This window comes from Duncaniella freteri, assembly GCF_004766125.1.
Lineage (GTDB): Bacteria > Bacteroidota > Bacteroidia > Bacteroidales > Muribaculaceae > Duncaniella > Duncaniella freteri.
Genome location: NZ_SJSA01000001.1, coordinates 1552890 through 1668232, shown reverse-complemented (window position 1 = coordinate 1668232; position 115343 = coordinate 1552890). Strand labels below are relative to the sequence as shown.

The window sequence follows — 115343 nt, the reverse complement described above, 5'->3', positions numbered from 1 at the left end:
GACGGGAATTGTTGCCCTCCTCATCGACACGCTGACCCTTGAACTCAGTCATCCAAGCTCCAGCGCGCTTGCTCGCACGCGGGAAGAAATCGGTGTAAATGACCCCAAGATAGCTTCCATCCTCATCCTTTACATCAAAGGCTGTCACATCAGGATGATATACAGGGATATCAGGATTCTTCACAAATTTCACACCATAAAGCCTGGTGGCAAGACCGAACACACCGTCGATCACATTGTTGAGCTCGAAATAAGGACGCAGCTCCTCCTCATCATACGAATATTTGGCATTGCGGAGCTTGTTGGAATAATAGCTGTAGTCCCATGGTTTCAGCTGCATGGGCTTGCCCTCCATCTTGGTGGCGAAAGCTTCAAGCTCGGCAAACTCCGCCTTCTGGGCAGGCTTATATGCGTCACGCAGTGAGTTCAGGAGCTTATAGACATTTTCAGTTTTTGCCGCCATGGTATTGGCGAGAGAGTAATCGGCATAGGTCCTGTAGCCAAGCAGGTTGGCAATGGCAAGACGAGTCTCTGCAATCTCCTTCATTACAGGGATATTGTTATATTCCCCCTTTATGTTACGGCCCGAATATAACCTCCACATCTTTTCACGGAGATCACGGCGTGAACTGTTCTTCATGAAAGCCGAGTAGACCGGTGCATCAAGAGTGAAAAGATATTCACCTTCACGTCCGTTCTCCTTGGCGGCAAGAGCGGCAGCCTCAACGGCACTCTCGGTAAGACCGTCAAGATCCTCAGCCTTGAGCCATATCTTATATGTGTTGAGCTCCTTGAGAGTGTTCTGCCCAAAAGTAGTGGTGAGCTCGCTCAGACGGCTCGAAAGCTTGCTGTACTTCTCACGGTCAGCACCTTGCAGCAACGCTCCTTTTCGGGTGAACGATTCGTAGGTGCGTTTGAGAAGCATCCTGTCCTCAGGTGAGAGACGAGTCGTATCGGCATTATCATAAACCGTCTTGATACGTTCCCACAATCCCTCATTCAGAGAAATGGATGTAGAATATTCCGACAAGCGCGGAGTGATCTTCACCGACAGTTCCATAAAGGCATCATCACTCATGGCTGACTCTAACGGATAGAACACATTGAGCACACGGTCAAGATCCTGTCCGGCATTCTCAAGAGCCACTATCGTGTTCTCAAATGTCGGAGCCTCAGGATTGTTGACAATCTTATCTACCCCCTGCAATCCGAGCTTTATGCCACGGTCGATGGCAGGCTCATAATGCGAGAGGCTGATACGGTCAAATGGGGCTGTGCCGTGAGGTGTCCCCTTGAACTCTTCAAAAAATGGATTCTGAGCTTGTGTCATAATACTTGTTGCGACGGCAACTGCCGTCAGTAATGTTTTTCGCATTGTGTTTATGGTAAAGATTGATGATTGCTTATTTGGATTTAGCTATAGATGTATCCACAACTATCGCCATCAGCTGCGGATCTACGCCTCCGAAAGCGGATATTGTCACCTTGTCGTCAGCCAGTCTTCTCAGGAAGGAATCAACATTGCCTTCCATAGCCTTTATGGCATCGACATAATGGTCTACAGCCTCCCCGGGATGTCCTGTCAGCAGGCTGAGATGTCCGGCATTGATGTAATCGTTAGGGCGTGGCGTTGTTCCTGCAAGAAGAGTGGCAGTGTATTTGACACAACGCTCATAATCCCCTCCGAGAAGGGTGCACCACGCCAATGCCCGAGTTGCCTTCTCACTTCCCGAACCGTAGAACTCTGCCTTGAAGAGATATTGCAGAGCCTCATCGTAGCGATGCAGCTTCACGAGCGACAGACCGATGTTGAGAGCAAGACTGACATCGTCCGGCTTGTCCTCGGCAAGACGGCGGTAACAGTCCAGAGCCTTGTCCCAATTGCCGAGCATACGGTGACACCATGCGAGACGCCTGAGAGTCCACCGGCTTGACGAGTCGAGCATCTCAGCCTCCTCGTAATGGCGCAGAGCCGCACTTATATCACCTACCGACTGCTCGCAATATCCCATCTTCTGACTTATCGAAGCAGACGGTGACGACATGGCGGTCAGACGCCTGAACACCTCAAGAGCATCGGAATAATACCCGCGTTTGAAATAGAACTCGGCTATCACCATAAGTGTATCGGGATCTTCAAACTCCTGCTCAAGAGAGGGTATGGCTGGTATATTGAGTCCCGACGAGAAAGGATCGGTAAACTCCCCCTTGCGGCGGAACAGCTTAAAGAACCTGTAGAGATTTCGCACATAGTTGGCTGCAAGCTCTTCGCGCTGGGGAACATGCCCGCTATCCATCGCCGCCATTCTCACAGCATCCATCTGCTGGGTCTGCATCCTTATCTGCCTCAGCATCATGTCGCGCTGCGCCGGAGGTATCTGACTGAGTGAAAGTGCTACCGAATACTTGTCATTGTCACAGAACATCGGAGCATTGCCCATTATTGAAATCAGGGTGGCGATCTCAGGGATATCGTCCGACGCTATCTGAGTATGAGACTGGTGGAACGGCAGGAACCAATTAGAGATATCGTTGAAAAATGAGAATGTCTTGAGCTTACTGAATGTAGCCATCATCACGTCGCCGCCATCCTCCTGTAGCTCCTGTAGCTCCTTGAGGCGGTCAGCGACACCTGACTTCTCAAGTATCTCAGCCCACTCGGGATTCTCCTCCATAGCCTCGGTGTCGAGAGGCTTGTCCTTCAGCTTCTCTATCTCCGGACGCAATTTCATCATCTCGGGTATCACCTCCTCATTGAACTTGCGGGTGATACGCTCAGTGTCACGCGAACGCACATACTGCATTGTCGCCATCCTCACATCGCGGACCCATCCGGGCATCTCCTTAAGTGCCGCAAGCCGGTTGCGCATACGTGCCGACATATGCCGGTTGCGGTAGAGCCAAATGCCCACAAGAAGGGCACACAATGCCCGCACCGAGACATCGGCATCGTCCGAAGCATAGGCATCCATGAGCAGCAGCATCCTGCGCTCATCAGCCTGCTCCATAAGTCCCATAAGCACAGCACTTATTATCAGCGACTTGAAATATCCCGGCAAAGACTTGTCAGCTATGGCATCGCGCAATGATGCCTCATCTGCTCCACCGAGAGGATACATGGTCCATACACGGTTGAACACACGTTTTTCAAGCTGTTCAGCTTGAACCGAAAACTGCCTGGCTGCCTGAGCCGGATTTTCGGCAAGAGCGGCAAGGGATATCTTCTGGCTCACATTGCGGTATTCGTCAACAAGAGTCGCCACAGAGTCGCCTGGAGTGGCAAGCTCATAGCGGAGTGTGTTGAAGTACAGCGTCGGAGCATCCTTAAGCCTCATCTGACGCGCCATGGCTTCGACCAGGGTGCGCACACCTTCCACTATGCCTGCGTACGACTCGGCAAGCCCGGGATCGGGCAACCCCTGGAGAGCATAACCGGACATGTAGCCATATCCCTGACGCAGACGCTCCAGCTCCCCGACAAACTGCCGCAAAGCCGGATAAGCGATTATCGCATTATCGAGAACAGAGAAAGCAGCAGTAAGTCTACCTCCTGAGAGCAAGCCCTCTATATCCTCAAACATTTTTATATTATCGTTCATATTATCAGTTCAGATGCAAATTTACTACAACATCCGCAAACATCGTGCCAATTATCGTTAAAAAAACAACCCTCTGCACATGTATGACGCAAGATGAGGGAATAATAGCGTAAATATCAGAAATAATGTGTAAATTTGCCGATAAAATACAGCCATTCATGCCTCACAATATAGCAGTGCTCGGCTCCACCGGGTCGATAGGCACACAGACACTTGACATAATATCCCAATTCCCCGACCGCTTCCGAGCCGTGGTGCTCGCTGCCGGAAGCAATGTGGACATGCTCATAAGGCAGGCAACGAAACATCGGCCTGCAATCGCCATTATTGCCGACGAGCGAAAATATTCCGCCCTCAAAGAAGCCCTCTCTCCATTAGGCATAGAGACAGCCTGCGGCGAGCAAGCCCTTGCCGATGCAATGGAGCGTCCTGACTTTGACACGGTGGTCACAGCCACCGTAGGATACAGCGGGCTACTCCCTACGATACGCGCCATAAAGGCAGGCAAGCAGATAGCCCTCGCCAACAAGGAAACCCTTGTGGTGGCAGGCGAACTTGTGACACGTATGCTCCGTGACTCGGCTTCGGAAGTGATACCGGTCGATTCCGAACATTCGGCAATATACCAATGCCTTAAGGGAGAGGACACAGCTACAGTAAAGAAACTAATCATAACAGCCTCCGGCGGTCCGTTCCGCACATGGACGCGCGAGGAGACCGCACGCGTCACCGCAGCCCAGGCCCTCAACCATCCACGCTGGCATATGGGTGCGAAAATCACTATCGATTCAGCCACAATGCTCAACAAGGCATTCGAGATAATCGAGGCACGCTGGCTATTCGATGTCGCTCCTGAGAAGATCGAAGCAGTGGTGCATCCTCAATCCATAGTCCACTCCATGGTGGAATTCGTTGACGGAGCTGTGAAAGCACAACTCGGCATACCCGATATGCATCTTCCCATACGTTACGCTCTCGGCGATGCCTCACGCCTGCCCAGCGAGGAGCGTCCGTTGAGCCTGTCGGACTACACAAGCCTGACTTTCGAAAAGCCCGATGCAGAGAAATTCCCATGCCTGACCCTTGCTCCGCGGGCACTTACCGACGGAGGCAACACGGCATGCATCATAAATGCCGCCAACGAAGTGGCAGTGGCCGCATTCCTTCGCGGGGCAATATCGTTCCACGGCATATACGACACGATAACGGACGCTCTCGACAGGATCTCGTTCATCCCTACCCCTACGCTCGACGACTATGTGGCAACCCATCACGCCACAATAGAATATTGCAAAAGAAAAATAGAACAGTAAACCCCTATGGAATCATTTCTCATAAAAGCATTACAATTCATTATTGCGCTGGCTTTCCTCGTTATCATCCACGAGTTCGGTCACTACATATTCGCAAGGATTTTCGGCATAAAGGTCGATAAATTCTATATGTTCTTCAACCCCAAGTTCAGCCTGCTGCGCTACAATCCCCGCACAAATAAGATCGGACTGTTTGTGCGTCAGGGCGATGAAGAGAATAACACCCCCGACAAGGCAGCCGTGACTTTCACCATAGGCAAGGAACATCCCGCACCCTCCAACGGAAAGACCTCCTGGCGCGATACCATATACGGCATCGGCTGGGTGCCCCTCGGAGGATACTGCGCGATAAACGGCATGATCGACGAGACCAACCAGAAGATGAGCGAAGAGGAGAAGCCGTGGGAATTCCGTACCAAACCGGCATGGCAGAGGCTGCTTGTGATGTTTGGAGGCGTGCTCTTCAATTTCATTCTTGCAATCCTGATATATGCCGGTATAGCCGCCAACTGGGGAGCAAAATACATACCGTTTGAAGTAGCGACCGAAGGTTTCGATTTCGTGCCGGCTGCACAGAAAGCAGGATTCCGCAACGGAGATATCCCTCTTATGGCTGACGGTGTTAAACTCGATGCCGCCGATGGCGACTACATGCTCAAAATGGTAGAAGCCAAGGAGGTCACAATGCTGCGCAACGGCAAAGACACCGTAACGATAGCAATCCCCAAGGACTTCATATTCCGCCTGAACGATGAAAAAGGCTTCATGGCTTACCGTCTGCCTGTCTACATCGACCGGCTCGTACCTGGAGAGGCTGCTGCAAAAGCCGGTCTCCTTGAAGGCGACCACATAGTGGCTGTAGGCGACACCCCTACACCGTCATACACCGAACTGACACCTGCCCTCGTAGCCAATGCAGGCAAGGATGTGGACCTGACCGTTGAGCGCGACGGCAACCGCGTCACCGTCCCTGTGACCCCCAATGAGTTCGGAAAGCTCGGATTCCAGCTGCGCCCCATCACAGACGTATATCCGCCTGTCACCATCAGTTACGGCTTCTTCGAATCATTCCCCAAAGGATGGGAGATAGGCACATCCACCCTCAGCAATTACGTAGGCTCGATGAAACATGTCTTCTCATCCGAAGGAGCGCAGAGCCTCGGCGGATTCGGGACAATCGGAAATATGTTTCCTGACCGCTGGAACTGGCTTTCGTTCTGGGAGATAACCGCATTCCTGTCTGTAGCACTCGCATTCATGAACATAATCCCTATACCGGGTCTCGACGGCGGTCACATCATGTTCCTGCTGTGGGAAGTGGTCACCCGACGCAAAGTACCCGAAAACGTACTCGTGGCAGCCCAGTACGTGGGCATGGGATTCCTCCTGCTGCTCCTGCTTTACGCCAACGGCAATGACATATTCAGGGCTTTCTTCAAATAACCGGATACTTACAACCTGTCTCCCCGACATACACTACTCTGTTTTTAACTTTCAGATATGCAAAACTATAAAACCATAACCCTCAAGCGAGGCAAAGAAGAATCTCTGCTGAGGTTCCATCCGTGGGTATTCTCCGGAGCCATCGCTGATCTCCCTAAGGATATCGAAGAGGGCGACATAGTAAAAGTCGTGGCTTCTGACGGTCGTTCGCTCGGGGTCGGACACTACGAAATCGGCTCTATAGCCGTGCGCATGCTGTCGACTGACGAAATCTCTATTGACGACAGTTTCTTCGCCGACCGGCTATCCCAGGCATGGGCACTGCGCGAACGTCTCGGACTGATACGCCCTGACAACACCACATTCCGCCTCGTGCACGGTGAGGGCGACTTCCTGCCAGGATGTGTGGTAGATGTATATGGCAACACAGCTGTGCTCCAGGCTCACTCCCCGGGAATGCACTATGCACGCCACATCATAGCTAAAACCCTCACTGAACTTCCCGGGGCCGGCATTAAGAATGTGTATTACAAGTCGGAAACCACACTCCCCTACAAGGCACGCCTCGACCCTGTAAACGATTATATAATAGGAGGATTCGAGACTAATATAGCCGTAGAAAACGGTCTCAAATTCAATATCGATTGGCTTAAAGGACAGAAGACCGGATTCTTTGTCGACCAGCGCGACAACCGTGCGCTGCTCCAGCATTACAGCAACGGAGCAAGAGTGCTCAACATGTTCTGCTACACCGGCGGATTCTCAGTTTATGCCATGCGCGGAGGAGCAAAGCTCGTACATTCGGTGGACTCCTCTGCCAAGGCTGTCGCCCTCACCGATGCCAACATCGAACTGAACTTCCCATCCGACACCCGCCACAAGTCATATGCCCAGGATGCGTTCAAGTATCTTGCCGATATGCCCGACGGAGCCTATGACCTGATAATCCTTGACCCCCCAGCTTTCGCCAAACATCGCAGCGCGATAAAGAATGCGATGATAGGATACCGCAGGATCAACGCTGCAGCATTCCGAAAGATTGCCCCTGGAGGCGTACTGTTCACTTTCTCCTGTTCGCAGGCAATATCACGCGAACAGTTCAGGCTCGCAGTGTTCACCGCAGCGGCACAGTCAGGGCGAAAAGTGCGAATCCTCCATCAGCTCACCCAGCCTGCCGACCATCCGGTCAATATATACCATCCCGAAGGGGAATACCTCAAAGGACTGGTTCTGGCTGTAGAATAGACCTTGACACCAATATTTCATACCTAAAAAACCAATCATGTCATTTTCAAAATTAATCATTCCAGCCATGGCAGCATTAGCCATCACGTCATCGTGCGGATCGGGCAAACCGGCAGCCGAACCAGCCGATTTCGACTACACAGCCGACCGTTTCGCCGACATCGAGGTGCTCCGTTATCAGGTCCCCGGATTTGAGGAGCTCACCCCTCAGCAGCGCATCTTCATCTACTATCTCACAGAAGCCGCCATTGCCGGACGTGACATACTGTGGGATCAGAACGGCAAATACAATCTTGCCATACGCGATCTCATCGAGGGTGTATACACCAATTATGACGGCGACCGTAAGGACAAGAATTTCAAGGCTCTTGAGACATATCTCAAACAGATAGAATTTGCCAGCGGTATACATCATCACTATTCGATGGATAAGTTCACTCCAGGATTCACCCAGGAATGGCTTGTAGCACAGGCTGGAAAACTTCCAGAGGGCACCGTAACCAATCTTGACACACTCCTCCCGGTCATATTCGACCCCACTGTGATGCCCAAGCGCGTAAACCAGGCTGAAGGTCAGGACCTTATTCTCACATCAGCCAACAACCTCTACGACGGTGTAAGCCAGGCTGAGGTGGAAAACTACTTCAACGCACTCAAGGACACAACCGACCTTACCCCTGTGTCATGGGGACTCAACACACGTGTAGTGAAGGAGAACGGCAAGGTCACCGAACAGGTCTACAAGATAGGAGGCCTATACACTCAGGCACTTGAGCGCATAGTTGAAAATCTTGAAAAGTCTCTTCCATATGCCGAGAACGATGCCCAAAAGGATATCGTGAGCAAACTCATCGCCTACTTCCGCTCTGGCGACCTCAAGGACTTCGACGCATACTCCATAGCATGGGCTGAGGACACCAAGTCGCAGGTCGACTTCATCAACGGTTTCATCGAGGATTACGGCGACCCGTTAGGAATGACAGGAGCATACGAATCTATCGTAAACTTCAAGAACAATGAGGCAAGCCACCGCACCGAAATCATATCGGGCAACGCACAATGGTTTGAGGACCATTCTCCTGTCGATCCACGTTTCCGCAAAGAGGAAGTCAAGGGTGTGAGCGCAAAAGTTATCACCGCCGCCATCCTTGCCGGCGACGCATATCCCGCAACCCCGATAGGAATCAATCTCCCCAACGCCAACTGGATACGTGCGGCTCACGGCTCCAAGTCAGTGACACTTGAGAACATCACAGGTGCTTACGACAAAGCCGCTCATGGCAATGGATATAACGAGGAGTTTGTCATCGATCAGGAGACATCCGACCTTATGGATAAATACCTCTTCATCACCGACAATCTTCACACCGACCTCCACGAATGCCTCGGTCACGGCTCAGGCAAACTTCTGCCCGGTGTCGACCAGGGTGCACTCAAGGCTCACGGCTCTACACTTGAAGAGACACGCGCCGACCTGTTTGCCCTCTATTATCTCGGCGATCCCAAGCTCCTTGAACTCGGTCTGCTCGACAATCCCGACGCCTACAAGGCTGAATACTACAAATACATCCTCAACGGACTCATGACCCAGCTCACCCGAATCGAACCGGGCAAGGATGTAGAGGAGGCCCACATGCGCAACCGTCAGCTCATAGCCAAATGGGCGCTTGAAAAGGGACAGCCCGAAAACGTAATCGAATTCGTAAAGCGCGACGGCAAGACATTCATTAAAATCAATGACTACGAGAAACTTCGCAGCCTCTTCGGAGATCTTCTTGCCGAAGTGCAGCGCATAAAGAGCGAAGGTGACTATGCAGCCGGAGCCGCTCTCGTGGAACAGTACGCAGTGAAAGTCGATCCCGAACTCCATAAGGAAGTCCTTGACCGCTACTCTCACCTCAACATCGCTCCTTACAAGGGATTCGTCAACCCCATCTACAAGCCTGTCACCGATGCCGACGGCAACATCACTGACGTGACAATCGAGTATGGTGAGGACTATCTCCCGCAGGTGCTCCGCTATTCAAAGGACTATCGCACCCTCCCAGCCAACCTGACAGTGAAATAAATCAACTGACAAAGATTAGATAACACCGTCCGTATACGCAATCAAGCACCGCCATACGGACGGTGCTTTCTGTTTTATCCCACCGACCACATATCATCAGTGACGATGGTGGTGTTTTTTAGGTTTCTTGTGTTTATGTTTCTTATGTTTCGGTTTATAATGACCGTGACCGTACACTCCGTCAGGGAACTCATATTCATGTTCGACTCCCCAATAGCTGTGCATGGTGCCGCACGACGGCATAGATACCGACAATACCAGTATGGCACACATCGCAATCAGCAGCTTTGAAACTTTCCTTAGTCTCATATTTTTAACATAGTGAAATTTAGAGGGCACCATAAAAACAATTTATGACGATTTTATAACAAATTTCTTCCCCGATAGGTTTGACTTTACACTTGATATGTCGTAAATTTGCGGATGGGAAATCCCTCCCGATAATTCATAAACTGATTACCATGACCACAAACGTATCAACACAACGCATACAAGCCCTCCGCGATGAGATGGCAAATGCAGGACTCAATGCTGTAATCGTACCGCGCACAGATCCTCATCTGAGCGAGTACATCTCATCCCATTGGCATACGGTGCGCTATCTCACAGGATTCACAGGCTCAGCCGGCACACTCGTTATCACCGCTGACGGAGCCTATCTGTGGGTCGACAGTCGCTATTTCCTTCAGGGAGAGGACCAGACACAAGGCTCAGGCATAGTGATCATGAAGGACGGATTACCCGAGACACCCTCAATCAACCGATTCCTTTGCGATACACTCAATGAAGGAGACACCGTGGGCATCAACGGAATGCTTATGTCGCTCAACGACACCGCCACACTCCGTTCGGCTCTGAACAAAAAGGGCATACGCCTGGACGTAAACTTCGACCCCATCGACCGTATATGGAATGACCGTCCCGAGCTACCCTCGGATGCTGCATTCATTCACGATGAGAAATATGCCGGAAAAAGCGCGTCAGACAAACTCGCTGACCTCCGCCGTGACTTCACAACCGAAGGCGCACGCGCTTTCTTCACATCAGCACTCGATGAGATAGCTTGGCTCCTGAACCTTCGTTCCACCGATGTTCCCTGCAATCCTGTAGCGACATCATTCCTGTATGTAGGCGAGAAGGATGCATGCCTGTTTATCAACCCGGCGAAACTCACTCCAGAAGTTATAGCCTACCTCTCAGCATCGGGAGTAGCAACAGCTCCGTATAACGACGCACTCGGCTTCCTCACAGAAGTGCCCCGAGACATCGACGTACTTCTGAGCGGCGACCGTGCCTCAGGTGCGGTAGCGTCGGCACTCGACGGACATTTCATCATCAGCGACTCCCCTGTGCTTATCCCCAAAGCCGTCAAGAACGAAGTGCAGATGCAAGGCATACGCGACGCCCACGTGCGTGACGGCGTGTATATGGTACGGTCAATCATGGAGGTAAAGCGCACTGTAGAGCAGGGCACACCACTCACTGAAATCGGCGTTGCCGAAATCCTTGAGCGCAACCGGCGCACTGATCCGCTCTTCTTCGATCTCAGTTTCGACAGCATATGCGGATTCGGTCCTCACGGAGCCATTGTACACTATTCAGCCACACCCGAGACCGACGCACAGCTTCACACCGACAACCTGCTGCTCATCGACTCCGGTGCCAACTATCTCGATGCTACCACCGACATAACCCGCACCATCGCTCTCGGCACCCCTTCAGCCGATATGCGCCATGACTTCACCCTTGTAATGAAAGGACACATCGCCATTGCCACAGCCGTATTCCCCGAAGGGACACGCGGACACCAGCTCGATGCCATGGCACGAATATCACTGTGGAAAGAGGGCAAGAGCTATCTACACGGCACAGGACATGGTGTAGGCCACTTCCTAAACGTCCATGAAGGACCGCAGAGCATACGTCTGAACGACACTATGGCTCCGCTCATGCCTGGAATGCTTACATCCAACGAACCTGGAGTATATCTCGCCGACCGCTACGGCATACGATGTGAAAACCTCGTGCTGACCATCCCTTATGAGACCACTGAGTTCGGCAACTTCTATGCATTCGAGACTGTGACAATGTGTCCGTTCGACCGCGACCTCTTCGACACATCCATAATGACTCCTGAAGAGATCAAATGGGTTGACGATTATCACCGTACCGTTTACGATCGTCTCTCACCATCTCTCACCCCCGATGAGAGGGAATGGCTCGCCGCTGCTACAGCACCATTGAAATAAACATACAACTATTCATTACCGCGGCATGCCGCGGTAATGAATAGTCTCACCATATAATACTTTACAAAAATGCCTCTAATAATCCCTGTACGTGGATTCACACCCGAAATAGGTCCCGACACATTTCTTGCCGAGAACTGCACCATAGTAGGAGATGTGAAAATGGGAAGTGAATGCAGCGTATGGTTCAACACTGTGCTACGCGGAGATGTCAACTCCATACGTATAGGCAACCGCGTAAACATTCAGGACGGCTCGGTCCTGCACACATTATACCAAAAATCGACAATCGAAATCGGCGACGACGTATCAATAGGCCACAACGTGACCATACATGGGGCCAAAATACACAATTTTGCACTCATCGGCATGGGTGCCGTGGTGATGGACGACGCCGAAGTTGGTGAAGGAGCCCTTGTAGCCGCAGGATCGGTGGTGCTTTCACGCACCAAGATAGGTCCCAACGAGCTATGGGGAGGAGCTCCGGCAAAATTCATCAAGATGGTCGACCCGACTACTTCCCGTGAACTCAACACCAAAATAGCCCGCAACTACCTGATGTATTCACGTTGGTACACCCATCCTGAAGAGACTGAATAATTCTCACAATTACATATTGGCAATACATTTGTATCCACATTTATCTCAAAATGCCACGGCAGACGCATCTTAAATAAACTTAACGGCTGTTTACCAATATAAATAGGCATACAGCCGTTAATCTTATATGACAAATCCTAACTCACCCATAGATTTCTTTTCATCCATCAGCGATCCTCGTGTGGAGCGCACACAGAAACACAGCCTTGACTCCATCCTGTTCATATCGCTTTGCGCAGTCATCTGCGGAGCGGAGGGCTGGAATGAAATCGAGGACTATGGTAATGCCAAGATTGATTGGCTTGAGAAGTTCCTGCACCTTCCCAACGGCATACCCTCGCACGATACGTTCAACCGAGTAATCAGTATGTTAGACCCAAAAGAATTGAACGGTTCCTTTGTGGCATGGACGAAAAGCATTGCCGAACTGACCGACGGGGAAGTTGTCGCCATTGACGGCAAATGTATGCGCGGGAGCAGCGATGACGGCTCCGGGACATACACCCATCTTGTCAGCGCATGGGCTTCGGCGAACAACCTGTTGCTCGCGCAGGAAAAGGTCGCCGGAAAGAGCAACGAGATTACTGCGATACCCCGGCTGCTGCGCATCCTGGAGTTGAAAAACTGCATAGTCACAATCGATGCCATGGGCTGTCAGAGAGAGATTGCCAAGACAATAATCGAGCGCGGAGCCGACTATATCCTTGCCCTGAAAGGGAATCAGCCCGAAATGCTTGACCGTGTCAGCCGTTCTTTCACATATATTAAGCCGTCATCTGAGCATACGATGGACGGGAAGGCTCATGGGCGGGAAGAGACAAGGGCCTGTTCGGTCATAACCAATCTCGACAACATCATCGACAGGGACAGATGGCCCGGTCTTAAAAGCATCGTGAGAATAGAATCCCGTACCCGGGATGTCAAGTCTGGACAAATCCACAAGGAGACCAGATATTACCTGTCGAGCCTTGAGGCTGACGCTCAATATATTAATCATTCTATCAGGACACACTGGAGCGTGGAGAATCAACTGCATTGGACATTGGACGTCGCTTTTGGAGATGATGCCTCGCGTAAGCAAAAGGATAATGCAGCTCAAAATTTCTCTCTGCTCAACCGTATCGGACTGAACATAATCAAGAACGCCAAGGTGTCATCAATGGGTGTCAAAGGACATAGGAAGAAAGCCGGTTGGGATAACGACTACTTACTTTATGCCTTAAAAAGTTTTGATGTTGTAAAAAATTAAGATGCGTCAGCCCTGCTCAAAATGCCCAACAGTATTGCGAAAACAAAAAAAACTCACTACCTTTGCATACACAAAACATATGCTTAGGCATGTGGGCCATCGCCCGGATGGCGGAATCGGTAGACGCGACGGTCTCAAACACCGTTGGGGCGACCCATCCCGGTTCGAGCCCGGGTCCGGGTACGAAGAAGCCCTGATAATCATGAGATTATCAGGGCTTCTTTTTTTGCAGGGCGTACTAAATGTGTACTGATTGATGGCAAGCTTTCCACGTGCCACATCCTTGTCATAGTTCTTATTCATTAGCAACAATCAAATCATTATCGTTATTATGGACATTTAAAGTAAAAAAGATATTCCTATAATGATTAAAGCAATAGATGCAAATATGCATCTATTGCTTTTTGTAGAAAACATTGCTCCTATACAAGAGATAGATACAGCAAATTGCATACATTTTAAACTTAACTCTGTAGTCTTAAATATACACATAGACAAAAAAGATAATGCCAAAACAAATAGTATAGCATTCAATATATATTTCAGTTTCATATTAGATGAATCTGCATTTTTCCCTTTGTTTACAAGGTATTTATGATGTTCTGTCATCCTTTCTTTGCTCAATTTGCGAATCTCACGGTTCTCTTTGTGCTGTTGTAGCATAACATTTATGCAACTTAATGTTCTCATGATTCAGTTTAATCTATTTTCTCTAATTCAATTGTAGCTACTTTCTCTTTATCTGGACTAATTTCATTCTGTATAATGGTTATATGTTTTTTATTACTGTCCGCTAAACTTTTTTTGAGCGATTGAAAAAAGTTTAGCGGACAGTAATAATAAATAAGCATTGATATCATGACCGCTCCCCACCAATATTAAGCTTCAAGAACTGAGTGGTTTATAATGATTAGTCCTCCGGGGTATCTTTCGCAAGACCTCGGAGGACTAAATTATTTACACGAACCTGTTGTTCGTCGGATTATTTCGGAAGATTGAATGCCACGGTCATTTCACGCATCTGCTCGTCCGACATTCCATCAGGCTCGAAGCCCATGTTTTTGGCGGCGATGTATATGAGTGCTGACTTGTTGAGCACATCGATCTGATCGAATGCAGCCATCACGTCAGTGTCAACGGCAAACACCCCATGCTTTTCCCAAAGGGTCACATCGTAGTCGCCAAGCTCCTTGATTGTAGCCTCGGCAAGCTCGTTGGAGCTTGGAAGCTTGTAAGGGATGATGCCGAGTCCGCGTGGGCAGAATGCCTTGGTCTCGGGGATCATGCTCCAGAGCAGACGTGTGGCGACATCTTTCTCAAGGAACTTCTTGCAATGCGACATTGCCACAAGCTCGATGGGGTGAGTGTGGACCGAAGCCTTATAGTTGGAGCCCTTGCCGATAAGATAGCTGTGGACTGCAAGATGAGAGGGAAGCTCGGAAGTGGGAGCCACAGGATTGTCGGCGATGATCTCGTAATGAGCGCAATCGTCAAGAATACGTATCACAGAACCGTTCTCCATGGGCCAGCGGGCAAGATCGCGCATACGCTTGTTTGTGCCCTTGCAGAAGAAATAGCATCCCTTAAGATTGGGAAGCGTGAAACCGATGGGACGAGGCTCGGAGATCGCGGGCATAGCACGTATGGCATCGTCGATATGTTCTGTGATGTTGACAGTGATATTGCCGCCGTTACGTTCGGCCCATCCTTTCTGCCACAGGTATCCGGCTACCTCGGCTACCTGCTCCACCTCATGAGCGAGAGCAGGACGATTATCAAGAATAGATGACATTATAAGATTGGTTTATCAGTTAATGGAACGGAGAGTTATATTAATTGCGGAAGGAAACATGACACTATGAGCACCACGATACCAGTAAGGAGCACCATGATAGTCTTTGATGAGCATCCTTTCCACTCTTTCAGGATGATTCCCCACACATTGGAGAACACCACATTGAGTGCCATAAGTATGCAGAATGAGAGAGTCATGAGTGTGGGCGAGTCGGTAAGGAAACCCTTTCCGAGAGCAAGTCCGAAGAACTGGCTGTACCATAAGGCTCCTGCGAGGAAACAATAGAACATATTGTTGACCCACACAGCTCCGTTGGCATAATCACCCCAGGTGCGGTTACGGCTGTTCTGATAGAAGCAGTACACGGCATTGGTCACGAAGCCTCCGAGCGTCACAAGCAATGTAGCGGGAAGGGTGCGGAACATCGGATTGGTGAGCTCACCGAAATTGATGCCGCTACCGAACTCCAGTCCTACATTAAAGCATCCGCTCATAAAGCCTGCAAGCAGCGCGATGGTGATACCTTTAGGGAAATTGAAGTCCTTGACCGCAGCCCTCTTCTCCTCTTCGCTCAGCGATGACGCCTTCATAGAGCCTGCCACACCTATAATGGCTATGCCGACAAGGGTGACCACAACTCCGAGTATCACAGAGAATGTGAGCTGTGACAGGGGGTCATTCTCTGGGAAGAAGATGTTGAGAAGCACCGGACCCATTACGGTGCCGAGACCTGCACAGGTGCCGAGTGCTATGGACTGGCCGAGTGCCACGCCGAGATAACGCATGGAGAGTCCGAATGTGAGACCACCCACACCCCAGAGCGCACCGAAAAGCACTGTCATCCACAGATTGAATGACGGAGCTTCGGAAAACAGTTCACAGAGCGAGCGTCCGGCAGGTACAGCGAGCAGCGCGCCGAGCAACGGCAGCACAAGCCATGCAAACACACCCTGCACTATCCAGTAGCTCTCCCAACTCCAGGATTTGATCTTGTTGATGGGCACATAGCAGCTCGACTGGCAGAAAGCCCCGATGGCAATGATTAAAAGTCCGAGAAGAATCATATTATAAATTTTATGATCGACGCAAAAGATTCAAAAGGACAAAACAATATACGCATACTTTCTCAATAAAGAATGAATTTAACACATGTGTTTCTTCTGTCCTTTTGAAACTTTTATATCCCTTTTATCGTTTTGAGGTGACTTCTTTTTCATACTGCTCCACCGAAGCGATATAGCTCTCGCCCACCGGAACATTGTTCTTGAGGCAGAACATATCGTAGACAGCGTTCCAGGGGAGGTTCTTGCACTCCTCAAGGAGTCCGAGACGCTGGAACTTCTGATCGTTGAGCTCATATCTGCGGAGCGTGTCGGTCGGTTCGAGAAGAGCGCGGAGCATGCACTTCTGTGCGGCACGGCTACCTATCACATAAGCACCGATACGGTTGAGAGTTCCGTCGAAGTAATCAAGACCGTAATGTACACGGTTGAGAGCACCCGCACGCACAATCTCGCTGAAGAGGTCGAGTGTAGGATCGTCCATGATGGTCACATGGTCAGAGTCCCAACGTATAGGACGGCTCACATGAAGCATAAGTTCGGGCACGAAGAGAAGCATGGACGACACCTTGTCGGCAACGCTCTCTGTTGGGTGGAAGTGACCTGTATCGAGAGTGATCATCATGTCGCGCTTGGAGGCATAGGCTGTATAGAAATCGTTGGAGCCTACTGTATAGCTCTCAAGACCTATACCGAACACCTTTGACTCCACACAATCCTTCATCCAGTCATACTTCTTCTCAAAAATCTGGTCAAGAGAATCCTTGAGAAGCTCACGGTACATATAGCGGTTCACAGTGATGTCCTTTGATCCGTCATGCACCCAAGTGTTCATGATACAGGGATCCTGCTGAGCCTCGCCTATAGCCTGTGAGATGGCACGGCAACGCTTTGAATGCTCGATCCAGAAATCACGTATCCCCTTGTCGGGATTGGAAAGTGAAAGGTCGCCGCTCTTGGGATGAGAGAATGAGGTGGAGTTGAAGTCGAGCTTGATACCGTTAGCCTTACCCCAGTCAATCCAGCCCTGGAAATGCTCGATTGAGCACTCGTTACGGTCAACATACTTGCCGCCAAACTCTCCATAGATCTCATGGAGGTTAAGACGATGCTTGCCTGGGATGAGCGACATGGCATAAAGAATATCGGAACGGAGCTCATCGATATTACGTGCCTTGCCGGGGTAGTTGCCGTTGACCTGGATGCCACCGGTGAGACCGCCGTCGTGAGGCTCGAAACCTGCCACATCGTCAGCCTGCCAGCAATGCATGCTCAAATGGAAATCCTGCATCTGGTCGAGCACCTTGTCAGTATCGACACCGAGGGCGGCATAACGTTCGCGGGCTATCTCATAAGCCTTCTTGATTGATTCTTCTTTCATGGTCTTGTGTATTTTTAAATATTATTCTGGTTTTACAAATTAATCATACTCAGATAGAGTAATAAGCATCGATCCTGCGGATTACACCTGCGGAGTAAAAGTCGATGTCTCAGTGGAGTTTATAGCAATCCTGCGCATATCGGCGAGAGTTTCGGCGCGTCCGCATCCGCGAAGCTGCACAAGCACATTCCCAAGAGCAGTGCATTCGGCAGGACCAGCCACCACCGGTATGCCACAGTCATCAGCAAGCATCTGCATGAGATGACTGTTGCGGGAGCCGCCTCCGATCACATGGAGCCTTCTAACAGGAGCTGTAGAGAACTCCTTAAGCACATCAAGCATTTCGGCAACACGGTGAGCGAGACTGCGGTATATCACCCGCACATAGTCGGCTGTCGTGACCGGCACCTCTTCGCCATGATCCCTGCAATACGAATTTATAGCTTCGACCATCGATCGGGGGTTGGCAAACGATGGATCATCCGGATTGATTATCGACTGGCATACGGAGTCGTGACACGACGCGGCAAGCTTCGAGATGTCAGCATCCTGGAGTCCGAGTTCGGCACGCACACGCTCGAATATCCAAAGTCCGCATATGTTCTTAAGGAAACGGGTCGTGCCGTCAATGCCACCCTCATTGGTGAAATTGTATCCGAAACTCTTGTCATTTATTATAGCCTCGGGCGACTCTATGCCAAGAAGCGACCATGTGCCGCAGCTCAGATAGGCGTAGTCGGTATCAGGTGTCGGCACTCCGATCACAGCTGACGCTGTGTCATGGCCGGCAACAGCAATAACCGGGATTTCACCAAGCCCGGTGGCCTCCTGTACCTGAGGGAGAATAGCACCTATGATATGTCCGGGCTGAACTATCGGACCGAACTTCGAACGTGACAGGCCTACTGAGTCAAGGAGCTCCACATCAAGGTCGCCGGTAGCGGGATTAAGCATCTCGGAAGTAGATGCAACAGTGTATTCGGTAACAGCATTGCCTGTGAGCATATATGCCACCGCATCCGGCATCCACAATATCTTATCGGCAGAGTCAATCACCTTGGCTCCGTTACGGCGCAAGGTGTGAAGCTGAAACAGAGTGTTGAAATCCATGAACTGGATTCCGGTCTTGGCATACACTGTCTCGCGAGATATAACCTTGGAATACTCATCCACCGCACCCTCTGTATGAGTGTCACGATAGCAGTAGGGCAATCCTGCAAGAGAGCCGTCGGCATAGAAATAAGCCACGTCACACCCCCAAGTGTCAATACCTATTGACGACAGTTCAGAACCTGATTCAGAGAGTTTTTCAGCAGCGGCCTTCATTGCCTTTATCACTTCCTGGTATATAAGAGGGAGATTCCAGAACAGATGACCGCGTATAGTAAGCATCGGATAGTGGAAGCGGGTAAGCTCGCTCATCACTACATTATCGCCATCATAGCCGGCGAGTATTGACCTACCTGATGTCGCACCAAGGTCAATTGCAAGATGATAAGTTTTATCCATTTTAGGTAGTTAGAAATATGGTATTAATGCAAAGGTACAAAAATTATGTGACACGCTTACAAAAATTAGCTAAATTTGCATGTCAATTTAACAATATGGATAGCAAATCCTGTAAAAACAAATCCTGTGTCACACCGGTAGGAAGATACGCCCCCTCTCCTACCGGAAGGATGCATCTGGGCAATCTGTTCTCAGCTCTCCTGTCCTGGCTGTCGGTCCGTTCACGCAACGGCCGCTGGGTGCTACGCATTGAGGACCTTGATCCTCAGCGCAGTAAAGAGGAATATGCAAAACTGATCGAGGACGATCTCCATTGGCTTGGTCTCGACTGGAACGAAGGCGGACTTTCCGACCGCGGTCCTCACGGCCCATACCGGCAGAGCCTGCGAGGCGACATATACCGAATCTATCTCAACAAGATCCGCGCCACAGGATACAGTTACCCCTGCACATGCACGCGTGCCGACATAATAGCCACACAAGCCCCTCATCAGAGTGACGGACGAATCATATACGGCGGACATTGCCGTCCCACATCTTTGCCGTCATTCCTCCCCGAGCACCCGACAGCCAGACACTCCACACGCCTGTATGTACCCGACGAGGAGATACTGTTCACCGACACCGTATACGGAAACCAGAGGGTCAATCTCACGCATGAGTGTGGCGATTTCATACTCCAACGTGCCGACGGAGCCTGGGCATACCAGCTCGCAGTAGTAGTTGACGACGCCTTGATGGGGATAAATGAAGTGGTGCGCGGAAGCGATCTTCTCCTTTCAGCCGCCCAGCAGACCTATCTGTACCGTCTGCTCGGACTAACCCCTCCCGCCTATGCCCATGTGCCGCTCATATGCAATTCCGATGGGGTGCGCCTCTCCAAACGCGACCGTTCACTAAGCATGGATGAACTGAGAAAAAGACACACGCCACAAGAGATTACAGGCATCCTCGCCCATTTATCAGGCATCCTACCAAGCCCGGCACCGTGCACTCCTCACGAACTTATCACCGAATTCGCCTGGAACAAAATCCCCCCGAAAAAAGAAATACCCATCGACCAAACATCCATATAAAAATAGATCAAGATGCACCTTAATATGATTAAGGTGCATCTTGATCTATTTTTATAGCATTATATTTATCCTTATCTTATAGCTTCGAGCACTTGTGTGGCGATCTGCTTCATGCCTTTACGTGACGGATGACCCGAAAGCTTGTCTATGTCGTGAAGCTGGATATAAGCCACCTTGTAATGGTCACACACAGCCTTGATGGAGGATTCTATCTCAGGCTTAAGCCCATTGTTGATTATGAAATAAATGGCTGTGCCGGGGAAGCGGTTGACTGCCTCGGAAAGCAGCCGGCTCATGGCTGGACGGAATTTATAAAGATCCTCGCGTGCGACATCGCTATAGACGAACTCCCCTAAAGGTGATCCTGCCCAGCTGTCATTGGTCGCCCCGAAAATGAGCAGAATGTCGGGCGAGCCAAGACGCGGCAGACGTGTGATGAACGAACGGTCAGAGTAATCCTCGCCCTGGTAGCCTGTAAACGATATGGTGGCACCGCTGTAGGAATCATTTACTCCGAGTATATATCCGCCATCATTGATAAGCTGCCACCACCAGGTCTGCTTGACATCGTTGACATCGGTCTTTTTTGCCTGTATCTTATCTGTCAACGGCGTTGTGTCATACCAGCAGGCATAGCTGTCAGGTATATAGCCCTTGAATGTAGAATATGAGTCACCAAGGATAGAGACAACAGGCTTGGCCGAATGTGGTCCTTTCGCTTCGGCGGGTGACGATAGCACTAAAGAGAACAGTGCGACAAAAACAGAAACAAGAAATGTGTGGTTACGTAGCATTATTGTGAATATGATTAAAAAGTGTGATGTCTGCTTATCGCATCACGTATCACAAGTGATGCAAGGGTGATTCCGAATATTGAGGTGATGTGCATGAGCGAGCCGTTTGTCACAGCCTTGTTGAATGACATCGGTGCCATGCCGTCATCTGTAGCGACAGGCTCATATTCCTTAGAATTAGGCACAAGCTCGTCGGAATATACGCATTTGAACTTATGGGCGGGAAACTGTCCGGATTTTTTGAACTTACGTCGCAAGGCGGCTGCAAGCGGACATCCTTTCACCTTCCAGAACTCTGCCACCGCTATGCGGGAGGGATCGAGCTTGAGGGCGGCACCCATTGAAGAATAGAGCTGCATGCCTCTATGTCCGGTCATCGACTCGGAGGCATTAAGGATGAGAAGAGCCTTGTCGGAGAGGGAGTCAATGGCATCGATCACATAATCGTATTGTTCGAGATTGAATGAGGATGCCGTAGATGCATTATATAGAGTGTGAAGCGCAGTTACAGAGGCTTCAGGATTGATGTCGAGAAGATGTTGCCTGAGCACATCAACCTTGACCTGCCCTACGGTGGAGGCAAGGGCTGGAAGCTGACGGTTGATATTTGACGGAGCGACATTATCGGCATCGACAAGGGTGATATGCGTGACACCGGTACGCACAAGCGTTTCAGCAGCCCAGCTCCCCACGCCGCCTACACCAAATATTATTACATTTATGTCATCAAGACGTCTTAGCCCGTCATTGCCAAGCAAGCGGGCTGTACGATCAAATATCTGGGAGCGTTGCATATCGGTTAATTAAGAACCTCGGACCACAGCGGTCTTGATGCGCTGCCACACAGTGGGTCTTTCATCGTCGAGGCGCAGATGAATATTTACATCAGAGTTTTCCTTGTTCAAGAAAATAATAGAAGCCGGAAGGACTATCGCAATCACCATCTCGAATTCCACTATCTCATGGATGCGCTTGAGCTCGATAGTCGAGAACGGAGAGGAGGGCTCGATACTGCCGATATAAAGGTTTTCTTCATCGATGAATATACCGTGATTGTCCATGGTATAATCAAAGATGAGTCCCAAATTAAGTTCATCCGGTGACTTGGGAGGACGGTTGAACTGCTTGTAAAGCGTATTGATGACTTGTTTTGTTACCATTTTGGCCGATGTTAAGTTGATGAGCTATGTGACAATTAGGAGAGAATGATGTGCTCACGTTCTGTGTTCCTATTACTAAACGCCCAAATTATGCGCAAAGTTCGATGTATGTGTAAAATTCCTGACAAAAGAAAATAAGGTGCTGCACCGGCACACGATGCAACACCTTATTAATAATTTAGGCAAGGAAGCCGAGGAGAACACCCGCTGCAACCGCCGAACCGATGACGCCAGCCACATTCGGACCCATAGCGTGCATAAGCAGATAGTTGGAAGGATCGTACTCCAGACCCAAGTTATTGGAGATACGTGCTGACATAGGCACAGCCGATACGCCGGCATTGCCGATGAGCGGATTGATCTTCTTGTCCTTGGGGAGGAAGAGATTGAACAGCTTGACAAAGAGCACACCACTTGCGGAAGCGATGATGAACGCCATAAATCCGAGCAGGAAGATGCGGACAGTCTCCCATGTAAGGAACTCGGTAGCCTGAGTGGAAGCACCCACTGTCATGCCGAGAAGGATTGTGACAATATCGGTAAGAGCGTTGCTCGCAGTCTTGGCAAGACGGTTGGTCACGCCACACTCGCGCAGAAGGTTACCGAAGAAAAGCATACCAAGCAGAGGAATGCCGGAGGGCACCACGAAGCAGGTGAGGATCATACCTACAATCGGGAAGATAATCTTCTCGTTCTGCGACACGGCACGTGCAGGCTTCATCTTGATTACGCGCTCATGTTTTGTCGTGAACAGGCGCATCAGCGGCGGCTGTATCACAGGCACGAGTGCCATGTAGGAATAAGCCGATACCGCTATGGCTCCCATAAGATTGGGGGCAAGCTTGGATGAAAGGAAGATAGCTGTAGGACCGTCGGCTCCACCGATGATAGCTATGGCACCTGCCTGATCGGGAGCGAACCCGAGCAGCAGAGCCACCATATATGCACCGAAGATGCCAAACTGGGCTGCCGCACCGATAAGCATGAGCTTAGGGTTGGCTATCAGTGCCGAGAAGTCGGTCATAGCACCAATGCCGAGGAATATCAGCGGAGGATACCATCCTGCGCTCACACCATTATACAGGATATTGAGCACAGACCCCTCTTCGTATATACCTACCTCAAGTCCGGCAGTTGTGTTGAACGGGATGTTGCCGATAAGTATACCGAAGCCGATGGGAACGAGAAGCATGGGCTCGAAATTCTTCTTTATGGCAAGCCATATGAAGAAGAGTCCCACCACAAGCATCGCGATATGCTCCCATGTGGCATTGTAGAAACCTGTCAGGTGCCAGAACTCCTGAAGGTTTTGCATTATAAAATCTCCAAAACTCATAATAAAAGCAATTAAGAGATTATTCGAGAGTTATGAGAACTGCACCGTCGAGCACCGAGTCGCCCACGTTGACAGCGATGGAAGCCACCTTGCCGTCCTGTCCGGCGTGGATAGCGTTCTCCATCTTCATAGCCTCAAGCATAACTACGGTGTCGGATGCTTTTACATTGTCGCCAACCTTCACCTGAACGCTCATCACCACACCGGGGAGAGGAGCCTTGACCTGGAAACCTGAAGCCGAAACAGGGGCCTTGGTTATGACCTTAGCTCCGGTGTCAGTACGCGGTGCCGCCGATGGGCGGGGCTTGCTCACGATGGTGACAGGTTTTTCAGTCTTCTCAAGCTCCACTTTGTAGGGAACGCCGTTGACTTCTACCTTAGCGAGATTGTTGTCGATGTCGCCCACTTTCACCGTGTAGGGGTTGCCGTTGATGCGATACTTATATTCTTTCATGATTAAATTTACTGATTGAATGAGGGTGTTGATTAACGGCGCGGGAGCTCGCGCAACGAGTAGATTTTAGAACTCCAGGGTGAGTAAGCACGACGCACCTTATTGATTGTGAGCACTGTGCTCTCACGGTCGTGAGCGTCGAGATGGTCATGAAGTGCCATGGAGATGGCAGCGATGACCTCACCGGTATCATTGTCGGGACGGCCCTCCGATACCACTTCGGGAAGAGTGTCGGCAAGAGCTTTCTCCTTACGTTTGGTGGAGATACGCGCACCTATCTTGTTGATGATATTGAAGCACAATGCAAGCACGAGAAGAGCGGTGAACACGATGCACATAGCCATGATTGCCATGCCGAAACCGTTCTCGTCCTGCTCGGCGAACATATCCACCTTCAAATTGGTGCTCTTTATGACATTGTTGCTCGAAGGGGTGATGTACTTCTCTTCCGATCCGTCACGCACCTCCCAGGCATCAACATCGTTCACTCCGCCCTCGCCGTCAACCTTGCGTGCATAGGTCTGACCGGGCTTAAGATCACCAGGCACCGTGATCTCATCGATCAGCGATTTGCCGTCGGCATCATAGATGGCAATATAATTGTCCTTGCCCGGAACGAACACGAAATTAGTGTGGAATGTGCCTTTATTGGGCTGTCCGTCAGCCCAGAAAAGAATGTGCTGGCGCGGAGGGATCTCAGTGTTGACATCCCCGAGCGGCACGGGATAAAGCGTAGGCTTGGACGGATCATTGGTCAGGAACACACTTGAAATCTCAAGCGGACCGAAAGTGGAGTTGAAAAGCTCCACCCAGGCATTGTACCTGCCAAAGTCGTCGACCACGCTGGTGGAGTCGTTGGCTATCATCACCTCATTGATCCTGAGACCGCGACGTCCCTGGGCTGAGATGGCGATTACGCCTGCGAGTGCCACCACGAAGAGGGTTAATATTCTCTTTTTCATATCGGTTGCGTGGGGGATTATAGAGGTATGTTACCATGCTTCTTGGCGGGGTTGACCACCTTCTTGGTAGCGAGCTGCTGGAGAGCGCGGATAACACGGAATCGTGTGTTGCGCGGCTCGATGACGTCATCGATATATCCGTAACGTGCTGCATTGTAGGGGTTGCAGAAGAGTTTGTTGTACTCTGCCTCCTTCTCCTGAAGCACCTTGGCGGGATCGTCGGAAGCCTTCGCCTCCTTGGCATAAAGCACCTCAACGGCTCCTGCGCCACCCATAACCGCAATCTCGGCTGTAGGCCAGGCATAGTTCATATCGCCGCGGAGCTGCTTGCACGACATCACGATATGGCTGCCGCCGTAGCTCTTGCGGAGTGTGACGGTTACCTTGGGCACTGTAGCCTCTCCGTAAGCATAGAGGAGCTTGGCTCCGTGAAGGATGACACCGTTGTACTCCTGACCTGTGCCGGGAAGGAAGCCCGGAACGTCAACGAGGGTGACAAGGGGTATATTGAACGCATCGCAGAAACGAACGAAACGCGCGCCCTTGCGGGATGCGTTGCTGTCAAGCACACCGGCAAGGAACTTGGGCTGATTGGCGACAATGCCGACAGCCTGACCGTTGAATCGGGCAAAACCGATGATGATGTTCTTGGCATAGTCGCGCTGTATCTCAAGGAATTCACCGTTGTCGACTATAGCACCAATCACCTCATACATATCATAAGGACGGTTGGCTGAATCTGGTATGATCTCGTTGAGAGAATCCTCCAGACGGTCGATGGGGTCGTTGCACTCTACCAGCGGCGGCTCCTCAAGGTTGTTCTGAGGAATGTAGCTGAAGAGCTTGCGGATGATCGACAGTGTCTCCTCTCCATCCTCGGCTGCGAAATGGGCCACACCGCTCTTCTGAGAATGAACGGCTGCTCCGCCGAGTGCCTCCTGGCTCACATCCTCTCCGGTGACAGTCTTTACAACCTTCGGACCTGTGAGGAACATATAGGAAATACTCTTGGTCATAATAGTGAAGTCAGTGAGGGCGGGAGAATACACCGCACCGCCGGCACACGGACCGAGGATACCTGAAATCTGAGGTATCACACCTGATGCAAGGATGTTACGCTGGAATATCTCGGCATATCCGGCAAGAGCGTTGATGCCTTCCTGGATACGGGCACCACCTGAGTCGTTAAGACCGATGACAGGAGCTCCCATTTTCATCGCCATATCCATTATCTTGCAGATCTTGAGAGCCATAGTCTCACTGAGTGATCCGCCAAAGACAGTGAAATCCTGTGCGAACACATACACGAGACGTCCTTCGATAGTACCGTAACCGGTAACAACGCCGTCACCGAGATAGCTCTTCTTCTCCTGTCCGAAGTTGTAGCAACGGTGACGCACGAACATATCGATCTCCTCAAACGAACCTTCGTCGAGGAGCTGGGCTATGCGCTCGCGGGCTGTGTACTTGCCGCGTTCGTGCTGTTTCTGGATGGCCTTTTCACCACCGCCCAGACGAGCCTCCTCGCGCAAGGCGATAAGCTCTTTTACTTTTTCAAGCTGATTGCTCATTCTATTGTCATGAATTTACAGTTTAAAAGTTTATAAAGCCTTCCATGAGAGGACAGCACCTCAGGCTAATCCACCTGCCAACCGACTTTATAAACTTTCTTTACTCTTTATATTTTACTATTTATTGGGGTCCTCGCAGAGCTCTATGAGAGTGCCGCAAGTTGACTTCGGGTGAAGGAATGCGATATTAAGACCCTCGGCACCCTTGCGGGGAGCCTTGTCGATAAGACGGCAACCCTTCTCCTCGACTTCGGCGAGAGCATTTGCCACACCATCCTCAATGGCGAGCGCAATGTGCTGTATGCCACCGCGTCCGCCGTTGTTGGCTACAAACTTGCTGATCGCGCTCTCGGGGGAAGTGCCCTCAAGAAGCTCAATCTTTGTCTGACCGATCTTGAAGAATGCTGTGCGCACCTTCTGGTCCTCTACTTCCTCTATAGCAAAACACTTGATGCCAAGGGTGTTCTCGTAAAAAGCGATGGCCTCCTCCAGATTGGGGACAGCGATGCCGACATGTTCGATATGCGAAATATCCATTGTAAGTATATGATTATAAGTATTGTTTTTTAAGGTGTTTACTTAATCGTTGCAAATGTAATCAAATTTTCGGTAATCTCAAATATATCACTGCTGAGTTTTTCACCTATTCCTCAGATTTGGCAGAAGTCCCGCCACTACGCCCAGCAACGGGGTGTAGGCACACACATTGTAGACCATCTCAATGCCATAAGTATCGGCAAATCCTCCCAATACGGCCGACGCTATGCCTCCCACTCCGAACGAGAATCCGAAAAACAATCCGGATATCATACCAAGCTTGGAGGGCAACAGCTCCTGAGCATACAGAAGTATGGCAGGAAAAGCCGATGAAAGCATGAATCCTGCACAGAAACTCAGCACCACCGTGACTGGAAGAGACACATGTGGCATAAGCAGGCTGAACGGAGCGGTGCCGAGTATAGAGACCCATATCACTATCTTGCGTCCGTAACGGTCACCCACAGGTCCTCCTACAAGAGTCCCAACAGCCGTGGAGACCACAAACACAAACAGGAATATCTGGGACTGCGACACACTGACACCGAACTTATCTATCAGATAGAACGTATAATAGCTCGACAATGATGCCATATATATGTACTTGGAGAAAATAAGCACGGCAATCACCGCTATGGCAAACACCGTCATCCTGCGCGACAACGGCAACTTCAATGGCTGGGACACCCCTTGCGGACGGCTGCGAAGATCCCTGAGATAAAGACCATACCATCTACATATCGGTCTCATAGCGGCAAAACACAGAGTGGATGCCACAAGAAACCACACCACATAATGCCTCCCGTGAGGAGCAACAATCAGAGCCACGAGCAACGGACCCACAGAGCCGCCGAAATTACCTCCGACCTGAAACACCGACTGGGCAAATCCTCTTCGCTCTCTTCCGGCAAGCGAAGTGATGCGCGACGCCTCGGGATGGAGCGTCGCTGATCCTATACCTACCATAAACACCGACACAAGTATGCCCGCCATAGTATCGCAATAGGCAAACATCACTATACCTATCGACGTGGACACCATGCCGGCAGGGAGACTGAACACAAACGGACGCTTGTCGAAAGCATACCCCACTACAGGCTGGAATATCGACGCTGCCATCTGATACACAAGAGTTATTATACCAATCTGACCGAACGACAGACCAAGATCTGCCTTAAGCATCGGATACATAGCTGTTATCACCGATTGCAACAGGTCATTAAGACAATGTGCGGCACTCAGAGCGAGAAGCACATGAAACGTCGGCATCTCAGCCAGATGTTTGATCTTTCCTATGATATTCATTGAAGCAGTTACATCATTAATTACAGTGCAAAGGTACTCATTATTTCCATGAAAACGACCTTTAACAAATCTTTGCTCATTGACACAATCGCACCGACAGCCTATGCCTCCGACCCCTTACAATATGACAAATGAAATAAATGACCAAGGATGAAACCACAATATTCATCCTTAGTCATTGTTATGTTACCTTTCGAAATCTGAACCGTTTAGCTTTTCGCTACAAAATCAGTAATTGGACCAATCAATGATTATGACAACCAGCCGATTTTCACTTTTTATTATATAACTTAATCCATTCACGTACTAACAATTGAGCCCTGTCCTGAGAAGATCTGATGACATCATTATCTACCGCATTCATAAGAATAGGCTTATTTCCCATTAATGCCTCATAAAGCACTTGAGTGAAAAAATATTTCCTATCCATCATTTTTTCAAGAACCAAAGGTATTATTTCCTCCCCCATCTCTAATAACTTATCAAATTCAGGCACCTCCATCCGTGAATACATGGAACTGCTCACAAGCACTCGCATATCCTCTCTTGACGCATCATACCAATCACTATGCAATCTTTCAAATTCACTGCGTATATCTGATTTTACTTTTTGCGCATTCTGACTGATAACCTCTTGCTCTGACTTTGTCAACTCAATTATCGTATCACCAATCTTTGAACATTTTGAAAGACTGCCTTCATACGAATTTGATATACTACCATAAATATCAATATTTAATCCTTCTCGATTGCATGCTAAATCCACATTAGAAACATCGTCCAATAATACCGTTCCATTACCTGTGAAACCTACCAAAAGCACTATGGGTAATAAATAAAAGGAGAGACTGTTCATAATTACAACTATTTTAACTGGTTATTCGCAAATATAATAAAAAAACAACCACAAAACAATCTACCTTCCGCTCTTTTGTTTTTTTTAACTAAAATCTCGTATTACATATCATAGCGACCTTATTTTCAGAATAATCCAACATCACACCAAGCATTATCACAACTATTATCAACATCATGTCTTTTTGAATATATTATTTAGAGAAAACCGTCTCCAAATAACTTTATTTTCCTTTTCCGTATCTCACTTTTTATTCCTAACTTTGTGTCTTGAAACAATAGGTACACAATGGCACAAATTAATTGCGTGGGCATCCTCACCTCAGGAGGTGACGCCCCAGGAATGAACGCCGCCATCCGCGCGGTAACACGCTCCGCCATATACGGTGGACTCCGTGTGAAAGGCATATACCGCGGCTATCGCGGACTGATCACTGATGAGATTGTAGAATTCAGGACCCAGAACGTATCCAACATCATACAGGCAGGCGGCACAATCCTCAAGACAGCCCGCTGCAAGGAGTTCACCACTCCCGAGGGCCGCCAGTTGGCTTACGACAATCTCAAACGCCAGGAGATCGACGCCCTTGTGGTGATCGGAGGTGACGGCTCACTCACCGGTGCCCGCATCTTTGCCAACGAATTCAACATCCCCATCATAGGACTCCCCGGCACCATCGACAACGACCTATACGGCACCGACTCCACTATCGGTTACGACACAGCCCTGAACACCATCATGGAATGTGTCGACAAGATACGTGACACCGCCACAAGCCACGAACGGCTGTTCTTCATTGAAGTCATGGGCCGTGACGCAGGGTTCCTCGCCCTCAACGGTGCCATCGCTTCCGGAGCCGAGGCAGCCATCATACCGGAAATATCCACCGAGGTCGACCAGCTTGCCGAGCTCATAGAACACGGTTTCCGCAAAAGCAAGAATTCATCCATCGTTCTCGTTGCCGAGAGCCCTGTGACAGGAGGCGCGATGGGGCTTGCGGAACGTGTCAAAAACGAATATCCCGGATATGACGTACGAGTATCAATACTCGGTCACCTACAGCGCGGCGGTTCTCCCACTGCATTCGACCGCATACTTGCTTCGCGCATGGGTTCAGCCGCAATCGACGCTCTTCTTGAGGACCAGCGCAATGTGATGATAGGTATGCGCAACGACGAGATCGTATATGTGCCTTTCTCCAAAGCAATCAAGAACGACAAGCCCATCAAGCGTGACCTTGTCGACACCCTGCGCCGACTATCCATATGATCAGCAGCCAATAGGGCTACAACCATGATTGAAGTAAAGGACATAATCAAGAGCTATGACGGCCTGCGGGTGCTTGACGAGGCGAGCCTCACCATCAATGATGGCGAGTTTCTCTCCATTGTCGGGCCCAGCGGAGCCGGCAAAACCACGCTGCTTCAGATAATAGGCTCTCTCGAAACTCCCGACAGCGGCAAAGTGATCTACGACGGCACCGACATAGTGAAGATGAAGGAAGCCCAACTCGCAGCATTCCGCAACCGCAATATGGGTTTCGTATTCCAGTTCCATCAGCTGCTGCCCGAATTCTCGATGGCTGAAAATGTAGCCATGCCTGCCATGATAGGCGGCATGGGACGCAAAGAAGCCATGGAAAGAGCCGCCGAACTGCTGGACGGACTCGGCCTGGGCGGACGACTCACCCACCGCCCCAATCAGCTATCGGGTGGCGAACGCCAACGTGCAGCCGTGGCGCGCGCCCTAATCAACGACCCCAAGGTGATCCTTGCCGACGAACCGTCAGGAAGCCTTGACTCCCACAACCGCGAAGAGCTATACAGGCTGTTCTTCGACCTGCGCTCGACCACCGGCAAAACATTCATAATCGTAACCCACGACGAATCGCTCGCATGCAACTCCGACAGAGTCATCCACATGGCCGACGGCAGAATCATTGACGACATCCACTCAATATAACCTCTCACCTCATCATCACCGCACCAATGAATATGACGCGCATCCTCCGGCACCTATACATTATAATATTGCTTGCCAGCACATTGTCCTCTTGTCGGGAGGAGGGTGTCGACCACGAGGTAGATATGACCTGTACCGACATAGTGACCTTTGCAGGCAACATTGACGGCCGTGCCACATTCACGTTCAATAAAGTGGACGACTCTCCCGAGATCACCCTCAGAGCCCAAGGAATGCTCAACACCGGGAGCATCGATGAAGGATCAAGGATGCTCATCTACTACATCCCTGAAAACAACGAGGCATACAACTCAGGGAATATATATCTGCGAGGGGCACTCCTATCACTTGTTCCGATATAAACATGACATGGCGTCCGGAATTTGACATGTGGCATAACGACAAAGTATACCTCTACAGCACATGGCGTTCAGGCAAATACATCAACGTTCATGTACGCCTCACATATTCCACCGAGCCACGCATATTCTGTCTGGCTGTGGACCCCGGCACCATCGATCAGAAAATGCCTGACGTATATCTGGTACACATCATCTCAAAAGATGTTGACTATCACGACCGTGCATACTACGCATCCTTTGACATATCACAGCTGTGGTCACTCCCCAATGTCGAAGGAATAAGGCTTCATGTTGCAAACAGCAACCTCGATAAACAAATTTTCACATTTGCGAAGCCGCAATAACCCTCAACATACCTTAACACACTAAACAGCAGCCGATTTTAACTGACTGCGCATAGTCCATAGCATTGTGCAATTGGTTAAATAAATATTATTTTTGTCCTATTCGGGGATTTTTGTTTAAATTTGTGTTGTACAATAACTAAAAATACGAGATGCAGTTGTTCCCCGGCAATTCATCACAACAGAAAGAAGCCTTGAATTACCGCACTCTCAGAAATACTTTTAACTATGGCAAAAATTACAGGTGCTGTGGACATAGACCGAGAGAGGTGCAAAGGATGTGACCTCTGTGTAGTGGCTTGCCCATGCAATGTGCTCAAGCTTCAGACCAAGGATGTCAACGACCGTGGTTATCACTACGCCCAGGATATCGCCCCTGAAGCCTGCATAGGGTGTGCAGCCTGTGCCACCGTCTGCCCTGACGGATGCATCACAGTGTACCGCGTAGTTGAAAAATCCTGACTCCCCATCCCCCCTCTCACATCCATCACCCCCCATACAACGATATGGAAGAAGAAGTAACATTAATGAAAGGCAATGAGGCTATAGCCCATGCAGCCGTACGCTACGGAGTGGACGGCTATTTCGGCTACCCCATCACGCCTCAGAGCGAAATCCTCGAAACCCTTGAAGAGCTCATGCCGTGGGACACCACCGGCATGGTAGTGCTTCAGGCGGAGAGCGAAGTAGCAGCAATCAATATGGTGTATGGCGGAGCCGCCACTGGTAAAGCCTGCATGACATCATCCTCCAGCCCAGGCATAAGCTTGAAGCAGGAGGGAATATCATACATAGCCGCCGGCGAACTCCCCGCACTCATCATCAACTGTATGCGCGGAGGCCCCGGACTCGGAACCATACAGCCATCACAGAGCGACTATTTCCAAGCCACCAAAGGTGGAGGTCACGGCGACTACCATCTGATAGTACTCGCGCCTGCATCCGTACAGGAAATGGCCGATTTCGTTGGGCTCGGCTTTGACCTTGCCTACAAATACCGCAATCCCGTGATGATGCTTGCCGACGGCGTGGTAGGTCAGATGATGGAGCGTGTCAAGCTACCTGCCCCACGCCCGCGCCGCACCGATGAAGAGATAGCCCGCGAATGCCCCTGGGCAGTCACCGGATGTCCCGAGTCGCGCAAACCCAACATCATGACAACCCTTGAGCTTGTGCCTCAGGAGATGGAGAAACACAATCTGCACCTACAGGAAAAATACCGCCACATCGAGGAATTCGAACCACGATGGGAGGAGCATGAGACCGAAGACGCAGAGTATCTCATAGTGGCATTCGGATGCGTGGCACGCATATGTCAGAAAGCCATGGAGGATGCCCGCGCCCAAGGAATCAAAGTAGGTCTTCTCCGTCCCATAACCCTGTGGCCTTTCCCCTCTGAAGCCATCAAGCGTCTGAGCAAAAGGATGAAAGGTATTCTCGTAGTGGAACTTAACGCCGGTCAGATGATCGAAGATGTGCGCCTGAGCCTCGAAGAGCCTCGCCCCGTGCACCATTTCGGACGCATGGGCGGCATAGTCATGGACCCTGACGAAGTACTCGTCGCACTTAAAGAAAAGTTTGAGCTATGACACCTGAAGAAATCAAGCAGCCCTGCAATATCGTAGCATCCAAGCCACGGCTCCTCAACGACAACACAATGCACTATTGCCCGGGATGCTCCCATGGAGTGGTCCACAAGTTAGTGGCCGAGGTGATAGAAGAGATGGGGGCCGAGCACTCAGCCATAGCAATAGCACCGGTAGGATGCGCCGTGATGGCCTACAACTATATTGACGTTGACTGGATCGAAGCGGCCCACGGTCGTGCACCGGCGATAGCAACAGCCGTAAAAAGGCTCAACCCCTCGCGCCTGGTGTTCACATATCAGGGCGACGGCGACCTTGCTGCCATAGGCACAGCCGAGACCATCCATGCAGCCAACCGCGGCGAAAACATAGCCATAATCTTCATCAATAACGGCATATACGGCATGACCGGAGGGCAGATGGCTCCCACCACACTCGAAGGCATGGTGACAGCCACCACCCCCTACGGCAGACGCGTAGACCTGAACGGATATCCCCTCAACATCTCCTCGCTGCTCGCCCAGCTCCCTGGCACGAGCTATGTGACACGCCAGTGCGTTCACACAGCACCCGCTGTAAGAAAAACCAAGAAAGCCATACGCCAGGCTTTCGAAAACTCGATGCAGGGCAAGGGCACATCGGTAGTGGAAATCGTATCAACATGCGTTTCAGGATGGAAAATGACTCCTGAAAAAGCTAATAAATGGATGGAAGAGAACATGTTCGAGCACTATCCGCTCGGTGACTTGAAAAACGAATAAGCTATGAAAGAAGAAATCATTATAGCCGGATTCGGCGGTCAGGGGTTCTGTCAATGGGAAAGATACTTGCCTATGCCGGACTCATGGACAATCTCGAAGTCACCTGGATGCCATCATACGGTCCCGAACAGCGTGGCGGCACTGCCAACGTCACAGTGATCATCTCTGACAAACCAATCTCAAGCCCTGTGCTCAACCGCTACGACACAGCCGTGATACTCAACCAGCAGAGCCTCGACAAGTTCGAAAGCAAAGTGAAAACAGGCGGCACACTCATATACGATCCCTACAGCATCCACCATGCGCCGACTCGCACCGACATCAATGTCCTGCCGGTGAATGCCATGGAAGCCACATTCGAGCTGTCGTCAGCAAAAAGCTACAATATGGTGCTACTCGGAGCGCTCCTTAAAGTGAAACCGCTCGTGAGCGTGGATGCAGTGATGCGCGGACTCAAAAAGACTCTTCCCGAACGCCATCACCACATGCTCCCTGTCAATAAGGACGCGATAATGCGTGGAATGGAGCTCGTAAAATAAGAAATTCAGACAACAACATCAGTAGTTCAACAGAGAGAGAGAGAAAGGCAGAAGGGAACGTGAATCCTTCTGCCTTTCTCTGTGATGTGGTGTGGCTGCACAGTAATAACCGTAGCAGACAAGGCGGATAAAACAGCATTGGTGCTCCTTATGCAACAAATCCGCACCGTGCTGACGTTTTCACAAAAATAGCATTACTTTTGCAGTAGCGAAACAGCGGTTTCGGAAATCACCGTTTCCGCAACCGCAAACTCCAAAAGGATTATAATAACACCTTGTAACAGAATAGCACACTGGCAGATTGCCAGTGTGCTTCTTTACATTCATATAAGACCGTTCCCGGATTGGATAATCTCGATAAGAATAGGTTTCACGCCACCGACAAAACACTCCACAGCTATCACCGTAAGTATAAGCCCCATGAGACGCATCATCACATTGATGCCTGTGTCGCCAAGCAATTTCACAAGACGCGTCGAAGCACTCAGTATCACATAAGTCAGCAGATATATCAATGCGATGGACCCTATGAGGATACCCTGCATAGTCAGAGAAGTGGAATCATCCATAAGCATAATACCGTTTGCTATCGCGCCCGGACCACAGAGCATAGGTATGGCAAGAGGGGTTATGGATATGTCATTGGCATAGACCTTGACCTCCTCCTCGCTAAGTTTCACATGGGAATATTTCGCCTGCAACATATCAAAGCCAATCTTAAAGATAACGAATCCCGCAGCGATGCGAAAACCGTTGGTCGATATTCCGAACAATGTGAAAAGCACCTGACCACACACCGTGAAACATATCAGAATGATGAATGAAATGATAGTGGCACGCTTGGCAATAGCCGTACGCTGCGAGTTGTCAAGATCCTTGGTCATTGACAGGAACACAGGCATAGTGCCCAGCGGATTAGCCAATGTGAAAAACGATGTGAGACAAATAAAAGCAAAAGGTAGATTATCCATGGTTATGTCAGATTTACATGGACGCAAAGTTACATCTTTTTTTCCTTAAACAAGTTTTCACACTAATAAAAAATAAGAATCTCAAAATGCCACTGAATTCTCTATTACACACATCTGCCGGCTTATAATGCCAGATATTTCCCACCATTTAACTATTGTAAGACAAACACGCCATTTTTTGAGATAATTCATTATATTTTTGATGAATAAACAATAATTCTCAATTAAAAAGAGTATTTTAATTAACTTTTATAAATATTATTTAATTTTATTTTAATAAAATAATTTACCCCCCCCATAAAAATATATTACATTTGCAGCTCAAAAAGCTATAAATCGTAAATAAATATCAATTTCTAAGGCTAATTCATCAAATCTATTATTTATTCACTGTATGAGAAAGCTATTATCATTACTTCTTACATTCCTCACGGTGAGTGTGAGCGCGATTGCTCAGGAAATCACCATCCAAGGGAAAGTGGTCTTTTCAGGCGACAACGAGCCATTGATCGGAGCCACCATTATCCCGGTGGGAGGAGGAACAGGTGTCAGCACCGATATTGACGGAAATTTTTCGCTTAAAGTGCCCGATACAGTCAAGAAAATCAACGTAAGCTACGTCGGGATGACCACACAACAGGTTGATGTGACACCTGGACAACCTATGACCATTGCTCTCAGCACCTCTGAGGCTATGCTTGATGAGGTCGTAGTGACAGCCTTCGGTGTGAAGCGTGACCGCAAAGGGCTCGGATATGCCGTTCAGGACCTCAAAGCCGAGGACCTCAACACAGCAGGCACCACATCACTGTCGAGCGCGATGCAGGGAAAACTCTCAGGAGTGGAGATACGCCCCTCGTCAGGAGCCCCCGGAGCGTCAAGCAATATCACGATCCGCGGTGTCAGATCATTCTCCGGCAATAACGCGCCTCTTTATGTAATAGACGGCATGCCTGTCGAATCCACCCCGGACGTGGTACAGTCAGCCAACGGAATGGTGTCGCACGCATCGTATGCCGACCGCGCCATCGATATCAATCCTGACGACATCGAGTCAATCAACGTGCTCAAAGGACAGGCAGCCGCAGCTCTATACGGCATACGCGCCACCAACGGTGTGATAGTCATTACCACCAAGCGTGGAAGCGGACTCACAAGCTCACGACCTGTCATCACAGTATCGACCGACCTGTCAAGCGAACGCATATCCCGGAAGTTCAAACATCAGGACATCTATGCTCAGGGTATGGGAGGAAAGTATGACCCCACAGCTTCAATGACATGGGGCCCCAAGATATCCGAACTCCCTAACGACGCAAACTATGGCGGCAACACCGACAACAGCTACACACGCCAGTACGGAATGCATCCCGGCATGTACTACAACCCCAAGCGCGCACAAGCCGGACTGGACGGATGGACAACACCTCAGATATATGACAATGTTGGCGATTTCTTCTCAAACGGATTTACCGAGAATGCCAATTTCTCAATAACCCAGCGCACCGACCGCACATCCTATGCATTCGGACTCAACAACTCCCATCAGGAAGGTGTGGTCAAGAACACAGGTCTTGACCGCTGGGGTGCACGCGGAGCCCTCGACTGGTACATCAACAGCCAGTGGAAAGTAGGCTTCACCTCCAATTATGTACACACCAACATCCGCACAGCCCCACAGGCCAACTCCGGCATTGTGAACGTAGTCTACTCGGCTCCTGCCGAATATGACCTCAAGGGCATACCTTCGTCAGTCCCCGGAGATCCATCAAAACAGATCTCTTTCCGATCCACAACATTCAACAATCCATACTGGTGGGCAGAAAACAATGCCTACACCCAGTCCACACAGAGATTCTACGGCAACGCTTACGTTGAATACCGTCCGCAGATCAACTGGGGAGACGCATTTGACCTCATGATAAAAGAGCAGATGGGTCTCGACGCCTACACCTCACGCTACTCCACAATACAGGAGATGGGAACAGCCCAGGCCAACACAGGATACATCGAGAATCAGACATACACCCGCCAGACGTTCAACAACCTCATCACCGCCAACTTCACCGCAGAGTTAGGTGACAACCGCGACTGGAACTTCGGGCTCCTCGTGGGAAACGAGGTCAACAATGACAAGCTCGTATCATCCGACTATATAGGCTCAGGGCTCGCTTTCTACGGACAGCCCACCATCAGTAATTGCACCACTATGACCTACGGTTACGAAGCACCATCCCAGGACCGTACCGTCGGCATCTTCTTCAACGCGTCCGCCGCATGGCGCGACATGCTCTTCCTTAACGTCACCGGACGTAACGACTGGGTATCGTCAATGCCACGAGGCAACCGCTCATTCTTCTATCCCTCAGTATCTCTGTCATGGGTGTTCACCGAACTTGAAGCCCTGAAAGGCAACGATATCCTCACATTCGGCAAGATCCGCTCATCATATGCCGAAGTGGGTCAGGCTGGAGCCTATCTCAAGAACTTTGCCTATACACCCACTTACGGAGGCGGCTTCTACGGCATCGACCCTGTCAACTATCCGATCAATGGAGTGTCGTCGTTCGTTACATACTGGCGTGAGTACGACCCCAATCTCAAACCACAGACCACCAAGAACTGGGAACTCGGACTCGACCTCCGCATGTGGAACGACCGCGTGAAATTCGAGTACACATATTCTTATCAGGATGTGCGCGACCAGATATTCCAGGTTCCGATGGACGGTGCCACAGGCTACCAGAGCATAATGACCAACGGAGGACGCATCACCACCAACACTCATGAGATCAACGCATCTGTCACAGCCTACACATCACGTGATTTCGCAATCGACCTCGGTGTCAACTGGACCAAATACGAATCCATTGTCAAGGAACTCGCTCCCGGCGTCGACAACATCATGCTCGGCGGATTCGTTGAGCCTCAGGTACGAGCCTACACAGGTTACAGCTATCCCGTGATATTCGGCAACTCCTTCATGCGCGACGAGGCAACCGGGCTATTGCTCCTCGATGCCGACGGACTCCCTATGACCGACGGCAACTCCAAGGTGATAGGCACATGCACACCCGACTTCAATATGGGCATAAGCACCAACATCCGATACAAGCGTTTCAACCTCTCATCCACATGGAGCTGGCAGAAGGGCGGCGAGATGTATCACGGAACATACGGAACAATGCAGTCGTTCGGCGCAACCCAGGAATCAGCCGACCGCGAGCAGAAGATCCACGTCTCAGGTATCGATTATGACACACGCAAGCCTGTGGAGTATGATGTGGACCGATACAGGTGGAACGATGTGTACTACAACATATCAGAAGGCATGATTGTCGACACCGACTTCGTCAAGCTCAGAGATCTAACCCTCACCTACCAGCTCCCACGCATTGCCGGATTCGACATAAGTGTATCAGGATTCGCACGCAACGTGCTTGTATGGGCAAAAATGGATGATTTCGATCCCGAGTCATCCGTCGGCAACAACAATTCAGGAGGCTACTTCGAGAGATATTCCCTCCCTAACACAGCTTCATTCGGCGGAGGCCTCAAACTCACATTCTAAACACCGACTCCAAACATAAATAACATTGACATTCAAAATGAAACTATATAAATTTATTCCGGCAGCCGCTCTACTCCTCATGGCTTCCTGCTCCGAGGATGAGATGGACCGCATCAACACCGATCACGGCAATCCCCCGATCGACGTAATCAACGGACGTCTGATGATCACCGATGCCATCACATCCACAGGATTCACCACCGCAAGCGGCGATTACTCATATTATGCATCGGTATACAACGAACAGATATTCGGCACAGGCAACAACCAGTTCAAGAATGCCGAGCTCCGACAGATATCAGAAGTGGCAGGCTCATCCACATTCAACAATGTGTGGAACGGCACATACGCCACTCTCCTGAACCTGAAAAGCATAATCGCCAAATGCGGTGAAGGAGGCCTCAACAGCGGACAGAAGGACCTTTTAGGAATGGCACAGGTGCTCGCCGCGCTCAACTGGGGCATACTCACCGACATGCATGGTGACATCCCCTGTTCAGAGGCACTGCAAGGAGGCGCGCTAAAGCAGCCCAAACTCGACACGCAGGAATCGATCTACAAATACATTTTCGCTCTTCTTGACGACGCTATCGCCAATCTGACCGAAGCAAAGACCAAGGGGATGAGCAATGTAGGAGACCAGGACCTCCTCTACGGCAATGACAACAGCAAATGGCTTGCCGCCGCCCATGCCGTGAAAGCGCGTTACAAGCTTCACATGATGAAAAGAGACGCCAATGCCGCCGCCGAGGCTCTGACCGAAGCTCAGGCTGCGATCGATGCCGGATTTGACGGCATGGTGCTCGACATCTACGACGGCACTGAATCACTCATGTCACCATGGCAGGCATTCCAGTACAGCCGCGACTACTGTGCATGCACCACAACCGTGCAGTCTCTGCTCAAGGATCGTCAGGACCCTCGCGAGAACGTATACATATATTATTATAGTGCCGGCGACGAAATGGACCCTGCCGATCCGGACTACCAGGCCCCTGTGTGCGGCATACCCGGCGACGAGACCATGGCAGTGCTTTCGGGCGCATGGTCCCTGAGCGCACCTAAATGGCTCACATACAACGCAGCAGGTGACTATCCGCTGTACCCGACAGCCACCACTCACATTCTTTCACTCTCCGAGGTGTATTTCATCATGGCTGAAATACAGGCTCGTAACGGAGCTGACTGCACCGAGTCCCTGAGCTCAGCCATCAATGCCAACTTCAATGACATCAAGACGTTCGGCTCTATCAGCCAGTCGGCATCCGAATATGTAGCCTCTCTGTCTTCTCGCATCTCCGACAATCCTGTCAAGGAGGTAATGGTACAGAAATATCTTTCTCAGTGCCGCGACGAACAGGTCGAGACCTACAACGACATTCGCCGCTGCAAAGCTCTTGGCGAGGAATTCATAACCCTCACCAATCCCAAGAACATGAACGGCTCATCATCACGCTGGCCTCTGCGCCTGCCCTATGGCAACTCAGGTGTTTCATCCAACACCAATGTGCGTGAAGCCTACGGCGACGGTCTATACGTGTTCTCTGAACCGGTATGGATATTCGGCGGCACACGATAAAAGAAGATCCAATGGCTAAATAATATCTAAATGATTGAAGAGCTCCTGCCGGGAAGGCAGGAGCTCTTTTTAATATCCTGATTGTCCGACGCCATAAAGCGACAATCACCTAATACTACTTACGCGGGGCTATCACACGGTCACCGATAAGTTTGGCAAGCGAGGAGCGCAGGGTTTCCAGATCCTTGATCTCTCTCATCGCGTCAAGAGTAGAGGCATAGTCATTTGACTCACACGCCTGCTTGAGCCTGCCACGAGCATCAATGACACGCGTATTCAGAATGGCATCCTTGAGTTCGTGTATGGCACGAGGCACAAGCTCCACAAGCTGTTCACGCTCTGTCTCCACATGGGCATACTTTGTGTGCACCTTGCTCAGCGTGTAACGCTCCACCACAAGTTCTGTGGCAAGATTGCGCACCGCATCGTCGGGAGAAGAGCATAGTATACGCGATAGATAGTCGGCACAGAAATCCTCAAGCCCGATGCTATACTCCGCATCGATAGTCTCATTGAGGGCTCGCTCCATAGCGGTTATGCTCCCTACATCAGTAGCCTTGGCACGAATCTCCTCGATCCCGGCGGCAAACTTGCGCGAACGTTCCGCCTGAAGCCGCTCCATCTCATGTCTGTAACTCTCCTCCCATGACTCACGGCTTGCCCTGTGTGCCACACTGAGAAAATGTGCCAGGTCAGGATTTGACAAAGCTATGCCGTCCTGTTGCAAATCGGACTCTATATACTCAAGCACCGATACGGCAACCACATTGTCATTCTCATCAACACTGTCGGCAAGAGTAAGATTGCCGTAACGTGCCACAAGCCTGAGCAGATTCATCTCGTATTTCCTCAGAAATGCGGCATGAGAGCTTATAGGATTCGCCTTGGGACCTTCTGACTCAGGCTCATCAGTATCTCCGCGTCCGGCAGATGGGACGGAATCTTCATCCGCCTTACGGTGGTCGGTGGTAAGCGATGCTTCGCGCAGACGGTCCTCACGCGACTTCAGCGCATACTCATTGAAATATCTGCCCACCTCACGCCTCAGCACATCCTCCGATATGAAAAGAATGTTGGAGCACTCCTGTACATACACGCTTCGGGTGATCTCATTGGGTATAAGCGCGATTGTCTTTACTATCTGAGTTATTACATTCGCACGTCCGGTGGGGTCGTTGTCGACATCCTTAAGGAGGATGCGGGCCATAAAGGTTATGAAATCAGTCTCATTCGCCTTTATATAGTCATTCACCTCGGCAGAACTGTGCGACTGGGCAAACGAGTCAGGGTCCTCACCCGGAGGCAACAGGAGCACCTTTATATCCATCCCGTCCTGAAGCAGGAGCTCTATACCGCGCAGGGATGCCTTGATACCGGCAGCATCGGCATCATAAATGAGAGTGACATTGGTGGTGAACCGTTTTATGAGCCTCACCTGCTCCACTGTGAGCGCGGTGCCCGACGATGCCACCACATTGCATATCCCCGACTGATGCATGGATATCACGTCCATATACCCCTCGACAATGATACACTTCCCCTCCTTCGATATTGCCTGCTTCGCCTGGTAAAGACCGTACAGCTCCCTGCGCTTGGAATAGATGTCGCTCTCAGGGGAGTTGACATACTTTGCCATGGTCTTGTCCGATCGCAGTGTGCGGCCTCCGAATGCCACGACCTTGCCAGAAAGCGTGTGGACCGGATATATCACACGTCCGCGGAACCGGTCATAGACACGCCCATCGTCAGTCTGCGTGCACAGTCCGGTGGCAAACACATATTCCTCGCTATAACCGCGCTCAAGTGCATACTTGTATAGAGCATCCTTAAGCTCCAATGCATAGCCGAGATGAAACTTCTCGATCATCGGATCGCTGATGCCGCGATGGCGGAAATAACTCAGGCCAACATCTCGCCCCTCATTGGTCTCAAAAAGGTTGTTCTTGAAATAACGCAGTGCAAAATCATTGACAGCAAACATGTTGTCGCGAGCCGTCTCCCTACGCTCCTCTTCGGGAGTCATCTCACGCTCCTCAACCTCGATATTGTATTTTCGGGCAAGATAACGCAGAGCCTCACTGTAGCTCAGGTGCTCCAGCTTCATAAGGAAATTGACGGCACTACCCCCTTCCCCACAGCTGAAGCACTTGCAAAGTCCACGCGACTTTGACACCGAAAATGACGGCGAACGGTCATTATGAAACGGACAGAGCCCCCAATAATTGGCACCTTTCCTCTTCAATGACACGAAATCGCTCACCACCTCAACTATGTCGGTGGCTTCCAGTATGCGTTGGACTGTTGCGTTGCTTATTTTTCCCATAATCGTAGCAAAATTACTCAATTTTCGTTACCTTTGCAAACTGAAACAAAAACAGCGGGGAGTCGTCCGTATGTCTCCCCCACATATATTAAAAAATGGATTCCATAAACATCACATTCCCTGACGGCAGCGTAAAGCAGTACGAAAAGGGCACCACCCCTTTTCAGATAGCTGAAAGCCTGTCGTCCCAGTTGGCTCGCGATGTGCTCGCAGCCACCGTCAATGACAAAGAATGGGACCTCGCACGCCCCATTGATGAAGATGCCACCCTCAAGCTCCACAAATGGGACGACCCTGAGGGGAAGCACGCGTTCTGGCATTCGTCGGCCCACCTTCTCGCTGAGGCTCTCCAGGAGCTGTATCCCGGAGTGAAATTCGGCATAGGCCCGGCAATCGAGAACGGCTTCTATTATGACATCGACCCGGGAGAGCACCAGCTCACATCCGCCGAATTCCCCAAGATCGAGAAAAAAATGCTTGAACTCGCTCAGGAGAAACAGCCAATCGTACGCGCTGACATCTCCAAGGCGGATGCGCTGAAAATGTTTGGCGACCGTGGCGAGGAGTACAAGTGTGAGCTCATATCCGAACTTGAGGACGGACACATCACCACCTACACACAAGGCTCTTTCACCGACCTGTGCCGTGGTCCCCACATCCCTAACACCGCCCCTATCAAGGCCGCCAAGGTAACATCTCTCGCCGGGGCGTTCTGGCGCGGCGACGAAAAGCGCAAACAGCTTGTGCGTGTGTACGGCATCACCTTCCCCAAGAAGAAGATGCTCGATGAGTATCTGGCTCTTCTTGAAGAGGCCAAGAAGCGCGACCACCGCAAACTCGGCAAAGAGATGGAGCTCTTCGCATTCTCTCAGAACGTAGGAGCCGGTCTGCCCCTGTGGCTCCCCAAGGGAACAGCACTGCGCGACCGTCTGGAGCAATTCCTCCGCAAGATACAGAAACAGTACGGCTACCAGCAGGTGATCACACCGCACATCGGCAACAAGAACCTCTATGTCACCTCAGGCCACTACGCAAAATACGGAAAGGACTCTTTCCAGCCAATCCACACACCCGAGGAGGGTGAAGAGTACCTGCTCAAGCCCATGAACTGTCCTCACCACTGTGAGATATTCCGTGCACTCCCCCGCAGCTACCGTGACCTGCCTCTGCGCCTTGCCGAATTCGGCACCGTGTACCGCTACGAGCAGAGCGGCGAGCTCCACGGACTGACACGCGTACGCGGCTTCACTCAGGACGATGCCCACATCTACTGCTCACCTGACCAGATAAAGGGTGAGTTCCTGAAAGTGATGGATATTATATTCTTCATTTTCAAGGCTCTCAAATTCGAGAATTTTGAAGCCCAGATCTCTCTGCGCGACCCGGAACATAAGGAAAAATACATAGGCAGTGACGAGAACTGGCACCTTGCCGAGCAGGCAATCATCGACGCATGCGCCGAGAAAGGGCTCAAAGCACGCACCGAGCTTGGCGAGGCTGCATTCTACGGGCCCAAACTCGACTTCATGGTAAAGGACGCACTTGGACGCCGCTGGCAGCTCGGCACAATCCAGGTTGACTACAACCTGCCCGAACGCTTCCAGCTCGAATACACCGGAAGTGACAACCAGAAGCACCGTCCGGTGATGATCCACCGTGCGCCGTTCGGCTCCATGGAGCGATTCGTGGCAGTGCTCCTTGAGCACACAGCCGGCAGATTCCCCCTTTGGCTCGCTCCCGAACAGGCAGTCGTGCTCCCCATCTCGGAGAAGTTCAACGATTATGCCCACGAGGTTGCAAAGCAGCTCAACATCCAGGACATACGCACCCAAGTCGACGACCGAAACGAGAAGATCGGCAAGAAAATACGCGACAACGAACTCAAACGTATCCCCTATATGCTCATCGTAGGAGAAAAAGAAGCCGAAAATGGTGAAATTTCTGTAAGAAAACAGGGCGAAGGTGATAAAGGTTCGATGAAAATTGCTAACTTTGCAGCCGAATTGACTCGCGAAGTCAATGAGATGATTAACCAGTAACCCTAAAACAAGATTCTTAAAACCCCTGAATGGAGAAAAAACCTTTCACCCCTCGTCCTCCCCGTCCCAACAACGGGCCCCGTCGCCCCTTTGTCCCTAACAAAGAGAAAGACCCCTACGCAACCAATGAACGCATCCGTGCACGTGAAGTGCGGCTCGTAGGCGACAACGTTGAGACAGGCATATACTCCATCCAGGAAGCGCTGAAGCTTGCCGAGGAACTGGAGCTCGACCTCATCGAAATCTCACCCACCGCCGAACCGCCGGTGTGCAAGATCCTTGACTATCAGAAATTCCTCTATCAGCAGAAAAAGCGACAGAAAGAACAGAAAGCCAAGGCTACCAAGGTAGTGGTAAAGGAGATCCGATTCGGTCCGCAGACTGATGACCACGACTACAACTTCAAGCTCAAGCACGCTGTAGGCTTCCTTCAGGAAGGCGCGAAAGTAAAAGCTTACGTGTTCTTCAAAGGCCGTTCAATCCTCTTCAAAGAGCAAGGAGAAGTCCTGCTCCTCCGTTTCGCCAACGATCTTGAGGAATACGGCAAGGTTGACCAGATGCCGGTTCTCGAAGGGAAGCGCATGATAATAATGCTCAGCCCCAAGAAGAAGTAACACTCAGTCGCCTCGACTCACGCCCGGGACCCACCGGGCACACATAAAGCAACATACAGGCGCGCCGGTCCCGATTGATCACCGGCCGCTAAGAATCAAATCATATTTTTAACAACATTCAAAATGCCAAAGATTAAGACTAATTCCGGTGCCAAAAAGAGGTTCGCCCTTACCGGAACAGGAAAGATCAAGAGAAAACATGCCTACAAGAGCCACATCCTGACCAAAAAGACCAAGAAGCAGAAGCGCAATCTGACCCACTCCAGCACTGTAGCTCACGCTAACGAATCTAATGTCAAGGAGCTCCTCGCACTCAAGTAATCCTGACTGCCGAGACCAAAACGACATATTTTCTCCGATCGAGAAAACGTGATTTAATTCCAATTAAGTTAACCGAACGGTCAGCCACCCCTAAATTTAATCAAGAGCATAATGTGCCGCTGACGTTCACAAAACATTTCGCAAAATGCCAAGATCAGTAAATCATGTAGCTTCAAGAGCTCGCCGCAAGAAAATCCTCAAACTCACCCGTGGTTACTTCGGATGCCGCCGCAACGTGTGGACCGTAGCAAAGAACACCTGGGAAAAGGGTCTTACCTACGCTTACCGCGACCGCAAGGACAAGAAGAACAACTTCCGTGCCCTCTGGATACAGCGTATCAACGCAGCAGCCCGCCTTGAGGATCTTTCATACTCCAAGCTCATGGGCCTCATCCACAAGGCAGGAATCGAGATCAACCGCAAGGTGCTCGCTGACCTCGCCCTCAACAATCCCGCCGCTTTCAAGGCTGTTGTCGACAAGGTTAAGAACGCTTAATCACAGCCACAACATAGCTTAAGCCTTCAAAAGCTGAAACCCACATCCAAGGACTTCCCGCCATGATAACAGAGGGGAAGTCCTTGATTGTTTTTTCGATCAATAAATAACGACGCAATGGAGAACAACAAGAAATACACAGCAGCCACAATATGTGTGCAAGGTGGATGGCAACCCAAAAACGGTGAGCCACGAGTGCTGCCCATCTATCAGAGCACAACATTCAAGTACGATTCGAGCGAACATATGGCCCGCCTTTTCGACCTTGAGGAATCAGGCTACTTCTACACTCGTCTTCAAAACCCCACCAACGATGCCGTTGCCTCCAAGATAGCCGCACTTGAAGGCGGTGTGGGGGCAATGCTCACCTCATCCGGGCAGGCGGCAAACTTCTATGCCGTATTCAACATATGCCAGGCAGGCGACCACCTCGTGACATCATCCAATATCTACGGCGGCACCTACAATCTCTTTGGCGTGACCCTCCGCAAACTCGGCATAGAATGCACATTCGTTGATCCTAATGCATCGGAGGAGGAGATTGCATCAGCTTTCCGCCCCAACACCAAACTGCTATTCGGAGAGACCATATCCAATCCCGGATGCGAAGTTCTCGACATAGAGAAATTCGCCCGCATCGCCCATTCCCATGGCGTGCCTCTGATAGTCGACAACACTTTCCCCACACCCATCAACTGCCGCCCGATTGAATGGGGAGCCGACATAGTAACCCACTCCACCACCAAATACATGGACGGTCACGCAACAAGCGTAGGAGGAGTGATTATTGACAGCGGAAACTTCCCCTGGGAAGAGCATGCCGACAAATTCCCCGGACTGACCACTCCCGACGACTCATATCACGGACTCACCTACACCAAGGCTTTCGGACGCAACGCCTATATCACCAAGGCTACAGCCCAGCTCATGCGCGACCTTGGATCGATACAGTCACCCCAGAACGCATTCCTCCTCAACCTCGGGCTTGAGACACTGCACCTGCGTGTGCCACGCCACTGTGAAAACGCCCTGACAGTAGCAAAATGGCTTGAAAGCAATCCCAAAGTGAAGTGGGTCAACTACAGCGGACTCCCATCCAACAGATACTACGGTCTGTCACAGAAATACATGCCCTCAGGCTCATGCGGAGTGATCGCATTCGGGCTTCACGGCTCACGCGAGGACGCAATAAAATTTATGGACCGCTTGAAATTCATAGCAATAGTCACACATGTTGCCGACGCACGCACATGTGTGCTGCATCCCGCAAGCCACACCCATCGCCAGCTCACCGACGAGCAACTGCGTGAAGCAGGAGTAGCACCTGACCTGATACGCCTCTCCGTAGGCATCGAGGATGTCAACGACATAATCGCCGACATAGAGCAGGCCCTCTCCTGACAGCAATAAAATAAAGTCCACAAGCATGAGGCTGTATCGTAAACATTGATTACGATACAGCCTCATGCCTATGTTTATTATCACCTTTTACATGATAATAATATACTTTTATAACATGAATTTATGATAACAAAGGTGTGATATTGCATTATAGAATGCCGTCCAGTTCGATATATCCAAATTGTATATTCTCGTCATTGAATATACAGAAAAGGCGATTCGAGGTGTTATCATAAGCCATGTCGGTTATATCTTTTCCTATGATGAGTGTTTTTACATAGCTTCCATCATGATTGTATACATGGATTCGGTCAGCACTGTATGCATTCTCACCTGATGCACGACCTGAATAGGCAGCTAATATATAATCAGGTATAACTTTTATTTCCCTGAAAAATACCTTGCCTTTTACCACTTGGAGAGACCGGAGCATGCTGGGACAGCATGGGAGGCATAAAACAGTGCCGAAATCTGCATTTTAGAGCCGGAAGGCAGGATTGATTATCAGCTAATTGCGTCCTGAGTTCGGGGTCGACAGGCGTAAAAACCGGAGCATGCTGGGACAAATGGCCGAAAGCACGCCGCGCCGCGCAGAAAACCGGAGCATGCTGGGACAGTCGCTCTGACGCAAGTCTCTGGCTGTCGGGCGCCTGGCGCAAAAAACCGGAGCATGCTGGGACACTTTTGATGATTTTCAGCTATATTCCCATAAATAAGGAATATAGCCATGGCAACACAACCGATAAGCATGAATATCATCAAGCAGGTGCTGATACGCCTGTCGCAAAAGGAATCGATCCGTTCAATTGCTTCAGCGCTCCATATCAGCAAGAACACAGTCAGCCGCTACAAGTCGATAGCTGAGGCGGACCCTCTTACGACACGCGAACTTATAGCGCTGGAGGACACGGTTCTGAACCACCGTTTCAACGGGGGCAGCCCGGCGTATTGCGATGAGCGGATGGAAGTTCTGAAGGAACTTCTGCCCGCTTTGGAGAAAGAACTGAAAAAACCGCATGTCACATCGCAGCTGTTATGGGAGGAATACCGCAGAGATCACCCCGACGGCTACAGCCTGTCGCAGTTCCGCTATCACATATCCCAGCATATGAAAGCGGTCACTCCCTCGACGTTACTTCGCGACCTGTATCAGCCGGGACAGAAGATGCTGATTGACTTTGCCGGGGACCGTCTGTCGTATATTGACACTGACACAGGGGAGGAGGTGTTTGTGGAGACGTATGTGGCCATAATGCCGTACTCGGGCATGACTTTTGTCATGTGCGTGCGGTCACAGGGGATAGAGCAGTTTCTGATGGCCACGGTCAGGGCTCTGGAGTTTTTCGGAGGTGTCCCGAAGATACTGGTGCCTGACAATCTGAAATCGGCGGTCAAGAAGGCCGATTCCTACGAACCTGACCTGACTACAGGCATGAACGACCTTGCCAACCACTATCTGTGTGTGGCACAGCCCGCGAGAGTTCGCAAGCCCAAGGACAAGGCTCTGGTCGAGGATGCCGTCAACAAGGCCTACCGTCATATCTACGCCCCGCTGCGCAACCGCATCTTCCACTCTCTGGAAGAACTAAACGAGGCAGTCGCTGAGCTTGTCGACCGCTATAACCAGAAGCGGCTGACCGGCTGCGATTACTCGCGGCGTGAGTGCTTCCTGGCCTCCGAGAAACCGATGCTGGCTCCGCTACCGCAGGCTCCGTTCGAGTTCAAACGCCGCGCCACACTGAAGGTGGCCCCGAACAGCTTCATCACCTTCGGGGCGAACCGCAACTCATACTCCGTGCCTTACCGTCTGATCGGGCAGCAGGTGGATGTCACCTTCACAGCCACGCAGGTACGCGTATATCACTCGGGAGAATGCGTGGCCACACACATGCGCTCATACCGCCGCAACGACTACACCTATGTCGAGGAGCACCTTCCTCCAAAATCAAGGGAATACCGCGCATACAGCGCCGAGTACTTCATATCCAAAGCCGAACGCATCAGCCCCGAGTTCAAGACAATAATAGAGGCCATATTCGCCGGAGGACAGCCCGAACAGGTATACTTCCGCACTGCCCAGGGCTTCTTCAGTCTCCAACGCGACAGCGACCCGGCCCTGTTCCGTCAGGCATGTACCATAGCCGTCTGCCACGGCAATCTGCGCTACAGGTTCGTCAAGGCTCTCATCAAGACACAATGCGAGGGCTTCCGTGAGAACGCCGATGAACTGACGCCTCCCGGAAATCACTCCAACATCCGCGGAAAAGCGGCTTTCGCATAATAATCCACCATTTACATAAAAACAACACAATCAATGGAAAGAATCCTTTCTGAACTCCGACAGATGCGCCTTCCGGGAATGGCGCAGACATGGCAGAGCCTGATGGAAACACGTCAGGCAACTTCACTCAACATCGTGGACGGACTCCGTCTTCTCCTTCAGGGAGAACACGACATGCGCCGGGCAAACCGGAATGCCCGGCTTCTCAAAAACGCCCGGTTCCGCTATCAGGTGTCAGTCGACGAACTCGCATACGACTCTGCGCGTGGTCTTGACAAAGCATACATCACCCAGATGTGTGCCGGCGAATACATCAGGCGCGGCATTCCTGTGATCATAACCGGAGCCACCGGCACGGGCAAAAGCTGGCTCGCATCGGCCCTCGGACATCATGCCTGCATATCCGGCTTCAAGACCCGCTACTGGAGCATCCTCAAACTCATGGAAGACCTCGCCATGGCAAGAGTCGAGCGTCAGACCAAGAGGCTCTTCGAGAAGATAGCCTCTTACGACCTGATCATAATCGACGACTTCGGAATCAAGAAACTCAACAACGAGCAGATACTCGACCTTATGGAGATCATCGAGGACCGCCACGGCCGCAAGGCGACAATCATAGCCTCGCAAATCCCCGTCTCCGACTGGTACGACTGTCTGGAGACAAACACCACCGCCGCCGACGCCATACTCGACCGGATGGTGCACTCAGCGATACGTTTTGAGCTAAAAGGCGACAGTCTCAGAAAAAATCATTAACTTTGCAGCATCAAAAGTGTCCCAGTCTGCTCCGGCGCACTGTCCCAGTCTGCTCCGGTTTTTCCAACCACTTGAGGCTCATAATCCGGACCTTTGATCTCATGGAGCAATCTACCATTGAAATCATATATGTTTAGAATATCGTTATTTGTAGCTCCTTCTGCTATTATCCTGTCAGCTACTGATATTCCAAAGAGCGATTTTAATCCTTCCATGCGTGACGGACCGGAAATGTCGGTCAGTTCGCCGGTTGTGATGTTATATCTGCATATCCCTTGAGTATATCCTTTCTTTTTAGGATCAATGGTGATTGACCTTGCAAAACCAAGAGTATCGTTAACATGGACGTAACGGTCAGGGAATTGTTGGTTATTGAAGTTTGAAATTGTAGTGGGACAGTACTTGTCCATAACCAAAGCACTGTCAATGTTATATGATGAAATCTTTAGTTGCCCATAATCAAATATTGATATGGATTTGTTATCCCTGTCAATAAATACAGCTCCTGGTACGGCTACCTCATCCGGACCAGGACCGAATTTTGCAATTTGTCCTTTAGTCTTTAGAGTCTGTATATCAATTATTGTCAACAACATGTCATTCGACTGTCCGTCCTTAATTATGACAAGAGAGTCGGATGTGTAAATCCGTGCACCGGCTCCTATCTGAATGCTGTCGGTATCAAACGGTATGACATCCTGAGATATATCGACATGATTATTACGAGAGTTATCCACAGACTGTCGGCATGAGATGAAAAGGATAAATATTGCGATAAATCGTAATTTCTTGAGAAGTTTCATTGTCGGTATTATTATTTTATCACATTACCTTCATATACAACAATGGTAGGTTTTTTAACGCCCTTGTAATACACTTTTGCTGTAATCCTAAATTTTCCTCTCGGTGTTTTGAATCGGACATATCCGTTAAGACATATCTTCATCTCAGGTATCATCCATGATTGCGAAGGGGCAAGCTTCATGGCTGGGTCGGAAACTACCAGATCCGCAATCTCCAATCGGTATTTGGACCGGTTAAAAAGAAGGACGCTTGCATCAACCTTATCCCCCACATGAATAGTTCCAAGGTCTCTTTTTTTCACATCAATAGCTGGAACACCGTTCAAGAGTGTCACCTTTACCGTATCGGCATTCACACTGTTACTTACTGCTTTTGCTGAGTGTGACGGAATCTGTAATATGAACAAACATACAAAGAACAGAATACGTTTTATCACATTTGTCATGACTTGTTGTTAAGATTAAAAGGTTATGTTTTTTGTAATAATAGTTCCCGATTATTTTTTCGTTTTACGACGATACAGCTTTGATTTCGGTGTCTGTAGAGATTATTGAATCCAATGAGTAGAGAAACCTGTGTCGGAAGAACAGGAGCATATGCTCAGCCCAATAATAATGATGGGTAATGTGATATGATGGAGAGAAGTTTTCATGTGATGGAATATGTGTTTTCAGTCGCAAATATAAAGTAATAATATTGACAATCCAATAAAATGCACATTTATTTTTACGGTTTTGCGATAATTTGGTAGTATTAATGTGGCTCCGCCATATGTGCGGAACGAGGGCATGTCATTGGTTTGACATGCCCTCGTTTAATATTGTAATCCGGTTTCTCTGATTTATTGATCAGCCGTGTGAGGCGCGGTAATAGAGATAAATGGCTATGAAAGTGTAGAGTATGTTAGGAATCCACATGGCTATCATAGGAGAAGTATAGCCCGACACAGCAAAGGTAGATGTGACTGTCATAAACAGGATATAGCTGAAACTCAACACCAGCCCTATACCGATGTTCACACCCATGCCGCCCTTGACTTTCTTGGATGACAATGACATGCCTATCACTGTGAGAATAAACGCGGCTGCCGTCATGGCGTAACGCCGGTGCTTTTCGATCTCAAACGATTTGATATTAGCCACACCCCTCTCCTTCTGACGGTCGATGTATTCAGTGAGAGCTGGCGATGTGAGCATCTCCTGGTCATTCTTGGAGATAAGGAAATCACGAGGCTCTATAGGGATAATAGTGTCAAGACGGTTGCCGCGACGTATCTTCTCATGCTGCCCCTCAAAATCACGGATCATATAGTCGCGCACTGTCCACTGATGGAGAGTGTCCCAGCGTATGGACTGCGCCGTGAGGCGCGACACAAGGGTCTTTCCGTCAAAACGCTCAAGCGAGAACTTGTATCCAGTCTTCTGAAGATTGTCGTAACGCGACATATAGGCAATCTCCCCTTTCGCCACCTGGAGCTGAATATTCGTACCATAGTCCACACGCTTGTTCTTCACGTAAGTGTTGGTGTAATCTATACGCTTCACATTGGCAGGAGGGATGATATAGGCACTCAGCACATAGGTAAGAGCGGCAATCACAGTGGCACTGATCAGATATGGACGCAGCAGCCGTCGATAGCTCATCCCGGTGGAGAGCATTGCGATTATCTCCGAATTGTCGGCCAGCTTGGATGTAAAGAATATCACAGCGATAAACGTGAACAGCGGGCTGAACTGATTGGCGAAATAAGGCAGAAAATTGAGGAAGTAATCAAATACAGTAGCCTTGAGCGGAGCCTTAAGGAAGGCGTCGAGTTTCTCATTGATGTCAAACATCACCGTGATCGCCAATATAAGGAATATGGCGAACACATATGTCCCGAGGAACTTGCGGATGATGTACCAATCGAGAATCTTCATAGTCAGTGGTCTGCGTAGGAGGATTACAGTCTTCTTGTCACTCGTTCCACCATCTCGGTTTTCCACACCTTGAAGTCACCGGCGATGATGTGCCTGCGCGCCTCACCTACAAGCCACAGATAGAACGCAAGGTTATGGATCGACGCGATCTGCATGGCAAGGATCTCGTCGGATATGAACAGATGGCGAAGATATGCCTTGGTATAGGTGCGGTCCACATATGACGGACCGTCCTCCTGGATAGGGGAAAAGTCGTCAGCCCACTTGCGGTTACGCATGTTCATTATGCCATGAGCAGTGAACAGCATGCCGTTACGGCCGTTACGCGTAGGCATAACACAATCCATCATGTCGACACCGCGGTCGATCGCCTCAAGGATATTGGCAGGTGTCCCCACACCCATGAGGTAACGGGGCTTGTCGGCAGGAAGTATTTCATTCACCACCTCTATCATATCGTACATCACCTCGGTAGGCTCACCGACAGCAAGTCCGCCAATGGCATTTCCGTCAGCTCCGAGGTCAGCCACATGCTTGGCAGCATCCCTGCGCAGCTCGGGGTACACCACACCCTGGACTATAGGGAAATAAGCCTGACGGTAACCATACCTCCCTTCAGTCTCCTTGTATCGCTTCCATCCTCTCTCAAGCCAACGCTGAGTGAGGCGCAACGACTTGCGGGCATAGTCAATGTCGGCGGTACCCGGGGGGCACTCGTCAAGTGCCATCATGATATCGGCGCCGATACTACGCTCTATATCGACCACGCTCTCCGGAGTGAACAGATGCTTGGAGCCATCTATATGCGAACGAAACCATGCGCCCTCCTCGGTGAGCTTGCGGTTGGCAGCGAGTGAAAACACCTGAAAGCCACCGCTATCCGTAAGGATGGGTCGCTCCCAGCCATTAAACTTGTGCAGACCGCCCGCCTTCTCAAGAATATCTATGCCCGGACGGAGATACAGATGATAGGTGTTGCCCAGAATTATCTGAGCCTTGATATCATCACGCAACTCATGCTGATGCACCGATTTCACGCTACCGAGCGTACCCACAGGCATAAATATGGGAGTCTCGATAACGCCATGGTCGGTAGTGATAAGTCCGGCACGCGCATTGCTGCCGGATGCGGTGGACTGTAATACGAAATCCATGCTCTATACTTTTTCCTGACTCAATCCGACAGTGATATCACGGACGTTCGTAGTCCACAATGTCAACAAGCTTCAAATTGAACACAAGAGTCGAGTACGGAGGTATCGATCCCGAGCTTGATCCTGACACTCCGTAAGCCTGCATATAAGGGAGCACAATCCTGGCACTGTCGCCGACTCTCATATATTGCAGGGCTGTAGTCCAGCCGGGCACCACCTCCGACACATTGAACAGGCTCACACTGTCGGGGCGCAGATAGGATGAGTCAAATGCCACATCATTGTAGAGACGTCCTATATACTTGACCTTGACAGTAGAATTGAGCATAGGCGAGAGGTTGCCCTCTGTCTTGCTCCGGTCGGATAGATATCTGATAAGTATGCTGGCACCGGAATTCCATGACGGAGTGAGAGTAGTGTACACATTCTCTCCATCCTCCATCATATACTTCTGGGTGTCATAATAGGCTTCGTTAGCTTCACGCCATTCCTTGTACTGCTCCCAGGTGGACTTGTCGTCATCGTTGCATGAGCTCACAACAACGGAAGCCGCTACCATCATAAGGGGCAATATGCTTAGTCTTGAGTACTTCATTTCACTTTTAGAATTGAACTTCAGGTGCGCGCTGTGCGGCATCATCGGCTTTAAACTGTGGCTGGGGTGTGAAGCCGAACCATCCGGCATATATCACGGTTGGGAATTTCTTTATGGCTGTATTGTATCCTGCCACAGCCTCGGTGTAACGTCCGCGGGCAGTTGCTATACGGTTCTCGGTGCCTTCGAGCTGCACCTGGAGATCACGGAAATTCTCGTTTGCCTTAAGATCGGGATATGCCTCAGTGACAGCAAGAAGTGACTTAAGGGCTCCGGTAAGCTGATTCTGCGCAGCCTGAAACTTTGCCATTGTCTCCTCATTGAGATTATCGGCACTTATATTTACCGAAGTAGCTGCGGCACGAGCCTGGGTCACCTTCTCCAGAGTCGAACTCTCGTGAGTGGCATACCCTTTGACCGTATTGACAAGGTTGGGGATCAGATCGGCGCGACGCTGATACTGATTCTGCACCTCAGCCCACTGCTGCTCCACACCCTGCTTCTGCTCTACAAGAGAATTGTAGTTGCACGAGCTCAATGCCGGGAGCATGGCAAGCAATAGGATAAAAATTTTGAAATGTCTCATAGTGAATTATTTTTAATTTTTCACAAGCTCATACACATGGACTGTAAATCAGCCGAGCTTGCGGAGAAGGGAGTTGAGTGATACTCGGTCGTGAATAATCTTGTGGAGATCGTCGACACTCACGCGGGTCTGCTCCATGGAGTCGCGCTCACGCAGAGTGACGGTATTGTCCTCAAGAGTCTGATGGTCCACAGTGATACAGAAAGGTGTACCGATGGCATCCTGACGGCGGTAACGCTTGCCGATGGAGTCCTTCTCCTCATAGTGGGTCGCAAAATCAAACTTAAGATCGTTGACGATCTCACGAGCCTTGTCAGGTAGACCATCCTTGCGGACAAGAGGCATGACAGCACACTTCACAGGTGCGAGAGGCGCAGGAAGATGAAGCACCACGCGGGTGTCGCCACCCTCAAGAGGCTGCTCCTCGTAGCTTGAGCACAGCACACTGAGGAACATGCGGTCAACACCAATGGATGTCTCTATAACATACGGCGTGTAGCTTTCGTTGAGCTCAGGATCGAAATACTGGATCTTCTTGCCCGAGAACTTCTCATGCTGCGACAGGTCAAAGTCAGTGCGGGAATGTATACCCTCAACCTCCTTGAATCCGAAAGGCATCTGGAATTCGATATCGGTGGCAGCGTTTGCATAGTGTGCAAGCTTCTCATGATCGTGATAGCGGTACTTCTCATCGCCGAGCCCGAGAGCCTTGTGCCAGCGCAGACGGAACTCCTTCCAGGTCTTGAACCATTCCATCTCAGAGCCAGGGCGAACAAAGAACTGCATCTCCATCTGCTCGAACTCCCTCATACGGAAGATGAACTGACGCGCTACGATCTCATTGCGGAAAGCCTTTCCTATCTGAGCGATACCGAAAGGTATGCGCATACGTCCGGTCTTCTGCACATTGAGATAGTTGACAAATATACCCTGGGCAGTCTCAGGACGCAGATACACAGCCATCGCACCATCAGCAGTGGAGCCCATCTCGGTCTTGAACATGAGATTGAACTGACGCACCTCGGTCCAGTTCTTTGTGCCTGAGATGGGACAAACTATCTCCTCATCAATTATTATCTGACGCAACTCGTCGAGATTGCTGTCGTTCATCGCCTGAGCGAAACGCTCATGAAGAGCCTCGCGCTTCGCTGCGTGCTCAAGCACCCTGGGGTTGGTCTGACGGAACATTGCCTCGTCAAACGATTCGCCGAAACGCTTGGCAGCCTTTGCTACCTCTTTCTCGATCTTATCCTCGATCTTGGCTATCTGCTCCTCGATGAGCACATCGGCGCGGTAACGCTTCTTGGAATCCTTGTTGTCAATCAGAGGATCGTTGAACGCATCCACATGACCGGAAGCCTTCCATATGGTAGGGTGCATAAAGATCGCAGAGTCAATGCCCACGATATTCTCGTGAAGGAGAGTCATGGAATCCCACCAGTAACGCTTGATATTGTTTTTGAGCTCCACGCCATTCTGACCGTAGTCATACACAGCTGAAAGACCGTCATAGATATCGCTTGAAGGGAACACAAAACCATACTCCTTGGCATGGCTCACTATTTTCTTAAATACATCTTCCTGGGTAGCCATTGTATCGTACTGTATTTTTTTACTTTAATTTCGTATATTAATGTGTTTGGAAGTCGCAAAGTTACTAAAATTTTTCCACCCTTGCCCCATCCCCGCCTTAAAATATCAAAAAAACGACTTTCGACATACCTGTCCGGAAAATATTGTACGGCTTGGACAAATGTATTATCTTTGCTCTGGCAATCATGGATTCAAGCAACATAGAATGGCAAAACAGGAATACATACAGAAGAACCGCGAATGGCTTGCGGCAAAAGCCCTTGAAACAGGTGTAAAGCCTCTCGACAAGGGCATATATTATAAACCCCTGAAACGAGGCAATCCGGAAGGCAAATCGCCCAACCGAGGCAGTGTGGTCACAGTGCATTACACCGGCAAGACCATCAACGGCAAGACATTCGACAGCAGCCGTGGTGGAGTAGCCCCTGCGTTCAGGCTCCGCGAACTGATACCCGGATGGATCATCGCTCTCCAGCAGATGCATGTCGGTGACAAATGGGAAGTGTACATCCGGCAGAACAGGCATATGGAAAGTCCAATCAGCCCGGCATACCCGGCGGCTCGACACTCGTGTTTGAAATAGAACTTATCGGAGTGGCATAATCACGATGGGTGGCGTCATGAGCTCCGTACAGCGGGAAAGGAAGTCTGAAAAAACCATGCTCCGGACATAAATATCCGCTCTTTTTTGCTATTATTTGGTAATTATTTGCTAAATTGCGGCTAAATTTCTTAAATCCGACTTCATGCATATGAGCGTGGACTATGAAAAGCTTATCGACGAGAGATCTCAAGTAGTATTCGAGGCGATGGAAGGGCGTGTGCCCGAGGAAGATATGGTACGGCTGCACCAGGCATTCGACCTGGCGCGACATGCCCATGCCGACCAGAAACGCAAGACCGGGGAACCCTATATACTCCACCCCATAGCCGTAGCCACAATATGCGCAAAGGAACTTATGCTCAGTACCAATCCGGTGATTGCAGCATTCCTGCACGACGTGGTAGAGGACACCGATTTCACCATCGATGACATAGAGAGCCGGTTCGGTCACGATGTCGCGTTCCTGGTGCGCGTAGTCACAAAGCAGAAAAAGGACAAGTATGACGAGTCAAAACAGGTCGACAACTACAAACAGATGCTCGACTCGGTGCAGTACGACATACGGGCCCTCCTCGTAAAGCTTGCCGACCGACTTCACAACATGCGCACCCTTTCGTCGATGCTCCCCGACAAGCAGATGAAAATAGCAGGCGAGACCGACTATTTCTACGCACCGCTTGCCAACCGCCTTGGACTATACAACGTAAAGACCGAACTTGAGAACCTCAGCCTGAAATTCCGTTGCCCACATGAATATGAGGACCTCACCACAATGATAGCCCGTGACGAGGACCTGCAACGCGAACGCCTCAAAAAATTCTGCGACGAAATCCGCGACACACTCTCGTCCCACGGCATAAATGCCCGTGTCTATATAGAATACCGCAAGCCTTACAGCCTGTGGAGAAAGATGCGGAAATTCGGCGACGACTTCAATCACCTGAAATACCGGCATTTCACTGAAGTAGTGTTTGACGCCCCGGAAGGAAAAGCCGAGAAAGACATGGTGATGCGCATATATTCCATACTCACCGACAGGTTCAAGGAAAAGCCGGGAGGAATCGCCAACTACATCGACTCGCCAAAGGAAAACGGCTACCAGAGCTATCATGTAAAGCTCCTTGCCTCGTTCGGCAGATGGCAGGAGGTACACATCAGCAGCGAACGCATGATACGTGACTCTCAGCTTGGATGCGTGGCAAGCCGCAATGAGGACAACATATGGCAATGGATCAAAAAGTTCCGTATGGTGCTCCGCGACATCGCTGCCCGCGGACAGGAGGGTGAAAGCTTCATCGAAGAGGTGGTAAGATCGTTCTACAACGACGATATAATGACATTCACCCCGCAAGGCAAACCTATAGTTCTCCCTCAGCGTGCCACAGTGATGGACTTCGCCTTTGAGGTACACACCGAGCTCGGGCTTCATGCAAAATATGCCCGCATCAACAACCAGCTTCTCGCATCGGTAAAGACACGTCTCCACCGCGGAGACATCGTGGAAGTGTTCACCGATCCTGACATACACCCCACCGATGAATGGCTCGACACAGCATTGACCTACAAGGCTCGCCGCGCCATAACCAACTATCTTAAACAACAGCCGCGCCCGCTCTACCGCCGATGCCCCGACTGCAACCCAATGCCGGGAGAGGAAGTGATCGGCTTCAAGGATTCCGACGGAAACATCACACTGCACAAACGTGACTGCCCTATAGCTATACGGCTCGCATCGCAGAAGGGGGACAACATAGTGTCGGTGGAATTCAAGCCCGACGACACTCTCTACCCTGTCACCATCAACATACGCGCAGTCGACCGCTACCATCTGCTGATTGACCTCGTGGACTGCATCACCAACGACCTTAACCTCTCAATCGACACCCTTCACTCCGTGTCAGAGGATGCCATCGTGACATGCTCCATCACTTTCTCGGTGCATTCATTCACGGAACTGCAATCAATCATGCGCCACATTTCCATTATACCCGGAGTAGACGAAGTGAAACGTGCGATAGATTGATACTGAACATAATAAAAATTTCCCACTAAAACTTGCCATTAATTAACAGAAATTTGTACATTTGCACCATTGAATCTTTACCAATCATCATGTTTAAACGTTTCTTTGCAATTTTAATTGCTATCCTGGCACTCGCCGGCACAGCCGGAGCCCAGATCATGACCCCGGTCACCTGGAAATCAGAAATGACTATGACCGGTGACGACAAGGGAAAAATAGTTCTGACCGCTGCCATCCAGTATGGCTGGCACATGTACTCCCACGACATTGCTGACGGTGGTCCGCAACCCTTTGAACTCACATTCCCCAAACTCGACGGAGTGAAGCTCGACGGCAAATTCACACCTTCAAAGGCACCTCACCGCCAGATGGACGAAATGTTTGGCATGGAGCTTGCCTGGTGGACCGAGGGAGTGACCATCACCCAGAATTTTACCGCAACCAAGCCTGAATTTGCCATTGAAGCAATGGTGCGTTACGGTGCCTGCAACGATGAGAACTGTGTCCCCCCATCACGCGAGACATTCTCTTTCAACGGTACCGCTAAAGTCAAGGCTGCCGCCGCTCCTGTAGAGGAGAAAGCAGAGCCTGCCGAGACTAAAGAGGAACCCGCTGCGGAAGAAACTGTCGCAGCTACCGACTCCGTAGCCACTGACAGCGTAGCCTCAACAGCAGCTGCTACTGACGACAGTGCAGCACCATCCGACCTTTGGACCCCTGTAACATACGAGGATGCCTCCGAAGCCACATCCATCTCGGAAGGCTCTCTTTGGTACATATTCTTCACCTGCTTCCTCGGAGGTCTCGTAGCCCTCTTCACTCCGTGTGTATGGCCCATGATACCAATGACCGTAAGCTTCTTCCTTAAGAAAGGTAAGGACCGCAGCAAGTCAATCCGTGACGCTGTGATCTACGGTCTCTCAATCATCATAATCTATGTGGCACTCGGTCTTATCATCACCGCCATCTTCGGTGCAAGCAAGCTCAATGAGCTTTCAACCTCAGCCACATTCAACATCATCTTCTTCCTGCTCCTCGTAGTCTTTGCCATCTCGTTCTTCGGAGCGTTCGACATAAAGCTTCCTGCTTCATGGAGCAACCGTATGGACGCATCAGCCGAGCGCACCTCCGGCCTGCTCTCCATCTTCTTCATGGCATTCACCCTTACCCTGGTATCATTCTCCTGTACAGGTCCCATCATCGGTACCCTTCTCGTGGAAGCTGCATCACAGGGCAACATGTGGGGCCCCGCCATCGGTATGCTCGGCTTCTCCACCGCTCTTGCGCTGCCGTTCATGCTCTTTGCAATGTTCCCCACCATGCTCCAGTCGGCACCCCGCTCAGGCGACTGGATGAACACCCTCAAGGTAGTGCTCGGTTTCATAGAGCTCGCATTGTCGCTCAAGTTCCTCTCTGTTGCCGACCTCGCTTACGGCTGGCACATACTTGACCGCGAAATATTCCTGGCTCTTTGGATTGTACTATTCGCACTGCTCGGTCTCTATCTGCTCGGGAAATTCAATTTCTCACACTACGGTCCTGCCGATTCAAGCATCGGAGTGTTCCGCTTCTTCCTTGCTATGATATCACTGTCAATGTCAGTCTACCTCATCCCTGGTCTCTGGGGCGCACCCCTCAAGGGCGTGAGCGCGTTCGTTCCGCCGTTGTACACCCAGGACTTCAACCTTTATGGCGAAAGCTTCAAGGAGTATGACGATTATGAGGAAGGCATGAAGGCTGCCGCCGAAGAGAAGAAACCGGTACTCATCGACTTCTCCGGCTACGGATGTGTGAACTGCCGTAAGATGGAAGGCGCAGTGCTCGACGATCCCAATGTCAAGAATATGATCCTCGACAACTTCGTAGTCATCAAGCTCATGGTTGACGAAAAGAAAGCACTTCCCGAACCTATCAAGGTTACAGAATTCGGCAAGGAGGTCACTCTTTACACCTATGGTGACAAGTGGAGCTACCTGCAGCGTTACAAGTTCAACGCCAACGCTCAGCCCTACTATGTGACTCTCGACGAAAATGGTAGCCTCCTCTCAGGTCCATTCTCATATGAAGAGAATATCCCTGGCTTCACACAGTTCCTCGAAAAAGGCATCAAGGGCTACTCAAAGTAAACCCACAGCCATTATAATACGTTAAAATGTCGGGAGGATTTATCTTCATCCTCCCGGCATTATTTTTTTACAGAAATGTCAAAAACCACCGTTAAGAAATCGCTTGAGGGATTCGATGCCGGCGAACTGCGTCAGCTGATTCTCGATATATACACCAAAAGCAAGGAGGCAAAAGAGATTCTCGACTTCTACGCCGTGCCTGACATAGCAAAGAAACTCGATGAATATAAAAAGACCATCCTGAAAGAGGTACAACGGTATGTGAGACGCGCTCACCGACCACGCATTCCGCGCATAAGGGCTACCATCAAAAAATTATCAATTCTCGATCCCGGAGATGAAGCTGTAGGCGAGCTTATGGCTTTCTCCATATTGGAACTGTGTAAGGTTGCCACGCACGACACTCTTAACGATTCAACCAATAACGCGATCGACAAACTGTTTACTGAAACTCTAACCCATCTACAGTCACGATTGCTACTGCACGAATACGAACCGATTTTCGCCAAATCCATACGCGAAATGAACGACTTCCGTTACTATGCCAATCCACTGAAACAGCTCCTTGGCGACACGCTTGCTTCTTTCCAAAAATAACAGTCCGTGATGAGCCTTTGTACAAGCCTCATCACGGACTGTTATTTTCCGGATACAGATATGCCTGTATTGAATTATTTCACAACCTTTGCTGAAATGATCTTGATATCCTCTATAGGACGATCGTTGGCATCAGTCTCGGCTTTCTCGATTTTATCTACCACATCCATGCCCTCAAGAACGCGACCATACACAGTGTACGAACCGTCGAGATGAGGAGTTCCGCCGTTTGCCATATAATCGGCACGCATCTCGGGAGTGTATATCGATGTGACATCGGCAGTGATACGCTCAGTCTCTTTGGCAAGCTGTTCCTGCAATGCCTGAAGCCCGGCAGTATCCCTGTTGCGGCGCAGAGCCTTGATGCTGTCGGTATTCTCGGCTACAAGCTTATTGAACACCTCCTGCTTGTGCTGCACAATAGCGCGATGCTCCATCTGATCAATCTGACCCTTGGTATATTTCTTACCGGTGACTATATAGAACTGTGACCCTGACGACTTCTTCTCAGGATTCACCTGATCACCCTTGCGGGCAGCAGCTATAGCCCCGCGATGATGGTAATGCTTAGGGAACAGGAATTCTGCCTCAATCTCAGTCCCGGCATCCCCCATGCCAAGCATTTTCCCTTTGGGAGCATTCTTGGAGTCGGGATCACCTGTCTGAACCATAAAGTCGCTGATCACACGATGGAATAGGACACCATCATAATCACCGGCTTCCACTCTCTTTATAAAATTGTCGCGATGGCGCGGGGTGTCACCATATAGAAGTAGTGTGATGTCGCCGAGCGAGGTGTTGAGCACCACCTTCACATCTCCGGGCTGAATTGTGTAGGCTGCTGGGACTATTGAATCCTGAGCCTCTGATCCGTTGTTTTGCTGTGTCATACTGTTTTCGGTTTTGCACGCCGACAGTCCGACTGTGGCGGCAAAGATCACAAATAGGGTTATTAATTGTTTTTTCATTATCGAAATTATATCTATGTCATTTATCGAACCGGAATCAACACTGACATACCGGACTGTCCGACCGCCAGCCTATGCCATATCATTCATTCTGTCTGAATTCGTTGTCCCATAATTTTGGAGACCTTGAGTCCTGCATGACCGTAAGCAACCTCTTGGCATCGCATCTTATCAGTTCTTTATGCAGTCCTGAAGGCACAGATCACCCTTCCACACGGCATCCACTTCAAGAAAATCCCGAAGAAAAACTCTCGGAGTGATATCCCATTTGCGCAAGAACTGGAGATGTCCTACATTTTTCCTGACTCTGTTGACCGACGCGCTCATAAAATGGTAACACATGCTCGAACCCAAGGTCTTGAAGTATCTCACACCCGCCATCCATAACTTGGCTGAAAAGTCAGGATCGGAACCCAGTCCGGGAGTGTACTCTATGCTGTATCCTCCTACAAGATCCCACATGTCACGATGCACAATATTCGGAGGCCACACAGCTCCCTTTGTGTCAGGCACATTCATATCCCTGACATCCCGGAGCAATGAACTTTCATCAAACTCCCCGACCGTACGTCCATAATCGGCTACAGGAACACCTATACTCCTCAGGTTATGAGCCAAAGGCTGAATCGTGGTCGAGGCAAGGAAAAAATCCTTATGCCCGAGAGCCTTTATCTCATCATAGAAAGCCTTATCCCACCCGGGGCATGCATACATATCATCATTGAAGAACACAATGTAATCAGTGCTCACCAATGAGCGCAATCGGTTCAATGCCCAGCATACACCTATATTGCCTGCTGAATGAGTGTGCCTGATGCCTTTTTCTTTCACCCAGTCAAGAGTGCCGTCACTGCCATCGTTGATATGAACCAATATCTCATGAGAGAAACTTGAATTATTCTCTATGCTCCTCACACATAGCTTAAGTATCTCAAGATTGTTCCATGTGGGGATGAGTATTGAAAAAAGCGGTGACGTAGTATTCTCAATCATATCATTAACGGTATCATAGACCATCAGAAACGGTTCTCACATTCCGGACGGACATATATATGCAAAGTTATACAAAATTTATATACTGTCCTGTCTTTGAAAGGAATTTTGTAGTGATTTTCCTTTAGCTGAGACCCGACTGTTTCCAAAAACATAAAAAAGTGATACCTTTGCAACAAAAAGGATACAATATGCGAATCGGTTTTGACGCAAAAAAAATAGTAAGCAACCTCACTGGTATCGGCAACTATAGCCGTGGGCTCGTCAATATACTTTCTGCCGACGGCAATGACGAATGTGTGCTGTACACTCCCAAATACGGTGACGACAGATGCCGTCGCGAACTACTGGAGAACGGTAATGTGAGATATGTGTATCCTTCAGCCACATCATCCATAGGAAGGCACTGGTGGCGCAACCATGGCATGATCAATGACATACGCAAGGATTGTTTAGACCTTTTTCACGGGCTTAGCAACGAACTGCCATTCGGGATATCATCGGCAGATATCCCTACTGCCGTGACTATACACGACCTGATATTCCTCCGTTATCCCAATACCTATGACCTGCTGTCACGACTGATACTCGAAAGAAAAACACGATATGCCTGCAAGACTGCTACACGCATCATTGCTATAAGCGAGCAGACCAAACGTGATATCATTGATTTCTATCACACTGACCCTGACAAGATCGATGTGGTATACCAGGGATGCAATCCGGCATTCTATCACAAAGAATCGCCGGAAAAAATACGCCGTGTGCGTGATGAATACAATATTCCGGAACGATACATGCTGAACGTGGGCACGATCGAGGACCGTAAGAACCACTCAACAATTGTAAAAGCTCTTGCCAGACTCAATGATCCGGAAATCCCGCTGGTGATCGTGAGCAAACACACCTCGCTACAGGAAAAACTGGAATACGAAATCCAGTCGCTCGGCATAACTGACCGCGTACGGATCATCAACAATGTGACCTTCGACCGGCTGCCGGCTCTGTATCAAGGCTCACAGGCGGCTATATATTTCTCTTATTTCGAAGGCTTCGGCATACCGGTACTGGAAGGATTGGCATCAGGAGTACCGGTGATAGCTGCGACCGGATCGTGCCTTGAGGAAGCAGGTGGAGCAGGTGCCATATACTGCAATCCATTCGCTCCTGACGAGCTTGCCGATGCTATGAGACAGGTGCTTTCTGACAGAAACCTTCGCCAACAGCTCTCTGACGGAGGCAAAGAACATCTAAAGAATTTCTCAACCGAAACACTTCGCGACAATCTGCGAAAATTCTACAACCGCCTTATATAAACGACTGCTCCGACATCGGCGTCTGCGCGATCGCACCTGGTTGGAAGCCTAAAAAGCGTCGCTGGGCTGAATGCGCTTATAGATGCGGCGAAAGTTATCGTCGGATGCTGAAAGCTCGTCGGCCCTCATACGGTAATCGGCACCGTAAAGCCCCTCGATCAGTGCAGGAAGATAGCGGTGCTCACGGTCCTTCTCTATTGCCAATGCCACAAGACGGTCTATCGCCGCCGCATAACGTTCGTGATCGATAGCATGAAGATAACGAGCCGCCGACACAACGAACTGACCGTTTCCGTCAACAAAATTCATATTGTCGACCAGCTCATCCATAATGTCGTCACACTGTCCTATATGATTGGCTATATACTCATAGGTCAACAGACCGTCTGTATCATGCGAAAGTTCTTTCTTTAAATCCTGATCCATAATAATATCTTATTATACACTCTTATCGTTTTATACAACTGCTGGTTCAATCGAACACACCCTCTATCGACGACTCCTCTGCATTATTGTCGGCATCCGGCTCTTCATCGTAATAGCCGTAGAATTCCTTCTCGCAGAGATCTATATTGGCAGGGAAATTAAACCGCTTGGACTGAGAATACTTCAATGTCGGGTCGTTGTATACCTTCTTCATAAATCTGCCATAGATCGGAAGTGCCATCGATGCACCCTGACCGTAAGCCATGGTATTGAAGTGAATAAAACGTTCGTCACCCCCAACCCAAGTGCCGGCTACAAGTTCAGGAGTGAATCCCATAAACCATCCGTCGGCATTATAGTTGGTGGTACCGGTCTTTCCTCCCATCTGGGCTGTCAGACCGAAACGCGAACGCACACGGTGGGCGGTACCCTCGTTGACCACATTGAGCAGCATGGAAAGTATCCTGAAATAAGCTTTTTCGGATATCACCTCGGTATGGCGTGGTGAGAATTCCGATATTATGTTCCCGTTATTGTCAGCAATGGCAGTAACGAACATCGGATCGACCCTCATACCATTATTCGCAAATGCGGAATATGCTGTCACCATCTCTTTTACCGAAACATCAGCCGGACCGAGACACAACGACATCACCGGAGGCAATTTGGCTGTGATTCCGAAGTTGTGCATCGTCCTCACAAGCGACGACGGTGAGAGCTGAGATATAAGCCGTGCGGAGATCCAGTTGTTAGAGTTGGTAAGTGCCCACTTAAGATCAACCATCTCTCCTACCCTTGCACTTCCTGCATTTCGCGGAGCCCACACCCTGCCGGCCTCATCAGTCAGCACAGGCTGAGTGTTGGAGAACTCGTCACAAGGAGTGAATCCCTCCTCCATAGCATAAGTATAGAGAAACGGCTTCACTGTAGATCCTATCTGTCGGCGGCCTGTCGACACCATGTCATACTGGAAGTAACCGAAATCAGGACCTCCGATATACGCCTTGATATGTCCGTTCAGAGGATTCATCGCCATAAATCCGGTGCGCAGGAAATGCTTGTGGTAAAGCACCGAATCAAGAGGGGTCATAACAGTGTCAATCGATCCTGAATAAGAGAACACCTTCATTTCACGCGGAGTGTTGAACGCCCTGTCAATCTCCTCGCGCGATGCACCCGACTTCACCATCGTACGGTAACGGTCGGTATTCTTCATTGCGTTACGTATGAGATGGTTGCGCCTGATCTCTGAAAGCTCGGCACGATCGGTAGTGTAAGGCGCACCCTTTGTGCCACGCTTTTCACGGAAGAATGCCTTCTGGAGATCTCCGCCGAGATGCTCTGCAACCGCCTCTTCAGCATACTGCTGCATACGCGAGTCGATAGTGGTGTATATCTTCAGTCCATCGTTGTATATATCATACTTAGATCCGTCGGGCTTTGGGTTCTTCTCGATCCAGCCATACAGCGGATTGGTCTCCCATGCAATAGAATCGTCAACATATTTCTGAGTCTCCCATCCGCGATAATTGGAACGCTCAGGACGCTTGGCTCGGAGCATCCTGCGAAGCTCCTCACGGAAATAAGGAGCTATGCCATCCTTTGTATCGACACGATGGAAATTAAGCTTCAGCGGAAGTGCCGACAGCGAATCAAGCTCGGCATCCGAAAGCTTGCCTGCCTTATGCATCTGCTGCAACACTACATTTCTGCGCTGGCGCGTGCGTTCATTCTGTCTCACCGGATTATAATAGGAAGGATTCTTCACCATGCCCACCAGTGTCGCGGCCTCCTCTATCTTAAGATCCTTGGGCTCCTTGCCGAAATAGATGAATGCGGCACTCTTGATGCCAACAGCATTATACAGGAAGTCAAACTGATTGAGATACATCTTTATTATCTCCTCCTTGGAATAGAAGCGTTCAAGCTTGACAGCGATCATCCACTCTATAGGTTTCTGCATCGCACGGGCAAGCAATCCCGAACTTTCAGGAGAATACAGCTGCTTGGCGAGCTGCTGGGTAAGCGTAGATCCGCCTCCTGCATTCTTGTTGCCCATAAGCACAGTCTTGAAAAGCACACGACCAAGACCTCGCATATCTATACCGGAATGCTCCTCAAAGCGCACATCCTCAGTGGAAATAAGCGCATCTATGACATGCTGCGACACTTCATCAAAATCGGCATACACGCGGTTGCCTGTTCCGACAAAATATCTGCCGATCTCTTTGCCGTCGGCAGAATAGAGCACTGACGCAAAACGGTCAGTAGGATTCTTAAGCTCTTCGACAGGAGGCATATATCCTACAACACCGTTATAAACGAGATACAGGAACAGGAACAGTCCGGCGAATGCCGCACAGAACACGATCCACATCGTTACTATCAAGCCACGAACAGAACGATTCTTAGTTTTTGGCGACTGTGGTTGATTTTGAGATATATTGGGCATAATTTTAGTCAGTTTAACGTTCGGCACGCATAGTATTGGTCAGGAAATCCTTATAGGCAAGCCGGATACCGTCCTCAAGCTCCGTACGGTAAGTCCAACCCAAACCGGCAGCCTTTGACACGTCAAGAAGCTTGCGCGGGGTGCCATTGGGACGCGTTGTATCCCACACCACATCCCCATCGTAACCTACCACCCGAGCCACAAGCTCCGTAAGCTGCCTTATTGTCACCTCCTTTCCGGTCCCTGCATTGACAGTCTCGTTACCCGAATAATTGTTCATCAGGAACACACACAGGTCGGCAAGATCATCAACATAAAGAAACTCCCGTAGAGGACTTCCGTCACCCCAGCATGTCACTTCACTCAATCCCTGCTCCTTAGCTTCATGAAAACGCCTTATCAAAGCAGGAAGCACATGTGAATGTTCAGGATGATAATTATCATTGGGACCATAAAGATTGGTTGGCATCACCGATATGTAATCGGTGCCGTACTGCCGATTAAGATACTCACAATATTTCAGTCCCGATATCTTAGCAAGGGCATACGCCTCATTGGTTTTTTCGAGTTCGGAGGTCAACAGGCAGCTTTCCGACATAGGCTGTGGTGCCATACGCGGATATATGCATGACGAGCCGAGAAATTCGAGTTTTTTGCAACCGTTTTTCCAGGCTGCATGAATCACATTCATTTCAAGCATCATATTGTCATACATAAAGTCGGCCAAGGCAGACTGATTGGCAACAATACCACCTACCTTAGCAGCCGCAAGAAACACATACTCAGGTTTCTCCTTGGCAAAGAAATCATTGACAGCTTCCTGAGAGATAAGGTCAAGTTCAGCATGAGAACGAGTCAGGATATTGTTATAACCCTGTCTGACAAGTTCACGTACTATAGCAGAACCTACCATTCCTCTATGACCGGCAACATAAATCTTAGAATCCTTTTCCATCCGGAATGAAAATGTTTACTTAGGTTTCAAGATACAAAAATACAACATTTTACTCAGCTAATAAAATAAATATGAGCAAGAGTGCTTGAAATAATAAGTTTAGCCGGACGACCGTAGGCGGACAGGGGGGACAGTGATAGTGCGTCCGATGGCAAGGAAAGGCTGGCTGGAAAGGCTGTGGCAGGAAAGGGCGGCGGTGCGGAAAAGGATGCGGAAACGCAGGAGCGAGGGACGGAAGCGCGATGGTGGCGGCGGCGGAATAAGGGTGCGGTGGCATGGGGGTCCCGCCGCCCTTGGGGGCACATAAAAGAAGAGCCCCGGGACTCTGGTCCTCGGGGCTCGGGAAGGGGCGGTTATCTACTTTCCCGCTTTCGCAGTATCATCGACGTGGTGAGGTTTAACTGCTCTGTTCGGAATGGGAAGAGGTGGAGCCCTCACGCTATGGCCGCCTTAGTTCGGTAGAAGAAAGGCACGCTGGAAGCTGCGAACCGTGACTCTTGACGGCATCCGTGTGCCGTGATTAGTCCCCGGTAACACTCCGGCAAGCACCACCGGAAGGTGTGTCTGACGGACCCGCGATGATCGCACGCGGGACTCTCTGGCGTCGGACCACTCCCGGAAACGGGTCCTGTTGCCTCCGCTGATGATGCCATCGCGGGGCCACCCGGCCGGTTTTCTATTATTTACATGTTTTGAGGGATGTCTCCCTGAGAAAGGGTTTGGGCGATTAGTATCGCTCGGCTGAACGCGTTGCCGCGCTTGCACCTGCGACCTATCGACGTCCTCGTCTCGGACGGCCCTTATGTGGAGATCTTATCTTGAGGGGGGCTTCGTGCTTAGATGCTTTCAGCACTTATCCTGGCCCGACGCGGCTACCCGGCGGTGCACCTGGCGGTACAACCGGCTCACCGGTGGTCGGTCCGACACGGTCCTCTCGTACTAGTGTCGGGGCCTCGCAAATCTCCCGCGCCCACAACAGATAGAGACCGAACTGTCTCACGACGTTCTGAACCCAGCTCGCGTGCCACTTTAATAGGCGAACAGCCTAACCCTTGGGACCTTCTCCAGCCCCGGGATGTGACGAGCCGACATCGAGGTGCCAAACCACTCCGTCGATATGAGCTCTTGGGAGGGATCAGCCTGTTATCCCCGGAGTACCTTTTATCCTTTGAGCGATGGCCCTTCCATGCGGAACCACCGGATCACTATGCTCTAGTTTCCTACCTGTTCGACCTGTATGTCTCTCAGTCAAGCGCGCTTGTGCCATTACACTCCACGGCCGGTTACCAATCGGCCTGAGCGCACCTTTAGAAGCCTCCGTTACTCTTTTGGAGGCGACCACCCCAGTCAAACTACCCACCAAGCAGTGTCCCCGCACCGCGGGTTAGAGACCAAACGTGCGAAGGTCAGTATTTCAACGTCGGCTCCTCGGCGACTGGCGTCGCCGGTTCTCTGCCTCCTGACTATCCTACACATCGCACGCCCGGTCACAGTGCTAAGCTGCAGTAAAGGTTCACGGGGTCTTTTCGTCCCGTTGCGGGTAATCGGCATCTTCACCGATACTACAATTTCACCGAGCTCACGGTTGAGACAGTGTCCGGATCATTACACCATTCGTGCAGGTCGGAACTTACCCGACAAGGAATTTCGCTACCTTAGGACCGTTATAGTTACGGCCGCCGTTTACCGGGGCTTCAATTCAATGCTTCCATTGCTGTGACATCTCCTCTTAACCTTCCGGCACCGGGCAGGTGTCAGGCTGTATTCTTCATCTTTCAATTTCGCACAGCCCTGTGTTTTTGTTAAACAGTTGCCTGGACCTATTCTCTGCGCCCCTCCCGGAGGAGGGGACCCCTTATCCCGAAGTTACGGGGTCAGTTTGCCTAGTTCCTTAACCGTGAATCTCTCGAGCGCCTTGGTATGTTCTACCCGACCACCTGTGTCGGTTTAGGGTACGGGTCGGCATGGGATATGCTTAGCGGATTTTCTCGGGAGCATGGTTACCTCCGCTGTCGGCTCGCCCGGGGGCTCGCCGTACTGTCCCGCTTCGGCACTCCGCCCGGATTTGCCTGGGCGGCGTATACCTTTGCGGTTCAACGCGCTATTCCGTCAGCGCGCGGGAGTGTCACTTCTCCGTCTCCACATCGCTCTCATACCGAGTAACGGAATGTTGACCGTTTCTTCCATCGGCTACGCCTTGCGGCTGCGCCTTAGGTCCCGACTGACTCTGATCCGATTAGCGTTGATCAGAAACCCTTGGTCTTACGGCGGGGGAGTTTCTCGCTCCCCTTGTCGTTACTTATACCTACATTTGCTTTTCCGGGGCCTCCAGCCAGGCTCGCGCCCAACCTTCCGCGGCTACCGGAATGCTCCCCTACCACCCGCCGAATCTTCGGCAGGTCCACGCCTTCGGCACCGGGCTTATGCCCGATTATTATCCATGCGGGACCACTCGACTAGTGAGCTGTTACGCACTCTTTAAATGAATGGCTGCTTCCAAGCCAACATCCTAGCTGTCCTTGCGGTCCCACCTCGTTATTGTCTTCAACTTAGCCCGGATTTCGGGGCCTTAGACGGTGGTCTGAGTTGTTCCTCTCTCGGACGCGGACCTTAGCACCCGCGCCCTCACTCCCGGGGACCGTGCCGTGGCATTCGGAGTTTGTCAGGACTTGATAGGCGGTGAAGCCCTCGCATCCTATCAGTCGCTCTACCTCCACGGTACTGAGCCCGAGGCTGCACCTAAATGCATTTCGGGGAGTACGAGCTATCTCCAAGTTTGATTGGCCTTTCACTCCTACCCTCAGGTCATCCGAAAGCTTTTCAACGCTTACCGGTTCGGACCTCCAGTGAGTGTTACCTCACCTTCATCCTGCCCAAGGGTAGATCACTTGGTTTCGCGTCTGCCGACGGTGACTGTGCACGCCCTCTTCGGACTCGCTTTCGCTCCGGCTCCGGGGCTGAGCCCCTTAGCCTCGCCGCCGCCGGCAACTCGTAGGTTCATTATGCAAAAGGCACGCCGTCACCCCACGAAAGGGCTCCGACCGCTTGTAGGCACATGATTTCAGGGTCTGTTTCACTCCTCTGTTCGAGGTTCTTTTCACCTTTCCCTCACGGTACTGGTTCGCTATCGGTCTCTCGGTAGTATTTAGCCTTGCGGGATGGTCCCCGCGGATTCGGCCAGGATTCCTCGTGTCCCGGCTTACTCAGGTGCCGCCTCTGTCACGACGCGCGTTTCGCCTACGGGGCTGTCACCCGCTGCGGCCCCACTTTCCAGTGGGTTCGGCTACGCTTGTCCTGTCCATTCTTTGGCGGTCCTACAACCCCGGTCGGTGCCTCGACACCGCCGGTTTGGGCTCCTGCGCGTTCGCTCGCCACTACTTGCGCAATCATTGGGTTATTTTCTTTTCCTCCGGGTACTGAGATGTTTCAGTTCCCCGGGTTCGCTCCACCCTTCAAGGGTGGTGACGCGGTCGCCCGCGCCGGGTTGCCCCATTCGGACATCCGCGGATCACAGGATATTTGCTCCTACCCGCGGCTTTTCGCAGCTTGTCACGTCCTTCGTCGCCTCCGAGAGCCCAGGCATCCTTCATGTGCCCTTCTCTCCTTTCTTTATGACCTGTAAGTAATCCAATCGGTTTTTCCAGTAGAACACCCTCGCCTGCATCATTCTCACTCAGCAGGGTTGCAGTGTTGCTTGCTCTTTGATTTGTGTTACTCGTTTTCTTCGATTCGCTTCGCATCAACTTTTAATTGATGCGCGCTTCCAGTATGTCAATGTCCTCTCTTCTGAGTGGAGAATAACGGATTCGAACCGTTGACCCCCTGCTTGCAAAGCAGGTGCTCTAGCCAGCTGAGCTAATCCCCCCTCCCGTGTCGCCGGCTGCCGATAGCGTGCTGCGGACCTGGCGGCGGGGAGTCCCCCTCGTGCCGCCCGCCACGCTGCCGTATCCGCCGCGCATTGCGCGCGGCCGTGGACCTGCCGGGATTCGGTTGTAGGTCAATAGACCGTCGAAAGTGTACAGGGCTCCGGGTATGACCCGGAGGATGCCCTCGTCTGTGTCTCTTCTGCAGACTTCCTGTCGGGCGTCCGAGGCTATGGCCGGACTGTCGCGGCCGCGCCGCTGTCCGTTGTGCCGTCGGCTCCAGAAAGGAGGTGTTCCAGCCGCACCTTCCGGTACGGCTACCTTGTTACGACTTAGCCCCAGTCACCGGTTTTACCTTAGGGCGCTCCTTGCGGCTGCACACTTCAGGCACCCCCGGCTTCCATGGCTTGACGGGCGGTGTGTACAAGGCCCGGGAACGTATTCACCGCGCCATGGCTGATGCGCGATTACTAGCGAATCCAGCTTCACGGAGTCGGGTTGCAGACTCCGATCCGAACTGAGACAGGTTTTCGGGTTCCGCTCGGCGTCGCCGCCTGGCTTCCCGCTGTACCTGCCATTGTAACACGTGTGTCGCCCCGGACGTAAGGGCCGTGCTGATTTGACGTCATCCCCGCCTTCCTCGCAGCTTGCGCCGGCAGTCTCTCCAGAGTGCCCAGCTCTACCTGATGGCAACTGAAGATGGGGGTTGCGCTCGTTATGGCACTTAAGCCGACACCTCACGGCACGAGCTGACGACAACCATGCAGCACCTCGACGCAGGTCCTGAAAGGACTGTATGCTTTCACATACATCCCTGCGTCGTTTGAGCCCGGGTAAGGTTCCTCGCGTATCATCGAATTAAACCACATGTTCCTCCGCTTGTGCGGGCCCCCGTCAATTCCTTTGAGTTTCACCGTTGCCGGCGTACTCCCCAGGTGGAATGCTTAACGCTTTCGCTGTGCCACCCAGCCGTCATTCCGGCCGGACAGATAGCATTCATCGTTTACTGCGTGGACTACCAGGGTATCTAATCCTGTTCGATACCCACGCTTTCGTGCATGAGCGTCAGTTGCGCGCCGGTAGGCTGCCTTCGCGATCGGAGTTCTGCGTGATATCTATGCATTTCACCGCTACACCACGCATTCCGCCTACCCTTCGCGCACTCAAGGGACACAGTTTCAACGGCGGAGCGGGGTTGAGCCCCGCGATTTTACCGCTGACTTGTGCCTCCGCCTGCGCACCCTTTAAACCCAATAAATCCGGATAACGCTCGCATCCTCCGTATTACCGCGGCTGCTGGCACGGAGTTAGCCGATGCTTTTTCTTCAGGTACTCTCACAGCAGGTCCCGACCCGCCTCTTGCTCCCTGACAAAAGAGGTTTACAACCCGTAGGGCCGTCTTCCCTCACGCGACTTGGCTGGTTCAGCCTCCCGGCCATTGACCAATATTCCTCACTGCTGCCTCCCGTAGGAGTCTGGTCCGTGTCTCAGTACCAGTGTGGGGGACCTTCCTCTCAGAACCCCTACGCATCGTCGCCTCGGTGGGCCGTTACCCCGCCGACTAGCTAATGCGCCGCATGGCCATCCGCAGCCGATGAATCTTTAACCGCCGAGGGATGCCCCTCCGCGGTGTTACGCGGTATTAGACGGAATTTCTTCCGCTTATCCCCCTGCTGCGGGCAGGTTCCATACGTGTTACTCACCCGTGCGCCGGTCGCCGGCAGGAGCATTGCTGCTCCCCCGCTGCCCCTCGACTTGCATGTGTTAAGCCTGTCGCTAGCGTTCATCCTGAGCCAGGATCAAACTCTCCGCTGTTTTCTATTGTCTTATTTTTCTTCTTTTCAGTTGAAATCAAGCAACAGAAACCGATTTGTTGTTTGTTGCTTTCGCTCGACGGTGGTTCGCCTGCCCTGTGGACGCTGACTTATATGGATAGTTGTAGAATTGACTTGAGAACATCATCACTCCCCGGGATCGGGGCCGTGATGACCCTTGTACTACTTTCTAACTTGTCTATTGTAATTCTTTTCAATGTACTCTGTTCGCGCTTCCGGAAACTGACCGGAGAACTCTTGCGAAATGTTCTGCAAAGTTACTGCGAAATTTTCATTCCTGCAAACTTTTCGATGTTTTTAACATTCTTTTAACATCTCTCCCCGAACTTCGGGGGCCTTTCAAGCGTTCCTCCTTCTGGACCGTCTCGCCGCTGCGAGGGGTGATTCCCAAAAGCGAGTGCAAAGGTAGACATTCTTCCATCACCATCCAAATTTTTAGACCATGTTTAACAGTTATTTAACATTTGAAGAATATTGATTTACAACACACCAAAATAGCAGCTATAAAACTGAGTATCAACTACTTCACACATTCTACTTCAACACAACATTATTTTTGTCTTTTTTCATGGAAAACAAATATGCAGCTTAACAATAAAAAAAATGATGCGCACTCACAACTGAGCACGCATCATACATTATGGCATAAGGCCTAAAAGCAGCCTACGCAATCATTACGACAAATTAGCATGAACGCTTTGTGCGCTTGCCATAGCCATATTCAGCATCAGCACCAAGCTCTTCCTGGATGCGGAGAAGCTGGTTGTACTTAGCCATACGGTCAGAACGGCTTGCAGAACCGGTCTTGATCTGACCTGCGTTGGTAGCTACTGCGATATCGGCGATAGTAGCGTCCTCGGTCTCGCCTGAGCGGTGAGAGATGACAGCAGTGTAACCGTTACGCTGAGCGAGCTCAACCGCACGGAGAGTCTCGGTAAGCGAACCGATCTGGTTAACCTTAACAAGAATAGAGTTAGCGCAACCCTCTTCGATACCGCGCTTGAGGTATTTAACGTTGGTCACGAACAGGTCGTCACCTACGAGCTGGCAACGGTCGCCGATAAGGTCAGTGAGGACTTTCCAGCCAGCCCAGTCATTCTCGCTCATACCATCCTCGATAGAATCGATGGGGAACTTCTCAACGAGCTCCTTGAGGTACTGAGCCTGCTGCTCTGAAGTGCGCTTGGGAGCACCCTCGCCTTCCTTCCAGGTGTAGTCGTACACACCATCCTTGTAGAACTCGGAAGATGCACAGTCAAGACCGATTGTAACATCCTTGCCAGGTACATAACCGGCAGCCTCGATAGCCTTGATGATAACGTTAAGAGCGTCCTCTGTTCCGTCAAGAGCAGGAGCGAAACCACCCTCGTCACCTACAGCAGTAGAGAGACCGCGGTCATGGAGCACCTTCTTAAGATTGTGGAACACCTCAGTGCCCATACGGATACCCTCCTTGAAGCAGCATGCGCCGATAGGACGGATCATGAACTCCTGGAAGCAGATGGGAGCGTCAGAGTGTGCGCCACCGTTGATAATGTTCATCATAGGAACAGGAAGACTGCAAGTGTTGCAGCCACCGATGTATTTGTAGAGGGGGAGGTCGAGGTAATCGGCAGCAGCCTTAGCGACAGCAAGAGACACGCCAAGGATAGCGTTTGCTCCAAGGTTGCTCTTAGTCTCAGTTCCGTCAAGAGCGAGCATAGTCTCGTCAATTCTGATCTGGTCGAGAGCACTCATACCCTTGAGGGCCTCGGCGATAGGTCCGTTGACATTAGCTACAGCCTTCTGTACGCCCTTGCCCATATAGCGTGACTTGTCACCGTCGCGAAGCTCAAGAGCCTCGTTGACACCAGTGGATGCTCCAGAGGGAACTGAAGCGCGGCCACGTGCGCCGGATTCAAGGATTACGTCTACCTCAACAGTAGGATTGCCACGTGAGTCAAGAACTTCACGGCCGATAATTTTCTCAATCTTCATAGTTATTGGATATATAAAAAATTGTTTTAACCTATTGTCGTTAAAATTACGATGCAAATTTACGCAATTTTTTCACATTATCACAGCTTTATCAAAAATATTTGAGACCTCCGACTGCGATATTCCGCTCATCAATACTCGTCCCAGCTCTTGATCTCCATCTCGTCGAGCGGATGGGTGGTGAAAGCATCGATATAGGCCGATGCCAGACGTGCATTTGTGAGCAACGGAATATTCAGGTCGATGGCCGCACGGCGTATCTTGTAGCCATTGCTAAGCTCCATGTCAGTGAAATTCTTAGGAATGTTGACCACCATATCCACCTTATGTTCATGAAGCAGATCTATAGCCTGAGGCTGCATATCGGACTGGGAAGGCCAATACACCCTTATGGCCGGTATGCCGTTGTCATTAAGATAAGCGTGAGTGCCTCCGGTGGCATATATGGTGTATCCGCGATTGGCAAGCTCGTGGGCGGCGTCAAGCATATCAGCCTTCTGCTTAGGGGTACCGGTGGACAGAAGCACTCCACGTGAGGGGACTCGGTTGCCCACTGAAACCATCGCCTTGATCAGTGCCTCGGACGAGTCGTTGCCAATACAGCCCACCTCCCCGGTCGAAGCCATATCCACTCCAAGCACAGGATCGGCACCCTGAAGACGCGAGAAACTGAATTGCGAAGCCTTGATACCTACATAATCGAGATCAAAGGCATTCTTACCGGGCTTTTCGACATCAAGCCCGAGCATCACTCTTGTGGCAAGGTCAATAAGATTGATTTTCAACACCTTAGAAACGAATGGGAATGACCGCGAGGCTCGAAGGTTACATTCTATCACCTTTATGTCATTATTCTTGGCAAGAAACTGTATGTTGAACGGACCGGATATCTCAAGCGCGCTTGCTATCTGGCGCGATATGCGCCGGATACGCCTCACTGTCTCCACATACAGTTTCTGCGGCGGGAACTGTATGGTGGCATCACCCGAATGCACACCCGCATACTCTATATGCTCCGAGATTGCATATGCAACTATGTCTCCGTCCTTAGCCACAGCATCCATCTCTATCTCCTTGGCTCCGGAGATGAACTGCGACACTACCACAGGGTGCTTCTTCGACACATTGGCTGCAAGGCGCAGAAAACGGGTGAGCTGCTCCTGATTGTAGCACACATTCATTGCCGCCCCTGAAAGGACATAGCTCGGACGGACAAGCACCGGGAATCCAACTTCTTCTATAAAGCTATTGATATCCTCCATGCTTGTCAGTTCCCTCCAACGCGGCTGGTCAACACCAAGGCGGTCAAGCATCGCCGAGAACTTGTTGCGGTCCTCGGCATTATCTATGCTCTTAGCTGTTGTGCCGAGGATATTCACGCCTTGTTCATCAAGCCTTGTGGCAAGATTGTTGGGTATCTGACCGCCCACCGACAGAATAGTGCCGTGGGGCTGTTCAAGATCAAGGATATCCATTACCCTCTCGAAAGTGAGCTCATCAAAATACAGGCGGTCACATATGTCATAATCAGTCGACACTGTCTCAGGGTTATAATTGATCATCACTGATCTCCACCCCTCCTTCTTTACCGTCAAAAGGGCATTGACCGAACACCAGTCAAACTCCACTGACGACCCTATACGGTAAGCACCCGAGCCGAGCACTACTATCGAGCGATGGTCATGGAGATAGTTCACATCGTTCTCCCTGCCATTATACGTCAGGTACAGATAATTGGTCTGGGCCGGATATTCCGCAGCGAGAGTGTCTATCTGCTTTACAACAGGCAACACCCCTAACCTCTTTCGGAGGGAACGTACAAGCAGATTGGCATTCTCAGCATCGGTCATGCCATCTTTAAGCACCTCTCTCGCCACCTGAAAGTCGCTGAACCCCTGCTCTTTTGCCTGACGCAGAAGCGGTTCGGGAAGCGAATCAAGATCGTCATATCCATGAAGCTCCCGGGCAGTGTCGATAATGTTCTGCAATCTGTACAGAAACCATCTGTCAATCCGGGTGAGCTCATGAATCCTTTCCACCGTATATCCCTTGAAAAAAGCCTGGGCTATGGCAAAGATGCGCTTGTCGGTAGGCTCCTTCAGCGCATGCTCAAGCTCAGGGATATCGCGCTGATTGTTGCCGACAAATCCATGCATCCCCTGCCCTATCATTCGCAGGCCTTTCTGTATCGCCTCTTCGAATGTACGACCTATTGCCATAACTTCGCCAACCGACTTCATCGACGAGCCTATCTCGCGGCGCACACCATGGAACTTACCGAGATCCCATCGGGGTATCTTGCAAACTATATAGTCAAGAGCCGGCTCAAAGAATGCCGAAGTCTCCTTTGTGACCGAATTCTTAAGGTCAAACAATCCATAACCCAGTCCCAGCTTGGCTGCCACAAAAGCAAGCGGATAGCCTGTAGCTTTCGATGCCAAAGCCGACGATCGGCTCAGACGCGCATTCACCTCTATAACCCTATAGTCAAGCGAATCAGGGTCAAAAGCATACTGCACATTACACTCGCCCACGATTCCAATATGGCGCACTATCTTTATGGCAAGCTTGCGCAGCCAGTGATAATCCTCGTTGGAGAGAGTCTGGGACGGGGCGACCACAATCGACTCCCCTGTGTGGATTCCGAGCGGGTCAAAGTTCTCCATATTGCATACGGTGATGCAATTGTCAAAGCGGTCACGCACCACTTCATACTCCACTTCTTTCCATCCTTTCAGTGATTTCTCCACAAGCACCTGTGGCGAGAATGCGAGAGCCTTTTCCACAAGAGCCACAAGCTCCTGTTCATTATCGCAGAATCCCGAACCGAGACCGCCCAGAGCATATGCGGCACGGACAATCACCGGATATCCGAGAGTGGACGCGGCCTCGATGGCATCAGCCACAGAACTGACCGCCTCGCTCTTGATGGTGCGTACATCTATCTCGTCGAGTTTTCGAACAAACAGTTCTCGGTCCTCCGTATCCATTATAGCCTGTACTGGGGTGCCGAGAACCTCTACATTATATCGTTCAAGTATCCCTGTGCGATACAGCTCCACCCCACAGTTAAGTGCTGTCTGACCGCCAAAAGCAAGGAGTATCCCATCAGGATTCTCTTTCTTTATCACCTTCTCTACGAAGTAAGGGGTCACAGGGAGAAAATATATCTTATCAGCAAACCCCTCTGAAGTCTGCACTGTGGCTATATTGGGGTTTATAAGAACGGTGGTGATCCCTTCCTCCTTCATTGCCTTTAGAGCCTGAGACCCGGAGTAGTCGAACTCACCGGCCTCACCTATCTTCAAAGCTCCGCTACCGAGCAGGAGCACCTTCTTAATCTTTTCGTTGCGCATACACCTTAATATATTATAGTGAGAGAGCGGTTAAAGCATACTAATAAACTCGTCAAACAGAAATTCCGTATCCTTCGGTCCGGAACTTGCCTCAGGATGGAACTGGGCGGAGAAGAACGGCTTCTCTTTGTGCCTTATACCCTCATTGGTCCCATCGTTCATATTCACAAACAGCGGCTCCCAATCCTCAGGAAGAGTATCATTGTCAACTGCAAAGCCATGGTTCTGTGATGTGATAAAACACTTGTCAGTCCCAACCCTTCTCACAGGCTGATTATGGCTACGGTGACCATACTTAAGCTTATAGGTCTTGGCTCCGGCAGCTTTGGCAAGGAGCTGATTCCCCATGCAGATACCGCATATAGGCTTCCCTATAGCCATTGCCTTACGTATATTCTCGACTGTCGCCGACGCCATGTCAGGGTTGCCGGGACCATTAGATATGAAGAGACCGTCGTAAGGTATGGATGTGAAATCATAATCCCAGGGCACACGCACCACCCTCACGCCACGGCGTGTAAGGCAACGGATTATGTTATGCTTTACGCCGCAGTCCACAAGCACCACAGTCTTGTCACCATCGCCATGGGTCTCCACTTCGGTGCATGACACCTTGCCTACAAGATTTTCAAGATTCGGATCATAGAACCCGCAGTCATCGCCACCCTCTATCACTATTTTCCCGAGCATGGAGCCGTGTTCGCGCAGATGCTTGGTGAGAGCCCTGGTGTCAATACCATATATCCCCGGGATACGCTCCTCGTTAAGCCACATTGCAAGCGGCCGGTCGGCCTGCCAATGGGAATGATCAAAAGAATAATCCTGAGCTACAATGGCCCGGCAATGTATGTGGTCGCTCTCATAATACTCGCTCACATCATCCTTCTCTCGGTGGGGCGGGACTCCATAGTTTCCCAATATCGGGTAAGTCGTCACCAGTATCTGACCCTCATAGGATGGGTCGGTCAGACTCTCCGGATAACCCGTCATTGCGGTATTAAACACTACCTCACCGGCCGTTGATGATTCGTGGCCAAATGATTTCCCTTCAAAAGTGGTACCGTCCTCCAGCATGAGGAAAGCGCGCTTAGTATGTCTCATTCGGGTTGAGTATTTTTAAAACTTTTCGGGATGCAAAGTTACGAACTTTTTATGTCTTTTACATTCATACGGTGCTATTTTTCCTGAGCTCACGCACTTTTAGCCCCCATGTGCCACACTTCGCTTCCTTTTTTTATATCAATATACGCAAAACTCTTTGCACCTTAACATTGTTACAACCTAAAACCCCTATGCTCAAATCATATAATACACATACGCAAGAACTCTCTCAAACATGAAAAGTGTAAAAGAATCCCTGCTCCAAAGGCGCAGCATACGACGTTACGAACGTGAAAACATCAGCGATGACGACATGCGTCTCATCTTTGATGCAATACGTAACACACCTACCAGTTATAACGGACAGCAATTCTCCGTAATTGATGTCACCGACCCCGAACTCAAACTCAAGCTTTACGAACTCATTGGGCAGAAACAGATCAAGACGTGCAGCCATTTCCTCCTGTTCCTCGTTGACTATCACAAGATAGGACTTGCGGCAGACGCTCTCGGAGAAGAAATGCCCGAATTCAACAACACCGTCGACGGACTCGCCGTAGGTATCATCGATGCCTCTCTCGCAATGATGAGTGCCGTAGCCATGGCGGAATCCCTCGACCTGGGATGCTGTCCCATAGGATACGCCCGCACTGTGGCTCCTGAAGCCATATCCCACCTGCTCGGACTGCCACAAAAGACATTTGTGGTATGCGGACTCTCCATTGGAGTCCCGCGTGAACTGCCCGACCTGAAGCCGAAACAGCCACGCGAGCTCGTAGTGTTCCACAACCGTTATCCGCAGGATGAAGCCGAGATGACAGCCGACATCATGGAATACAACGAGACCATCAAGGAATATAACCGCACCCGAGCAGGCGACAAGACCGATAATGACTGGGCAACACATATCATATCCTACTATCGTGAAGCGATGAACTATGGGATGCTGCGTGCCCTCCAAAGACGAGGCTTCGACCCTAAACGGTAAGATACATCATCCTAAAATTTAAATTTATGTTAAACACATGCGTTTATTATGACTCATACAATAATTATTCTTACATTTGCACGTGTGTTTTTCATAGTATTAGATTAAGATAAAGGTTTAAAGGAAGAGGGGTGTCGTGAGACATCTCTCTTTTATCTTTTTATTCAGGTTCTTGTACAAGATTAACAAAAAATAGTTGCAATTGGGCGCAAATAACAGTACCTTTGCACCCAATTAGTGATGAACAACATCAATTCTGAACCGCTATGAAACATCTCGATCTTATTCTTGCCGAGAAGCTCCTAAAAATCAGTGCCATAAAGCTTCAACCCGAAAACCCTTTCACATGGGCTTCGGGATGGAATTCACCTATATACACCGATAATCGCAAGACATTATCATACCCAGATGTGCGCAACTTCATCAAAGTGGAGCTCGCACGCAACATCCTTGAGAACTTCCCTGAAGTCGATGCCATCGCAGGTGTTGCCACCGGAGCCATTGCACAAGGTGCGCTTGTCAGCGATGCTCTCGGGCTTCCGTATGTATATGTACGCGCGAAACCAAAGGACCACGGTCTTGAGAATCTCATAGAGGGTGACCTACGCCCCGGCTCAAAAGTCGTAGTTATCGAGGATCTTGTATCCACCGGAGGCAGCAGCCTAAAGGCTGTTGAAGCCATACGCAATGCCGGCTGCGAAGTGGCAGGTATGGTAGCCATATTCAGCTATGAATTCCCAGTAGCCACAAAGGCATTCAAGGAAGCCAATGTAAACCTCCTTACGCTCTCCAATTACACAGCCCTCATCACTGCCGCCCTGGAGACAGGCTTCATCCGTGAAAAGGATGTCGACACCCTGCGCGAATGGAGAAAAGACCCCTCCGTATGGAGCCCCGGAGTTGACAAGGCTGACGAATAATCCACTTAGTCACATAACACTCTTTTATGTCAGTATATTCAGGAAAACCAGTCACCATACCTCGTCCTATTGCTGAAATCTATGCCAAGATAAGCGATCTCGGGCAGTACAGAGATATGGTGGAACAGCTTCCAGCCGACCAGCGAGAAAAGCTCCAGGGAGTGGAATTCAGAGGAGACGCCTTTAAAATGGACGCTCCCGGAGTGGGAGAACTCGTGTTCAAGATCACTGAACGCACCCCATCCACCCATGTAGGGCTGAACGCCGAGGGATCACCCATACCTCTCAAACTGTCAATAGACCTTGCCGAAGTCGACGAGGCTTCCACACGCCTCACTCCACGTGTCGACATACAGATACCTGCAATGCTCCGTCCGTTCATCGGAAGCAAGATACAGGAAGCTGCCGACAAATTCGGCGAAGTATTCACATCGCTCTTCCCCGCTGTATGACACACAGCCTCCTCTCCCGGCTCAAACTTTCAGCTATAACACTTATCACGCTCATCACCGTCGGATGCGGTAAATCCGTCGATGATGAGCGCGTTCCGTATAGCGAGGTGCACATTTCATTCACAACCGTAGCCGAATGGAATCTCTACGGAGTCAAAGGTGATGCCGCCGACTACCGCCGCTACATTCTTGCAAAAGGAGTGACAGAGCCTGCCGGCTTCCCATATAAGGCATCCGACCATACCGGCTACTCAGGGATACTTCTCGTCTCGGACGTTATGGGCAACCTCATAGTCTATGATCTTGCCTGCCCCTACGACCCTACGCCATCCGTCCGTTTAGAGATCCCTGACGGAGAGCTCCATGCCCGATGCCCTAAGTGCGGAAGCACGTTCGACATATACACCAACCACGGCAACCCGCGCTCCGGACCAGCCGCCGACCACGGCTATGCCCTGCAACGCTACAACATCACCTCAGGTGGTGCGCTCCAATACCGCGTCATCACACGCTAAGCCAATAGTGAATCATGAACATCGAATATATCAGAGATACGGCACTGTCATTACCTCACGTGACAGAAAGATGCCCTTATGGTCCGGACTATCTTGCGTTTGAAATAGGCGGAAAGCAATTTTGCCTGGTGGACCTAAACTCCAAATGGGACTTTTATAACATAAAGATCGATCCGGTATATGGCGAAGAGCTGCGGGAAAGGTACGAAGCCGTGTCACCCGGATACCATATGAACAAACGCCACTGGATATCAGTAAAATACACAGGAGATATGCCCGAACACATGCACAGGGAGCTTCTCACTCACGCCTATCACCAGACCTTGAAAGGGCTACCAAAGAAAGTGCGGGAACAATTGACCCTCTGAATACACTCACTGCCATATCCTTATCAGCGCGCATCCAGCCTCACAGCCTGCCCTCATCGGCATATGAGAAATATTTATCCCTGGCTATGATGATATGGTCAAGAACGTTGATACCAAGTATCTTGGCTCCGTCCTTTATACGTCGTGTCAGGCTGTCGTCCTCTCCGCTCGGATTAGGGTTTCCTGAAGGATGATTATGCACAAGTATTATCCCTTCGGCAAGGCAATCTATCACTCGCTTTAGCAGCAGCTTGACATCCACCACGGTAGCCGCAGTGCCGCCCTGAGAGATGCAACGTTTGTATGTGACACGATTGGAGCGCGACAGCATAAGCACCCAGAACTCCTCATACTCCAAGGCTCCAAGCAACGGAGCCATAAGCACCATCACATCACGGCTGGACCTTATCTGAGGGTCCACACACGATGACGCCTGCTCGCTGTTTCGCCTGCCAAGTTCAAATGCCGCCGCAAGGCTCACAGCCTTCGCTGGTCCGATACCCTTGTACTTGCTCATAAGTTCGTTCATGCTAAGCCTGGCGAGAAAATCAACACGGTTGTCACAGTCGCGCAGAATGCCTCGCGCCATATCCACGACCGACAATCCCGGAAGTCCGCCTCCAAATATTATGGCTATGAGTTCGGCATCGCTCAACGCACGTACACCTTGCGCCAAAGCCTTTTCGCGCGGCATATCATCCTTGTTCAGATCGAGAATACGAGTCGATATGAACGGCTTGTCAGCACCGACACCCATTATTTACCCTTGCGTATAAGAATCTCCTCATTTATGTCACGTCCGCGTCCGAGAAGAATCTTCGTGATGTAAGCCTTGATGAATCCCGAGCCGTAGCCAAGGATCTGTATCACACTCGCCGGCACAGCCTTGAGCGCGATCACAAGTGACCGGGTGATCAGTATTGCCGACAAAAATATCGCCACAAGATACACCCCGAGAGGGAGCAGCCACCAGGGGGAAACAAATATGCCGAGCAGAATCAGCACCACTCCAGCAAGCACAGCAAGAGCCGGGAGGGTATGCACAGCTTTCATTGACCCGGGGTATAGAAGATGGAGTGTGATCCTCGACATCCCGAACACATGCACCTGACGGAAAAACTTTCTGAAATCGACTCTCCGCTTATGATACACATAGGCAGGCCGTATTAGGGCGATACCGAACCCCGCCTGACGTATCCTGGTGCTCATATCTATATCCTCGGAGAACATCTCGCGAAATCCTCCTACCCCCTCATATACCTCACGCGAGAATCCCATATTGAAAGTGCGAGGTGTGAATTTCTCAAGGCTCATCCTGCCGCCACGTATCCCTCCGGTGGTGAGAAACGATGTCATAGCATAATTGATTGCCTTCTGTGTCGAGGAGAAGGAATCGTGAGCCGCGTCCGGTCCACCGAAGCAGTCCACAGGTGTGCTGTCAAGCTCCCTGGAAAGTATCTCAAAATACTTCTCCGGTATCACACAGTCGCTATCGAAAAATATAAAGTAATCACCCTCGGCTCGTTCCATCCCATAATTTCTGGCTATCGAACGCCCTTCGTTACCCTTGTAGAAATATTTCGATCGCACACCGGGATGACGCCTCACCGCATCCTCGCAAGGCATGGTAGAACCGTCCTCAACTATCACCACCTCGAAGTTCATGCATGTCTGAGCCTCAAGGCTCGCCATCAGATCCTCCACCTCGTCAATGCGGTTATACACAGGGACGATCACTGAAAACCTCGGTCTATCCATCAGTCCATACGGTTTTTATAATCCTGATAATCAAATTTACGCAGATAACGGCAGTCACCGTCAGATGCACACATCACCATGGCAGGATGCTGTATGCCGTTAAACATATTGGTCTTGACTGTGGTATAATGGTTCATATCCTCAAGGGTGAGGCGGTCACCCGGCTCAAGAAGACGATCAAAAGCCCAGTCACCCACAAAGTCACCGCTCAGGCATGAATTTCCACCCAGCCGATACACAGGAAGCCCTGGAGCCACAGGCACACTCTCGGTGATCGCCGGCTTGTAAGGCATCTCCAGACAGTCAGGCATATGGCAGGCAAACGACGCATCTATGATAGCGGTCTTTACCCCTTGGTTCTCTACGACATCAAGCACAGAGGTCACAAGGTCGCCGGTGCGCCACATCCACGCGCTACCAGGCTCAAGCACTACCTTTAACCAAGGATACCGGTCACGGAATCCGCGAAGCACCCCTATAAGATGCTCCACATCATAGCCCTCCCGGGTCATAAGATGTCCGCCACCGAAATTCACCCATTTCAGTTGCCTGAAACAGTAGCCGAACTGCTCCTCAAATGCCTCAAGCACCTTGGCAAGATCGTATGACGAGCTCTCACACAAAGCATGGAAATGCAATCCGTCGATGCCCACAGGGAGCACGCCGCCAAGCTGCTCGGCAGTCACTCCGAAACGCGATCCCGGAAGAGCCGGATTATACATCTCCGTCTCTATGACGGAGCACTGCGGATTCACCCTCAGCCCCGGCGACACACCGGCGGCACGAGTCATATCGCCATACTTCTCCCACTGGCTAAGAGAATTGAATGTCAGATGAGTGGCTCTTGACAGGAATTCTCCAATGGTAGCAGGAGTGTATACCGGGCAATACACATGAGCCTCCCCGCCAAGCTCTTCATTTCCGAGCCTAAGCTCATTGAGTGAGCTTGCCGTGAAGTCGCGGTTATACTCCCTCACCACATCGAACGAACGCCACAGGGCATTCGCCTTGAATGCCATGATTATATTCACACCCGCCTCGCGCTCCACACGTGTTATGAGCTCAAGATTGCGGCGCATACGCTCCTCGTATACTATATAATATGGTGTTGGAATCTCTTCTATCCTCATAAGATCATAAATTTAGCATATTTGAAAAGCAGCGTGCGTGATTTGATATCGTCACTCTCGAATTCCACCGTCATCCTTGCATCCACGCCTGAGGTGTCAAGCTCCGTGACAAGCCCAACGCCGAATTTGGTATGCCTGATTCTGGTTCCCACATTCACCTCACTCGCCGAATGAAGCTTGAAATCACCCGCCGGAACCGATGATGCGGAAGCTGCTCGGCCCTCTGCCTGACGACGGTTCTCCGACAACGGTCGGCGCAAGTCGTTCAGCGGACGTGCCGATCCTGCCATCGAGGCATTGTATGAAGCAGTAACCCTACGCTGCTGGACCATAGAAGCCGAGGGGACAAAATCACTGCCTCCGGAGATGTGCAGATACCGCGTGTCTATATCACCGATGAACCGTGACGGACGCGGAAACACAGTCTGTCCGTTGCGGAACCGTTGCGTGGCATAACTGATCATGCAGAATTTCCTTGCTCTCGTGATAGCGACATAAAGAAGCCGGCGTTCCTCCTCGACCTCAGCAGCCGATTGTGCAGCCATCGCCGATGGAAACAGGTCCTCTTCCACTCCCACAATGAACACATTATCGAATTCCAGACCTTTGGCGGCATGTACTGTCATCATGGTCACGCTCTCCTCGTCAACTCCGTTATTTATATCCTGGTCAGTGGCAAGCGACACCTCAGTCATGAAACTGCCTAACGACACATCATCACGGCCCTGTTCCACCATCGCCTCCACATACTCCTTGACACCTTTGAGCAACTCTTGCAGGTTCTCCTGCTTGGATATGCTCTCAGGAGTGGAATCATGCACAAGCATCTTGTACAGACCGGTACGGTCAATGATACTCCTCGCCACATCATAGGCATCCCGTCCTTGCGCATTCAGCTCTATGAAACCTTTTATAAGCGAGGCAAAATCCTGGAGCTTGTTCCTGGTGCCGGCATTCAGCCCGCAGTCATACCGGTCCAGACCGGTGATCACCCCCCATAGGCTCACACCGGCATCCATAGCCGCCCTCGTGAGCTTGCCGAGAGTTGTGTCACCTATGCCTCGTGCCGGAAAATTGATGATACGGCGCAATGCCTCGTCATCATCCGGATTGAGCGACATACGGAAATAAGCTATCGCATCCTTCACCTCCTTGCGCTGATAGAACGACAGCCCGCCATATATCCGGTAAGGCACATTGCGTTTGCGCAACGACTCCTCAAGCACACGGCTCTGTGCATTTGTACGGTACAGGATCGCAGTCCCGTCATACGGATCTCCGGTGGTCCTCTTTATCTGCGACACACGTGCCGCCACCTGTGCTGCCTCCTCGTAGTCACTGTAGCACTTCACCACATCAATGAGCGTACCGCGGTCGTTCTCCGAATACACATTCTTCGGTATCTGGTCCACATTCTTGCTTATGAGGCTTCCGGCAGCATCGATAATATTCTGCGTGGAACGGTAGTTCCTCTCAAGCTTGAATGTCTGCAATCCCGGATAGGAATTCTCCATCTCAAGGATGTTACGTATATTGGCACCTCGGAACGAGTATATGCTCTGGGCATCGTCGCCCACAACGCACAGCCTGCTGGCACCCTGGGTAAGCTGCTTTACTATGAGGTGCTGGGCAAAATTTGTGTCCTGGTACTCATCGACAAGCACATACCTGAAAAACTCCTGATAATGCCTGCTCACGTCAGGATGGTCGCGAAAAAGCACATTGGTGTAGAACAGCAGATCATCGAAATCCATCGCCCCCGCCACACGGCAGCGGTCCCGGTAACAACGATATATCTCACAAGTGCGCGGACGCCTTGCATTAGTGTCAGCCCTCTGCAAGTCACGGTTAAGGGCATAGTCCTCAGGTGAGATCAATGCATTCTTAGCCCATGATATCGCATTGTGCACTGTCGACGGCTTGTACACCTTGTCGTCAAGCTGCATATCCTTGATGATAAGTTTCACAAGGGCCTTGCTGTCGGCAGCGTCGTATATGGTGAACGAGCTCTTGAAACCTATATGCTCGGCATTCAGCCTGAGTATACGTGCAAAGATGGAATGAAACGTACCCATCCAAAGACTCGACGACACCTCAGGTCCCACAAGAGCCTCGACTCGTTCGCGCATCTCGCGGGCCGCCTTATTGGTAAATGTCAGTGCAAGTATCCTCCACGGCTCATATCCGTGAGCGAGAAGATGCACTATCTTATAGGTCAGCACCCTGGTCTTGCCTGAGCCTGCACCTGCTATAACAAGCTGCGGGCCGTCGCAGTATTCTACGGCGGCACGCTGTTGTGTGTTCAGTTTTCCGAGATATTCCTCAGGATCCATTATTTCTTAAATTCCTTTACGCGCAGATGGTCACCGGTATCCTCGACTATAGCGCGATAGTAACGTTCGTCATAGCCCGGGAAATTCGGGGACACGCACACACCCTCGGGGGTACGTTCAAACTTTCCGTCCTTCTCCTTCTTGACATTTCCGTCAAGATACTTCACGAGAAGATAATCACCGAGAGCCTTATAGTTCTTCAGATAGCGTGCCGACGCCATTCGTGAATGATTGTTGAGCATCGCGCTCGCATCGGCAGTTGACATGTCCCTTACTCCGGCAAGAAGCATTTTCACCTCTTTGTCAAGAGTCTCTTCCTCTCCGTTCTGTACGCGACGTATGTCAGGTATCATCTGGCTGTAGCGGTTGTAAGCCTGGTTGGCAACATAGTTGTTCACCCAGAATGCGGCATCCCATGAGAGTGTGAGCATATCTCCGTTGCCTGGGGCAAACTCATGAGGCACCTCGGTGAGGCAGCTGTACATGGGCACATACACACAGGTGTTGGCATCATCGACACCAAACCACAGTATGCCTTTCATAGCCTGGGGATGGGCCTCGTTCATCTGCGACACGAATGAGAATCCGGTCTGCTGTGTGGCTATGGCTCTCTCATTGAGATATTCCTTTCCGTCAACCTTGAATGTCATAGGCCTCCAGCGGTAAGGCACCTTGTAGGGACCGGCACCCACATCCTTGGTCATATCCATAGGTGTTCCCTCGAAATGGTCACGCATCGCCTGACGCATGTCTCCGACACTGAGCTTCTTCTCCGGCTTGACCCAAAGAGGCATCACCTCGCCCTTCGACTCAAGAATCCATGGAAGATACCTGTCCATGCCTTCCGAGAACATATTGAAGTAGCTCCATACTCGTCCGTCACATCCGCGGGTAGCAGTTCCGTCAAGCTCTCCGTAAGCCGACGAGAAACTGAAATCCTTATCCTTTCCCTTGAAATAACCCTGCTTGCGGGCAAACTCTATCACGTCAGGTGAATAGAGGGTAGTCTCCTTGTCATTGAGAGGGAACTGATGGATACGCGGGAAATTGGCATGCCCCGAAATGCAATCGTCAGGCACACGGCGGGCAACCCACACGGCTCCCTTCTCCTTGCCTCCCTTTCCGATAAGCTCCATCACCCATACCTCGTTGGTGTCGGCTATGGAGAATGACTCCCCGCTTGAATGATAGCCATATTCCTTTACGAGATCAGTCATGATCTTAAGGGCCTCACGAGCTGTTTTTGCACGCTCAAGAGTCACATAAATCAGCGAGCCATAGTCCATAATGCCGGTAGTGTCAGCCAGCTCGGGACGTCCGCCCCATGTGCTTTCCGAGATAGTCACCCCATGCTCATTCATATTTCCGACCGTCGAGTAGGTCTGCCTGGGCTGGGGTATCTCTCCGAGATACTTTCCGGTATCCCACTCATATATCTTGCGCATAGCTCCAGGCTCGTGAGTAGCGGCAGGGGTATGATACAACTCGCCGTACAGAGTATGGCTGTCCGCGGCATAAGTCACTAATACAGAACCGTCGGCCGTGGCGTTCTTACCGGCTATCAGGCTTGTGCACGGCAGAGCCTGCACTGAGGAGACGAGGCATATGCCTGCGAGTAAGGTCTTTAATTTCATTGCTGTAATACTATTTGCTATGATGATTTCAATGGTTTAGACTCGGTTTTATTACAAAGATATTGCAATCACACATCAGTCTATGTGCAAAAATAATGAATATTCTTGAATTATCTTGAAAGTAGGAACTATTTTTCCTATCTTTGCCAAAAGCGGTTCCTCTCCCGACCACTTGCAACACTATGTCGCATGAGGGCGTTTTATAACATATCACTAACCAAAACACGTTATTTATGAGAAAGTATCTCGCAGAGATGGTCGGCACATTCGTGCTGGTGCTCATGGGTTGCGGAAGCGCAATCTTCTCAGGTTTTGACAACCCTACCAATGCATCCACCCTCGCAGTAGCGTTCGCATTCGGTCTTTCAGTAATCGGAATGGCGTATGCCATAGGCGGAGTATCGGGCTGCCACATCAATCCTGCCATAACCCTCGGCGTGTGGGCCAACGGCAGGATGGACGGCAAGCAGGCGGCAGGCTACATGGTGTTCCAGGTGATCGGAGCGATAATCGCTTCATTCGTCCTATGGCTGCTCGTATCAACCGGCACCCACGAGGGCGGCACTACCACCGGAGCCAACTCCTATGCCGACGGAAACATGTGGCAGGCTTTTATCGCCGAGACTGTGTTCACATTCATATTTGTGCTCGTAGTGCTCGGCTCCACCGATGAGAAACAGGGCGCAGGCAAATTCGCCGGACTCGCCATAGGTCTCACCCTTGTGCTCGTCCACATTGTATGTATCCCGCTCACAGGCACATCAGTAAATCCCGCTCGCTCTGTAGGTCCTGCCATCTTCGCAGCGTTCGGCGGCGACGCCACACCAATATCTCAGCTGTGGCTCTTCATCGTGGCCCCGTTCCTCGGAGCTCTTGCCAGCTCATCGGTATGGAACATCATCCGCACCAAATAATCACTGGCTGAAACATATTCAAGGTGAAAACAAATGTCTCGGAAGTTGTTGACGAGAGTTTTGTTTTCACCTTTCACTCATGATAAATCCATAAAATTATGCGACTCAACGGCAGACGACAAAGCTCCAATTTCGACGACCGACGCGGACGGCGCGGCGGCTCTGGACTAAAAATAGGCGGTGGCATAGGCGCAGTGATCATCGCATGCATCATCGCATGGGTGTCAGGCGGCAACCCCCTTGAAGTGCTCATGCAGAACTCCGGACAGTTGACATCCGGTAGCCAACACACATCGACCTACACCCCTTCAGCCCAGGAAGAACAGCTCGCCACATTCTCCCGACAGATTCTCGCCGGGACCGAAGATGTGTGGACAAAACTGTTTGCACAGCAAGGGCTACGTTACGAACCGCCCACACTCGTGCTCTATTCAGGTGCGGTGCAGAGCGGCTGCGGCAACGCCACATCCCAGACAGGACCATTCTATTGCTCCGCCGATCAGAGCGTATACATTGACCTATCCTTTTTCACAGAGATGAAGCACACTCTCGGTGCCGACGGAGATTTCGCCTATGCCTACGTCATAGCTCACGAGGTCGGACACCACGTGCAATATCTCCTCGGCACGCTCGATGACGCCCACAGCCGCATGTCGCGAATGAGCGATGCCGAAGCCAACAAAATAAGTGTGGCTCTCGAACTCCAGGCCGACTATTATGCCGGAGTATGGGCCCATCACGACAACAAGATGTTCGGTTCACTTGAGGACGGCGACATCGAGGAAGCCATCGACGCCGCCCAGAAGATCGGCGACGATTATCTCCAGAAACGTGCCCAGGGATATTCCGTGCCCGACTCCTTCACCCACGGCACATCGGCACAACGCTCCTCAGCTCTCCGTGACGGACTATCTTCAGGCAGGTTTCCACAATAGCATCCTCCACGCGGCTTTATCGCACCTTATCCCATACGACGCGGCATTACCTTTGTGCATGACATTTTTAATGTAATGCACATATGAGAAAACTATCCGTGACAGTAATATCCCTGTTGACAGGAATAACAATAGGCTATATCTGCGGGACCAACTACTGTATCAGACACAAGAAGTTAGTACCGACCGATACAGGCATCTCCGTACGCATAGAGACCATAACGCGTCGCGACACCCTCAGAATAAACATCCCGTCCCCGACACAATCCACCGAAAAGGAGATACGATATGTATCCATACCCCTAAGCCGCATAAACAAAGAGGCAAGCGACTCCGACACTCTGAGAATAGAACGCTCTACACGCATCTACGCCGACTCCTCCTTCCGTGCCGTCGTGAGCGGAGCCAATCCACGCCTCGACTCTCTCACCATCTACCCTGTCACATCAATGCTGAGGACCACAATCACGCCACGTTCCTCACGATGGGGCGTGGGTATCACAGCAGGAGCTGTGGCAACTCGTCACGGCTTATCACCAGGCATATCCGTAGGTATCACCTACCGTATTTACCCTTGACTCCTAACGCTTCCCTGTAATGCATTCAGCAACGGTCCTTGCGGCCGATGCGGAAGTGAACAACCTCTGCTTCACCTCATCATACCCCCTGAGCTGTGCAGCCCTTTCAGGCGTGTCCTGAAGGAGCGGCGACAACTGCGCGTCCACAGCCTCAGGCGTACAGTTGTGGACAAGCATCTCCGGGATAATCCATCCGCGCACACCTGTCTTCACAGCCTCCCGGTTCACTTCGTCACGAGCCTGACGGTCTATGCGTCCTGTTATAAGATTAGGCAGAGAGCAATACGGTATCTTAAGTATGTGCATGAACAGGTCGTGAGCCCATTTCCACCCTACAGCCCTGTAGCACACCACCTGTGGCGCACCTGCAAGCGCGCTCTCAAGCGATGCCGTGCCTGATGTCACCAATGCGGCACGAGCGTGCGACATCAGCTGGAGCGTGGTCGCCTCCACCACAGGAAATCCGGTGAACTGCCTGTACACATCCGCATCTATAGCCGGGGCTCCGGCCACAACAGCCTGCAACTCGGGGTGCATACGTGCCACAGCATCCATCACCGGAAGATTAGCCTTTATCTCTCCCATACGACTCCCCGGCACGATTGCAAGGATCGGACGTGAATCAAGCCCATGCAGACGTTCAAACTCCTGGCGTGAAGGCATGCTATCAATAGCACTCTTCACCTCCTCCACCGAAGGGTTACCCACATACTCGGCTCTGACACCTCGCTCGCCAAACCATTCCGGCTCAAAAGGCAATATCGAATAAAGCCTGTCGACCCACCGGCGCAACTTCTTCATCCGGTACTCCTTCCATGCCCAAAGCTTTGGAGCTATATAATAATGTACAGGTATGCCGAGAGAGTGGGCATACTCGGCAATCTTAAGATTAAAGCCTGGATAGTCAACAAGCACTACGGCATCCGGACGGCTTTCGGCGATGGCTTTCTTTGCCGTGGAGAGATTCCCCAGCACTTCCGGAAGGTGGCGTGCCACATCTATGAACCCCATGTAAGCCATACGGCGATAATGTATCAGCGGCTCACATCCGGCGGCAGCAGCCATCTCATCACCGCCGAGAAACATCACCTCGGCATCGGGTTGCATATCCCGCAGCTCACGTATAACCTGTGCTGCATGAAGGTCGCCGGATGCCTCTCCGGCTGAAAAAAAGTATCTCATGCCACAAATTTAGCATTTTTTTTTGACAGTCTGAGCAAAAATCACTAACTTCGTGTTACATTGGGATTAATGGCATATCCATACAATCGCACCTCCGGTTTCTAATATGGCTACACCACGTCAACTCACGTTCCTATCACTGCTTGCCGCCACCGCTCTTTCCATTGCGGGAAGCACTCCCATACGTGGCATACAGGAAGCAGATGCAGAACTGATGTACAGGTATGTGGCATCGCGCAACCCCGATTTCCCTCGTGAAATAGCCCAGGCTTTCTACGACATTGGCGAGCTGTATGGCATACGTGGGGATATAGCCATATGCCAAGCCATCATAGAGACCGGATGGTTCAGGTTTGACAACGGCACTGCCGTAAGACCGTCAGCCCACAATTACTGCGGACTCGGTGTCAGAAAACGCGGTGAGCACGGATGCTCTTTCAGGTCCGTGCGCGAAGGTGTCACAGCTATGATACAACATCTGTATGCCTACTCCTGCCGTGAACCCCTCCCTCTCGGAGAGGACCTGCTCGACCCTCGCTTCTGTTATGTGTCACGCGGATCGGCTTCTTCCTGGGAAGCCTTGTCGGGACGCTGGGCAATGAACAGCCATTATGGGATGCAGATCATCGATATCTTCAACAAGATGCTCAGCCATCCCTATGACCCGCTGACGGCAGAAACCCTTAAAAAAAACTCCGAGCAACCCATGCCTGACGAAGAGACAATGCTCGACAAATCCTTTTTTGAATGAAACAGACCGAAATTCTTGCCAACATACTCCGGCGCACACGCATCGCTGAACTCAATCCTATGCAACGCCGCATGGCTGAGATACCGTCGCGAGGCACATTCACTCTCCTTGCCCCTACCGGCTCTGGCAAGACCATAGCATTCGCCATCCCATTCCTCAAGAGCATCGCCCCGGCTAAAGGGCAGATCCAGGGTGTGGTGATCGCTCCGTCGCGCGAACTTGTCCTACAGATAGCAGAAGTGCTGCGTCCGATAGCCACAGGCCTAAAGACGGTGGCATTCTACGGAGGCCACTCCATGCAGGAAGAGACCAACTCGCTCTCGGTAACACCCGACATCATAGTAGCCACCCCCGGAAGGCTCCTTGACCATCTGAAACGCGGACATCTCGACCTCGGCACCGTATCATCCCTTGTGCTCGACGAGTACGACAAGGCTCTTGAACTCGGTTTTGCCGACGAGATGAAACGTGTGTGCCGACGCCTCACCGGCCTGCGGCTCGTGATACTCACATCAGCCACCCCACTCGCGGCAATCCCGGAGTACCTCCCTGCCAAAGATCCTCAGACCATAGATTTCAGTGAGTCCGACACTCCTCGCCGCCGCATGCAGGTGGTAAGAGTCGAGTCCCCTTCGCGCGACAAGCTCACCACCCTCTCCGACCTTCTGCACTCTCTCCCCAACGGTCGTGTCATAGTGTTCGTTAACCACCGCGAAAGTGCCGAGCGCATATACGACTCCCTGAAGAAAGAACATCTACCTATAGGGCTCTACCATGGAGGCCTTGACCAGAACGATCGCGAAAATGCCATAGTCCAACTCGCAAACGGCTCGACCCCGGTACTCATATCCACCGATCTCGGAGCCCGCGGACTCGACATCCCCGAACTTTCGGCTGTGGTACACTATCATATGCCCACATCTCCCGAAGCATGGACCCACCGCAACGGCCGCACCGCCCGACAGGAAGCCAAAGGAGACATATACGTCATCACGGCCGAAGGAGAGGACATCCCTTACTACGTCACCACCGACCGCGACTATGCTCCCTCCGGTCACAGCTCCGACCCGATACACTCCGACACTGCGACCCTATATTTCAATGTAGGGAAAAAAGAAAAGATCTCTCGCGGAGACATCGTGGGATTCCTTATTGCAAAAGGGGGCCTCACCGCCTCTGAAATAGGTGTGATCACCCTTCGCGACCACGCCGCGCTTGTGGGTGTGCCCCGCAAGAAAGCCCGAGAGCTATTGGCGAGACTTTCCCCTGAAAAAATCAAAAACACCCGCGCCAAAATATCTCTGCTCTGATCCCGCCTCGAAATGAAACATCTGTTGATTACCGATCTTGACGGCACGCTGCTCGGACCTGACAGCCGCGTCAGCGACGACAGCGCACGCATCATCACCGAGCTCACACATAAAGGCGCACTGATCACTGTAGCCACGGCACGGACCCCGGCAACGGTCGAGCCTCTGCTACATAACACCCTTACAACACTTCCTGCCATAGTGATGACCGGAGCCGCGATGTGGGACAGGGAAAACAGACTGTACATCAACCCCCTCCTTCTGTCCCGACAGCAGACGGAAAGCCTCATATCCGCCTATCTGAGACATGGTGTACATCCGTTCACATACACTCTTGAGGACAATGGCGACATGCTTGTGCACCATTGCAAGGAAATGAGCGATGAAGAGCAAATGTTTTATGTCGAACGGAAACACCTGACCCTAAAGCACTTCATATTTGACAATGAACAGTGTCACACCTCTCCCTACACCAATGCCATTCTCATGCTCGGCATCGGAGACACACCGCGCATAAAAGCTTTGGCGGAAGAATTAAGCACCGACCTGCAGCTATCAGTATCCGCCTACCCTGACCTGGCAAGCCGCGACATATCATATATCGAGGTGTTCCGTTGCGGTGTCTCCAAGGCTGCCGCCGTGCTTAAGCTCAAATCCTTTCTCGGAGCCGACCGCCTCACCGTGTATGGCGACCACCTCAACGACCTCCCGATGTTTGCCGTCGCGGACGAATCCGTTGCCGTATCCAACGCCCTGCCCGAAGTGCTGAGCGCAGCCTCACGCATCATCGGACCCAACACTCTTCCATCTGTAGCGATGGATATGAGGAAGATATTTCACAAAAACCTTTGATATTAGGAATCTTTTTTGTAATTTTGCCGCGCTAAATCAAAAGGTGCGTGCCCCCAAGCCGCAACCCGACGATAAATCATAAACATTCAAAATATCAACAACCAAAGTATCACTACAACATGATCATCGTACAAGTAAAAGATGGTGAGAGCATCGAGAAGGCTCTGAAGAAGTTCAAGCGCAAATTTGAAAAAACAGGTATCGTACGCGAGCTCCGCTCTCGTCAGGCGTTTGAGAAGCCCTCGGTGACCAACCGCAAGAAGATGATGAAGGCTGTATACGTACAGCAGCTCCGCGCCAACGAGGAATAAATCCCCCGCTCAACGCGACGAGACATCATCTCAAGCCTCAGTGTCCCCTATCCAATATCGCTGACTAACCGAAAGGAGGTAGCATACCGAGTAAGGAACCTATATCACCAGAAATTATTTGACTCATCCATAACACCGATGACGGTGAGGATTTCCCCATAATGGATTCGGAATTCTCATCGTTATTGTTGTATCCATAGGAAACGTATATGAAACATCAACCCGCTCCACTGTCATTTACACTATGGCTCGCCATGTGCATGCTATGGTGCGGATGCTCACGCAATGCCGAGACCGAGGAGTGCAGCGATGCCATCTACAGCTCCGGCGACATAGAAGTATTCAGTGACAGTATCATAATAGGTAATGTCAATTATACAGCCATAAGCCCTTATGAGATCACCAACTGCTGGAAATCCACCTCCGACACCCCTGATCCACACATCACGCTCACCTCATCCTCGCTTATGGCAGACGCCCTTTTCAACAAGGCGATAAGCACCTGTCACCACTCCTCACCCTCCGTCACCGACATATATCTGCATGGCGCGCTCCTTGACCCGCAACGTTCTATGGAGGCGTTGCGAAGCATGGTTGACACCGATGGGACCATCCACCGTCAGGGATTCCCTATAAAAGCCGACAAGGAGGCATGGGCGGCTGCGGCATGGGAGATCTACTGTGCCACAGGATCCGCATCATGGCTAAAGGAATCATACCGCATCATAAACAGGACACTACAGAAAGAACACTTCACTATAAAGGCTGACCCCGACGGACTGATCCACGGCACACCCTCCTATATGGAGCCACCTCAGAATTACTTTCCGTCCTGGATGTCTCCGGTCGACCGATTCCATACAATATGCCTCGGCACCAATCTTTGGCACTATGCTACTCTTTCTGTGGCATGCAAGATGGCTCGGAAGCTAAAACTCTATGCCGAAAGAGAATGGGCGGCAGCAGCCGACAGAATCAGAAATGCCATCAATGATAATTTTTGGATACCATCCGCATCGATGTACGGACAGTACATGTATGGCAATCTGTATCCTGTCCTGTCATCCTCGGCTGACAATCGCGCCAACTCCCTGAGCGTGATCCTGTCGGTTGCCTCACCTGAAATGGGCAGGAGGCTTATGGAATCACGCCCCACCCGCTCCTATGGAATGCCGGCCGTCTCCCCATCCATCAATGACGCCGCCGCGGAGCCTGCTCCCGACATCCAGGTACTGCAAGGGATTGCTGCCGCCCACACCCAGGACGAAGAGGCTCTTCTCGAAGCCATCGGTCCTTTATGGTGCATGGGGCTTGATGAACGCGCTGACGCCGGATGGCACTCTCTATTGCTGCGTGGACTCCTCGGCATACGTCTTCACCCCGACGGACTTTCCCTCTCGCCATTCATTCCGGGCAAGCTGCCGGGCGAAAAAAGACTCTGCGGGCTCCGTTTCAGAGAAGCCGTACTTGATATAAATATACACGGTTCCGGCAACAAGATTGCGTCATTCTCCATTGATTCCGTGAGCCAGGAACGCGCCTTTATTGACCAATCCATTTCAGCAGGCCCACACCGCATAGACATAGTAATGTCAGGCAACAGTCTGTCCGACATGCAGCACACCATTGCAACCTCCGCACCGGATACCCCGCCCGCCTCTCCTAAAATATTCTGGAACGACGACAGGCACGGAAAGATACTCAACTATGACAAAGATGCCGTATATGATGTCTACACAAACGGCATTCTGTCCGAAAGCATCACCGCCCCTCACTACACTGTCACCGACACCGGCACCACTGTAATCGACATAGTACCGAAAATCAGCAACATCAGCGGATTCGCAGCGCACAGCCATATATCCGCCCCCGCATCCTCCCGCATCCACATACCTGCCACAGCAATCACTCCGCGCCGCGCTCCTCTCCACCTCATACGCAACAAGGACATAGCCACAAATTATATCGAATTGGCGGCACGCCACAACACCCGCATCACATTCTACGTCCAGGCACCATCCGAGGGGGAGTATTTCATAAATATCGGCTACACCAACGGCACTGCCGAGACCGCCATCCGCACACTCGAAGTGAATGAAAAGTACGCCGGGACACTGATCTTCCCCCCTGTGGCTCACAACGACTGGATATCCGTAAGGACATCATCAACCGTCACCGCCACACTCCGTGCGGGTGCCAACAAACTGTCACTCACCTATGCAGGAACCACAATACTACTCAACGAAATCAACCTTCTGAAAAAATGAAACGAATAGGCATACTCTCCGACACCCACTCTTGCTGGGTCGACCGTTACGCCATCCATTTCGCTGACTGTGATGAGATATGGCACGCCGGAGATATCGGTGACATATCCATTATCGAACGGCTTGAAGGGATAGTCCCTGTGGTGAGGGCCGTGCGCGGAAACATCGATCACGGAATGGTGTGCAAGCGTTGCCCCGAGGCATTATGCTTTGACGCTGAAGGTGTCAGGGTGTGGCTTACCCATATCGCCGGCTATCCGGGAAGATATGCCCCCGGAATAGCAAAGACTTTGAGCGACAACCGCATCACACTGATGGTGTGCGGACACAGCCACATACTTAAGGTGATGCCCGATGCCAGGTTAGGACTGCTCCATGTCAACCCCGGAGCCGCCGGATATCACGGATGGCAACAGGTGCGCACACTTGTCAGACTCACCATTGATTCCGGCACTGTCACAGGGCTTGAAGTCATCGAACTCGGCAAACGATCGGAATAGGAGGTAAATCTTACAAAAAAACGCTATATTTGTAGTCGGTTTTCCATAACCCCATAACTACACTAACCCCTATATACTTCAACTGGAGCTTGCGAAAGTTGAATCCGAAACAATGGAAACACTTCTCGACACATTCGACAGGGAACACCTGTGGCACCCATATACATCCACCATCGACCCGCTACCCACTTATAAAGTTGATAGCGCGCACGGAGTAAGGATACGCCTTGCCGACGGACGCGAACTGATCGACGGCATGTCATCATGGTGGTGCATGATCCACGGCTACAACAACCCTCGCATAAATCGAGCTGCCATCTCCCAGATTGAAAAAGTGAGCCACGTAATGTTTGGAGGGCTCACCCACGAGCCAGCCATAGAGCTTGGTAAAATGCTTCTGGAGGTTGCCCCTCCGTCCATGCACAACATATTCTATGCCGATTCCGGATCGGTGGCTGTGGAAGTGGCAATGAAGATGGCTGTACAGGCTTCGATATCAAAGACAGGCGACCATAGACGCACAAATTTTGTGACCATACGCAGCGGATATCACGGCGACACATGGAATGCCATGAGCGTATGCGACCCTGTGACAGGTATGCACGGTGCCTTCGGTCCCGCTCTCCCCATACGATTCTTCGCTCCCGCTCCCACCATTAAACCGTGGGAGGAATGGGACCGTTCCGACTTCGAGCCGCTTGAGCGGATAGTCACGGACCACCACAAAGAACTCGCAGCCCTGATTCTTGAACCTATGGTACAAGGCGCAGGCGGAATGCGTTTCTACCATCCGGAATATCTCCGTGAAGCACGCAAGCTATGTGACCGTTACGGCATATATCTCATATTTGACGAGATCGCCACCGGATTCTGGCGCACAGGCAGATTCTTTGCCTGGGAACATGCCGGAGTAGAGCCTGACATTATGTGCATAGGCAAAGGCCTGACGGCAGGATACCTCACCATGAGTGCCGTGCTCACCACTGCCGATGTTGCCGACACCATCTCTCGCGGAGAAGCAGGCGTAATGATGCACGGCCCCACATTCATGGCCAATCCGCTTGCCTGCGCCATAGCAGTCGAATCCCTTAAAATGCTCAATGAACAGGACATGGCATCACGCGTGGCACATATCGAGAACCGGATACGGCAGCACATATCCCCGGCGTCATCCCTTCCCGGGGTGAAGGACGTCAGGGTGCTCGGATCAATCGGAGTCATTGAGATGAACGAGCCGGTCAACCTCGCAGAATTCCAACGCAAGTGCATCGACCGTGGCATATGGGTACGCCCATTCGGACGCAATGTCTACGTCATGCCTCCTTACGTGATAAGCGACGATGACATCGAGACGCTTATCACTCAGACAATCGAATGCATACGATGAACTGCTTCAACGATATAATAACGCGCCTGTCCGATGAGGGCAACCTCCGCCGGATACCCACAGGCGATCAGGCGGATGGCGTTGTGGACCTGTCATCCAACGACTATCTCGGTCTTGCCCTGCACCCCGGACTACAGGCTGAATTTTTCAGCCGCACAGGAGCGACATCCATACCGATGACATCGTCGGCATCAAGGCTACTTGCCTCTCATCAGGAGGAATACCATATGCTTGAGGAGTTCCTGTCCGGATTGTACCACCGCCCGGCCCTCATTTTCAACAGTGGCTATCACGCCAATACCGGCATGGTATCGGCGATAGCACAGTCGGCTAAGACACTCATTGTAGCCGACCGTCTCGTTCATGCAAGCATCATTGACGGCATGACCCTCTCCAAATCACCGTTCACGCGTTTCCGCCACAACGACCTCACCCATCTGAGACGCATTCTCGAAAAGGAAGCGTCCTGTTACGAACAGGTGCTTGTGATAGTGGAAAGCGTCTACTCCATGGACGGAGACCGGGCGGACATTGATGGGCTCGCTGAAATAAAGCGAGACCATCCCAATGTGTTGCTCTATGTGGACGAGGCTCACGCTTTCGGAGTCGAGGGCATTCACGGGCTCGGTATGTGCCGCAGCTCAAAGTGCTACGACGACATCGACATCATGGTAGGGACATTCGGAAAAGCATGCGCCTCAATGGGAGCGTTCTGCGCCGTGTCAGCACCATTGAAGGACTATCTTGTGAACCGTTCACGCAGTCTTATTTTCTCCACCGCCCTCCCTCCCATGACTGCCGCCTGGACCAGATTCATGATCGAAAGATTCCTTGATATGGATGCCGAGAGAGAACATCTAAAAGTCCTCGGCGAACGCCTGCAAAGCATCCTGTCAACGATGTCTCCGGATTTCCCCATAACCGCGAGCCATATACAGCCGCTTGTTGTAGGCGATCCGAAACGCGCAGTAGCACTCTCCGCCAAGCTACTTGACTACGGCTTCAAGGTGCTCCCGATACGTGTCCCCACAGTACCGCCTGGCACCGACCGGTTAAGAATCAGCCTGAATGCCGCTCTGGACATCAAAGATATCGAACGCGTCGGGGAAGTGTTGGCAGAAATAACATCAGTAAGGTAAAAGCGGATACAGATGAACTTCGAGATTCTAAACAACTGTCACGGCGACACCCCGCAAAAAAGGCTGATACTGCTGTTTGCAGGATGGAGCATGTCGGCACGTCCGTTTGCCGGCCTTACTATGCCAGGCTACGATATTGCCGTGGCGTGGGACTACAGAGACATGTCAGCTCCTTGGCTCAAAACTATTTCCGACTACGAGGAAATAGTATTGGTGGCATGGTCGTTTGGCGTTCACGCTGCCGCCCGGTTCCTCACCGCCCACCCCACACTCCAGATAACAGCCCGCATAGCCGTCAACGGCACCCGCTTCACATCGGATGATGCGCGAGGAATACCACACGATATTTTTCAAGGCACATTATCCACTCTCAACGACAGGAATATTATAAAATTCCATATGCGGATGTGCGGAGGCGGAACAGCCTACAAAGCATTCTCCTCCACCGCCCCGGAGAGAGAGCTCGGAGACCTGCGTGATGAGCTACAGGCATTCGATACCGATCCGGCACCAAAAATGCTTTGGGACAAAGCGTTCATTTCACGCGGAGATCTCATAATCCCACCCTCCAACCAGCATACAGCCTGGCAATACGAGGCTATGGATATCATCGAAATCGAAGGCCCACATATTCCCGACTTCGGAGCATTGCTGAGGAGATGCCTCACCGATAAAACACATGTTGCCAAACGCTTCCATAAAGCCGAGGTGACATACGACGGTAATGCCGCACCTCAATTGGCATGTGTGACCAGGCTTATCGACATTGCTTCCGGACATATAACCTCCAATATCGGCAAAATGCTCGAAATAGGATGCGGCACCGGACTCTCCACAGCCCTTGCCATCCGGCACTTCTCCCCCGCGCAAGCTGAACTGTGGGATCTTCACATCCCTCGCCAGATACGTACCATCGCAGAAACAGCCACAACCGCCATATCAGCAAAGAGCTGCGACGCAGAGACCGAGATAAGGCATATAGCCGATGGCTCCATCGACCTGATACTGTCGGCATCCACTGTGCAATGGTTCAATTCCTTGCCGGAATTCCTACGGCAAGTCGCCCGGACACTCGCACCAGGAGGATATGCGGTGATATCCACTTACGGAAACAACACCATGCGCGAAATCCACAGCACAGTGGGCTCAGAATGCCGGTTCCCGGGAATAGAATGTGTCAGAAAGGCAATACCTCACAACCTTGAAGTGATACATCTGTCCGAAGAGATCAACATTGTCAACTTCCAGTCCCCTATAGAAGTGCTCAGGCACATAAGCCTCACCGGAGTGAACGGCATTGAAAACAATGGCGACAACACGGCAAAAGCATGCCGGATGCTACGCGGATATCCCACCGCACCCGACGGCACTGCTCCATTGACCTACCATCCGATATATATGATATTAAGAAAACCATGAGCAAAGCATATTTCGTATCAGGCATTGACACCGATGCCGGAAAAACCTATGTGACAGGTTACATAGCACGCCACCTGATGGATACCGGTAAACGAGTCATCACCCAGAAATTCATTCAGACAGGCAATGTAGGGTTCTCCGAGGACATCGAACTGCACCGCCGTATAATGGGCACAGGAATGCTCCCCGAGGATATAGACCACACGACCGCACCTGTAATCTTCAGCTATCCGGCATCAGCCCAGCTCGCCGCACGCATCGACGGCAAGGAAATTGACCTTGATGTGATCGACCGTGCCACACAGCGACTGCTATCGCTTTACGACATAGTGCTTATCGAAGGGGCCGGAGGTCTTGCCGTACCGATCACCGACACATTCATGGCAATTGATTACGTGCAGTCACGCCGACTGCCGCTCATACTCGTGACCAATGGAGTGCTTGGCTCCATCAACCACACCATCCTGTCGCTTGAAGCCATCCGCACACGAGGCATCGAACTATCCGCCGTGCTCTACAACGAGCATTTCGACACCGACAAGACCATTGCAGCCGACACCCGGGCATTCATCGCCCGCTATGTAGCCCGCCACTTCCCATCCACCCGCTTCGCAACAATCCCCTCAATAAAATAAACCCTGACTATCTCTCGCAAAATATCCCTGTTGCAAATCAGATTTGCAACAGGGATATTTTTCATTGATGACTATTCAGCCTATAATATCATACGCTGAAATACCAGATCTTACCTTTCTTGTCGGTAAACATATAATCATAGCCCTTACGATTAGAATACCGCGCTGTATATGTTTCTCCATGATATGTCACATAAACCGCATTATCTGTGACCTCCACAGTAGCACTGTTACTATGCTTCATATTGCTACTTATATAGCTGTATATCCTTACACTTTGCGCAGAAGCAGCAGCCATAGTCTCTGATGATACATTAGCTCCGAATGCATCCATACACATAGCTCCAGACAACGACATGACCAAAGCCACAATCATAATAATTTTTTTACTGTCCGCTAAACCATAAAAGGGTGAGTCCAACTTCTTGAACAGCAGAAGTTGGGCTTACTTTTTGTATTTGACAAGCCCCCTCAGCAGTTTTCGGGATCTTCAGGAGGGGATTCCGAGGCCTCTGCGAGCATGATTTTCAAGTCAGCGTCGGGCTGATTTAGGAACTTTTCGAGATTCAGATAATACATCAGTACAATTCTGACGATTGTAGCCAGTCCAGAAAAGCTCCAACGCCTTTGCAAGGTGCTTTGTAAGACCGAGAGCAACAGATTAGCTATGAGCGTTACCCAAATCTGTATTTTTATGGCATTGGCACTTTCGCCATAGAAGTATCGCAAAGGGAAGTTCTGCTTTATCTGCTTGAAAAGCGACTCAATCTGCCATCGGCGACGGTAGATGGCCACGATTGTCTCCAGAGGCATGTCGAAGTCATTGGTGAGAAGCGATATAAGTTTTGGCTTCTTGCCTTTCTTAATGTCAACGTATGTGATTATTCTTGCAATGTGGTTGATGCCGTCTTTACGGAACACTACGACCTGTTCACGGTACTCCATCAGTCCCTGCGGATTCTGGTGCATACAGTCCACAAGTATTTCATAACTGAGGTTTTTCTTCATTTTGGTTACATATACCACCCCTCGATCCGTCAGTTCCTCGAATTTGGCATAGTTGATATATGCACGGTCAAGTGCTACTATCTCGTTGTGGCTGTAATGGCTCGGTGCAAGCATGAAGGAGTCATTGGTCGCTGCCGAAGTGAACTGTACGTCGCAGTGAACGCCCTCGTTGGCATGTATGACCGAGTGTACCTTGATGCCGCCTTTCTTCTTTCCCGTCTTCGGATGACGGCCAACACCCTTGAAAATAGCATTGGAGAACAACGTGATTGTAGTGGAATCGATGATTCTAAGCCGTCTTATCCACTCTTCCGTGCCATTGCGTCGGCTGTCCGAGGAAAGAATGTCTTTATTGGCTGCATACAAGTCGCGGTATACATCTTCAAAGAACTTCTCTGAACGTCTGGCATTTGCATCCGACAAGGTGCTCCGCCTGGGCACAGTGTCAATGCCTACATGATGGAGTTTGCGTACCTCGGCTGTCATAGAAGTCTCTATCTCACGCAATGAATCGAAGCGCTGTATGACAGCATATAGCATCGTAAGCAAATGCGTATAGCCGTCAAAGCTCTTGACATACTTCTCTCCGCCGTGTTTTCGGCTGATTTCAACTATTTTTTCACGATCAAGTGATTTTATCAGCTGACCATATGTCGGCTGTCCGAAGAAATTACTACTTTTACTCATGGTTATTTAAGATAGTTTGGCGACATCAAAATAACCATTTAGGGCTGACTCCTGCAATAGGTGCCAGCCCTAATTTTCAACCGCTACTAAAAAAGTTTAGCGGACAGTAATATAATAATTTTCTTCATAAATATATATGAATAAATAACTGATAATATTACTCAACAGGCGAATCCATAGCCATATAGTCAATGGATTGATCGATTACAGAATCGACTGGTTCATAGGAGGTAGCCCCACGAGCTCCGGAAGCTTCCCATCCATCAATAAAAGAATTGACACTATTAACGGCTTCCTTATTGCTCGATGAAGCTAAAGCCATTACAGCAAAAGCAACCAATGCTAAGCACTGCAAACTTTTTGTGATCTTTTGTTTTTCCATATTATGATAAAAATTGATAACACTAAAAGGTAGGTAATTAAATCAAGAGTATCGAACGTTCCGGGAAACAGACCGACAAACTGTCCGAATTCATGAATAAAAGGCAACACAAGTGCCACATAGAAAGTCCGATACCGTAATATGAATGGATTAGGCTGAAGGTTTAACAACGAAGCAAACCACAATGCATCCGGCAGATTATATGCCACAGCTTTCAGCACACAACCATCACTTATAACAGCAACAGGAGCAAGCACATCCACCAAAGGCAACAGGAATACCACATCCGGTCTGAACAGACAATATATAGCGGACCCGCTCAATAACAACAGGATGGAAAATACTACTTGCACGTAGTCACCACCATTTTCACATAACAAGCATCTTCTTTAATCTTAATATTTTGTGGAGACGACTTTGTAACTGTTTTCTTCCCATTTGCCGGGATATATACCATTTCAGGGAACTCTTCCTTTGAGCCATCTGACAGTACCATGACAATAGTCACATCAACATTGACAGAATAGTTATTATGATTCTTAAACTCAACAGTCATCCGGTATCCATTAGAAGATGTGATTGTTTTCTCCACATTACCTGTCACAGTACAAGCATTATCGGCTTGGACTGTTGCCACACATGTGGCAATCAATAGCATCAGAAAAGTCAATAATTTTGTTTTCATAATATAATTGTTTTAAGTTTTCACTCTGCAAAATTCCGATTTTGCAGACATATAATCATCACCCTAAGAGTAATATACTTTTACGCAAGCGTACAAAATTTTTACATCTCCTTCTTGATGCACTCTGAAAGCACCATGAAAAAATCCACTCCTAATGCACGTGATATCCGCTCAAGCAGCTCTGTATTGATTGATGGCTGGCTAAATATATAATAGATATTCGGACGCTGACAGTTAATTTTCCTTGCAAGCCATGCCGGGGTACGCTCCTGACGAAGAAGCTCCTGATGTATGAGTTGTCCGATATGAACCATAATTATGAAATGAGCTGAATTACATTAGTCGCATATCCCAACTGAGGCATCGCCAAACGCCTTAAGAACGATCATGCACAAGTAATTCAGCCCATACACAGGCTGAACTTACACTTCTGCTTATTCTCGTTCTTCTTGAATTTTTGGCGATTTTCAGTTGAGAGAATAAGAGCCGTGAAGCTCTGTATTTTTAGAGTATATCTATTTTATTTCGTAATTAATCCTAAAGCTCTTGTTATTTATATATTCATCATTTATTTCTACTTCCCCATACGGAAGCAGTTAATCACAAAGTTAGTAATTATTTTTTAATCTGCAAAAGTCGGAACAGAGGCTATGTCACCATGAAGAACGCTACCGCCGTCTGCTTCAGAACATAAAGGACGGCATAGCATTCTCACGAGACGGTGATACCGTGTGGATATGCCGCAATTGCGGACATATCGTCATAGGCAAGAACGCTCCTGAGGTATGCCCTGTGTGCATCCACAAACAGAGCCTCTTTGAAATCGAAGACCGCAACTATTGAAAAACATACCGACGAAACCGCAAAGCGTGCAACGGTTTGGAGTCCGTTGCACGCTTTAATTTTATGGCCCGCACATTGCGGCATGTGCTGTCGACCACAGGAGCTGCCAGAGAAATTCCAGGGATGAGATGACGATAGTGTCATTACAAATTCGTACCTTTGCAGTATGGATAACGAGTGTTTTAAGATAGCAATCGACAAAAAGCTTATTTCGGAATTCCCGACCGTGACATTCTCAGGAGCGATCACTGTGATAGAGCATCCCGAGGATGTAGCTGAAGCCATAAGCTATCTGCGCGGACATGACATCGTGGGATTCGACACTGAGACCAAGCCCAATTTCAAGAAAGGGATGACCAACCGCGTTTCGCTCATACAGGTGTCGACCGAGGACAGGTCTTTCCTCTTTCGCCTCAACAAGATGGGATTCACCCCCGAGCTGAGGGAATTCATGGAATGCGAGGATGTGCTCAAGGTGGGTCTTTCGCTCAAAGATGACTTCCACGTGCTGCATAAGGCCGGTGAATTCGAGCCGCGCAATTTCGTGGACCTACAGAACATGGTGAAGAAATACCACATCTCGGATTCCAGCCTACAAAAAATATATGCCATACTCTTCAACGGACGCATATCCAAAGGCCAACGCCTCACCAACTGGGAGGCATCAAAACTTTCCGGAGCACAGATGGTGTATGCTTCGATTGACGCATGGGCATGCCTGCGCATTTACAAATATCTGCTGTCAGGAGAATTCGATCCTACAAAATCCCCCTATATAGTAAAAGAAGAGCCCTCGGAAGAATGAAGATACTTTCACCTGCTGAGATCACCAATGCTGCAGCCAATGCAGGAGCCGCAAAAGCACAACTAACTGCATCCTCCACCTCACGACTGCTCATCTCAGCCACCCTCGCCGGAGCATATATAGCCCTCGGTGGCATACTGTCAATGACCCTTGGTTTCGGATTCCCGGAAATTACCGCCCAGAATCCTGCACTGCAACGGATTCTCAGCGGTGCGGCATTTCCTATAGGCCTGATACTCGTGGTGGTGCTCGGTGCCGAACTTTTCACCGGCAACAATGCTGTGCTGATACCATCTATGATGCAACGCAGACACGGAATGGGGCTCACCCTGCGCAACTGGGCTCTCGTCTATGGCGGCAACCTCGCAGGCGCGCTACTGTTCACTTACTTTATGGTGCATTGCTGCGGACTCACAGCCGGTGATCCGTGGCATTCAGCCGCCATAAGGGTAGCGGAAGCCAAAGTGGCGATGCCCTGGAGCACCGTATTCCTGAAAGGTATAGGAGCCAACTGGTGCGTGTGTCTCGCAGTATGGCTCGCGCTGAGCGGCAAGACCCTCTTTGAGAAATCCCTCGGATGCTGGCTTCCTGTCATGGCATTCGTTGCGCTCGGCTATGAGCACTGCATCGCCAACATGTTCTTCATTCCCTTAGGGATGATGGAAGGTGCCGACATCACTGTCATGCAATCAATCACGGCCAATTTCATCCCATCGACACTCGGAAATATCGCCGGAGGAGCACTCCTCGTAGGAGCACTGAACGGCTATATACACAACATCGGGAAAAAATAAGCACACGCCCCACTCTCATTCACTCTCCGAGAAAACGAGGAGCCAGAATGAACGTCCCTATAGAGATACCGAAATTCCATCCTATGCCTCCGGTTGTATAATTCCCATATGCACTCACCGAACCGAGAGGCAATTTGAACCGCAATTGCAGTTCACCGAAGAATTCAGGATCACTCAGCCACTTGCCATAGTAAGGCTCCGAGCCTACAGGGCTGCACTCGATCTTCCGCAAAGGGAGAAAGCCGTCAAACACACCGCGTATCTGGAATGAGCCGGAAAGTTTCCACACAGGCTCCACCGATACGGAGACAAAAGAATTGGCGCGAAGCGAACGGCTAAAGAGATTGTAGCTCGACGGAGTGGGATGCACAGCCTCGGCTGCCACAATCGAAGCCTGATATGTGGGAAGCAGTTTGCGTGTGGAAAGCAGGGCACGCACTCCGGTGCCTACCGACAACGGACGAGTCACTTTCCAGTAATGCAGAGCCCCCATGTCGAGCTGTACCCAGCTCACTTTTTGGCTTGCCCCCATCAACTCCGGATCTGCCGACATGAAATGATACTTGCCAACCATACCGAGTCCCTGAGCATAAACGCGTGTCCCGGATGAGGGCAGCGAAATATCATCCAGGGTGTTCGACTCCCAGCGAAGCCCGGCTTGCCAAAGATTGAACACTCCTGAATCCTTACCCTCGACTGCCGAAATATCACTTAAATCAGTATGGTATGTATCGGACAGATGCCCCCATCCTATACGCACATCCATACGCGAGCGGAGCGTCAGCCCGAGCGTGTAGCGTCCCTGAGCGAAAAACTCCGAACGGCGTATGAAATCGGGATCTTTAACCTCATAAAACAGTTTTTCCGTCTCATGATATTTCAGTCTTGACCCCACAACACGCACCGAAACACCCGAAGGGACCGACGTGTCAAAATATGCATTGAACACACCCTCGGCAGCAAGATAACTCTGCCCGAGCCATGCATTGACATTGGTGTTCAATGATTTGAATCCAAGATGATTGTATCCGGCATTGAAGAAGAGCATACTATTGGTCGACGAAGATATATACCCGCCTATCGCTGCTGAGAAATCCTCCTTTATCACAGCTCGATAATTGAGCGTGAATGCCGAATCGGACTGTTCGTATACCGGAGTGGGCACAAGATTCTGCAATCTGCCCGAACTTATAGCCCTGTAGTAAGAATTTTCAACCTCAGAAAGAGTCATCGGCATCTTTTCATGCCGCGACATGAAAAGTGACTCCAGATAAGCGTTCTCCGACGGTGTACCGCCTGTGACATTTATCCCGGCAATCCTCACCTCAGGCGTGGCACGCTTGAACGCCGCCCTTCTGGCACTCACTTCAGAGGCTGGAGCGACCTGCCTGATCTTCAGACGTATGGAGTCAATCATTTCTAATCCTCGCCTGTATCCTATATCATATATCTCCTGATACTTACCGAAATCCAAAAGCCCGAACCGGTCGAGATCGATACGTATCTTCACCCCCTTGTCATATGGGAACGGATAATCGGAAGGCTGAGATATCATCTCTTCAAGCTGCGACAATGGATTCCTGACATCGGGCGACGGATTCTTGGAGCCGACATCAACGCCGATCAATGCCGAGGGATTGAAATCCTCTACCATCACATCGACAGGGAAATTGTCGTATATGCCACCGTCATACATAGGCACTCCGTCAAGATCGATCGGCTCAAACACCATCGGGAACGACATTGACATCCTCACAGCATCAGCAAGCGACCCTTTCGACAGGACCACCTTATGCTTGGCATACACATCGGAAGTCACCGTACGGAGAGGGACAAAAAGTCGGTCAAAATCCCCTCCGCACTGTGCTGTATAACGGCTGAATATGTCAAGGAAAGCCATATTCATCGGTATCGGGTTTATAAGGCTTACCGGGAGCACCGAGGTGAATCGTGTAGAGTCCTTCCCGAAATTGATCTTAATCATTGACGGATTCTGAGGCTCCGACTGGAAATAGTATAGCCTGTTAGGGTCGATCTGCCCTGTGGACCATCCGGCAAATCCGGGAGACGCCAGCAGCTCAAGCATCTCGGCGGGAGTGAACCCCGAGGCATACAGCCCTCCGACAATAGCACCCATCGATGTCCCGGTGATATAGTCGATGGGGATATCATTCTCCTCAAGAGCCTGTATCACACCTATATGGGCAATACCCTTGGCTCCGCCGCCACTGAGCACAAGCCCGACCTTGCCATCACGTGCCGAACCATAAGCAATAACAGCAATGGCCATCATCATCACCAAAAACACACCTGATCTTCTCATAAACAATAGTTGAATTATTACATGTACACAGCCTATAACTTCAAGCTAAGGGATTGTCCTCTCAGAGCACGTCTTGACCCCTTGACTCTTTATTTCAGTTAATGCTTAATATTTTAACAACATTGCATTGTCATTTGCTTAAAAAAGGTGTAATTTTGCATAATAAATCCGAAAATAAAAGAAATGAAACGACCACTCATCCTCACGGCTCTGTGCGCGCTGTCATGCGCAGGCTCTGTGGCGCAGATAAATAGCCCCGAAGCAAAAGGCTATCTTGAACGCGGGATTCTCATGTGTGACGACCGCAATTATGAGGGATGCATCGACCAGATGTCACGTCTCTACAACCTCACCACCACTGCCGAGCAACGTGAGCTTGCGCATTACTACATGTGCAAAGCCACCCTCGGACTCGGCGACGAAGAGGCTCTGACAATGCTCAGGCAATATCTTGTCGACTACCCCGTATCGATACGCCGAGCCGATGTGATGATGATGGTGGGCGACTATCATTTCAACCACGGACAATATGCCGAAGCCCTTGCCGAGTACAGCATAGTCGACCCCATGGCTCTGACATCTGAACGCCAGGATGAGTTGAACTACCGTCAGGGATACTCTTACATGCTTCTGGGCGAGTCCGACATGGCAGCATCATTCTTCCGCACGCTCCAGAGCAAATCGGCATGGCGCAATGCCGCCCACTTCTACCTCGGATACATCGCCTATTCAAAACAGGATTACCCCCTGGCTCTTCAATATTTCCGCGGACTCGACACCTCCAAAGAACCCGCCAATGCCGCCCCCTACTACGAGGCACAGATAT

Annotated in this window: 97 protein-coding genes, 2 tRNA genes, 3 rRNA genes and 3 pseudogenes (2 of these 105 cut by a window edge); 53 read left to right on the top strand and 52 right to left on the bottom strand. The window is 50.7% G+C overall.

Annotated elements, in window-relative coordinates:
- Both EZ315_RS07145 and EZ315_RS07140 read right to left on the bottom strand, forming a co-directional pair.
- Positions 1 to 1330, bottom strand: the 5' portion of a protein-coding gene (locus EZ315_RS07145) for a M3 family metallopeptidase (RefSeq protein WP_242452530.1). Its footprint begins 755 nt before the window's first position; only the first 1330 of its 2085 coding nucleotides appear in the window; the start codon lies at positions 1328 to 1330; its stop codon lies off the left edge, out of view.
- 73 nt (positions 1331 to 1403) lie between these two features.
- The gene (locus EZ315_RS07140) at positions 1404 to 3599 is read right to left on the bottom strand and encodes a tetratricopeptide repeat protein (protein ID WP_135471473.1); all 2196 of its coding nucleotides are present in this window, start codon (positions 3597 to 3599) and stop codon (positions 1404 to 1406) included.
- Between the two features lie 158 nt (positions 3600 to 3757).
- Here EZ315_RS07140 and EZ315_RS07135 point away from each other — a divergent pair, with 158 nt between their 5' ends.
- The 4 genes from EZ315_RS07135 to EZ315_RS07120 are packed head-to-tail and all read left to right on the top strand — an operon-like array spanning position 3758 to position 9668.
- Positions 3758 to 4912 (top strand): 1-deoxy-D-xylulose-5-phosphate reductoisomerase, encoded by a 1155-nt coding sequence (locus tag EZ315_RS07135; protein ID WP_135471931.1) that lies wholly within the window; start codon positions 3758 to 3760, stop codon positions 4910 to 4912.
- A gap of 6 nt (positions 4913 to 4918) precedes the next feature.
- A complete protein-coding gene (gene rseP / locus EZ315_RS07130) occupies positions 4919 to 6355 on the top strand; it encodes an RIP metalloprotease RseP (protein WP_135471472.1) in 1437 nt (478 codons plus the stop codon).
- 57 nt (positions 6356 to 6412) lie between these two features.
- The gene (locus tag EZ315_RS07125; protein WP_135471471.1) at positions 6413 to 7600 is read left to right on the top strand and encodes a class I SAM-dependent rRNA methyltransferase; all 1188 of its coding nucleotides are present in this window, start codon (positions 6413 to 6415) and stop codon (positions 7598 to 7600) included.
- 37 nt (positions 7601 to 7637) lie between these two features.
- On the top strand, positions 7638 to 9668 hold the full coding sequence (locus EZ315_RS07120; protein ID WP_410520481.1) for a dipeptidyl-peptidase 3 family protein: 2031 nt from the start codon (positions 7638 to 7640) through the stop codon (positions 9666 to 9668).
- Positions 9669 to 9764: 96 nt separating this feature from the next.
- Here EZ315_RS07120 and EZ315_RS07115 read toward each other — a convergent pair whose 3' ends face one another.
- Entirely contained in the window at positions 9765 to 9977 is a 213-nt protein-coding gene (locus EZ315_RS07115; RefSeq protein ID WP_135471469.1) for a hypothetical protein, read from the bottom strand.
- A 152-nt stretch (positions 9978 to 10129) separates the two neighbouring features.
- Between EZ315_RS07115 and EZ315_RS07110 the strand changes: the two genes are divergently transcribed.
- The 4 genes from EZ315_RS07110 to EZ315_RS07095 all read left to right on the top strand — a co-directional run bounded on the left by EZ315_RS07110 (position 10130) and on the right by EZ315_RS07095 (position 13949).
- Positions 10130 to 11917 (top strand): aminopeptidase P family protein, encoded by a 1788-nt coding sequence (locus EZ315_RS07110; protein WP_135471468.1) that lies wholly within the window; start codon positions 10130 to 10132, stop codon positions 11915 to 11917.
- Positions 11918 to 11986: 69 nt separating this feature from the next.
- Positions 11987 to 12517 carry a gamma carbonic anhydrase family protein gene (locus EZ315_RS07105; RefSeq protein WP_135471467.1) on the top strand — a complete coding sequence of 177 codons (531 nt, stop codon included), beginning with the start codon at positions 11987 to 11989 and terminating at the stop codon, positions 12515 to 12517.
- A 127-nt stretch (positions 12518 to 12644) separates the two neighbouring features.
- The gene (locus tag EZ315_RS07100) at positions 12645 to 13766 is read left to right on the top strand and encodes an ISAs1 family transposase (protein WP_135469899.1); all 1122 of its coding nucleotides are present in this window, start codon (positions 12645 to 12647) and stop codon (positions 13764 to 13766) included.
- 101 nt (positions 13767 to 13867) lie between these two features.
- Positions 13868 to 13949 (top strand) — tRNA-Leu (locus EZ315_RS07095).
- 799 nt (positions 13950 to 14748) lie between these two features.
- Here the strand turns inward: EZ315_RS07095 and rhaD are convergent.
- The 4 genes from rhaD to EZ315_RS07070 form a co-directional block, all read right to left on the bottom strand.
- Complete coding sequence (gene rhaD, locus EZ315_RS07085; protein WP_135471465.1) at positions 14749 to 15558, bottom strand: rhamnulose-1-phosphate aldolase; 810 nt, start codon at positions 15556 to 15558, stop codon at positions 14749 to 14751.
- Positions 15559 to 15593: 35 nt separating this feature from the next.
- Entirely contained in the window at positions 15594 to 16625 is a 1032-nt protein-coding gene (locus EZ315_RS07080) for an L-rhamnose/proton symporter RhaT (protein WP_135471464.1), read from the bottom strand.
- A 124-nt stretch (positions 16626 to 16749) separates the two neighbouring features.
- The gene (locus EZ315_RS07075) at positions 16750 to 18003 is read right to left on the bottom strand and encodes an L-rhamnose isomerase (protein ID WP_135471463.1); all 1254 of its coding nucleotides are present in this window, start codon (positions 18001 to 18003) and stop codon (positions 16750 to 16752) included.
- Between the two features lie 81 nt (positions 18004 to 18084).
- Positions 18085 to 19512 (bottom strand): rhamnulokinase, encoded by a 1428-nt coding sequence (locus EZ315_RS07070; RefSeq protein ID WP_135471462.1) that lies wholly within the window; start codon positions 19510 to 19512, stop codon positions 18085 to 18087.
- A 95-nt stretch (positions 19513 to 19607) separates the two neighbouring features.
- Between EZ315_RS07070 and gluQRS the strand changes: the two genes are divergently transcribed.
- On the top strand, positions 19608 to 20588 hold the full coding sequence (gene gluQRS, locus EZ315_RS07065) for a tRNA glutamyl-Q(34) synthetase GluQRS (protein WP_135471461.1): 981 nt from the start codon (positions 19608 to 19610) through the stop codon (positions 20586 to 20588).
- Between the two features lie 71 nt (positions 20589 to 20659).
- Here the strand turns inward: gluQRS and EZ315_RS07060 are convergent, their stop codons facing one another.
- The 10 genes from EZ315_RS07060 to EZ315_RS07015 all read right to left on the bottom strand — a co-directional run bounded on the left by EZ315_RS07060 (position 20660) and on the right by EZ315_RS07015 (position 29563).
- Positions 20660 to 21382: an SGNH/GDSL hydrolase family protein gene (locus EZ315_RS07060; RefSeq protein ID WP_135471460.1), complete on the bottom strand. Its 723-nt coding sequence runs from the start codon at positions 21380 to 21382 to the stop codon at positions 20660 to 20662.
- A gap of 14 nt (positions 21383 to 21396) precedes the next feature.
- On the bottom strand, positions 21397 to 22176 hold the full coding sequence (locus tag EZ315_RS07055) for a tRNA threonylcarbamoyladenosine dehydratase (protein ID WP_135471459.1): 780 nt from the start codon (positions 22174 to 22176) through the stop codon (positions 21397 to 21399).
- Between the two features lie 9 nt (positions 22177 to 22185).
- Positions 22186 to 22542 (bottom strand): hypothetical protein, encoded by a 357-nt coding sequence (locus EZ315_RS07050; protein ID WP_135471458.1) that lies wholly within the window; start codon positions 22540 to 22542, stop codon positions 22186 to 22188.
- Positions 22543 to 22720: 178 nt separating this feature from the next.
- Positions 22721 to 23878 carry a sodium ion-translocating decarboxylase subunit beta gene (locus tag EZ315_RS07045; RefSeq protein ID WP_135471457.1) on the bottom strand — a complete coding sequence of 386 codons (1158 nt, stop codon included), beginning with the start codon at positions 23876 to 23878 and terminating at the stop codon, positions 22721 to 22723.
- 19 nt (positions 23879 to 23897) lie between these two features.
- Entirely contained in the window at positions 23898 to 24332 is a 435-nt protein-coding gene (locus EZ315_RS07040) for a biotin/lipoyl-containing protein (RefSeq protein WP_135471456.1), read from the bottom strand.
- 32 nt (positions 24333 to 24364) lie between these two features.
- A complete protein-coding gene (locus EZ315_RS07035; RefSeq protein WP_135471455.1) occupies positions 24365 to 25294 on the bottom strand; it encodes an OadG family transporter subunit in 930 nt (309 codons plus the stop codon).
- Positions 25295 to 25311: 17 nt separating this feature from the next.
- On the bottom strand, positions 25312 to 26865 hold the full coding sequence (locus EZ315_RS07030; protein ID WP_135471454.1) for an acyl-CoA carboxylase subunit beta: 1554 nt from the start codon (positions 26863 to 26865) through the stop codon (positions 25312 to 25314).
- Between the two features lie 117 nt (positions 26866 to 26982).
- Positions 26983 to 27402: a methylmalonyl-CoA epimerase gene (gene mce / locus EZ315_RS07025; protein ID WP_135471453.1), complete on the bottom strand. Its 420-nt coding sequence runs from the start codon at positions 27400 to 27402 to the stop codon at positions 26983 to 26985.
- A 102-nt stretch (positions 27403 to 27504) separates the two neighbouring features.
- Entirely contained in the window at positions 27505 to 28707 is a 1203-nt protein-coding gene (locus tag EZ315_RS07020; protein ID WP_242452529.1) for an MFS transporter, read from the bottom strand.
- A gap of 271 nt (positions 28708 to 28978) precedes the next feature.
- On the bottom strand, positions 28979 to 29563 hold the full coding sequence (locus EZ315_RS07015) for a hypothetical protein (RefSeq protein ID WP_135471452.1): 585 nt from the start codon (positions 29561 to 29563) through the stop codon (positions 28979 to 28981).
- Positions 29564 to 29851: 288 nt separating this feature from the next.
- Here EZ315_RS07015 and pfkA point away from each other — a divergent pair, with 288 nt between their 5' ends.
- From pfkA to EZ315_RS06975, 8 genes and pseudogenes are all read left to right on the top strand, one after another.
- The gene (gene pfkA, locus EZ315_RS07010; protein WP_135471451.1) at positions 29852 to 30832 is read left to right on the top strand and encodes a 6-phosphofructokinase; all 981 of its coding nucleotides are present in this window, start codon (positions 29852 to 29854) and stop codon (positions 30830 to 30832) included.
- Positions 30833 to 30856: 24 nt separating this feature from the next.
- On the top strand, positions 30857 to 31525 hold the full coding sequence (locus EZ315_RS07005; protein ID WP_135471450.1) for an ABC transporter ATP-binding protein: 669 nt from the start codon (positions 30857 to 30859) through the stop codon (positions 31523 to 31525).
- Between the two features lie 32 nt (positions 31526 to 31557).
- Positions 31558 to 31887, top strand: coding sequence for a hypothetical protein (locus EZ315_RS07000; protein ID WP_135471449.1), 330 nt, complete (start codon positions 31558 to 31560; stop codon positions 31885 to 31887).
- A 2-nt stretch (positions 31888 to 31889) separates the two neighbouring features.
- Positions 31890 to 32231 (top strand): hypothetical protein, encoded by a 342-nt coding sequence (locus tag EZ315_RS06995; RefSeq protein ID WP_135471448.1) that lies wholly within the window; start codon positions 31890 to 31892, stop codon positions 32229 to 32231.
- Positions 32232 to 32459: 228 nt separating this feature from the next.
- On the top strand, positions 32460 to 32693 hold the full coding sequence (locus EZ315_RS06990; protein ID WP_135471447.1) for a 4Fe-4S binding protein: 234 nt from the start codon (positions 32460 to 32462) through the stop codon (positions 32691 to 32693).
- Positions 32694 to 32737: 44 nt separating this feature from the next.
- Positions 32738 to 33820, top strand: coding sequence for a 3-methyl-2-oxobutanoate dehydrogenase subunit VorB (locus EZ315_RS06985; protein WP_135471446.1), 1083 nt, complete (start codon positions 32738 to 32740; stop codon positions 33818 to 33820).
- The gene (locus EZ315_RS06980; RefSeq protein ID WP_135471445.1) at positions 33817 to 34578 is read left to right on the top strand and encodes a thiamine pyrophosphate-dependent enzyme; all 762 of its coding nucleotides are present in this window, start codon (positions 33817 to 33819) and stop codon (positions 34576 to 34578) included. The genes EZ315_RS06985 and EZ315_RS06980 overlap by 4 nt, the downstream gene beginning before the upstream one ends.
- A 3-nt stretch (positions 34579 to 34581) precedes the next feature.
- A pseudogene (locus EZ315_RS06975) lies at positions 34582 to 35117 on the top strand (2-oxoacid:acceptor oxidoreductase family protein).
- A 323-nt stretch (positions 35118 to 35440) separates the two neighbouring features.
- Here the strand turns inward: EZ315_RS06975 and EZ315_RS06970 are convergent.
- Positions 35441 to 36088 (bottom strand): MarC family protein, encoded by a 648-nt coding sequence (locus tag EZ315_RS06970; RefSeq protein WP_135471444.1) that lies wholly within the window; start codon positions 36086 to 36088, stop codon positions 35441 to 35443.
- A 394-nt stretch (positions 36089 to 36482) separates the two neighbouring features.
- Between EZ315_RS06970 and EZ315_RS06965 the strand changes: the two genes are divergently transcribed.
- Both EZ315_RS06965 and EZ315_RS06960 read left to right on the top strand, forming a co-directional pair.
- Complete coding sequence (locus EZ315_RS06965; RefSeq protein WP_135471443.1) at positions 36483 to 39659, top strand: SusC/RagA family TonB-linked outer membrane protein; 3177 nt, start codon at positions 36483 to 36485, stop codon at positions 39657 to 39659.
- A 37-nt stretch (positions 39660 to 39696) separates the two neighbouring features.
- Positions 39697 to 41238 carry a SusD/RagB family nutrient-binding outer membrane lipoprotein gene (locus EZ315_RS06960; RefSeq protein ID WP_135471442.1) on the top strand — a complete coding sequence of 514 codons (1542 nt, stop codon included), beginning with the start codon at positions 39697 to 39699 and terminating at the stop codon, positions 41236 to 41238.
- Positions 41239 to 41353: 115 nt separating this feature from the next.
- Here the strand turns inward: EZ315_RS06960 and dnaG are convergent, their stop codons facing one another.
- Positions 41354 to 43561, bottom strand: coding sequence for a DNA primase (dnaG, locus tag EZ315_RS06955; protein ID WP_135471441.1), 2208 nt, complete (start codon positions 43559 to 43561; stop codon positions 41354 to 41356).
- 95 nt (positions 43562 to 43656) lie between these two features.
- Here dnaG and thrS point away from each other — a divergent pair, with 95 nt between their 5' ends.
- The 5 genes from thrS (at position 43657) to EZ315_RS06930 (ending at position 48432) form a co-directional block, all read left to right on the top strand.
- Positions 43657 to 45600, top strand: coding sequence for a threonine--tRNA ligase (gene thrS / locus EZ315_RS06950; RefSeq protein WP_135471440.1), 1944 nt, complete (start codon positions 43657 to 43659; stop codon positions 45598 to 45600).
- Positions 45601 to 45629: 29 nt separating this feature from the next.
- A complete protein-coding gene (gene infC / locus EZ315_RS06945; protein WP_135471439.1) occupies positions 45630 to 46214 on the top strand; it encodes a translation initiation factor IF-3 in 585 nt (194 codons plus the stop codon).
- Between the two features lie 123 nt (positions 46215 to 46337).
- Positions 46338 to 46535 (top strand): 50S ribosomal protein L35, encoded by a 198-nt coding sequence (gene rpmI / locus EZ315_RS06940; RefSeq protein WP_135471438.1) that lies wholly within the window; start codon positions 46338 to 46340, stop codon positions 46533 to 46535.
- 145 nt (positions 46536 to 46680) lie between these two features.
- A complete protein-coding gene (gene rplT / locus EZ315_RS06935; RefSeq protein WP_135471437.1) occupies positions 46681 to 47031 on the top strand; it encodes a 50S ribosomal protein L20 in 351 nt (116 codons plus the stop codon).
- Between the two features lie 117 nt (positions 47032 to 47148).
- A complete protein-coding gene (locus EZ315_RS06930; RefSeq protein ID WP_135471436.1) occupies positions 47149 to 48432 on the top strand; it encodes an O-acetylhomoserine aminocarboxypropyltransferase/cysteine synthase family protein in 1284 nt (427 codons plus the stop codon).
- Between the two features lie 148 nt (positions 48433 to 48580).
- Here the strand turns inward: EZ315_RS06930 and EZ315_RS06925 are convergent, their stop codons facing one another.
- Entirely contained in the window at positions 48581 to 48847 is a 267-nt protein-coding gene (locus EZ315_RS06925) for a hypothetical protein (RefSeq protein ID WP_135471435.1), read from the bottom strand.
- Positions 48848 to 49159: 312 nt separating this feature from the next.
- Between EZ315_RS06925 and istA the strand changes: the two genes are divergently transcribed.
- Positions 49160 to 50713 (top strand): IS21 family transposase, encoded by a 1554-nt coding sequence (gene istA / locus EZ315_RS06920; protein ID WP_135471434.1) that lies wholly within the window; start codon positions 49160 to 49162, stop codon positions 50711 to 50713.
- 33 nt (positions 50714 to 50746) lie between these two features.
- Positions 50747 to 51469 carry an IS21-like element helper ATPase IstB gene (gene istB / locus EZ315_RS06915; protein WP_135471433.1) on the top strand — a complete coding sequence of 241 codons (723 nt, stop codon included), beginning with the start codon at positions 50747 to 50749 and terminating at the stop codon, positions 51467 to 51469.
- On the opposite strand, the gene EZ315_RS06910 is transcribed toward istB, so the two are convergent.
- The 7 genes from EZ315_RS06910 to EZ315_RS06880 form a co-directional block, all read right to left on the bottom strand.
- Complete coding sequence (locus EZ315_RS06910) at positions 51466 to 52272, bottom strand: 6-bladed beta-propeller (protein ID WP_135471432.1); 807 nt, start codon at positions 52270 to 52272, stop codon at positions 51466 to 51468. The two genes, istB and EZ315_RS06910, sit on opposite strands and share 4 nt — an antisense overlap.
- A gap of 11 nt (positions 52273 to 52283) precedes the next feature.
- Positions 52284 to 52628, bottom strand: coding sequence for a hypothetical protein (locus tag EZ315_RS06905; RefSeq protein WP_207104619.1), 345 nt, complete (start codon positions 52626 to 52628; stop codon positions 52284 to 52286).
- 493 nt (positions 52629 to 53121) lie between these two features.
- Positions 53122 to 54192: an LptF/LptG family permease gene (locus EZ315_RS06900; protein WP_135471430.1), complete on the bottom strand. Its 1071-nt coding sequence runs from the start codon at positions 54190 to 54192 to the stop codon at positions 53122 to 53124.
- A gap of 23 nt (positions 54193 to 54215) precedes the next feature.
- The gene (gene tgt / locus EZ315_RS06895) at positions 54216 to 55346 is read right to left on the bottom strand and encodes a tRNA guanosine(34) transglycosylase Tgt (RefSeq protein ID WP_135471429.1); all 1131 of its coding nucleotides are present in this window, start codon (positions 55344 to 55346) and stop codon (positions 54216 to 54218) included.
- Between the two features lie 37 nt (positions 55347 to 55383).
- Complete coding sequence (locus EZ315_RS06890) at positions 55384 to 55908, bottom strand: FKBP-type peptidyl-prolyl cis-trans isomerase (protein ID WP_170957487.1); 525 nt, start codon at positions 55906 to 55908, stop codon at positions 55384 to 55386.
- 40 nt (positions 55909 to 55948) lie between these two features.
- Positions 55949 to 56527, bottom strand: coding sequence for a LemA family protein (locus EZ315_RS06885; protein ID WP_135471427.1), 579 nt, complete (start codon positions 56525 to 56527; stop codon positions 55949 to 55951).
- A gap of 48 nt (positions 56528 to 56575) precedes the next feature.
- Positions 56576 to 58120, bottom strand: coding sequence for a glycine--tRNA ligase (locus EZ315_RS06880; protein WP_135471426.1), 1545 nt, complete (start codon positions 58118 to 58120; stop codon positions 56576 to 56578).
- Between the two features lie 205 nt (positions 58121 to 58325).
- On the opposite strand from EZ315_RS06880, the pseudogene EZ315_RS06875 reads away from it, so the two are divergent.
- From EZ315_RS06875 to EZ315_RS06860, 4 genes and pseudogenes are all read left to right on the top strand, one after another.
- Positions 58326 to 58723: pseudogene (locus EZ315_RS06875) on the top strand (FKBP-type peptidyl-prolyl cis-trans isomerase).
- Between the two features lie 149 nt (positions 58724 to 58872).
- Positions 58873 to 60747: a RelA/SpoT family protein gene (locus EZ315_RS06870; protein WP_135471425.1), complete on the top strand. Its 1875-nt coding sequence runs from the start codon at positions 58873 to 58875 to the stop codon at positions 60745 to 60747.
- An 89-nt stretch (positions 60748 to 60836) separates the two neighbouring features.
- Positions 60837 to 62873, top strand: coding sequence for a protein-disulfide reductase DsbD family protein (locus EZ315_RS06865; RefSeq protein WP_135471424.1), 2037 nt, complete (start codon positions 60837 to 60839; stop codon positions 62871 to 62873).
- A 75-nt stretch (positions 62874 to 62948) separates the two neighbouring features.
- Positions 62949 to 63470 carry a hypothetical protein gene (locus EZ315_RS06860; protein WP_135471423.1) on the top strand — a complete coding sequence of 174 codons (522 nt, stop codon included), beginning with the start codon at positions 62949 to 62951 and terminating at the stop codon, positions 63468 to 63470.
- A 74-nt stretch (positions 63471 to 63544) separates the two neighbouring features.
- Here EZ315_RS06860 and EZ315_RS06855 read toward each other — a convergent pair whose 3' ends face one another.
- Both EZ315_RS06855 and EZ315_RS06850 read right to left on the bottom strand, forming a co-directional pair.
- Positions 63545 to 64438, bottom strand: a complete 894-nt coding sequence (locus tag EZ315_RS06855; RefSeq protein WP_242452528.1) for a peptidylprolyl isomerase — start codon at positions 64436 to 64438, stop codon at positions 63545 to 63547.
- A gap of 171 nt (positions 64439 to 64609) precedes the next feature.
- Positions 64610 to 65431, bottom strand: a complete 822-nt coding sequence (locus tag EZ315_RS06850) for a glycosyltransferase family 2 protein (RefSeq protein ID WP_242452527.1) — start codon at positions 65429 to 65431, stop codon at positions 64610 to 64612.
- 191 nt (positions 65432 to 65622) lie between these two features.
- Here EZ315_RS06850 and EZ315_RS06845 point away from each other — a divergent pair, with 191 nt between their 5' ends.
- A complete protein-coding gene (locus EZ315_RS06845; protein ID WP_135471422.1) occupies positions 65623 to 66747 on the top strand; it encodes a glycosyltransferase family 4 protein in 1125 nt (374 codons plus the stop codon).
- A gap of 48 nt (positions 66748 to 66795) precedes the next feature.
- Here the strand turns inward: EZ315_RS06845 and EZ315_RS06840 are convergent, their stop codons facing one another.
- The 11 genes from EZ315_RS06840 to carA all read right to left on the bottom strand — a co-directional run bounded on the left by EZ315_RS06840 (position 66796) and on the right by carA (position 82712).
- A complete protein-coding gene (locus EZ315_RS06840; protein ID WP_135471421.1) occupies positions 66796 to 67173 on the bottom strand; it encodes a hypothetical protein in 378 nt (125 codons plus the stop codon).
- A 46-nt stretch (positions 67174 to 67219) separates the two neighbouring features.
- On the bottom strand, positions 67220 to 69625 hold the full coding sequence (locus EZ315_RS06835) for a transglycosylase domain-containing protein (RefSeq protein ID WP_242452526.1): 2406 nt from the start codon (positions 69623 to 69625) through the stop codon (positions 67220 to 67222).
- A 13-nt stretch (positions 69626 to 69638) separates the two neighbouring features.
- The gene (locus EZ315_RS06830; RefSeq protein WP_135471420.1) at positions 69639 to 70580 is read right to left on the bottom strand and encodes a GDP-L-fucose synthase family protein; all 942 of its coding nucleotides are present in this window, start codon (positions 70578 to 70580) and stop codon (positions 69639 to 69641) included.
- 99 nt (positions 70581 to 70679) lie between these two features.
- On the bottom strand, positions 70680 to 70883 hold the full coding sequence (locus EZ315_RS06825; RefSeq protein ID WP_135471419.1) for a hypothetical protein: 204 nt from the start codon (positions 70881 to 70883) through the stop codon (positions 70680 to 70682).
- A gap of 41 nt (positions 70884 to 70924) precedes the next feature.
- A 5S ribosomal RNA gene (rrf, locus tag EZ315_RS06820) occupies positions 70925 to 71033 on the bottom strand.
- Positions 71034 to 71287: 254 nt separating this feature from the next.
- A 23S ribosomal RNA gene (locus EZ315_RS06815) occupies positions 71288 to 74190 on the bottom strand.
- 181 nt (positions 74191 to 74371) lie between these two features.
- A tRNA-Ala gene (locus EZ315_RS06810) sits at positions 74372 to 74445 on the bottom strand.
- A 281-nt stretch (positions 74446 to 74726) separates the two neighbouring features.
- Positions 74727 to 76258 (bottom strand): 16S ribosomal RNA (locus EZ315_RS06805).
- Together the 16S, 23S and 5S rRNA genes with 1 tRNA gene alongside form the textbook arrangement of a ribosomal RNA operon.
- Before the next feature lie 704 nt (positions 76259 to 76962).
- Positions 76963 to 78255 carry a phosphopyruvate hydratase gene (gene eno, locus EZ315_RS06800; RefSeq protein ID WP_135471418.1) on the bottom strand — a complete coding sequence of 431 codons (1293 nt, stop codon included), beginning with the start codon at positions 78253 to 78255 and terminating at the stop codon, positions 76963 to 76965.
- A gap of 131 nt (positions 78256 to 78386) precedes the next feature.
- The gene (gene carB / locus EZ315_RS06795) at positions 78387 to 81611 is read right to left on the bottom strand and encodes a carbamoyl-phosphate synthase (glutamine-hydrolyzing) large subunit (RefSeq protein ID WP_135471417.1); all 3225 of its coding nucleotides are present in this window, start codon (positions 81609 to 81611) and stop codon (positions 78387 to 78389) included.
- 30 nt (positions 81612 to 81641) lie between these two features.
- Positions 81642 to 82712: a glutamine-hydrolyzing carbamoyl-phosphate synthase small subunit gene (carA, locus tag EZ315_RS06790; RefSeq protein WP_135471416.1), complete on the bottom strand. Its 1071-nt coding sequence runs from the start codon at positions 82710 to 82712 to the stop codon at positions 81642 to 81644.
- A 235-nt stretch (positions 82713 to 82947) separates the two neighbouring features.
- On the opposite strand from carA, the gene EZ315_RS06785 reads away from it, so the two are divergent.
- The 5 genes from EZ315_RS06785 to EZ315_RS06765 all read left to right on the top strand — a co-directional run bounded on the left by EZ315_RS06785 (position 82948) and on the right by EZ315_RS06765 (position 85955).
- On the top strand, positions 82948 to 83700 hold the full coding sequence (locus EZ315_RS06785) for a nitroreductase family protein (RefSeq protein ID WP_135471415.1): 753 nt from the start codon (positions 82948 to 82950) through the stop codon (positions 83698 to 83700).
- A gap of 266 nt (positions 83701 to 83966) precedes the next feature.
- Positions 83967 to 84620, top strand: coding sequence for an orotate phosphoribosyltransferase (gene pyrE, locus EZ315_RS06780; protein ID WP_135471414.1), 654 nt, complete (start codon positions 83967 to 83969; stop codon positions 84618 to 84620).
- Positions 84621 to 84646: 26 nt separating this feature from the next.
- Complete coding sequence (locus EZ315_RS06775) at positions 84647 to 85072, top strand: SRPBCC family protein (RefSeq protein ID WP_135471413.1); 426 nt, start codon at positions 84647 to 84649, stop codon at positions 85070 to 85072.
- Positions 85069 to 85587 carry a hypothetical protein gene (locus tag EZ315_RS06770; protein WP_135471412.1) on the top strand — a complete coding sequence of 173 codons (519 nt, stop codon included), beginning with the start codon at positions 85069 to 85071 and terminating at the stop codon, positions 85585 to 85587. Before EZ315_RS06775 ends, EZ315_RS06770 begins: the two co-directional genes overlap by 4 nt.
- Positions 85588 to 85601: 14 nt before the next feature.
- Positions 85602 to 85955, top strand: a complete 354-nt coding sequence (locus tag EZ315_RS06765) for an MmcQ/YjbR family DNA-binding protein (protein WP_135471411.1) — start codon at positions 85602 to 85604, stop codon at positions 85953 to 85955.
- 40 nt (positions 85956 to 85995) lie between these two features.
- Here EZ315_RS06765 and radC read toward each other — a convergent pair whose 3' ends face one another.
- Genes radC through EZ315_RS06740 form a run of 5 tightly spaced genes read right to left on the bottom strand, consistent with a single transcriptional unit; the run spans position 85996 to position 92810 of the window.
- Positions 85996 to 86712: a RadC family protein gene (gene radC, locus EZ315_RS06760; protein ID WP_135471410.1), complete on the bottom strand. Its 717-nt coding sequence runs from the start codon at positions 86710 to 86712 to the stop codon at positions 85996 to 85998.
- Entirely contained in the window at positions 86712 to 87713 is a 1002-nt protein-coding gene (locus EZ315_RS06755; protein WP_135471409.1) for a glycosyltransferase, read from the bottom strand. Before EZ315_RS06755 ends, radC begins: the two co-directional genes overlap by 1 nt.
- Positions 87713 to 88843, bottom strand: coding sequence for a carboxynorspermidine decarboxylase (gene nspC, locus EZ315_RS06750; protein WP_135471408.1), 1131 nt, complete (start codon positions 88841 to 88843; stop codon positions 87713 to 87715). The genes EZ315_RS06755 and nspC overlap by 1 nt, the downstream gene beginning before the upstream one ends.
- The gene (locus EZ315_RS06745) at positions 88840 to 91176 is read right to left on the bottom strand and encodes an ATP-dependent helicase (RefSeq protein ID WP_135471407.1); all 2337 of its coding nucleotides are present in this window, start codon (positions 91174 to 91176) and stop codon (positions 88840 to 88842) included. Before EZ315_RS06745 ends, nspC begins: the two co-directional genes overlap by 4 nt.
- Positions 91176 to 92810, bottom strand: a complete 1635-nt coding sequence (locus EZ315_RS06740; protein ID WP_135471406.1) for a C69 family dipeptidase — start codon at positions 92808 to 92810, stop codon at positions 91176 to 91178. Before EZ315_RS06740 ends, EZ315_RS06745 begins: the two co-directional genes overlap by 1 nt.
- 233 nt (positions 92811 to 93043) lie before the next feature.
- On the opposite strand from EZ315_RS06740, the gene EZ315_RS06735 reads away from it, so the two are divergent.
- The 3 genes from EZ315_RS06735 (at position 93044) to EZ315_RS06725 (ending at position 95237) form a co-directional block, all read left to right on the top strand.
- Positions 93044 to 93724 carry an MIP/aquaporin family protein gene (locus EZ315_RS06735; protein WP_135471405.1) on the top strand — a complete coding sequence of 227 codons (681 nt, stop codon included), beginning with the start codon at positions 93044 to 93046 and terminating at the stop codon, positions 93722 to 93724.
- Positions 93725 to 93822: 98 nt separating this feature from the next.
- A complete protein-coding gene (ypfJ, locus tag EZ315_RS06730) occupies positions 93823 to 94659 on the top strand; it encodes a KPN_02809 family neutral zinc metallopeptidase (protein WP_135471404.1) in 837 nt (278 codons plus the stop codon).
- An 83-nt stretch (positions 94660 to 94742) separates the two neighbouring features.
- Entirely contained in the window at positions 94743 to 95237 is a 495-nt protein-coding gene (locus EZ315_RS06725) for a DUF6808 domain-containing protein (protein ID WP_135471403.1), read from the top strand.
- A gap of 3 nt (positions 95238 to 95240) precedes the next feature.
- Here the strand turns inward: EZ315_RS06725 and EZ315_RS06720 are convergent, their stop codons facing one another.
- A complete protein-coding gene (locus EZ315_RS06720) occupies positions 95241 to 96419 on the bottom strand; it encodes a lipid-A-disaccharide synthase (RefSeq protein WP_135471402.1) in 1179 nt (392 codons plus the stop codon).
- A 106-nt stretch (positions 96420 to 96525) separates the two neighbouring features.
- Between EZ315_RS06720 and EZ315_RS06715 the strand changes: the two genes are divergently transcribed.
- The 10 genes from EZ315_RS06715 (at position 96526) to bioD (ending at position 106990) form a co-directional block, all read left to right on the top strand.
- Complete coding sequence (locus EZ315_RS06715; RefSeq protein WP_135471401.1) at positions 96526 to 97170, top strand: glucosaminidase domain-containing protein; 645 nt, start codon at positions 96526 to 96528, stop codon at positions 97168 to 97170.
- A complete protein-coding gene (locus tag EZ315_RS06710) occupies positions 97167 to 98480 on the top strand; it encodes a DEAD/DEAH box helicase (protein WP_135471400.1) in 1314 nt (437 codons plus the stop codon). The genes EZ315_RS06715 and EZ315_RS06710 overlap by 4 nt, the downstream gene beginning before the upstream one ends.
- Before the next feature lie 12 nt (positions 98481 to 98492).
- A complete protein-coding gene (locus EZ315_RS06705) occupies positions 98493 to 99332 on the top strand; it encodes an HAD-IIB family hydrolase (RefSeq protein WP_135471399.1) in 840 nt (279 codons plus the stop codon).
- A 119-nt stretch (positions 99333 to 99451) separates the two neighbouring features.
- On the top strand, positions 99452 to 99643 hold the full coding sequence (gene rpsU / locus EZ315_RS06700) for a 30S ribosomal protein S21 (RefSeq protein WP_135471398.1): 192 nt from the start codon (positions 99452 to 99454) through the stop codon (positions 99641 to 99643).
- A gap of 209 nt (positions 99644 to 99852) precedes the next feature.
- Positions 99853 to 101910 carry an alpha-L-rhamnosidase-related protein gene (locus EZ315_RS06695; RefSeq protein ID WP_135471397.1) on the top strand — a complete coding sequence of 686 codons (2058 nt, stop codon included), beginning with the start codon at positions 99853 to 99855 and terminating at the stop codon, positions 101908 to 101910.
- Positions 101907 to 102410, top strand: a complete 504-nt coding sequence (locus EZ315_RS06690) for a metallophosphoesterase family protein (protein ID WP_135471396.1) — start codon at positions 101907 to 101909, stop codon at positions 102408 to 102410. The genes EZ315_RS06695 and EZ315_RS06690 overlap by 4 nt, the downstream gene beginning before the upstream one ends.
- Before the next feature lie 112 nt (positions 102411 to 102522).
- The gene (bioA, locus tag EZ315_RS06685) at positions 102523 to 103797 is read left to right on the top strand and encodes an adenosylmethionine--8-amino-7-oxononanoate transaminase (RefSeq protein WP_135471395.1); all 1275 of its coding nucleotides are present in this window, start codon (positions 102523 to 102525) and stop codon (positions 103795 to 103797) included.
- A complete protein-coding gene (locus tag EZ315_RS06680; protein WP_135471394.1) occupies positions 103785 to 104936 on the top strand; it encodes an aminotransferase class I/II-fold pyridoxal phosphate-dependent enzyme in 1152 nt (383 codons plus the stop codon). Before bioA ends, EZ315_RS06680 begins: the two co-directional genes overlap by 13 nt.
- 12 nt (positions 104937 to 104948) lie before the next feature.
- Positions 104949 to 106355, top strand: a complete 1407-nt coding sequence (locus tag EZ315_RS06675) for a pimeloyl-ACP methyl esterase BioG family protein (protein WP_135471393.1) — start codon at positions 104949 to 104951, stop codon at positions 106353 to 106355.
- Positions 106352 to 106990 carry a dethiobiotin synthase gene (gene bioD / locus EZ315_RS06670; RefSeq protein WP_135471392.1) on the top strand — a complete coding sequence of 213 codons (639 nt, stop codon included), beginning with the start codon at positions 106352 to 106354 and terminating at the stop codon, positions 106988 to 106990. The genes EZ315_RS06675 and bioD overlap by 4 nt, the downstream gene beginning before the upstream one ends.
- An 88-nt stretch (positions 106991 to 107078) precedes the next feature.
- Here bioD and EZ315_RS16570 read toward each other — a convergent pair whose 3' ends face one another.
- The 5 genes from EZ315_RS16570 to EZ315_RS06650 all read right to left on the bottom strand — a co-directional run bounded on the left by EZ315_RS16570 (position 107079) and on the right by EZ315_RS06650 (position 110066).
- The gene (locus tag EZ315_RS16570; RefSeq protein ID WP_207104618.1) at positions 107079 to 107234 is read right to left on the bottom strand and encodes a hypothetical protein; all 156 of its coding nucleotides are present in this window, start codon (positions 107232 to 107234) and stop codon (positions 107079 to 107081) included.
- A 227-nt stretch (positions 107235 to 107461) separates the two neighbouring features.
- On the bottom strand, positions 107462 to 108685 hold the full coding sequence (locus EZ315_RS06665) for an IS4 family transposase (RefSeq protein ID WP_124076696.1): 1224 nt from the start codon (positions 108683 to 108685) through the stop codon (positions 107462 to 107464).
- Positions 108686 to 108842: 157 nt separating this feature from the next.
- A complete protein-coding gene (locus EZ315_RS06660) occupies positions 108843 to 109067 on the bottom strand; it encodes a hypothetical protein (RefSeq protein WP_135471391.1) in 225 nt (74 codons plus the stop codon).
- 343 nt (positions 109068 to 109410) lie between these two features.
- A complete protein-coding gene (locus tag EZ315_RS06655) occupies positions 109411 to 109752 on the bottom strand; it encodes a hypothetical protein (RefSeq protein ID WP_135471390.1) in 342 nt (113 codons plus the stop codon).
- Between the two features lie 101 nt (positions 109753 to 109853).
- Positions 109854 to 110066 (bottom strand): XRE family transcriptional regulator, encoded by a 213-nt coding sequence (locus EZ315_RS06650; RefSeq protein ID WP_135471389.1) that lies wholly within the window; start codon positions 110064 to 110066, stop codon positions 109854 to 109856.
- 340 nt (positions 110067 to 110406) lie between these two features.
- Between EZ315_RS06650 and EZ315_RS16630 the strand changes: the two are divergent.
- The 3 genes and pseudogenes from EZ315_RS16630 to EZ315_RS06635 form a co-directional block, all read left to right on the top strand.
- Positions 110407 to 110595, top strand: a pseudogene (locus EZ315_RS16630) (rubredoxin-like domain-containing protein); the annotation flags it as partial.
- 166 nt (positions 110596 to 110761) lie between these two features.
- Positions 110762 to 111400, top strand: coding sequence for a 3'-5' exonuclease (locus EZ315_RS06640; RefSeq protein WP_135471388.1), 639 nt, complete (start codon positions 110762 to 110764; stop codon positions 111398 to 111400).
- Positions 111397 to 112194: a formate/nitrite transporter family protein gene (locus EZ315_RS06635; protein WP_135471387.1), complete on the top strand. Its 798-nt coding sequence runs from the start codon at positions 111397 to 111399 to the stop codon at positions 112192 to 112194. The genes EZ315_RS06640 and EZ315_RS06635 overlap by 4 nt, the downstream gene beginning before the upstream one ends.
- Positions 112195 to 112213: 19 nt before the next feature.
- Here the strand turns inward: EZ315_RS06635 and EZ315_RS06630 are convergent, their stop codons facing one another.
- A complete protein-coding gene (locus EZ315_RS06630; protein ID WP_135471386.1) occupies positions 112214 to 114517 on the bottom strand; it encodes a patatin-like phospholipase family protein in 2304 nt (767 codons plus the stop codon).
- Positions 114518 to 114700: 183 nt separating this feature from the next.
- On the opposite strand from EZ315_RS06630, the gene EZ315_RS06625 reads away from it, so the two are divergent.
- Positions 114701 to 115343, top strand: partial view of a tetratricopeptide repeat protein gene (locus EZ315_RS06625; RefSeq protein ID WP_135471385.1) — the 5' end (the start) only. The gene runs 2351 nt beyond the window's last position; the window shows 643 of its 2994 coding nt (coding positions 1-643); it begins with the start codon at positions 114701 to 114703; the stop codon falls past the right edge of the window.

Coding starts and splice junctions, on each gene's coding strand:
- EZ315_RS07140 (WP_135471473.1), bottom strand. CDS start 3,599: ATGAACGATAATATAAAAATGTTTGAGGATATAGAGGGCTTGCTCTCA.
- EZ315_RS07135 (WP_135471931.1), top strand. CDS start 3,758: ATGCCTCACAATATAGCAGTGCTCGGCTCCACCGGGTCGATAGGCACA.
- rseP (WP_135471472.1), top strand. CDS start 4,919: ATGGAATCATTTCTCATAAAAGCATTACAATTCATTATTGCGCTGGCT.
- EZ315_RS07125 (WP_135471471.1), top strand. CDS start 6,413: ATGCAAAACTATAAAACCATAACCCTCAAGCGAGGCAAAGAAGAATCT.
- EZ315_RS07120 (WP_410520481.1), top strand. CDS start 7,638: ATGTCATTTTCAAAATTAATCATTCCAGCCATGGCAGCATTAGCCATC.
- EZ315_RS07115 (WP_135471469.1), bottom strand. CDS start 9,977: ATGAGACTAAGGAAAGTTTCAAAGCTGCTGATTGCGATGTGTGCCATA.
- EZ315_RS07110 (WP_135471468.1), top strand. CDS start 10,130: ATGACCACAAACGTATCAACACAACGCATACAAGCCCTCCGCGATGAG.
- EZ315_RS07105 (WP_135471467.1), top strand. CDS start 11,987: ATGCCTCTAATAATCCCTGTACGTGGATTCACACCCGAAATAGGTCCC.
- EZ315_RS07100 (WP_135469899.1), top strand. CDS start 12,645: ATGACAAATCCTAACTCACCCATAGATTTCTTTTCATCCATCAGCGAT.
- rhaD (WP_135471465.1), bottom strand. CDS start 15,558: ATGTCATCTATTCTTGATAATCGTCCTGCTCTCGCTCATGAGGTGGAG.
- EZ315_RS07080 (WP_135471464.1), bottom strand. CDS start 16,625: ATGATTCTTCTCGGACTTTTAATCATTGCCATCGGGGCTTTCTGCCAG.
- EZ315_RS07075 (WP_135471463.1), bottom strand. CDS start 18,003: ATGAAAGAAGAATCAATCAAGAAGGCTTATGAGATAGCCCGCGAACGT.
- EZ315_RS07070 (WP_135471462.1), bottom strand. CDS start 19,512: ATGGATAAAACTTATCATCTTGCAATTGACCTTGGTGCGACATCAGGT.
- gluQRS (WP_135471461.1), top strand. CDS start 19,608: ATGGATAGCAAATCCTGTAAAAACAAATCCTGTGTCACACCGGTAGGA.
- EZ315_RS07060 (WP_135471460.1), bottom strand. CDS start 21,382: ATGCTACGTAACCACACATTTCTTGTTTCTGTTTTTGTCGCACTGTTC.
- EZ315_RS07055 (WP_135471459.1), bottom strand. CDS start 22,176: ATGCAACGCTCCCAGATATTTGATCGTACAGCCCGCTTGCTTGGCAAT.
- EZ315_RS07050 (WP_135471458.1), bottom strand. CDS start 22,542: ATGGTAACAAAACAAGTCATCAATACGCTTTACAAGCAGTTCAACCGT.
- EZ315_RS07045 (WP_135471457.1), bottom strand. CDS start 23,878: ATGAGTTTTGGAGATTTTATAATGCAAAACCTTCAGGAGTTCTGGCAC.
- EZ315_RS07040 (WP_135471456.1), bottom strand. CDS start 24,332: ATGAAAGAATATAAGTATCGCATCAACGGCAACCCCTACACGGTGAAA.
- EZ315_RS07035 (WP_135471455.1), bottom strand. CDS start 25,294: ATGAAAAAGAGAATATTAACCCTCTTCGTGGTGGCACTCGCAGGCGTA.
- EZ315_RS07030 (WP_135471454.1), bottom strand. CDS start 26,865: ATGAGCAATCAGCTTGAAAAAGTAAAAGAGCTTATCGCCTTGCGCGAG.
- mce (WP_135471453.1), bottom strand. CDS start 27,402: ATGGATATTTCGCATATCGAACATGTCGGCATCGCTGTCCCCAATCTG.
- EZ315_RS07020 (WP_242452529.1), bottom strand. CDS start 28,707: ATGAATATCATAGGAAAGATCAAACATCTGGCTGAGATGCCGACGTTT.
- EZ315_RS07015 (WP_135471452.1), bottom strand. CDS start 29,563: ATGAACAGTCTCTCCTTTTATTTATTACCCATAGTGCTTTTGGTAGGT.
- pfkA (WP_135471451.1), top strand. CDS start 29,852: ATGGCACAAATTAATTGCGTGGGCATCCTCACCTCAGGAGGTGACGCC.
- EZ315_RS07005 (WP_135471450.1), top strand. CDS start 30,857: ATGATTGAAGTAAAGGACATAATCAAGAGCTATGACGGCCTGCGGGTG.
- EZ315_RS07000 (WP_135471449.1), top strand. CDS start 31,558: ATGACGCGCATCCTCCGGCACCTATACATTATAATATTGCTTGCCAGC.
- EZ315_RS06995 (WP_135471448.1), top strand. CDS start 31,890: ATGACATGGCGTCCGGAATTTGACATGTGGCATAACGACAAAGTATAC.
- EZ315_RS06990 (WP_135471447.1), top strand. CDS start 32,460: ATGGCAAAAATTACAGGTGCTGTGGACATAGACCGAGAGAGGTGCAAA.
- EZ315_RS06985 (WP_135471446.1), top strand. CDS start 32,738: ATGGAAGAAGAAGTAACATTAATGAAAGGCAATGAGGCTATAGCCCAT.
- EZ315_RS06980 (WP_135471445.1), top strand. CDS start 33,817: ATGACACCTGAAGAAATCAAGCAGCCCTGCAATATCGTAGCATCCAAG.
- EZ315_RS06970 (WP_135471444.1), bottom strand. CDS start 36,088: ATGGATAATCTACCTTTTGCTTTTATTTGTCTCACATCGTTTTTCACA.
- EZ315_RS06965 (WP_135471443.1), top strand. CDS start 36,483: ATGAGAAAGCTATTATCATTACTTCTTACATTCCTCACGGTGAGTGTG.
- EZ315_RS06960 (WP_135471442.1), top strand. CDS start 39,697: ATGAAACTATATAAATTTATTCCGGCAGCCGCTCTACTCCTCATGGCT.
- dnaG (WP_135471441.1), bottom strand. CDS start 43,561: ATGGGAAAAATAAGCAACGCAACAGTCCAACGCATACTGGAAGCCACC.
- thrS (WP_135471440.1), top strand. CDS start 43,657: ATGGATTCCATAAACATCACATTCCCTGACGGCAGCGTAAAGCAGTAC.
- infC (WP_135471439.1), top strand. CDS start 45,630: ATGGAGAAAAAACCTTTCACCCCTCGTCCTCCCCGTCCCAACAACGGG.
- rpmI (WP_135471438.1), top strand. CDS start 46,338: ATGCCAAAGATTAAGACTAATTCCGGTGCCAAAAAGAGGTTCGCCCTT.
- rplT (WP_135471437.1), top strand. CDS start 46,681: ATGCCAAGATCAGTAAATCATGTAGCTTCAAGAGCTCGCCGCAAGAAA.
- EZ315_RS06930 (WP_135471436.1), top strand. CDS start 47,149: ATGGAGAACAACAAGAAATACACAGCAGCCACAATATGTGTGCAAGGT.
- istA (WP_135471434.1), top strand. CDS start 49,160: ATGGCAACACAACCGATAAGCATGAATATCATCAAGCAGGTGCTGATA.
- istB (WP_135471433.1), top strand. CDS start 50,747: ATGGAAAGAATCCTTTCTGAACTCCGACAGATGCGCCTTCCGGGAATG.
- EZ315_RS06910 (WP_135471432.1), bottom strand. CDS start 52,272: ATGAAACTTCTCAAGAAATTACGATTTATCGCAATATTTATCCTTTTC.
- EZ315_RS06900 (WP_135471430.1), bottom strand. CDS start 54,192: ATGAAGATTCTCGATTGGTACATCATCCGCAAGTTCCTCGGGACATAT.
- tgt (WP_135471429.1), bottom strand. CDS start 55,346: ATGGATTTCGTATTACAGTCCACCGCATCCGGCAGCAATGCGCGTGCC.
- EZ315_RS06890 (WP_170957487.1), bottom strand. CDS start 55,908: ATGATGGTAGCGGCTTCCGTTGTTGTGAGCTCATGCAACGATGACGAC.
- EZ315_RS06885 (WP_135471427.1), bottom strand. CDS start 56,527: ATGAGACATTTCAAAATTTTTATCCTATTGCTTGCCATGCTCCCGGCA.
- EZ315_RS06880 (WP_135471426.1), bottom strand. CDS start 58,120: ATGGCTACCCAGGAAGATGTATTTAAGAAAATAGTGAGCCATGCCAAG.
- EZ315_RS06870 (WP_135471425.1), top strand. CDS start 58,873: ATGAGCGTGGACTATGAAAAGCTTATCGACGAGAGATCTCAAGTAGTA.
- EZ315_RS06865 (WP_135471424.1), top strand. CDS start 60,837: ATGTTTAAACGTTTCTTTGCAATTTTAATTGCTATCCTGGCACTCGCC.
- EZ315_RS06860 (WP_135471423.1), top strand. CDS start 62,949: ATGTCAAAAACCACCGTTAAGAAATCGCTTGAGGGATTCGATGCCGGC.
- EZ315_RS06855 (WP_242452528.1), bottom strand. CDS start 64,438: ATGAAAAAACAATTAATAACCCTATTTGTGATCTTTGCCGCCACAGTC.
- EZ315_RS06850 (WP_242452527.1), bottom strand. CDS start 65,431: ATGATTGAGAATACTACGTCACCGCTTTTTTCAATACTCATCCCCACA.
- EZ315_RS06845 (WP_135471422.1), top strand. CDS start 65,623: ATGCGAATCGGTTTTGACGCAAAAAAAATAGTAAGCAACCTCACTGGT.
- EZ315_RS06840 (WP_135471421.1), bottom strand. CDS start 67,173: ATGGATCAGGATTTAAAGAAAGAACTTTCGCATGATACAGACGGTCTG.
- EZ315_RS06835 (WP_242452526.1), bottom strand. CDS start 69,625: ATGCCCAATATATCTCAAAATCAACCACAGTCGCCAAAAACTAAGAAT.
- EZ315_RS06830 (WP_135471420.1), bottom strand. CDS start 70,580: ATGGAAAAGGATTCTAAGATTTATGTTGCCGGTCATAGAGGAATGGTA.
- eno (WP_135471418.1), bottom strand. CDS start 78,255: ATGAAGATTGAGAAAATTATCGGCCGTGAAGTTCTTGACTCACGTGGC.
- carB (WP_135471417.1), bottom strand. CDS start 81,611: ATGCGCAACGAAAAGATTAAGAAGGTGCTCCTGCTCGGTAGCGGAGCT.
- carA (WP_135471416.1), bottom strand. CDS start 82,712: ATGAGACATACTAAGCGCGCTTTCCTCATGCTGGAGGACGGTACCACT.
- EZ315_RS06785 (WP_135471415.1), top strand. CDS start 82,948: ATGAAAAGTGTAAAAGAATCCCTGCTCCAAAGGCGCAGCATACGACGT.
- pyrE (WP_135471414.1), top strand. CDS start 83,967: ATGAAACATCTCGATCTTATTCTTGCCGAGAAGCTCCTAAAAATCAGT.
- EZ315_RS06775 (WP_135471413.1), top strand. CDS start 84,647: ATGTCAGTATATTCAGGAAAACCAGTCACCATACCTCGTCCTATTGCT.
- EZ315_RS06770 (WP_135471412.1), top strand. CDS start 85,069: ATGACACACAGCCTCCTCTCCCGGCTCAAACTTTCAGCTATAACACTT.
- EZ315_RS06765 (WP_135471411.1), top strand. CDS start 85,602: ATGAACATCGAATATATCAGAGATACGGCACTGTCATTACCTCACGTG.
- radC (WP_135471410.1), bottom strand. CDS start 86,712: ATGGGTGTCGGTGCTGACAAGCCGTTCATATCGACTCGTATTCTCGAT.
- EZ315_RS06755 (WP_135471409.1), bottom strand. CDS start 87,713: ATGGATAGACCGAGGTTTTCAGTGATCGTCCCTGTGTATAACCGCATT.
- nspC (WP_135471408.1), bottom strand. CDS start 88,843: ATGAGGATAGAAGAGATTCCAACACCATATTATATAGTATACGAGGAG.
- EZ315_RS06745 (WP_135471407.1), bottom strand. CDS start 91,176: ATGGATCCTGAGGAATATCTCGGAAAACTGAACACACAACAGCGTGCC.
- EZ315_RS06740 (WP_135471406.1), bottom strand. CDS start 92,810: ATGAAATTAAAGACCTTACTCGCAGGCATATGCCTCGTCTCCTCAGTG.
- EZ315_RS06735 (WP_135471405.1), top strand. CDS start 93,044: ATGAGAAAGTATCTCGCAGAGATGGTCGGCACATTCGTGCTGGTGCTC.
- ypfJ (WP_135471404.1), top strand. CDS start 93,823: ATGCGACTCAACGGCAGACGACAAAGCTCCAATTTCGACGACCGACGC.
- EZ315_RS06725 (WP_135471403.1), top strand. CDS start 94,743: ATGAGAAAACTATCCGTGACAGTAATATCCCTGTTGACAGGAATAACA.
- EZ315_RS06720 (WP_135471402.1), bottom strand. CDS start 96,419: ATGAGATACTTTTTTTCAGCCGGAGAGGCATCCGGCGACCTTCATGCA.
- EZ315_RS06715 (WP_135471401.1), top strand. CDS start 96,526: ATGGCTACACCACGTCAACTCACGTTCCTATCACTGCTTGCCGCCACC.
- EZ315_RS06710 (WP_135471400.1), top strand. CDS start 97,167: ATGAAACAGACCGAAATTCTTGCCAACATACTCCGGCGCACACGCATC.
- EZ315_RS06705 (WP_135471399.1), top strand. CDS start 98,493: ATGAAACATCTGTTGATTACCGATCTTGACGGCACGCTGCTCGGACCT.
- rpsU (WP_135471398.1), top strand. CDS start 99,452: ATGATCATCGTACAAGTAAAAGATGGTGAGAGCATCGAGAAGGCTCTG.
- EZ315_RS06695 (WP_135471397.1), top strand. CDS start 99,853: ATGAAACATCAACCCGCTCCACTGTCATTTACACTATGGCTCGCCATG.
- EZ315_RS06690 (WP_135471396.1), top strand. CDS start 101,907: ATGAAACGAATAGGCATACTCTCCGACACCCACTCTTGCTGGGTCGAC.
- bioA (WP_135471395.1), top strand. CDS start 102,523: ATGGAAACACTTCTCGACACATTCGACAGGGAACACCTGTGGCACCCA.
- EZ315_RS06680 (WP_135471394.1), top strand. CDS start 103,785: ATGCATACGATGAACTGCTTCAACGATATAATAACGCGCCTGTCCGAT.
- EZ315_RS06675 (WP_135471393.1), top strand. CDS start 104,949: ATGAACTTCGAGATTCTAAACAACTGTCACGGCGACACCCCGCAAAAA.
- bioD (WP_135471392.1), top strand. CDS start 106,352: ATGAGCAAAGCATATTTCGTATCAGGCATTGACACCGATGCCGGAAAA.
- EZ315_RS16570 (WP_207104618.1), bottom strand. CDS start 107,234: ATGAAGCATAGTAACAGTGCTACTGTGGAGGTCACAGATAATGCGGTT.
- EZ315_RS06665 (WP_124076696.1), bottom strand. CDS start 108,685: ATGAGTAAAAGTAGTAATTTCTTCGGACAGCCGACATATGGTCAGCTG.
- EZ315_RS06660 (WP_135471391.1), bottom strand. CDS start 109,067: ATGGAAAAACAAAAGATCACAAAAAGTTTGCAGTGCTTAGCATTGGTT.
- EZ315_RS06655 (WP_135471390.1), bottom strand. CDS start 109,752: ATGAAAACAAAATTATTGACTTTTCTGATGCTATTGATTGCCACATGT.
- EZ315_RS06650 (WP_135471389.1), bottom strand. CDS start 110,066: ATGGTTCATATCGGACAACTCATACATCAGGAGCTTCTTCGTCAGGAG.
- EZ315_RS06640 (WP_135471388.1), top strand. CDS start 110,762: ATGGATAACGAGTGTTTTAAGATAGCAATCGACAAAAAGCTTATTTCG.
- EZ315_RS06635 (WP_135471387.1), top strand. CDS start 111,397: ATGAAGATACTTTCACCTGCTGAGATCACCAATGCTGCAGCCAATGCA.
- EZ315_RS06630 (WP_135471386.1), bottom strand. CDS start 114,517: ATGAGAAGATCAGGTGTGTTTTTGGTGATGATGATGGCCATTGCTGTT.